At 66.3% G+C, this 113,761-nt stretch carries 101 protein-coding genes, 1 tRNA gene, 1 other RNA gene and 3 pseudogenes (2 of these 106 only partly in view); 58 read left to right on the plus strand and 48 right to left on the minus strand.

All coding sequences use genetic code 11. The features are described from left to right. On the plus strand, positions 1-317 hold the end of the coding sequence (locus JL100_RS10400; RefSeq protein ID WP_202685227.1) for a tetratricopeptide repeat protein. The gene continues 2,080 nt to the left of window position 1, outside the view; 317 of the gene's 2,397 nt are visible here — the last part of the coding sequence; its start codon lies beyond the left edge, outside the window; the stop codon is at positions 315-317. A gap of 188 nt (positions 318-505) precedes the next feature. Here the strand turns inward: JL100_RS10400 and JL100_RS36675 are convergent, their stop codons facing one another. Both JL100_RS36675 and JL100_RS10405 read right to left on the minus strand, forming a co-directional pair. Further along, positions 506-595, minus strand: coding sequence for a hypothetical protein (locus JL100_RS36675; RefSeq protein ID WP_323378472.1), 90 nt, complete (start codon positions 593-595; stop codon positions 506-508). Further along, positions 592-1,071, minus strand: a complete 480-nt coding sequence (locus JL100_RS10405) for a cold-shock protein (protein WP_323378474.1) — start codon at positions 1,069-1,071, stop codon at positions 592-594. Before JL100_RS10405 ends, JL100_RS36675 begins: the two co-directional genes overlap by 4 nt. 145 nt (positions 1,072-1,216) lie before the next feature. Here JL100_RS10405 and recD2 point away from each other — a divergent pair, with 145 nt between their 5' ends. Then, entirely contained in the window at positions 1,217-3,418 is a 2,202-nt protein-coding gene (gene recD2, locus JL100_RS10410) for an SF1B family DNA helicase RecD2 (protein WP_202685228.1), read from the plus strand. 419 nt (positions 3,419-3,837) lie between these two features. Here the strand turns inward: recD2 and JL100_RS10415 are convergent, their stop codons facing one another. The 8 genes from JL100_RS10415 to JL100_RS10450 all read right to left on the minus strand — a co-directional run bounded on the left by JL100_RS10415 (position 3,838) and on the right by JL100_RS10450 (position 14,093). Continuing rightward, positions 3,838-4,755, minus strand: coding sequence for a restriction endonuclease (locus JL100_RS10415; protein ID WP_202685229.1), 918 nt, complete (start codon positions 4,753-4,755; stop codon positions 3,838-3,840). Beyond that, the gene (locus JL100_RS10420) at positions 4,755-5,495 is read right to left on the minus strand and encodes a M48 family metallopeptidase (protein WP_202685230.1); all 741 of its coding nucleotides are present in this window, start codon (positions 5,493-5,495) and stop codon (positions 4,755-4,757) included. Before JL100_RS10420 ends, JL100_RS10415 begins: the two co-directional genes overlap by 1 nt. 2 nt (positions 5,496-5,497) lie before the next feature. Next, a complete protein-coding gene (locus JL100_RS10425) occupies positions 5,498-8,080 on the minus strand; it encodes a type I restriction endonuclease subunit R (RefSeq protein WP_228421342.1) in 2,583 nt (860 codons plus the stop codon). Between the two features lie 49 nt (positions 8,081-8,129). Beyond that, the gene (locus tag JL100_RS10430; RefSeq protein WP_201072050.1) at positions 8,130-9,350 is read right to left on the minus strand and encodes an IS256 family transposase; all 1,221 of its coding nucleotides are present in this window, start codon (positions 9,348-9,350) and stop codon (positions 8,130-8,132) included. Further along, entirely contained in the window at positions 9,242-9,850 is a 609-nt protein-coding gene (locus JL100_RS10435; protein ID WP_228421186.1) for a type I restriction endonuclease, read from the minus strand. The genes JL100_RS10430 and JL100_RS10435 overlap by 109 nt, the downstream gene beginning before the upstream one ends. A 24-nt stretch (positions 9,851-9,874) precedes the next feature. Further along, the gene (locus JL100_RS10440) at positions 9,875-11,068 is read right to left on the minus strand and encodes a restriction endonuclease subunit S (protein WP_267133608.1); all 1,194 of its coding nucleotides are present in this window, start codon (positions 11,066-11,068) and stop codon (positions 9,875-9,877) included. 28 nt (positions 11,069-11,096) lie between these two features. Next, the gene (locus JL100_RS10445; protein WP_202685718.1) at positions 11,097-12,653 is read right to left on the minus strand and encodes a type I restriction-modification system subunit M; all 1,557 of its coding nucleotides are present in this window, start codon (positions 12,651-12,653) and stop codon (positions 11,097-11,099) included. A gap of 729 nt (positions 12,654-13,382) precedes the next feature. Further along, a complete protein-coding gene (locus JL100_RS10450) occupies positions 13,383-14,093 on the minus strand; it encodes a hypothetical protein (RefSeq protein WP_202685717.1) in 711 nt (236 codons plus the stop codon). Between the two features lie 149 nt (positions 14,094-14,242). On the opposite strand from JL100_RS10450, the gene JL100_RS10455 reads away from it, so the two are divergent. The 3 genes from JL100_RS10455 (at position 14,243) to JL100_RS10465 (ending at position 17,127) form a co-directional block, all read left to right on the plus strand. Next, positions 14,243-15,964, plus strand: coding sequence for a phage Gp37/Gp68 family protein (locus JL100_RS10455; RefSeq protein WP_202685716.1), 1,722 nt, complete (start codon positions 14,243-14,245; stop codon positions 15,962-15,964). A 248-nt stretch (positions 15,965-16,212) separates the two neighbouring features. Next, positions 16,213-16,827 carry a recombinase family protein gene (locus JL100_RS10460; RefSeq protein WP_202685815.1) on the plus strand — a complete coding sequence of 205 codons (615 nt, stop codon included), beginning with the start codon at positions 16,213-16,215 and terminating at the stop codon, positions 16,825-16,827. 78 nt (positions 16,828-16,905) lie between these two features. Then, complete coding sequence (locus tag JL100_RS10465; RefSeq protein ID WP_202685816.1) at positions 16,906-17,127, plus strand: hypothetical protein; 222 nt, start codon at positions 16,906-16,908, stop codon at positions 17,125-17,127. A gap of 77 nt (positions 17,128-17,204) precedes the next feature. Here JL100_RS10465 and JL100_RS10470 read toward each other — a convergent pair whose 3' ends face one another. Continuing rightward, positions 17,205-17,537, minus strand: coding sequence for a hypothetical protein (locus JL100_RS10470; RefSeq protein WP_202685817.1), 333 nt, complete (start codon positions 17,535-17,537; stop codon positions 17,205-17,207). Between the two features lie 285 nt (positions 17,538-17,822). Between JL100_RS10470 and JL100_RS10475 the strand changes: the two genes are divergently transcribed. Continuing rightward, positions 17,823-19,043 carry an IS256 family transposase gene (locus JL100_RS10475; protein WP_201072050.1) on the plus strand — a complete coding sequence of 407 codons (1,221 nt, stop codon included), beginning with the start codon at positions 17,823-17,825 and terminating at the stop codon, positions 19,041-19,043. Here the strand turns inward: JL100_RS10475 and JL100_RS10480 are convergent. Next, positions 19,003-20,046 carry a hypothetical protein gene (locus tag JL100_RS10480; RefSeq protein WP_228421187.1) on the minus strand — a complete coding sequence of 348 codons (1,044 nt, stop codon included), beginning with the start codon at positions 20,044-20,046 and terminating at the stop codon, positions 19,003-19,005. The two genes, JL100_RS10475 and JL100_RS10480, sit on opposite strands and share 41 nt — an antisense overlap. 316 nt (positions 20,047-20,362) lie before the next feature. Here JL100_RS10480 and JL100_RS10485 point away from each other — a divergent pair, with 316 nt between their 5' ends. Continuing rightward, entirely contained in the window at positions 20,363-21,421 is a 1,059-nt protein-coding gene (locus tag JL100_RS10485; protein WP_228421188.1) for a tyrosine-type recombinase/integrase, read from the plus strand. 67 nt (positions 21,422-21,488) lie between these two features. On the opposite strand, the gene JL100_RS10490 is transcribed toward JL100_RS10485, so the two are convergent. Together JL100_RS10490 and mnmA are read right to left on the minus strand one after the other, a co-directional pair. Further along, positions 21,489-21,565: transfer RNA gene (locus JL100_RS10490), tRNA-Met, on the minus strand. A gap of 487 nt (positions 21,566-22,052) precedes the next feature. Beyond that, positions 22,053-23,198, minus strand: coding sequence for a tRNA 2-thiouridine(34) synthase MnmA (gene mnmA, locus JL100_RS10495; RefSeq protein WP_202685390.1), 1,146 nt, complete (start codon positions 23,196-23,198; stop codon positions 22,053-22,055). Between the two features lie 412 nt (positions 23,199-23,610). Here mnmA and JL100_RS10500 point away from each other — a divergent pair, with 412 nt between their 5' ends. From JL100_RS10500 to JL100_RS10515, 4 genes are all read left to right on the plus strand, one after another. Beyond that, positions 23,611-25,113 carry a UbiA family prenyltransferase gene (locus JL100_RS10500; RefSeq protein WP_202685375.1) on the plus strand — a complete coding sequence of 501 codons (1,503 nt, stop codon included), beginning with the start codon at positions 23,611-23,613 and terminating at the stop codon, positions 25,111-25,113. Between the two features lie 61 nt (positions 25,114-25,174). Further along, positions 25,175-26,155 carry a lysylphosphatidylglycerol synthase transmembrane domain-containing protein gene (locus JL100_RS10505; protein ID WP_202685376.1) on the plus strand — a complete coding sequence of 327 codons (981 nt, stop codon included), beginning with the start codon at positions 25,175-25,177 and terminating at the stop codon, positions 26,153-26,155. Positions 26,156-26,167: 12 nt separating this feature from the next. Continuing rightward, a complete protein-coding gene (locus JL100_RS10510; protein WP_202685377.1) occupies positions 26,168-27,517 on the plus strand; it encodes an FAD-binding oxidoreductase in 1,350 nt (449 codons plus the stop codon). Continuing rightward, positions 27,514-28,269, plus strand: coding sequence for an SDR family NAD(P)-dependent oxidoreductase (locus JL100_RS10515; RefSeq protein WP_202685378.1), 756 nt, complete (start codon positions 27,514-27,516; stop codon positions 28,267-28,269). The genes JL100_RS10510 and JL100_RS10515 overlap by 4 nt, the downstream gene beginning before the upstream one ends. Here JL100_RS10515 and JL100_RS10520 read toward each other — a convergent pair. After that, on the minus strand, positions 28,266-29,123 hold the full coding sequence (locus JL100_RS10520) for an FkbM family methyltransferase (RefSeq protein WP_202685379.1): 858 nt from the start codon (positions 29,121-29,123) through the stop codon (positions 28,266-28,268). The two genes, JL100_RS10515 and JL100_RS10520, sit on opposite strands and share 4 nt — an antisense overlap. 7 nt (positions 29,124-29,130) lie before the next feature. Beyond that, a complete protein-coding gene (locus JL100_RS10525) occupies positions 29,131-33,897 on the minus strand; it encodes a translocation/assembly module TamB domain-containing protein (protein ID WP_202685380.1) in 4,767 nt (1,588 codons plus the stop codon). 190 nt (positions 33,898-34,087) lie between these two features. On the opposite strand from JL100_RS10525, the gene JL100_RS10530 reads away from it, so the two are divergent. Together JL100_RS10530 and JL100_RS10535 are read left to right on the plus strand one after the other, a co-directional pair. Beyond that, positions 34,088-34,945 carry an SGNH/GDSL hydrolase family protein gene (locus JL100_RS10530; protein WP_202685381.1) on the plus strand — a complete coding sequence of 286 codons (858 nt, stop codon included), beginning with the start codon at positions 34,088-34,090 and terminating at the stop codon, positions 34,943-34,945. Positions 34,946-34,952: 7 nt separating this feature from the next. Beyond that, the gene (locus JL100_RS10535) at positions 34,953-36,035 is read left to right on the plus strand and encodes an AI-2E family transporter (protein WP_202685382.1); all 1,083 of its coding nucleotides are present in this window, start codon (positions 34,953-34,955) and stop codon (positions 36,033-36,035) included. A gap of 9 nt (positions 36,036-36,044) precedes the next feature. Here JL100_RS10535 and JL100_RS10540 read toward each other — a convergent pair whose 3' ends face one another. Beyond that, entirely contained in the window at positions 36,045-36,914 is an 870-nt protein-coding gene (locus tag JL100_RS10540; protein ID WP_202685383.1) for an SH3 domain-containing protein, read from the minus strand. A gap of 143 nt (positions 36,915-37,057) precedes the next feature. Between JL100_RS10540 and JL100_RS10545 the strand changes: the two genes are divergently transcribed. Beyond that, positions 37,058-38,053 carry a S1C family serine protease gene (locus JL100_RS10545; protein WP_202685384.1) on the plus strand — a complete coding sequence of 332 codons (996 nt, stop codon included), beginning with the start codon at positions 37,058-37,060 and terminating at the stop codon, positions 38,051-38,053. A gap of 25 nt (positions 38,054-38,078) precedes the next feature. Here JL100_RS10545 and JL100_RS10550 read toward each other — a convergent pair whose 3' ends face one another. Together JL100_RS10550 and JL100_RS10555 are read right to left on the minus strand one after the other, a co-directional pair. Further along, positions 38,079-38,648 carry a hypothetical protein gene (locus JL100_RS10550; RefSeq protein WP_202685385.1) on the minus strand — a complete coding sequence of 190 codons (570 nt, stop codon included), beginning with the start codon at positions 38,646-38,648 and terminating at the stop codon, positions 38,079-38,081. Beyond that, a complete protein-coding gene (locus tag JL100_RS10555; protein WP_202685386.1) occupies positions 38,645-38,953 on the minus strand; it encodes a hypothetical protein in 309 nt (102 codons plus the stop codon). The genes JL100_RS10550 and JL100_RS10555 overlap by 4 nt, the downstream gene beginning before the upstream one ends. Before the next feature lie 149 nt (positions 38,954-39,102). Between JL100_RS10555 and JL100_RS10560 the strand changes: the two genes are divergently transcribed. Next, entirely contained in the window at positions 39,103-39,927 is an 825-nt protein-coding gene (locus JL100_RS10560; RefSeq protein ID WP_202685387.1) for an aldo/keto reductase, read from the plus strand. Between the two features lies 1 nt (position 39,928). On the opposite strand, the gene JL100_RS10565 is transcribed toward JL100_RS10560, so the two are convergent. The 4 genes and pseudogenes from JL100_RS10565 to JL100_RS10580 all read right to left on the minus strand — a co-directional run. Next, positions 39,929-40,369 (minus strand): nuclear transport factor 2 family protein, encoded by a 441-nt coding sequence (locus JL100_RS10565; RefSeq protein ID WP_202685388.1) that lies wholly within the window; start codon positions 40,367-40,369, stop codon positions 39,929-39,931. Positions 40,370-40,416: 47 nt separating this feature from the next. After that, positions 40,417-41,718 carry an ergothioneine biosynthesis protein EgtB gene (egtB, locus tag JL100_RS10570; protein WP_228421189.1) on the minus strand — a complete coding sequence of 434 codons (1,302 nt, stop codon included), beginning with the start codon at positions 41,716-41,718 and terminating at the stop codon, positions 40,417-40,419. A 558-nt stretch (positions 41,719-42,276) separates the two neighbouring features. Further along, entirely contained in the window at positions 42,277-43,383 is a 1,107-nt protein-coding gene (locus JL100_RS10575) for a ParA family protein (RefSeq protein ID WP_202685389.1), read from the minus strand. 235 nt (positions 43,384-43,618) lie between these two features. Further along, positions 43,619-43,932: pseudogene (locus JL100_RS10580) on the minus strand (IS3 family transposase); the annotation flags it as partial. 29 nt (positions 43,933-43,961) lie between these two features. Here JL100_RS10580 and JL100_RS10585 point away from each other — a divergent pair. Next, positions 43,962-44,183 (plus strand): annotated as a pseudogene (locus tag JL100_RS10585) (IS630 family transposase); the annotation flags it as partial. Positions 44,184-44,301: 118 nt separating this feature from the next. Here JL100_RS10585 and JL100_RS10590 read toward each other — a convergent pair. After that, on the minus strand, positions 44,302-44,583 hold the full coding sequence (locus tag JL100_RS10590; RefSeq protein ID WP_202685820.1) for a hypothetical protein: 282 nt from the start codon (positions 44,581-44,583) through the stop codon (positions 44,302-44,304). A gap of 58 nt (positions 44,584-44,641) precedes the next feature. Here JL100_RS10590 and JL100_RS10595 point away from each other — a divergent pair, with 58 nt between their 5' ends. Next, on the plus strand, positions 44,642-46,006 hold the full coding sequence (locus JL100_RS10595; protein WP_228420846.1) for an IS701 family transposase: 1,365 nt from the start codon (positions 44,642-44,644) through the stop codon (positions 46,004-46,006). Positions 46,007-46,126: 120 nt separating this feature from the next. On the opposite strand, the pseudogene JL100_RS36805 reads toward JL100_RS10595, so the two are convergent. The 5 genes and pseudogenes from JL100_RS36805 to JL100_RS10615 all read right to left on the minus strand — a co-directional run. After that, positions 46,127-46,372: pseudogene (locus tag JL100_RS36805) on the minus strand (response regulator transcription factor); the annotation flags it as partial. A 4-nt stretch (positions 46,373-46,376) separates the two neighbouring features. Next, a complete protein-coding gene (locus JL100_RS10600; protein ID WP_202685641.1) occupies positions 46,377-47,864 on the minus strand; it encodes an ATPase domain-containing protein in 1,488 nt (495 codons plus the stop codon). Between the two features lie 610 nt (positions 47,865-48,474). Next, positions 48,475-49,278: an ABC transporter permease gene (locus JL100_RS10605; protein ID WP_202685642.1), complete on the minus strand. Its 804-nt coding sequence runs from the start codon at positions 49,276-49,278 to the stop codon at positions 48,475-48,477. Further along, positions 49,275-50,012 carry an ABC transporter ATP-binding protein gene (locus JL100_RS10610; RefSeq protein ID WP_202685643.1) on the minus strand — a complete coding sequence of 246 codons (738 nt, stop codon included), beginning with the start codon at positions 50,010-50,012 and terminating at the stop codon, positions 49,275-49,277. The genes JL100_RS10605 and JL100_RS10610 overlap by 4 nt, the downstream gene beginning before the upstream one ends. A 52-nt stretch (positions 50,013-50,064) precedes the next feature. Continuing rightward, the gene (locus JL100_RS10615; protein ID WP_202685644.1) at positions 50,065-51,036 is read right to left on the minus strand and encodes a YVTN family beta-propeller repeat protein; all 972 of its coding nucleotides are present in this window, start codon (positions 51,034-51,036) and stop codon (positions 50,065-50,067) included. Between the two features lie 246 nt (positions 51,037-51,282). On the opposite strand from JL100_RS10615, the gene pedF reads away from it, so the two are divergent. The 7 genes from pedF to ltrA all read left to right on the plus strand — a co-directional run bounded on the left by pedF (position 51,283) and on the right by ltrA (position 59,219). Continuing rightward, positions 51,283-51,714: a cytochrome c-550 PedF gene (pedF, locus tag JL100_RS10620; protein ID WP_202685645.1), complete on the plus strand. Its 432-nt coding sequence runs from the start codon at positions 51,283-51,285 to the stop codon at positions 51,712-51,714. 8 nt (positions 51,715-51,722) lie between these two features. Continuing rightward, complete coding sequence (locus tag JL100_RS10625; protein ID WP_202685646.1) at positions 51,723-52,580, plus strand: substrate-binding periplasmic protein; 858 nt, start codon at positions 51,723-51,725, stop codon at positions 52,578-52,580. Between the two features lie 64 nt (positions 52,581-52,644). Continuing rightward, on the plus strand, positions 52,645-53,451 hold the full coding sequence (locus JL100_RS10630; RefSeq protein ID WP_228421190.1) for a quinoprotein dehydrogenase-associated SoxYZ-like carrier: 807 nt from the start codon (positions 52,645-52,647) through the stop codon (positions 53,449-53,451). Then, on the plus strand, positions 53,448-54,392 hold the full coding sequence (locus tag JL100_RS10635) for a quinoprotein relay system zinc metallohydrolase 1 (RefSeq protein WP_202685647.1): 945 nt from the start codon (positions 53,448-53,450) through the stop codon (positions 54,390-54,392). Before JL100_RS10630 ends, JL100_RS10635 begins: the two co-directional genes overlap by 4 nt. Positions 54,393-54,664: 272 nt before the next feature. After that, complete coding sequence (locus tag JL100_RS10640; protein ID WP_202685648.1) at positions 54,665-56,437, plus strand: methanol/ethanol family PQQ-dependent dehydrogenase; 1,773 nt, start codon at positions 54,665-54,667, stop codon at positions 56,435-56,437. 175 nt (positions 56,438-56,612) lie between these two features. Beyond that, positions 56,613-57,278, plus strand: coding sequence for a response regulator transcription factor (locus JL100_RS10645; RefSeq protein WP_202685649.1), 666 nt, complete (start codon positions 56,613-56,615; stop codon positions 57,276-57,278). Positions 57,279-57,839: 561 nt separating this feature from the next. After that, positions 57,840-59,219 carry a group II intron reverse transcriptase/maturase gene (ltrA, locus tag JL100_RS10650; protein WP_407696907.1) on the plus strand — a complete coding sequence of 460 codons (1,380 nt, stop codon included), beginning with the start codon at positions 57,840-57,842 and terminating at the stop codon, positions 59,217-59,219. Positions 59,220-59,342: 123 nt separating this feature from the next. On the opposite strand, the gene JL100_RS10655 is transcribed toward ltrA, so the two are convergent. The 3 genes from JL100_RS10655 to JL100_RS10665 all read right to left on the minus strand — a co-directional run bounded on the left by JL100_RS10655 (position 59,343) and on the right by JL100_RS10665 (position 62,422). Beyond that, positions 59,343-60,041: a type IIL restriction-modification enzyme MmeI gene (locus JL100_RS10655; protein WP_202679859.1), complete on the minus strand. Its 699-nt coding sequence runs from the start codon at positions 60,039-60,041 to the stop codon at positions 59,343-59,345. 214 nt (positions 60,042-60,255) lie between these two features. Then, positions 60,256-61,428, minus strand: a complete 1,173-nt coding sequence (locus tag JL100_RS10660) for a hypothetical protein (RefSeq protein ID WP_228421191.1) — start codon at positions 61,426-61,428, stop codon at positions 60,256-60,258. A gap of 61 nt (positions 61,429-61,489) precedes the next feature. After that, positions 61,490-62,422 carry a LysR family transcriptional regulator gene (locus tag JL100_RS10665; RefSeq protein ID WP_202679858.1) on the minus strand — a complete coding sequence of 311 codons (933 nt, stop codon included), beginning with the start codon at positions 62,420-62,422 and terminating at the stop codon, positions 61,490-61,492. A gap of 169 nt (positions 62,423-62,591) precedes the next feature. On the opposite strand from JL100_RS10665, the gene JL100_RS10670 reads away from it, so the two are divergent. After that, positions 62,592-63,044: a DoxX family protein gene (locus JL100_RS10670; protein ID WP_202679857.1), complete on the plus strand. Its 453-nt coding sequence runs from the start codon at positions 62,592-62,594 to the stop codon at positions 63,042-63,044. A gap of 92 nt (positions 63,045-63,136) precedes the next feature. On the opposite strand, the gene gap is transcribed toward JL100_RS10670, so the two are convergent. Both gap and tkt read right to left on the minus strand, forming a co-directional pair. Continuing rightward, positions 63,137-64,144, minus strand: a complete 1,008-nt coding sequence (gene gap / locus JL100_RS10675; protein WP_202679856.1) for a type I glyceraldehyde-3-phosphate dehydrogenase — start codon at positions 64,142-64,144, stop codon at positions 63,137-63,139. Between the two features lie 45 nt (positions 64,145-64,189). Further along, positions 64,190-66,205 carry a transketolase gene (gene tkt, locus JL100_RS10680; RefSeq protein WP_202679855.1) on the minus strand — a complete coding sequence of 672 codons (2,016 nt, stop codon included), beginning with the start codon at positions 66,203-66,205 and terminating at the stop codon, positions 64,190-64,192. A 265-nt stretch (positions 66,206-66,470) separates the two neighbouring features. On the opposite strand from tkt, the gene JL100_RS10685 reads away from it, so the two are divergent. From JL100_RS10685 to thiD, 21 genes are all read left to right on the plus strand, one after another. After that, positions 66,471-66,695 (plus strand): hypothetical protein, encoded by a 225-nt coding sequence (locus tag JL100_RS10685; protein ID WP_202679854.1) that lies wholly within the window; start codon positions 66,471-66,473, stop codon positions 66,693-66,695. A gap of 6 nt (positions 66,696-66,701) precedes the next feature. Beyond that, positions 66,702-67,055 carry a cell division protein ZapA gene (locus JL100_RS10690; protein ID WP_202679853.1) on the plus strand — a complete coding sequence of 118 codons (354 nt, stop codon included), beginning with the start codon at positions 66,702-66,704 and terminating at the stop codon, positions 67,053-67,055. Between the two features lie 13 nt (positions 67,056-67,068). Next, a non-coding RNA gene (gene ssrS, locus JL100_RS10695) (6S RNA) lies at positions 67,069-67,229 on the plus strand. Between the two features lie 36 nt (positions 67,230-67,265). Continuing rightward, a complete protein-coding gene (locus JL100_RS10700; RefSeq protein WP_202679852.1) occupies positions 67,266-67,859 on the plus strand; it encodes a 5-formyltetrahydrofolate cyclo-ligase in 594 nt (197 codons plus the stop codon). 24 nt (positions 67,860-67,883) lie between these two features. Continuing rightward, entirely contained in the window at positions 67,884-68,702 is an 819-nt protein-coding gene (locus tag JL100_RS10705) for a TIGR00282 family metallophosphoesterase (RefSeq protein ID WP_202679851.1), read from the plus strand. Positions 68,703-69,060: 358 nt separating this feature from the next. Next, entirely contained in the window at positions 69,061-69,810 is a 750-nt protein-coding gene (locus JL100_RS10710) for a YebC/PmpR family DNA-binding transcriptional regulator (protein ID WP_202679850.1), read from the plus strand. Continuing rightward, positions 69,810-70,352 (plus strand): crossover junction endodeoxyribonuclease RuvC, encoded by a 543-nt coding sequence (ruvC, locus tag JL100_RS10715; protein ID WP_201070670.1) that lies wholly within the window; start codon positions 69,810-69,812, stop codon positions 70,350-70,352. The genes JL100_RS10710 and ruvC overlap by 1 nt, the downstream gene beginning before the upstream one ends. Beyond that, positions 70,349-70,963: a Holliday junction branch migration protein RuvA gene (gene ruvA / locus JL100_RS10720; RefSeq protein ID WP_202679849.1), complete on the plus strand. Its 615-nt coding sequence runs from the start codon at positions 70,349-70,351 to the stop codon at positions 70,961-70,963. Before ruvC ends, ruvA begins: the two co-directional genes overlap by 4 nt. 44 nt (positions 70,964-71,007) lie before the next feature. Then, positions 71,008-72,036 (plus strand): Holliday junction branch migration DNA helicase RuvB, encoded by a 1,029-nt coding sequence (ruvB, locus tag JL100_RS10725; protein WP_407697014.1) that lies wholly within the window; start codon positions 71,008-71,010, stop codon positions 72,034-72,036. Further along, entirely contained in the window at positions 72,029-72,505 is a 477-nt protein-coding gene (gene ybgC / locus JL100_RS10730; RefSeq protein ID WP_228421192.1) for a tol-pal system-associated acyl-CoA thioesterase, read from the plus strand. Before ruvB ends, ybgC begins: the two co-directional genes overlap by 8 nt. A gap of 18 nt (positions 72,506-72,523) precedes the next feature. After that, entirely contained in the window at positions 72,524-73,243 is a 720-nt protein-coding gene (tolQ, locus tag JL100_RS10735) for a protein TolQ (RefSeq protein ID WP_201070664.1), read from the plus strand. 3 nt (positions 73,244-73,246) lie between these two features. After that, positions 73,247-73,699: an ExbD/TolR family protein gene (locus JL100_RS10740; protein ID WP_202679848.1), complete on the plus strand. Its 453-nt coding sequence runs from the start codon at positions 73,247-73,249 to the stop codon at positions 73,697-73,699. A gap of 3 nt (positions 73,700-73,702) precedes the next feature. Then, a complete protein-coding gene (locus JL100_RS10745) occupies positions 73,703-74,851 on the plus strand; it encodes a hypothetical protein (protein WP_202679847.1) in 1,149 nt (382 codons plus the stop codon). A 120-nt stretch (positions 74,852-74,971) separates the two neighbouring features. Next, positions 74,972-76,324 (plus strand): Tol-Pal system beta propeller repeat protein TolB, encoded by a 1,353-nt coding sequence (tolB, locus tag JL100_RS10750; RefSeq protein WP_202679846.1) that lies wholly within the window; start codon positions 74,972-74,974, stop codon positions 76,322-76,324. Between the two features lie 163 nt (positions 76,325-76,487). Next, the gene (pal, locus tag JL100_RS10755; protein WP_202679845.1) at positions 76,488-76,982 is read left to right on the plus strand and encodes a peptidoglycan-associated lipoprotein Pal; all 495 of its coding nucleotides are present in this window, start codon (positions 76,488-76,490) and stop codon (positions 76,980-76,982) included. Positions 76,983-77,261: 279 nt separating this feature from the next. Further along, a complete protein-coding gene (gene ybgF / locus JL100_RS10760; protein ID WP_228421193.1) occupies positions 77,262-78,206 on the plus strand; it encodes a tol-pal system protein YbgF in 945 nt (314 codons plus the stop codon). Between the two features lie 7 nt (positions 78,207-78,213). Then, a complete protein-coding gene (gene tilS / locus JL100_RS10765; protein WP_202679844.1) occupies positions 78,214-79,530 on the plus strand; it encodes a tRNA lysidine(34) synthetase TilS in 1,317 nt (438 codons plus the stop codon). 117 nt (positions 79,531-79,647) lie between these two features. Continuing rightward, entirely contained in the window at positions 79,648-81,582 is a 1,935-nt protein-coding gene (gene ftsH, locus JL100_RS10770) for an ATP-dependent zinc metalloprotease FtsH (RefSeq protein WP_202679843.1), read from the plus strand. A 120-nt stretch (positions 81,583-81,702) separates the two neighbouring features. Beyond that, the gene (folP, locus tag JL100_RS10775) at positions 81,703-82,758 is read left to right on the plus strand and encodes a dihydropteroate synthase (RefSeq protein WP_228421194.1); all 1,056 of its coding nucleotides are present in this window, start codon (positions 81,703-81,705) and stop codon (positions 82,756-82,758) included. 61 nt (positions 82,759-82,819) lie between these two features. Next, positions 82,820-84,193 carry a phosphoglucosamine mutase gene (gene glmM, locus JL100_RS10780; protein ID WP_202679842.1) on the plus strand — a complete coding sequence of 458 codons (1,374 nt, stop codon included), beginning with the start codon at positions 82,820-82,822 and terminating at the stop codon, positions 84,191-84,193. Then, positions 84,190-84,990: a bifunctional hydroxymethylpyrimidine kinase/phosphomethylpyrimidine kinase gene (gene thiD, locus JL100_RS10785; protein ID WP_202679841.1), complete on the plus strand. Its 801-nt coding sequence runs from the start codon at positions 84,190-84,192 to the stop codon at positions 84,988-84,990. The genes glmM and thiD overlap by 4 nt, the downstream gene beginning before the upstream one ends. 9 nt (positions 84,991-84,999) lie before the next feature. On the opposite strand, the gene ehuR is transcribed toward thiD, so the two are convergent. Further along, positions 85,000-86,406, minus strand: a complete 1,407-nt coding sequence (gene ehuR / locus JL100_RS10790) for a MocR-like ectoine utilization transcription factor EhuR (RefSeq protein ID WP_202679840.1) — start codon at positions 86,404-86,406, stop codon at positions 85,000-85,002. Positions 86,407-86,548: 142 nt separating this feature from the next. On the opposite strand from ehuR, the gene JL100_RS10795 reads away from it, so the two are divergent. From JL100_RS10795 to serA, 8 genes are all read left to right on the plus strand, one after another. Next, positions 86,549-86,761, plus strand: coding sequence for a DUF1127 domain-containing protein (locus tag JL100_RS10795; RefSeq protein ID WP_202679839.1), 213 nt, complete (start codon positions 86,549-86,551; stop codon positions 86,759-86,761). After that, positions 86,749-87,195 (plus strand): GNAT family N-acetyltransferase, encoded by a 447-nt coding sequence (locus JL100_RS10800; RefSeq protein WP_228421196.1) that lies wholly within the window; start codon positions 86,749-86,751, stop codon positions 87,193-87,195. Before JL100_RS10795 ends, JL100_RS10800 begins: the two co-directional genes overlap by 13 nt. A 30-nt stretch (positions 87,196-87,225) precedes the next feature. Then, positions 87,226-88,026, plus strand: a complete 801-nt coding sequence (locus JL100_RS10805; RefSeq protein WP_202679838.1) for a PhzF family phenazine biosynthesis protein — start codon at positions 87,226-87,228, stop codon at positions 88,024-88,026. Next, on the plus strand, positions 88,023-88,478 hold the full coding sequence (locus tag JL100_RS10810) for a GNAT family N-acetyltransferase (protein WP_202679837.1): 456 nt from the start codon (positions 88,023-88,025) through the stop codon (positions 88,476-88,478). Before JL100_RS10805 ends, JL100_RS10810 begins: the two co-directional genes overlap by 4 nt. 46 nt (positions 88,479-88,524) lie before the next feature. Further along, positions 88,525-88,989, plus strand: a complete 465-nt coding sequence (locus tag JL100_RS10815; RefSeq protein ID WP_202679836.1) for a MaoC family dehydratase — start codon at positions 88,525-88,527, stop codon at positions 88,987-88,989. Positions 88,990-89,054: 65 nt separating this feature from the next. After that, positions 89,055-90,776: a hypothetical protein gene (locus JL100_RS10820; RefSeq protein ID WP_202679835.1), complete on the plus strand. Its 1,722-nt coding sequence runs from the start codon at positions 89,055-89,057 to the stop codon at positions 90,774-90,776. Positions 90,777-90,942: 166 nt separating this feature from the next. Then, on the plus strand, positions 90,943-92,106 hold the full coding sequence (locus JL100_RS10825; RefSeq protein ID WP_202679834.1) for a phosphoserine transaminase: 1,164 nt from the start codon (positions 90,943-90,945) through the stop codon (positions 92,104-92,106). 20 nt (positions 92,107-92,126) lie between these two features. Then, entirely contained in the window at positions 92,127-93,704 is a 1,578-nt protein-coding gene (gene serA, locus JL100_RS10830; RefSeq protein ID WP_202679833.1) for a phosphoglycerate dehydrogenase, read from the plus strand. Between the two features lie 74 nt (positions 93,705-93,778). Here serA and JL100_RS10835 read toward each other — a convergent pair whose 3' ends face one another. Next, positions 93,779-94,906, minus strand: a complete 1,128-nt coding sequence (locus JL100_RS10835) for a zinc-dependent alcohol dehydrogenase family protein (RefSeq protein WP_202679832.1) — start codon at positions 94,904-94,906, stop codon at positions 93,779-93,781. Positions 94,907-94,977: 71 nt separating this feature from the next. Then, positions 94,978-96,180, minus strand: coding sequence for an alpha/beta fold hydrolase (locus JL100_RS10840; protein ID WP_202679831.1), 1,203 nt, complete (start codon positions 96,178-96,180; stop codon positions 94,978-94,980). Between the two features lie 204 nt (positions 96,181-96,384). On the opposite strand from JL100_RS10840, the gene JL100_RS10845 reads away from it, so the two are divergent. Then, positions 96,385-98,607: a tetratricopeptide repeat protein gene (locus tag JL100_RS10845; RefSeq protein ID WP_202679830.1), complete on the plus strand. Its 2,223-nt coding sequence runs from the start codon at positions 96,385-96,387 to the stop codon at positions 98,605-98,607. Here JL100_RS10845 and JL100_RS10850 read toward each other — a convergent pair. From JL100_RS10850 to exbB, 3 genes are read right to left on the minus strand one after another with little or no spacing between them, the layout of a single operon-like run. Then, complete coding sequence (locus JL100_RS10850) at positions 98,599-99,423, minus strand: energy transducer TonB family protein (protein ID WP_202679829.1); 825 nt, start codon at positions 99,421-99,423, stop codon at positions 98,599-98,601. The two genes, JL100_RS10845 and JL100_RS10850, sit on opposite strands and share 9 nt — an antisense overlap. Beyond that, positions 99,420-99,866, minus strand: a complete 447-nt coding sequence (gene exbD / locus JL100_RS10855; protein WP_202679828.1) for a TonB system transport protein ExbD — start codon at positions 99,864-99,866, stop codon at positions 99,420-99,422. Before exbD ends, JL100_RS10850 begins: the two co-directional genes overlap by 4 nt. 4 nt (positions 99,867-99,870) lie before the next feature. After that, positions 99,871-100,584 (minus strand): tonB-system energizer ExbB, encoded by a 714-nt coding sequence (gene exbB, locus JL100_RS10860; protein ID WP_202679827.1) that lies wholly within the window; start codon positions 100,582-100,584, stop codon positions 99,871-99,873. A gap of 495 nt (positions 100,585-101,079) precedes the next feature. On the opposite strand from exbB, the gene bfr reads away from it, so the two are divergent. Further along, complete coding sequence (gene bfr / locus JL100_RS10865; protein WP_202679826.1) at positions 101,080-101,556, plus strand: bacterioferritin; 477 nt, start codon at positions 101,080-101,082, stop codon at positions 101,554-101,556. A gap of 96 nt (positions 101,557-101,652) precedes the next feature. Then, positions 101,653-101,991 (plus strand): hypothetical protein, encoded by a 339-nt coding sequence (locus JL100_RS10870; protein WP_202679825.1) that lies wholly within the window; start codon positions 101,653-101,655, stop codon positions 101,989-101,991. A gap of 138 nt (positions 101,992-102,129) precedes the next feature. Here JL100_RS10870 and eda read toward each other — a convergent pair whose 3' ends face one another. The 8 genes from eda to JL100_RS10910 form a co-directional block, all read right to left on the minus strand. Beyond that, positions 102,130-102,756 (minus strand): bifunctional 4-hydroxy-2-oxoglutarate aldolase/2-dehydro-3-deoxy-phosphogluconate aldolase, encoded by a 627-nt coding sequence (gene eda, locus JL100_RS10875; RefSeq protein WP_202679824.1) that lies wholly within the window; start codon positions 102,754-102,756, stop codon positions 102,130-102,132. Between the two features lie 11 nt (positions 102,757-102,767). Then, positions 102,768-104,594, minus strand: a complete 1,827-nt coding sequence (gene edd / locus JL100_RS10880) for a phosphogluconate dehydratase (RefSeq protein WP_202679823.1) — start codon at positions 104,592-104,594, stop codon at positions 102,768-102,770. Positions 104,595-104,611: 17 nt separating this feature from the next. Beyond that, the gene (gene zwf / locus JL100_RS10885; RefSeq protein WP_202679822.1) at positions 104,612-106,111 is read right to left on the minus strand and encodes a glucose-6-phosphate dehydrogenase; all 1,500 of its coding nucleotides are present in this window, start codon (positions 106,109-106,111) and stop codon (positions 104,612-104,614) included. Further along, on the minus strand, positions 106,108-107,127 hold the full coding sequence (locus JL100_RS10890; protein WP_202679821.1) for a PfkB family carbohydrate kinase: 1,020 nt from the start codon (positions 107,125-107,127) through the stop codon (positions 106,108-106,110). The genes zwf and JL100_RS10890 overlap by 4 nt, the downstream gene beginning before the upstream one ends. A gap of 121 nt (positions 107,128-107,248) precedes the next feature. After that, entirely contained in the window at positions 107,249-108,196 is a 948-nt protein-coding gene (locus JL100_RS10895; protein WP_202679820.1) for an ABC transporter substrate-binding protein, read from the minus strand. 64 nt (positions 108,197-108,260) lie between these two features. Beyond that, on the minus strand, positions 108,261-109,277 hold the full coding sequence (locus JL100_RS10900) for an ABC transporter permease subunit (RefSeq protein WP_228421197.1): 1,017 nt from the start codon (positions 109,275-109,277) through the stop codon (positions 108,261-108,263). Positions 109,278-109,343: 66 nt separating this feature from the next. Then, positions 109,344-110,918: a sugar ABC transporter ATP-binding protein gene (locus tag JL100_RS10905; protein WP_228421198.1), complete on the minus strand. Its 1,575-nt coding sequence runs from the start codon at positions 110,916-110,918 to the stop codon at positions 109,344-109,346. A gap of 63 nt (positions 110,919-110,981) precedes the next feature. After that, the gene (locus tag JL100_RS10910) at positions 110,982-112,235 is read right to left on the minus strand and encodes an ROK family transcriptional regulator (protein ID WP_202679819.1); all 1,254 of its coding nucleotides are present in this window, start codon (positions 112,233-112,235) and stop codon (positions 110,982-110,984) included. Between the two features lie 266 nt (positions 112,236-112,501). Between JL100_RS10910 and JL100_RS10915 the strand changes: the two genes are divergently transcribed. After that, a protein-coding gene (locus JL100_RS10915; RefSeq protein ID WP_202679818.1) for a DUF3141 domain-containing protein crosses the window boundary here: on the plus strand, positions 112,502-113,761 show its 5' portion. Its footprint extends 912 nt past the window's final position; only the first 1,260 of its 2,172 coding nucleotides appear in the window; its start codon is at positions 112,502-112,504; its stop codon lies off the right edge, out of view.

Here is a 113,761-nt window from a genome sequence, read left to right on the forward strand (position 1 = left end):
CGGATCCCGCCTGGGTCGAGGCGTACTACGGGCTCGCCGACACCCTCGAACGCCGCGAACAGATCCAGGAGGCGATTGCAATGCTTGAAGCCGGGGCGAGGCACGGCAAAACATTGCCCTGTCGGCGACCGCTCGGCTGGCCCACCCTGGGTGATTTCATCCATGAATACCTTGGACTTCACACCAAGCTGGCCGCTATGGCCGGACAGCATGGGAAACTCGCCGCGTCGATGTTCGCGACCAAGGTTCACCGCAACGATCCTTGTCCCGTCGGTACGGGCAAGAAGGTCAAGAAGTGCTGCGGCGGAGAGGGGTGAGCGGAAGGTGGTCGCGACGCCAGATGCTCCCGGTTCTGCCGGGTCCCCCGCTTCAACGCCCGAGACGTTTCGCAACCTGAGGCCAGTGTGCCGCCGGTCAGTTTCGTAGTCAATGACACTACGCTCGGAAGTACCACACGGTACCGCACCGCAGAGGGATCATCCTCATACGTTCCAATGGGTATCCATCAGATCACCTCGAGGCCATCGGCTTCCGTACCCTTTTGCCCAGCCTTTTCAGTGAAGCGGATACGCTGGTTTTCCCTTAGGGTACTCAATCCAGCCCGCTCGACCGCACTGATGTAGACGAAAACGTTATTGCCGCCTTGATCGGGGCGATGAACCCAAAGCCCGTGTCCGGGTTGAACCACTTCAAGGTACCTTCGACAGTTCCGCCACCGCTGGGCTTTAACCAATATCCATAGTCGTCGTAGTCGCTGACGTTCTGGCGGGGATACCGGGTTCCGGTTGCAGGGCGACTGCTACGCTGGCCTGAAGCAGAACCAGCCTCCACGCTGTGGATGGTCGAGACCTGAGGGCCTTTCTGCCCGTCGGCCAGATCACACACGAGGATCGCTCCTTCACCGGGGCTTTGAAGACCAGCCTGCTCCACAACCGAGACATGGAGGAACACATCAGCCGAACCATCATCCGGCGTGACGAAGCCGAAGCCTTTGGATGGATTGTACCATTTCACAGTGGCACGGACATGGGTGGCGAAGGGACGAGGAGTGCGGGGAGGACCGAAGGGCATGTGGTAGCTCAATCACGATGGTGTGGTAAGTTGCCGCACTGTACATGTTGGCTGTGAAAAGGCACATGCTCCCTGACGGCGGTGACCTAATGGAACTGCAAGCGAATTCCCTGTCACGGCAAGGCTTCTCGGTAAGCTGCCCAGCATGAACAATCCGGCTTCCATTCCGGACCGCGAACCCCTGGCCGGGCTGGTCGAACGGGTCACCTATCACAATCCCGACAATGGCTACTGCGTGCTCCGGGTAAAGGTTCGGGGGCACCGCGACCTCGTGACCGTGCTCGGCCATGCCGCCTCCATTTCGGCCGGTGAGTTCGTCCAAGCGTCAGGCAAGTGGGAAGTTCATCGCGAACACGGCCAGCAGTTCCGGGCGGCCTTCCTGAAGTCAGCACCTCCGTCATCGCTGGAGGGCATGGAGAAGTACCTGGGCTCGGGGCTGATCAAGGGCATCGGCCCGGTTTATGCGAAGAAACTGGTCAGGGCGTTCGGCGAGGCCGTGTTCGACATAATCGAGCAGCAGGGCGAGCGGCTGATCGAGGTCGCCGGCATCGGTCCCAAGCGGGCATCCAAGATTCGGCTGGCCTGGAGCGATCAGAAAGCCATCCGCGAGATCATGGTGTTCCTACAATCCCACGGCGTCGGCACCTCGCGGGCGGTCCGCATCTACAAGACCTACGGGGCCGACGCGATCCCGCTGGTAACCGAGAACCCGTACCGGCTGGCCCGTGATATCCGCGGCATCGGCTTCAAGACCGCCGACATGATCGCGGAGAAGCTCGGCATTCCCAAGACGGCGATGATCCGGGCCAGAGCCGGCATCTCCTATGCCCTGCTGAATGCGGTCGATGATGGTCACTGTGGACTGCCCCGTGACGAGTTGCTGAAGTTGGCCGAGGAGTTGTTGGAGATCCCGACCGAAATCCTGGAAGACGCGATCAATCTCGAACTCGGCGACGGCATGGTAGTCGCCGACACCATCGGGGAACGCCAGTGCGTCTTCATGAGAAAGCTGTGGGAAGCCGAACGGACCATCGCCGAGCGGCTCCGGGTACTGCGGGACGGCCAGCCGCCCTGGCCGACCATCGAGGCCGACAAGGCCATCGAGTGGGTGCAAATGAAGCTCTGCGTCACGCTGGCGGAAAGCCAGCAGGCGGCGGTCCGGATGGCCCTGGCGTCCAAGGTCGTGGTCATCACCGGCGGACCGGGGGTGGGTAAAACCACACTGGTCAATGCCATCCTGAAGATCCTGGCGGCCAAAAGGGTCGAGGTCATGCTGGCCGCCCCCACCGGCCGGGCGGCCAAGCGGATGACCGAGGCGACCGGGTTGGAAGCCAAGACCATCCACCGGCTACTGGAGTTCGATCCCGCCGGCGGTGGATTCAAGCGGACGGAGGAGAACCCACTGGACTGCAACCTGCTGGTCCTGGACGAGACCAGCATGGTCGATGTGCCGATTATGGCGTCGACCCTGAAGGCAGTCAGGAACGGCTCCGCCGTGATCATGGTCGGTGACGTGGACCAGCTTCCCTCGGTCGGTCCCGGACAGGTACTGGCCGACATCATCGGCTCCGGCATGGTACCTGTGGTGCGACTGACCGAGGTGTTCCGGCAGGCCGCCGAGAGCCAGATTATCACCAATGCCCACCGGATCAACGCCGGCCGCTTGCCCGATCTCAAGCCACCAGCGGACGGCCGGAACTCGGACTTCTACTTCATCGACGCTGCCGACTCCGAGGACGCAGCCCGCAAGGTCGTCGAGGTCGTGCAGAACCGGATTCCCAGGCGGTTCGGCTTCGACGCCATCAGGGACATCCAGGTGCTGGCCCCGATGAACCGGGGCGGATTGGGAGCCCGGACGCTGAACGTCGCCCTCCAGGCGGTTCTGAACCCCGCCACCGGCCAGCCCCAGGTGGAGCGGTTCGGTTGGACCTACCGCCCGGGCGACAAGGTGATGCAGACCACCAACGACTACGACAAGGAGGTCTTCAACGGCGATCTGGGGTTCGTCTCGACCATCGATGCTGATGCCCAGGAAGTGACGATCACCTTCGACGGCCGGGACGTGGTGTACCAGTTTGGTGAATTGGACGAGGTGTCTCTCGCCTTCGCGACGACTATCCACAAGAGCCAGGGTTCGGAGTACCCGGCCGTCGTGATCCCCGTGGGCATGACCCATTACATGATGCTGCGGCGGAACCTGATCTATACCGGCGTCACCCGTGGCAAGAAGCTGGTCGTGCTGGTCGGTCAGCGAAAAGCTGTCGGGATCGCTGTCCGGTCGGCCGAGGGTGGGCGGCGGTGGTCGAAGCTCCGGGAACTGCTGGAGAGTGCTGCGGTCAGAAATTGAACGGCACACATCACGTGATCCCTGTTGACCTTCATTCAATGGAGACGATCGCTCGTCCACCGTTCTGTCTAGTCCAGCACGCACATCGCGGGCGGGTCGGTCCCTCGTAGTCGATGCCTTCCTCGTGCGAACACGATGATCCGGTCAGCCATGGCGACAGTCTAGATTCTGGCTCCGTCGATGAAGGCCAGGATCGCGGTAGCAATTCCGGATTCGTCCGCACATCGCGGTTTTCGGACGACCATCGTCGCAGTTCAGCCGGTTCCTGTTCTGCGGCTAGAACTATGGTGACCACCACCTTGGACTTCAACCTGACCTCAGCTTTGATGTGGGAGACCGTCCCCAGTTGGGTCCGATCTGGAGGGGCGGGGATCATCCGGTACATCAAGCTCTCAAACTCGGGTCGGGTATCGGCACACCTATTCGAAAAAGTCCTCGTCCACTCGCTTGATATGCAAGGTCTCCTCGATCCTGCATCCGACCTCGTGACGGATCATCAGGTGAGCGAGCCTAATACCGTCGATCAGCACGATCCGCATACCAAGCCGCTCGGCGGTTTCCTTGGCCGAGGTGGTGAAAGTGGATGTGGTCACGAACAGCCCCTTGGTCGCCTTGAACAGGTTGAGACTGCCGAAGAAGTCACGGATGGCTCCGGCTCCAACGGCGTTTCCGTCTGCGTACCGCTTCGCCTGCACGTAAACTCGGTCCAGCCCGAGCGGGTCCTGGTCGATGACACCATCCACACCATCGTCGCCCGATTTCCCGACCAATGCCTTGTCGAGGTCCATGACCGAGCCGCCGTAGCCCATGGTGACGAGGAGGCGGACCACGGTCTTTTCGAAGAAGGCGGGCGTCCCGGTCCGCACTCGCTGGAGGATCTCGTCGGCCAGGGCCGCCTCAATGCGGCGATGGGCTTGCCGCATCACCTCGTCGGGGGTCAGGGGGCTTTCGATAACCGGCAACGCGGCCTCCACGGCTCCGCCCGTTTCGGTAACGCCGTCGCGGAAATCTTTGAAACCGGGAAACTGTTCTAGGAAACGGATGGTGATCCGCTCCGGCGGCGACTTCAGCACCTCACGTCCCGCCACGGTGATGCGGAAGTGAGCCCGCCTCGTCAACTCCACCAGCCCGGCCTTGGTGAGGTGGCTTTTGGCCCAATGGACCCGGTTGGCGAATGTCGTCTGCCGCCCCGAAGGCAGAAGTTGAGCACGCTCCTCGTCGGACAGGGCGAACGCGTCGGCAAGGCGGTCCACTACGTCACCGATGCGGACCTCGCCGCCGTCGGCGGTGGTCTTCAGGACGGGGAGCATCAGGGTCTGAAAATCGGGAACCGCCATCAGGTTGGCCCCAGGCGACGCAGGGTCAGGAAATGCTCGTTGTTGTCCAGCCACGCCTTCCTGACCTTCCAATCCGGCAGGATGGTGGCGACCAGTCCCCAGAAGGCCCCATCGTGGGTACGGTGCCTGAGGTGGCAGAGTTCATGGACAACCGCGTACTCCAGCACCGTCTTAGGGGCAAAAACCAAGTGCCAGTTGAGGTTCACGACGCTGTCTCGGCCGCAACTACCCCATAGGTACTTCTGGTCCTTGACCAGCATGCCCCTGGGCTCCAGGCCGTTCGGCTTGCCGTGACGCCGCACGAAAACTGCCGCGTCCTCGCGAAGCCGCTTGCGGAACCAAAGCCGCAACGCGTCCTCGATCAGGTCGTCGCGGACGGCCTCAGACAATGCTCTGGGGTACCCGACGACAAAGCCATTGCGGTAGGAAACCTCGATCAAGGTACCTTCAACCGGCTCTACCCGTAACCGCATGAGCCGACCCCGAAACGGGATCTTCGCCCCGCTGACGAAGCGGCTAACCGCGTTTGAGCTTGCTACCCGTTCGGACATATGTCGTGTCTGCTCGAACAGCCATCGCCGACGACGGTGGAGCACGGTCGCGACCTCCTCGTCGGTAGCAGCCGCCGGAACCACAACCTCTACCGCGTTCGGCGTGACTGTGATGCGTGCCTGCGTCACTGAGGCAGACCGACGCAGGACATAATCAATCCCGGTACTTCCAACGGTCAAAACGGGCATGATCAGCCCCTCGCAAAGTGCTTGAGAGCGAATTCCTCCACCTGCATGGGGACCTCCTTAAGGTTTCCAAGTCCGAAGTCGTGGGCGTAGCCCCGGACCTTCTGGCGAAGAGATCTCCTTAGTCCTTCCTTCTCATGCCAAAGCGGCGGTGCGGTACTTTCGTCCCGGTACAGGGCTTCGATCTTCATCGCCAAACCGTCCGCACCATCACCCGCATTGAAGGCTCGAAGAACCTGGAGAATGCCATAGGCCCCCTCGGAAAGCCCCGTGCCCTCATGTGCCTTTGCCTCCGCGTTGAGATCCTTGGCAAGTTCTTCTGCCATCCTCAGCTTATCGGCCCAAGACATCTGGGAACCGTCCAGCTTCTCCAGAAGCTCCCGTAGGCGTTCCGAGAACTTGGCGTACTGGTGATGGTTCTGGGACATCCGCTCGTAGACCACCTTGCGGAGTTCCGTGGTCTTGCGGATGGCGGCCGTCTTCAGGTCATCTTCGGTTTTCCCATCCACCTTGAAGTCGTCCCAGAACTCGGGATCGGTGATATGGCGGAGTTTGACCGTCACGCTCAGCCCCGTGGCATCAAGATGCTGGTCCAGCATGTCCCTGATCTTACGACTGTAGGACTGCTGATCGAAGGCTTCCCGCTTCTCAAAAACCTGGGTACCGTATTGGAGGAAGATCGCCACCCACTTCAGGTCGTCGGTGAATTCCAGCACAGCGGGGTCGGGACTGACGGCCTCGTACAGGCCGATGAACTCCCGGGCCTTGCTCTGGAATTCGAACCACTTGTCCTCGGTCTTGAGCAGAGCGACGAGCCGGTCGAACTCCGCCTTGAGGGTACCCTTGCCGATCTTACCCCCGACCTCTCGCTTCACGCCCTTCATCATTTGAGCGACGACGGCGTGTGCGGTTCTAAGCTGATTACGGAGATCATCGAGGTTCCGCATGGCGTTCTGCACATCATCAGCCCGATAGGACGCGAGGGCCTCCTCCAAGTTATCGGACACGCCGATATAATCGGCGATGAGGCCGCTCCTCTTCTTCGCATCCGCGACCCGGTTGGTACGGGCGATGGCCTGAAGCAGGCCATGCTCCTTCAGCGGTTTGTCCAGGTACATCACAGACTCGATGGGGGCGTCGAACCCGGTCAGCAGCTTATCGCAGACAATGAGGAACTCCGGCTGGCTTCCCTTCTTGCCGAAGGCTTGCTTGACAACGGTCTCGGCGTCTCGGTCGAGGTAGTGGACCTGAAGGCCCTCACGAATGTCCTGGATACGGCCATCTTCGCTGGGCTTCGCGTCCTCCTGTGAGGCGGAGTAGACGCATGCCGACATGGCGGCGGCTTGTGCCGTGGCCGCGTCGCTGTCCATCCCCTTGGCGATGAGATCTTCTGTGATGACCTTGTCCAAGGCCCGCTTGTAGAGGATTACCGCCTCGCGGTCGATGGCGACGATCTGGGCCTTGAAGCCGTCCGGACGGGCGTACTCCTTGAAGTGCGTCCAGATGTCGTAGGCAACCAGGGCGACCCGCTTGGGATGCTTCACCAAGTCGGTGATCTTGACACCACGCTTCTTAACCTGCTCCAGCTTGTCGTCGGGCAGGTCAGCGAACCACTGGTCGAACAGGATGTCGATCTTGGCCTCATCGATGTGCCAGTCGGTCTTACGGCCTGTATAGTAGATCGGAACCGTCGCCCCGTCCGCCACCGCGTCATCGATGCCGTACTTGTCGAGGTAGCCTTCGCCGACCACGCCGAAGTTGGCGTAGGTGTCCTTGTCGTTCTTCTTGATCGGGGTGCCGGTGAAACCGAAGAAGCGGGCGTCGGGCATGGTCTTTCGCAGGTAGGCACCAAGGTCCTTCTCCTGCGTTCGATGACATTCATCGACCATGACAATCCAGTTGGCGGAGTTTGGGATCTGCCTGTCGGACCCTTGGAACTTGAAGATGGTGGACAGTACCGTCAAGCCATCGGTTCCACTGGCAATAAGGGTCCGAAGGTCACGGATACTGTCCACCGCCACCGGGTTTGGCAGCCCGCAGGCGGTGAAGGTGCCGCTGATCTGACCGTGCAAGTCGATACGGTCGGTCAGCACCATGATGTTGGGGTTCGCCAGTTCGGGTGACGTGACGGTCAGGTGGGTCTTCAGCTTGAGAGCAGCGAATACCATGGTCAGCGACTTGCCCGACCCCTGGGTGTGCCAGATCAGCCCGCGACGGTGCTGGTTCGCCGTCACCCGCTCTACGATCTTGTTGACCGCCCGGAACTGCTGATAGCGGCACATCTTCTTGACGGTACCAGCGTCAGTCTTCTCGAAGACGATGAAGTGGGCGATCAGGTCGAGCAGGCGGGAGGGCTCCAGAAGGCTCCATAGCCCCTTGGTAAGCTCGTCGGCGAAGTCGGTCGCCTGCCGGGGCCAGGGATCACACCACGTCGCGAAAAACTTCGACAGGCTCCCCGTCGATCCGTACAGACAGTTGGTGCTGTCGGTGACGATGTTGAAGCAGTTGGACAGAAACAGGCGGGGGATGTCTCGCTCGTACTGTCGGATCTGCTCGAATGCCTCACCCGTCTTGTCCTTATGGTTGATCGGGCTCGGGACTGTCGGGAATTCCGTGCTTGGCGGGGCGGGTTCAGTATCAGGCGGTCATCGCCTTTGCGAACCGGTCGCCGAAGATGACAGCCATCTGGGCTTTGGCGGCCGTCCATTCCCGGGGCGGCATCTTCCAGTCTTTCTCCGCGCGGTTCAAGACGAGAAACAGGAGCTTCAGCGCGGCCTCGTCATTGGGGAAATGCCCCCTGGCCCGGACCGCCCGGCGCAGCTTTGAGTTCAACGCTTCAATGGCATTGGTCGTGTAAAGGATGCGCCGGACCTCGCGCGGGAAGGCAAAGAAGGGGATGACCTCCGGCCACGCCCGCCGCCAAGCCTTGCCGATGGCCGCGTATTTTTCGCCCCAAGGCCCGGTCTCAAAGGCGCTCAGAGCCATCTCGGCGGCCTTGTCGTCGACAGCGTCGTAGACCGTCTTCAGGGCGGCGGCGATGGCCTTGCGGTCCTTCCAGGACGCGAACTCCATGCTGTGGCGCAGCAGATGAACGACGCAAGTCTGAACAATCGTCTCCGGATAGGCAGCCGCGATCGCCTCGGGAAAGCCTTTCAGCCCATCGACGACGGCCAGCAGGATGTCCTCCACACCCCGGTTCTTCAACTCGTTCAGGACGCGCAGCCAGAACTTGGCGCCCTCGTTCTGTTCGATCCACAGGCCCAGCACCTCCTTGGCGCCGTCGGCCCGCACGCCGATGGCGACATGGATGGCCTTGTTGCGGACCAGACCTTCGTCGCGGATCTTGACCCGGATGGCATCCAGGAACACCAGGGGGTAGATCGCCTCCAGCGGCCGGTTCTGCCAGGCCGTCACCTCCTCGATCACGGCGTCCGTCACCGTGGAGATCAGGTCGGCCGACACCTCGATGCCATAGAGCTCCCGCAGGTGTCCCGTGATCTCCCGGGTTGACATGCCGCGTGCGTACATTGAGATGATCTTCTCGTCGAAGCCGGGGAAGCGCCGCTGGTATTTGCCGATCAGCGCCGGATCGAACGTCCCCGACCGATCGCGGGGAATGGACAGACCCATCGAGCCGCCATCGGTCAGCACCGTCTTGTGGCCGTAACCGTTGCGACGGTTGCCGCTCTCATCTCCAGCCAGATGATGATCCAGCTCCGCCTTCAGCGCCCGCTCCGTCAGCGCCTTCTTCAGCTGGTCGAGCAGGCCGTTCTGGTCGAATGCCGTCTTCGCATCGGCTCCAGCCAGCAGCTGGTCAAGGATCGCGTCAGGGATAACAGGATCTTTGCGTCGGGCCATTCAGGGTCTCCTTCTGTTTCAGGATAACCCCGCCAAGCACGAAATTCCCGATAGTCCCTCGGGCTCTTACACTCGATCACCACGACGGGGATGCCGTTGAGATGGATCACCACATCAGGGATGCGAGTCACCTCGGCCTTGACGCGGAACTGGTGAGTAACCGTCAGGACATTGTTGGTGAGAGTGCGGAAATCGATTACGCGAAGGGTTCGCCGTGTAGCCTCACCCTGAATGGGGCGACTGAAGTTGCCTCGCAGAATGGATAACCACGCCTCGTTGCTGGACACCGACACGAGGTCAGCGTAGGCCGCCTGGGCGTCGGCCTCAGACACACCATTGATCCGTTTGATGGCAGCCACGACATGGGGGCGGAACAGCACCTGATTATCGCCGTCGCGGAGGTCTGCATGGTCCTCCGGTGGCACGAAGCAGTAACCCATGGCCTCAAGGCAGACGATAGTCGGCTGTTCGACAAGATGCCATTCCATGCCCTGGGCCACAACTGTCTCTCCTCTTCTCGTGCCCTATTCAGCAGCGGCTAAGTTGTCGATGAAGACCCGCTTCTGGCCCGACAGGAGGTCGGATAGAAGGGCGGATTTGGTTTCCTTCAAAGAAGCCAACTCCTCCCTGGAAGCTTGCTCGGCTTCTGACAACGCATTAAGGCGATGAACAATCTTTTCCTGCTCGGGCTTCGGTGGCACGGCTATAAGCTGATTTGTGATTTCTGACTTATGAACATGGAGCAAGCTTGCCTTGAAGCCGTGAGCCTTAGATTCAATGCGAGTCGTGACCAATGTCATCGCAAAGAACAGCCAGAACTTGTCCACTTCAGAACATGAGTGCACTTTGAAGATGTGCTGGTTCAGCACTCCACGAGGGCCATCCCAGAGGTGAGGTCCGAATGACACCCCTCGAACGCCAGCCCAAGAAAAGAGCAGATCACCAGGGTCAACAATCCACTTGTCTTTCGGCGTCCCTGCAAAGTAATTGAACTCCCGCGAGCCATTGAGATTTTGAATCCTGATAATAGGCAACCCATGACTAGTCCATTCTGTTGGGCGAAAACCGTTACCATTAGTGAGAGTGCATAACTCTCCAAGCGGTTTCAGTTCCCAAGTCTCTGGAATTTCGCCGACCTCGGTCAGCTTGAAGCGGGTGTGTCCGATGCCTCGGGTCAGCAGCCGTTTAAGGACACCCTGCTTGACTTTGCGGGTCTGCTCGATGACTGCTTGTGTCGCCTGAATGGCCTCGTCCACACTAGTGAGGATCTCAGCAATGCGGCGTTGTGCATGTAGCGGTGGTAGAGCTATAGGAAAACTCTTGAGAGACTTCTTGCTGATCTCCAAAAATGTGCTGCCACCTGCAAGACGTTCCAAGTTCAAACGATTGTAGATGATCCATTGGGTCAGAAACGTAGGATCATAGTGGCGGCTAGGCAGAAAGTTCGCGAACCCTTGGTTCGTTGTCATCGGCACCAAGTTAATCACCGGGTACCCTATGGTCGCCCTGCTGGTCATGAGAACAGACCCAGGCGGAAGCAACCTTAGAGACAAACCTTTGATGGCCTTATCATTTATACTTGAAGCCGTCCTGTTGATTTTCGTTACCCCGATGGGAAGTTTGGTTACGTCCGACGGAGTCGCCCAGGCAATTGTGCCATCTTCCCAGTAGGAAGCTTCATCCTTAGACGGTGTAGAGCCGCCCACGATGTCTGCCATTTCCCCCAGAGTAGTCTTGAGCCATCCCTCAGGCACCTTCTGGGACATACCCAAGCTCCTTCAAAAAACCCATCATTTTTGCTTCAGCGGTGTCCCGCTGTTCCCGTAGTTCGAGGAGCTTCTCGACTTCCTCGGCCACGTCGAGGTCTTCCGCGTCCTCGGTGACGTGGACATAGCGGCTGATGTTGAGGTTATGGTCGTTGGTAGCGATCTCCTGGATCGGCACCACGCGGGCAAGGCGGTCCACGTCGGCATAGTCGTGAAATGCCCTGGCGAGGACGGCGACGTTACTGGCGGACAGATGGTTCTGAGCCTTGCCCTCGACGAACTGCTCCACGCCGTTAACAAATAGCACCTTGCCCTTCCGCTCGGCAGGCTTGTCCTTGCGGATGATGACGATGCAGGCGGGGATCCCGGCCCCGTAGAACAGGTTGGGGGCCAACCCGATCACGGCCTCTATCAGGTCGTCCTTCAGCATGCCCTCGCGGATCCGCCCCTCGGCCCCGCTGCGGAACAGGATGCCGTGGGGCAGGACCACACCCAACATACCGTCGTGCTTCAGGCTGGCGATCATGTGCTGCACGAAGGCCAGGTCGGCATAAGACTTAGGCGGGCAGCCGTAGCGGTCACGGGCGAAAGGATCACCGTTGCTCCAAACGTCGTGTCCCCATTGCTTTAATGAAAAAGGTGGATTAGCTAGAACACGGTCAAAAGTGCGGATGGCACCACGAGCTAGATGTACTCCTTTCAGTGTGTCCATCAGTCCGTCAACACCTTGCCGTCTAACACCCTCACCAATGAGGTGCTTAGGGTCAATGAGGGTGTCACCTCGGGCGACTGACGCGTCGTCGATGTCGTGCAGGAACAGGTTCATCTGGCAGATGGCCCAGGTGTTCAGGTTCCGCTCCTGCCCAAACAGGGACAAACTCTTCGGGTTCTTGCCCAGCCGCTCCAAGTGGTGGACGACCTCCAGCAACATACCACCGGACCCACAAGTGGGGTCGTAGATGGACATGCCCTCGTCGGGACGGAGACATTCCACGATCAGCCGTACAACCATCTTGGGGGTGTAAAATTCGCCCCCCTTTTTGCCTGCGTCATCGGCGAACTGGGCGATCAGGTACTCGTACGCCTGCCCAAGAACGTCCGGCTCGACGTCGACGTTGCGGAGCCGGTACCTCTCGAAGTGCTGAAGGAGCTTCTCCAGAACTGCGTCGGGAAAGCGTTCCTTGTTGTTAAAATCCACGTCCTGGAACACGCCCCGCAGACGGTGGTTGGCGTCTTCAACCGCGTGGAATGCGACGTTGAGGTGGGTACCGATGTCAGTGGTGTGCCTCCGCACATCCTTCCAGAAGTGCCCAACGGGGATGGGAAAGCGGTGCTCCTCGGGGTCGGCGGCAAGTTCCTCATCGCCGTATCTCGCCAGCCGTTCTTCGTACTCTTCCTCCCATACGTCACATAGCCGTTTGTAGAACAGAAGACCGAAGATGTAGTGCTTGTAATCACTGGCATCGATTGCCCCTCGGAGGATATCGGCGGCCCTCCAGAGGTGGGCTTCAAGCTGGTCGAGCGATAGTACCGTCATGTGTCTGCCGTTGGCCTCAGGCGTGATAGAGGCGGCAATCTATCAGAAGAAGTACAGCAGGTAACTCACTGAAGTGCCTTACCTGGTAGAAGTTTTTTTGGGACTGACGATCGACGCGGGTCCCCTCTGGTCCATTGACGGAATCGTCTTACTGGCTGAGGACTTAACGTCGACACCGGGCAGCAACCTGGTGCACAGACGCATTCAGAAGATGCACGAAAACCGTGCCAAAACCCTCGCACCACCTGCATTCTGGTTGAATCTAGTGTCAGCGTCAGTGCACTCGACATTAACGGCAAAACCCTGACCTCGACCCAGGAATGGTACATCGACAGCCTTATGGGCTCCATGACTAAAACGTTCATCAAGATCGATGCCCGTGACGGCGTCTTCCTCGTTGCCAGCGACAAGGCCGGTAGTGCGACGGCAATCACGAAGAACGAATCGGACGCATAGTCCAGGGTCAGCAGCATCGTTTTGAGCCAGAGTGGAGCCACAGAGATCGGCGGCTCGGGCGTCCTCTCGGGTCCTGTCGGCACGTCCCTCTACATTAGGTTGGATGCCTTGTACCTCCTCTTGGGTGGCGGCACCCCAACCGGTGTTGTGACGCTGTCACTCCTGGCTCTTCAAAGCTAAGAGTTGCGACAGACGAAAATCCGCGACCTGGGATGTCTTTTCCCTCATACGATCAGATCTGGGCTCACCACCTCCAACTATTGAGTTGTGGAGTCACTCCTTTCGACGAGGAGTCAGGCTGCGTTTGGTGCTGTGCAACTGTCGCAATTTTCTAAATTCCTTCCCTTTCCCAACGCTGTCGGCGATTCGCAGCAGCTGACTCTCGTGAAAGGGGGTCGGCTTGCCGTTCCTTCCGCGTGCGTGGTAGCCTCGTATTTGAAGTGCTGTAGAGATACTTCCGAGCACCGTGGCTTCGCCAGAACAAACAATGTCTTTCATCGCATCGTATATCTTCTTATCTCTTTCACGAGATTTCAGACTGAGCGGCCGGCTCTCCTCAAAGCCTCGTAGTGCCTGCTTCAGCTTGTACTTCCCAACTGCGGCAAGCGACGCAATTTCTTCAGTGTTGATGTGTATGTAATCGTCAACATACGGGTCGGTGAGCGATTGCTCATCGATTCTAAAAATTTCTTCCATGATGTCATCAATGAAGGCAAGCTTAATCCAGAAATCTAAGAAATCATCAAAGAGGTCGTATTGGCCGCGTATTGCGTCATAAGACTCAACAAGAACCAAGTCAACGATACCAAACCTCTCAAGAGCTATACCTAACGTTGGATGCTGAAATACTTCGGCAAGTGAGAGTTCGCCGATCAACCGGTACCGCGACCCTCGCTTGATGATATCCAGGTTCTCGGACAGCTTGTCTCGCCGCCCCTCCTCTGACTTAACACCTTGTAAAAGAACGGCATTTCGAATTTCCATTGACAACTCCCCCCTCTGTCAATTGTCTGCTGTGGCACCGGAAACTTCTCAGCGGCATTATATCTTCGTCAGTGGCCACTGCATATCGCCAACTTACCGCAACATGGCAAATACTCACAACGTGTGCGAATATGGGGAGAAGTACAAGAATGAATACTTTCACGAATGATAGTCAGTCTACGCTCCAAGCCGACGAGGACCACGCTCAACAGCACGCAGAGCAAGAGCAAACTGTTTCCGGAAACAGTTCAGCGGATGAAGATGCATCAGCGGAAGCCGATTCGGGCTTCACAGATCTGGAAGCGGGTGTTCTCGAGCACGTTGACGAAGTGCAACTCCTGATCGGTGATATGGATAGGCATCGATTAGCCGGCCGAACTATGAAATTGGATTTCGAAAGCCGAATGGCCGTCATCGCAACCAAATTCGCTCCACTGTACGCACGGATCTCAGCTATGCCACCGCAGGAGCGACGAGCATTTCTTTCAACTCCTGCGAAGCTGGGAGGTGTCGAGAAGAAGTGGCCCGATGCCCGAGCGATAGACCCTTATGCCGTGATGATGGTCCACAAATACCTTTTTGATGGCAAAGAGAATAGAAAGGGAGCGATTAAAGTCCTGTGCAACAGAATTGGATATACGGCAGCGGCTTTGGCGGAGATTGGAAAATTCAATTTCGATGACGCTTACAATTATGTGGTAAAAAACGGAATGTGCGGAAGAGTTTCTCTTGATTATACGGCCAGGAAAAGGAACAAATATGAAGTTGGGCTGTCAGTTCTGGATTCGAAACCTGTACAGTTCTCATTTAGTATTCCGGAGGATGATGGATTCCCTCCTGGATCTTACAGGGCGTTTCTAGTTCGAAAAGCTGAAGAGGCTGGATACCACTTGATCGATGATCTCGCTCCGGATGAGAAATTGCTGGGCCAGATAATTGAGCGGTACTATTCTTATGCTGACAAGCCTGAGACTGAGCACGGAGAACCGCCTCCCGAAGATCCAGACATACGAACAGTTACCTCGCAGAGACTGAGCATAGAATGGACCGGCAATCGTCGTGTTAATCCCTCGGGCGGATGCTCCAATGCCGATGCTGATTGCGATAACTGTTACGCTCGATCTTTTTCGGCTCGCCAGCAGGGTATGGGAAGGATGAAGTATGAAGGAACAACTAGAACGGGCAATAATGGTCGGCTCGAGTGGACCGGAAGACTTAACTGGGACAGCAAAGCCGCACGGCAGCCGCTCCACTGGGGAAAGGGGCAGCTTATCTTTGTAAACTCAATGAGCGATCTGGGACACCCTGGGATCAAGCCAGAAAATTTCGCTGAGATGCTCGATGTCATCGAGCAAACGGCAGACAGGCATGTGTACCAGGTCCTGACCAAGCGTCCCAACGTCGTGGCGAAGCGGCTCAAGGTTCTCGGTCGCTCCTGGCCGGATAATGCATGGCTTGGCACATCGGTGGGCGTCAGGAAAGGCCTCCATCGCATCGCTGCACTCCAAGAGATCGATGCCAAACGGTTCCTGTCGCTGGAGCCGCTGATCGAGGATGTCGGAGACCTCAATCTCACGGGCATCGATTGGGTCATTGCTGGCGGAGAATCTGGGCAATCTCGAATTCGGAAGCCAGAGCCCGATTGGCTTAGGAACCTTCGGGATCAGTGCCTAAGTGGTGAAATCCCGTTTTTCTTCAAACAATGGGGAGACTGGAAATTCAACCCTCTGACGAGGGAGTACGGATTGGCGAAGGCCAAATCGATGGAAGAGGAGGTCGGGGATGCCAACAGCCATGGCGGAGCCCTGCTTGATGAGCGGCTCTGGCGAGAGATGCCAGAAAAGATGGCCGAAGTCCTCCGCAGTTCTTAACCGGCAGGAGGGCAAGACCTAGCTCCGAACTGTTTCTGGAAACAGTTTTCGGCACTGGTGGGGAGGTGGCGAGAGCCACTTCCCCTGCTTGCTCCCTTGACACTCCTCCTGTGGCGGATGTCCCAAAACCCCCTCCGCCAACCGGGTCCCCAGCGTCGCATATTTCCTGGCTTCCGGAGCCTCTTCTGCGGTGTCCCACAACCACCCGGTTAGTTGACAGCGGCTGGGCCTGTGCGACGGTGATCGGCATGAAGAAGGTCGCCATATACGCCAGGGTGTCGACGGATCGGCACCAGACAGTCGAGAACCAACTCGTCGCTCTCCAGGCGATGGGCGAGCGGTTGGGTTGGGTCGTCGTGGCCGTCCATGTCGATGAGGGGATCAGCGGTGCGAAGGGTCGGGAGCAGAGACCAGGGTTTGACGCCCTGCTGAAGGGGGTGGCACGCCGGGAGTTCGACCTGATCGCGGCGTGGAGCGTGGACCGACTCGGCCAGTCGCTCCAGGATCTCGTGGGTTTTCTGGCCGACATCCAAGCCCGCGGGATTGATCTCTACCTGCACCGGCAGGGCCTCGACACCTCGACACCGTCGGGCCGAATGATGTTCCAACTGCTGGGGGTGTTCGCCGAGTTCGAACGATCGATGATCCGGGAGCGGGTCATGGCCGGGCTCGACCGGGCTCGTAGTCAGGGTCGCCGCATCGGTCGACCGCCGATGCCGGCGGGCAAGCTTGAGAGCGTCCGGCAGGCCCTGGCCGGCGGTGCCGGCGTGCGGCAGGTGGCCCGGTTGACCGGCGTCAGTCCGACAGCGGTCTCGCGGGTCAGGCAGTCCATGGTCGCCGAGAGCCAGTCCGGCACAGTCTGAGCCCAAGACTGTGCCGGACTGGCTCTCGGCGGGTAAATACCGGGACGCACCTCGGCGTCGCCCGTCACGGAGTTCAGCATGCGAGCCCACGAGTTCATTAGCAAACGACGCAGCCATCGTCATGAGCACGTCGCAGTCCTCTACCTTGATCCGACTGACTGGAACCGGTTCCGAGCCTTCGCCCAGGATCGTGATGATGTCGTTATCCTTGACGCCAAGCCGGATGCAGATCGGATTGCTGTCCAGTGCGGCTGCCAGTCGGTTGAGATCTGCGACCGGCTGCAGGATGCCTGGAACTGACGCTGGGATCGGTTTTGTCCTGAGCATGCCTGTTGGTTGCTCCAGCCGGCGCCGCAGGCGCCGGCTGGAGCATGACCTCAGTCCTGCGGGAACTCGAAGCCGATCTTCCCACCGGGCACGCAGTGCCAGCGAAGTCTGGCAAGGGTAAGCACCGCCAGGTCGTCACACCCTACGATGAAGGTGCGATAGCAGTTTCCTCCCGACCACCATACCCGACCCGGAGCAATGCTGTATTGACCAGGAACGCGTCCGGCCGACGACGAGAGCTTGTCGATCCAGCAGGTCCGGACATCGATTCTGGTGATATGGGATCGGCTTTCGACCTCCGTCCGCAATGCCGTGTTCTCTGCGTCCACGACAGCCTTGTGCTTGTGCATAGTGAGCAGATGTCTGAGAAGCTTAACGTCCATGGTAAACAACCTTTCTATGTGTTTCGAACCGTAGCCATCCGCTGCGGTAAGGGTAATTTGAAGCATCTGATCAGGGAGAAGCAAAATTACTGTTTGGTCAGATGAGTACTTTTCTGCGATTTCGCTAATGTGGTGGGTAAATGACTTTGACGTGATTGACGTCAGAGGGGCATTCACTCGGGAGGTGGCGGTGAAGGTCGAGTGAGTGCTTGGTCGCTCAGTGGCGGGGGACTATCGGGAATTTCGTGCTTGGCGGGGTTATCCTGAAACAGAAGGAGACCCTGAATGGCCCGACGCAAAGATCCTGTTATCCCTGACGCGATCCTTGACCAGCTGCTGGCTGGAGCCGATGCGAAGACGGCATTCGACCAGAACGGCCTGCTCGACCAGCTGAAGAAGGCGCTGACGGAGCGGGCGCTGAAGGCGGAGCTGGATCATCATCTGGCTGGAGATGAGAGCGGCAACCGTCGCAACGGTTACGGCCACAAGACGGTGCTGACCGATGGCGGCTCGATGGGTCTGTCCATTCCCCGCGATCGGTCGGGGACGTTCGATCCGGCGCTGATCGGCAAATACCAGCGGCGCTTCCCCGGCTTCGACGAGAAGATCATCTCAATGTACGCACGCGGCATGTCAACCCGGGAGATCACGGGACACCTGCGGGAGCTCTATGGCATCGAGGTGTCGGCCGACCTGATCTCCACGGTGACGGACGCCGTGATCGAGGAGGTGACGGCCTGGCAGAACCGGCCGCTGGAGGCGATCTACCCCCTGGTGTTCCTGGATGCCATCCGGGTCAAGATCCGCGACGAAGGTCTGGTCCGCAACAAGGCCATCCATGTCGCCATCGGCGTGCGGGCCGACGGCGCCAAGGAGGTGCTGGGCCTGTGGATCGAACAGAACGAGGGCGCCAAGTTCTGGCTGCGCGTCCTGAACGAGTTGAAGAACCGGGGTGTGGAGGACATCCTGCTGGCCGTCGTCGATGGGCTGAAAGGCTTTCCCGAGGCGATCGCGGCTGCCTATCCGGAGACGATTGTTCAGACTTGCGTCGTTCATCTGCTGCGCCACAGCATGGAGTTCGCGTCCTGGAAGGACCGCAAGGCCATCGCCGCCGCCCTGAAGACGGTCTACGACGCTGTCGACGACAAGGCCGCCGAGATGGCTCTGAGCGCCTTTGAGACCGGGCCTTGGGGCGAAAAATACGCGGCCATCGGCAAGGCTTGGCGGCGGGCGTGGCCGGAGGTCATCCCCTTCTTTGCCTTCCCGCGCGAGGTCCGGCGCATCCTTTACACGACCAATGCCATTGAAGCGTTGAACTCAAAGCTGCGCCGGGCGGTCCGGGCCAGGGGGCATTTCCCCAATGACGAGGCCGCGCTGAAGCTCCTGTTTCTCGTCTTGAACCGCGCGGAGAAAGACTGGAAGATGCCGCCCCGGGAATGGACGGCCGCCAAAGCCCAGATGGCTGTCATCTTCGGCGACCGGTTCGCAAAGGCGATGACCGCCTGATACTGAACCCGCCCCGCCAAGCACGGAATTCCCGACAGTCCCCGGGAAGGCTGCCCAGGACCTCACTGTGTCGGTCGTCGGCCAGCTTGGCGAAGTCGCTGTCCACCCAGGCGTCGCCGAGCGGCGACAGGAACCGCTTGACCATCTCGGTCTTGCCGCCACCCTGCTGGCCGATGATCACCGGCATCATGTGATTGCCGACCGTCATACCCCGGATCTTCCGGCCGACCTGCCAGATGAAGTGCTGGAGGACAGCCTTGACCAGGTGATGATCCTGGTCGTAGTCGGCCAGCACAGCCTGGAGGAACAGGTCCCACTGCTGGTCTGTCTCGGCGTGCTCATCTTCCTGAATGCCGCCGCCCACTTTGTCAGCGAGCCAGAACAGGATCTCCGCCCGCTTCTGCACCACCCATTCGTTCCAAGCCCGCTCAATGCCGGCCTCGGTGAAGCCGAGCTTGTGATCCTCGTTGAAGATCTTCATCTGATCGACGACCCGCCTCACGTCGATCTCCCGCGGACTCCAGATTTCGTTGAAGCGGTCGAGGTACTCGTCGTCGGTCTCCTGGAGGCGGACTTCGCTACCGTCCGCCCGGATCAACACCCGCTTGGTAACCCGGACCCTGTCCTTGAGCGTCGGCTCCAAGCCAAACTGATCGGTGTAGGCCCGAATGAATTCAGCAAGGCTCGTCGGGAAAAATCCCAGAACCTCGGCGACCTTGGCCCTGGCGATCTTTCGCTTGGTCAGGTTGACGTTCAGGCCGACCTCACCCTTCAAGAACTCCGCGACGACATCAACATCGTCGGGGCTCAGGTTCTCGACCGGGAGCCGGGCCAGTACGGTGTCGGCGAAGTTGGCAGGGGCTGCACGGTCCAGGGCCGTTGTACCCAGGCGAATCTCCTCGAGGATACCGACAACATCCGGCTGTCCAGCGAACTTGGTGACAAGGCTCATTCCATAACCCTCATTCAGTCGGGGCTCGATTGCCGCGACGAGGGTCACCATGAACAATCCTCACCCCGCGGGTCCAAATTGCAGGAACACCCCCGGAAAAATCAAAAACGGGAATAATGAGCCAAGGAACATGGTCTGATAGAATGGCGAGTTGGCCCAGCCATTTCGGCAATCCAAATCTGCCGCGACACAAAGCTTGGCTCAGTATAGTAGGCGGCAGACAATAGCACTGTCCTCAGCAGCCAAGGCCCTCACATGCCCCTCCTCGGCTCCACCAAACCGGACTCCGACTGGTATGTTCTAGGGCCGATCCAAAGCGGAACCAGTGGTCAGATTGACAGCGGCTCGGTCTATGGGACCGTCCTGCATGGACAACTGGATTTGCCGGTGCAGGAGGATCTACGTGGCAGCGGTTTACAAGCGGGGGCGGACATGGTGGGTCCGGTTTACATGGCACGGACAGGAGGTCCGAAGGTCAGCCCGAACCTCGTCGAAAGTTGTGGCTCAGCAGTATCTTGCTCAACTGGTTGAGGAACGCCGACGGCTGGACCGAGGCGGCCGTCCCCGTCACACCTTTGATGAGGCTGTCGAGCGATTTATCGGCGAGCACCTTCCATCGCTCAAACCTCTAGCTGCCCGCCGATACCTCTTCAGCCTAAAGATGTTGAACCCGCACTTCGTCGGGGCCTATCTGGATGAGGTCACGAAGACGAAGATCCTAGCCTATGTCAGCTTCCGGAGAAAACAGGGCATATCGCCATCAACAATCAGACGCGACCTGGCTTGCCTCTCATCGATGCTGCAACTCGCTATCTCATGGGAGTGGGTTGATGCAAATCCGATCCGGACCCTGGACCGGCGACTCTTGAAGGAAGGAGACCCTCGAAGACGCTACCTGAGCCATGAGGAGCAGGAACGGCTTCTCGTTGCGGCGGGGTCTTATCTCAAGCCGATGGTCGGGTTCGCTATCGAAACCGGTCTTCGCCTGGAGGAGCAACTGTCTCTGGAGTGGTCACAGGTCAACCAGCGGCGTCACGAACTCACTCTCACCAAAACCAAGACCAGCAATCCAAGGGTGGTCCCCCTCACCGATCAGGCCGCACAGATCCTGGCACAGCAGCCACGACATCTGACCTCGCCCTACGTGTTCTGCAAACCAGATGGATCACGGTACCTCAGGCTAACTCGTGGGCTGGATGGGGCCGCATCGCGGGCTGGGATAAGCGATCTTCGATGGCATGATCTCCGCCGAACCTGTGGCTGCCGCCTCCTACAGGACTACGGTATGGACCTATACCGGGTCAGCAAGTGGTTGGGGCACAAGTCGGTTGCCATGACCGAAAGGGCCTACGCCTTCCTCAGAGTCGACGACCTGCATGCGGTGATCCGCCCCGGTACAAAGGTCGGCACAGGGAACGCGGATTGATCGCCGGACGACTGGCCCGCCAAACGAAAAACCCCTGCCAAGTGCTTGACTTGGCAGGGGTTTTAACTGGTAGCGGAGGAGGGATTTGAACCCCCGACACAAGGATTATGATTCCTCTGCTCTGACCAACTGAGCTACTCCGCCGCAGGCCCGGTTCGTCGCCGGGAGGCCGTCATATAGTTCGGCGAAGTGGGGACTGTCAAGCGCTTCGCGGTGTTTTTTGCAGCCCCAAATACCCTGCGCGTAAGCCTCCTCTTCGCAGGAAAAGTTTCTTAACCGGCGGCCGCTATGATGCTCCGCCGCATGGCACGGATCTTTGACAATCGCATATGAAAGCCAGCCCGTCCGGTCGGCGGGGCAGGGCGGTCCGACGGATCCGACGCCACGAATGATGACATCCGCCGTCGTCAGACCACGGTGCGGCGGCGGCGCTCCGGCGACGCCGAGCCGGCCTGAAACTCTCCGCCCCCTACGTTTGCTGACTTTTGCTGACATGCTCCAGGGGGGGGCGGCGTGGCGATCCCGGGCCAAGCCGCCCCGGGTCCCTCATCACGTCTGCGTACATTTGCTGACATACCCGGGGGTATCGCGCCTGCCCACCCGGCAAGTCTCATGCAGCAAACCCCGTCCCTCAGGCAGCCGCGAGCCCGCCTTCGGCCCGGGTGATCCAGCCGCCGCCCAGCACCCGGTCGCCCTGGTAGAATACGCAGGCCTGTCCCGGCGCCACGCCGAACTGCGGCTCGTCCAGCACGATCTTCACGGCCCCCGCTTCCGCCGCCGGGAATACCGTCGCCTCCGCCGCCGGCTGCGCCGACCGCAGCTTCACCTGCACCCGCGTCCCGCCGGCGTCCGGCGCGCTACCGGTGCCCAGCCAGTTGACCTCGCGGACCAGCACGCTGTCGCGCCCCAGCGCCGCCCGCGGACCGACCACCACCTGGTGCAGGGCCGGGTCCAGCCGGACGACATAGAGCGGGTCGCCGCCGTCGCCCTTCTGGCCGCCGATGCCCAGCCCCTTCCGCTGTCCGATCGTGTAATGGATGATCCCCCCGTGCCTGCCCATCACGCGGCCGTCCACATGCACGATGTCGCCGGGCTCGATCGCGCCCGGTCGCAGCTTCTGGACCACCTCGGCATAGGACCCGGTCGGCACGAAGCAGATGTCCTGGCTGTCCGGCTTGTCCGCCACCACCAGCCCGAACCGCTCGGCCAGCGCCCGCACTTCCGGCTTGTGCATGCCGCCCAGGGGGAACCGCAGGAAGTCCAGCTGTTCGCGGGTCGTGGCGAACAGGAAATAGCTCTGGTCGCGGGCCGGGTCGATCGCGCGGTGAAGCTCGGCGCCGTTTTCGCCCATCGCCCGGCGCACATAGTGGCCGGTCGCCAGCGCCTCTGCGCCCAGGTCGCGGGCGGTCTCCAGCAGGTCGCGGAACTTGACACGCTGGTTGCAGCGCACGCAGGGGATCGGCGTCTCGCCGCGCAGGTAGCTGTCGGCGAAATCGTCCATCACCGACTGGGAGAACCGGTTCTCGTAGTCCAGCACATAATGCGGGATGCCGATCCGGTCGGCCACCTGGCGAGCGTCGTAGATGTCCTGGCCGGCGCAGCAGGCGCCCTTCCTGCCCACGGCCATGCCGTGGTCGTAGAGCTGGAGCGTTATCCCGACCACGTCGTATCCCTCCTCGCGCAGGAGGGCCGCGGTGACCGAGGAATCGACGCCTCCGGACATGGCGACGACCACGCGGGTATCCGCCGGCGCCTTGGCGAAGCCGAGCGAATTCAACGCCGGGGAACCAACGGCGGCCGAGCCCGCCGCGGCGGGGTTCGAGGGGTACATCAAGGGTGCGTCCATGCCCGCCAATATAGGCGACCGCCGGTGCGCCGCAACAGGCCTCGACGCCACCAAGGGTCGGCGTCAAGCCTCCATTGGGGCGGAAGCCTGGCCAATACAAAGGACGGATGGAATAAGGCTCCGGAAAAATCGTTCATAAGCATAGAGAAAAAGTGCATTTCGCGGCCGTGACGATGGCACGTTTTGGGTGCTCGCGGTATTCAGCCTGGGTAACGAAGGTCTGAAACCGCCATGGCTTGAGCGATTATTTAAGGCTAATGCCATTAAAATCCGCTGTGCGCCGTCGGCCCGAAGATTTGAGGTCCCGCCATTACGGACCCGTTGATGATGGATTGAGCAGAACATGGCCAGCATGGACGCGATAGACCGCTCCGAACCCGACCACTCTCGACCGTCCTCATCCATGCCACCGGCCTCGTCGGCACGTACCCGGCCGGTACCGCTGTGCGTGGACATGGACGGCACGCTGCTCAACACGGACAGCCTGATCGAGTGCTTTTTCGCCCTGATCAAGGACTGGCGCGTGCTGTTCGCCATGGTCGGCTGGCTCCTGAAGGGCAAGGCGCACCTCAAGCAGCAACTGGCGCTCCATGCCCGGCTCGACCCTACATTGCTACCTTACAACACCGGGCTGGTCACCTGGCTGCACGAGCAGAAGCGGCTCGGCCGGCGGCTGATCCTGGCGACCGCGGCGGACCACATTATCGCCGACGCCGTCGCGCGCCACCTCGGGATCTTCGACGAGGTCATCGCCTCCGACGGGCTCAACAACCTGCGGGGATCGGCCAAGGCCGAGGCGATCGACCGGCACCTCGAAGGCCAGCCCTACGCCTATGCCGGCAACGACTTCTCCGACCTGGAGATCTGGCGGCACGCCGATTCCGCCGTCCTGGTCAACGCGCCCAAGAGCGTGTGCAAGGCGGCGGCGGAAATCACCCATATCGAAGCCCATGTGGACGACCGCGCCCCCTGGACACGCGCCTTGCTCAAGGCGCTGCGGCCCCATCAGTGGGTCAAGAACGTCCTGGTCTTCGTGCCCATCGTCACCGCCAGCGCGCTGTTCGATCTCTCGGCCTGGGGCGATGCGCTGCTGATGTTCCTGGCCTTCTGCTGCACCGCCTCGGCCATCTACATGATCAACGACCTGACCGACCTCGCATCGGACCGGCAGCACCACCGCAAGCGCAACCGCCCCTTCGCCAGCGGCGCGCTGCCGCTCTACCACGGTCCGATCTTGGCGCCCGGGCTGCTTCTGCTGGGCGGGTCGCTGGCCGCCGCCGCCGGCGCCTTCACCGTCGTGGTGCTGTACGCCGTCTGCTCGATCCTTTACTCGTTCAAGCTGAAGAGCCTGGCGCTGGTCGATCTGTTCATGCTGGCGGCCCTCTACACCATCCGGCTGTTCGGCGGCGGCGAGGCATCGGGCTATCCGGTCTCGCTCTGGCTGCTGGGCTTCTCCAGCTTCGTCTTCCTCAGCCTCGCCATCGTCAAGCGCGTCGCCGAACTGATGGCCTTGCCACCGGAAAACGGAGGTAAGCCGGCGGGACGGGGGTATCGCGCCGGGGACATGGATATCCTGCGCCTGATGGGCGTCGCCTCTTCCTTCACCTCGTGCCTGGTGCTCGCCCTCTACGTCCAGTCCGACCTGGCGCTGGGCCTCAACACGATGGATGCGCTCTACTGGGCGATCGTGCCGCTGATGCTGTTCTGGCAATGCCGCATCTGGCTCGCCACCTCGCGCGGCAAGATGCACGACGACCCCATCGTGTTCGCCGCCAAGGACCCCGTGTCGTGGCTCGTCTGCGGCGCCGTCTTCGCCATCGTCGCCATCGCCCATCTGCCCGTATAGAGGAATCGTGACCACTCACCGAATCCCATCCCAGCCGGGCGCGTCCACGGGATCCCGCTCCATGATGCGGCGGGCGGAGTACGGCGCGGTCATCACCGCCGTGGTCTTCGTCGCGGCCATGTCCGCCGCCGGCATCTGGTTCGGCCTGGACGAGGTCTGGCACCGCATGTGGGCGCTCAGCCCCGCCGTCTTCGCCGGGCTGCTGCTCCTGTCGCTGGCCAACTATGCCCTGCGGGCATGGCGCTGGCACCTGTTCGGCCATCATCTCGGCATCGACGTTCCGGCGGGACGCACCGGGCTCTACTACGTCGCCGGCTTCGCCATGACCACCACTCCGGGCAAGGTGGGGGAGGCGCTGCGCCTCTGGCTCCTGGAGCGATGCCACGGCTACCGATACGAGCGCACCGCCCCGCTGCTGATCGGCGACCGCATCAGCGACGCCGTCGCGATCACCCTGCTGTGCCTGACGGGGCTGTCGGCGTTCGGTGCCGCCTACGGCACCGGCACCCTGGTGGCAGCCGCGGCGCTGGCAGGGGGGCTCCTGATGCTGCTCCGTCCGCAGATACCCTTGCGCGCGGTGCTGCTGGCCTATGGCCTGGTCGGGCGCTGGCCGCGCCTGTTCGGCGGGGCGCGTACCGTCGTGCGCAAGACCTCGCGCCTGCTCGATCCCCGTATCTTCGCCCTGACCTCAGCGATCGGGGTGGTCGGCTGGCTGTGCGAGGCCTTCGCGCTGCATTGGCTTCTGATCGACCTGGGCGCCCAGGTCACGCTTCAGCAGTCGATCTTCGTGTTCGCCTTCGCCATGCTGGTCGGCGCCGTCTCCATGCTGCCGGGCGGGCTCGGCGGCACCGAGGCGACCATGTTCGCTCTGCTCACCCTGCTCGGCGTGCCCGCCGACACGGCGCTGGCGGCGACCTTGATCATCCGGCTGACCACGCTATGGTTCGCCGTCGGGCTGGGGTTCGTGGCCCTGCCGGTGGCGCTGAAGCTGGCCCGCCAACCCGCGGCGGAGCGTCTGGCGACCGCCGACGGAATCAGGTGAGTTCTTGATATCATGACTTGGAAGACGATGACCCTGACCGGCTGGGGCCGCACCCGCCGGTCCGAAGCCGCCGCCTGCCGGCCGGAGCGCGCTCCGGCCGCGGCGCGGGTGCTTCAGGACCGGTTCGAGCGCGGCATCCTGGCCCGCGGCCTGGGCCGCAGCTACGGCGACGCCTCCCTGAACGGCGGCGGCAACGTCCTGCTGACGGAGCGGCTGAACCGCATGGTCTCGTTCGATCCGGACGATGGCACCCTGGTGTGCGAGGCCGGCGTCAGTTTCGACGACCTGCTCACCGCCTTCCTGCCCCGGGGCTTCATGCCGCCGACCTCGCCGGGAACATCCTTCGCCACCGTCGGGGGCGCCGTCGCCAACGACGTCCACGGCAAGAACCACGACCGCGTCGGCAGCTTCGGCGACCATGTGCTGTGGCTGGACCTGATCCTTCCCACGGGCGAACAGGTCCGCATCTCGCCGGACGAGCGGCCCGACCTGTTCGCCGCCACCGTCGGCGGTGTCGGGCTGACCGGCGTGATCCTCCATGTCTGCTTCCGCCTGCGCCGGGTCGCCTCCGCCTCGGTCGAGGTGCGGGAGCGGCGGATGCCCGATCTCGACGCCTTCATGGCCGGGCTGGCCGAGGCGCGGGAGACCGCAGGATACAGCGTCGGCTGGATCGACGGCATGGCGCGCGGGGCCGACATGGGCCGCGGCATCCTGGAGACGGCGGAGACCGCCCCCGCCGACCCGGCCGGCGCCGCCCCGAAGCCGCCCAGGAAGCGGGCGGTGCCGGTCGATCTCCCCGGATTCGCGCTCAATCCGTTCAGCATCAACCTGTTCAACCAGGCCTATTACCGGCGCGTCCCGGCCGCCGGGCGGACCCGCACCCTGCCGGTGCGGCAGTTCCTCTACCCGCTCGACGCCATCCACGACTGGAACCGGATCTACGGCAAGCGAGGCTTCTACCAGTTCCAGAACGTGGTCCCCGACGCCGAGGCGCCGGCCGCCCTGCGCAAGCTGCTGGAGGCCATTTCCGACGCCCGGGCCGGCTCCTTCCTGGCGGTGCTGAAGACCCTGGGCGGCGAGGGCAGGGGGCACCTGTCCTTCCCGATGCGGGGCTACACCCTGGCGCTCGACTTCCCCCGGCGCGACGGCGTGGAGGACCTGCTGGCCCGCCTCGCCGCGATCACCCTGGACCACGGGGGCCGGGTCTATCTCGCCAAGGACGCCGTGCTCGACCCCGCCGGCTTCGCCCGCATGTACCCGAAACTGGGAGAGTTCCGCCAAGTGCTCGACCGCATCGATCCCGACCGGCGGATCCAGTCCGACCTCTCGCGCCGCCTGGACATCCGGGGAGAGAAGTCATGAATGCCCCGACCTGGCTGGTGCTCGGCGCCTCCTCTTCGATCGCCCGAGCCTTCGCGCTGGAAGCGGCGGCCCAGGGCAGCAACGTTATCCTGGCCGGGCGCGACCGCGCCGACCTGGACCGCGGCGCCGCCGACGTCCGCATCCGCCACGATGTCGCGGTCGAGGTGGTTGACTTCGACGCGGAAGTGGTGGATACCCATGATGTATTCGTCAAAGATGTGACCGGTTTGTCGGCGGGCTTCGGCACCGGACCGTTGAACGTCTTCCTGGCCTTCGGCTTGATGCCGGACCAGTCCGCCATCGACGCCGACCCGGACAAGGCCCAGAGCACCATCATGGCCACATATGCCGGCGCGGTCTCGGTCCTGCACCGCTTGGCCCCGATCCTGGAGGCGCAGGGAAAGGGCCATATTGTGGCGCTCGGCTCGGTCGCGGGCGACCGCGGGCGGATCAAGAACTATGTCTACGGCTCCGCGAAGGCAGGGCTGCACGCTTATCTCCAGGGGTTGCGCAACCGCCTGTTCCGCTCCGGCGTGACGGTCACCACCGTCAAGCCGGGTTTCATCGACACCACCATGACCTGGGGAATGCCGGGGCTGTTCCTGGTCGCCTCGCCGCAGGACTGCGCCCGCGCCTGCCTGCGCTACGCCGCCAAGGGGGCGGAGGTCCGCTACTTCCCGGCCTTCTGGTGGATCATCATGACGATCATCCGCTCGATCCCGGAACCGATCTTCAAGCGCCTGAGCATTTAGACCCCCTGCGGAGCGGCGGCGTCCCGCCGCCCTACGGCCCGCTCCGGCACCCCGGGATCGCGGGTCGCCAGAACGTTCAGGCACTCGCCGAAACCCGCGGTTTCGTCCCGCAAGGCACCGTCAGGACCCACGACATGGCAGGCGAAGCCGTGCCCGCGCAGCCGGTCCAGGATCTCGCCGGCGCCGTAGCCGTATCGGGCGGAGTTCTCGTCGAACAGCTCGATGTAGACATTTGATGACACGGACAGCACCTGAGCGGCGCCGTCCAGCACGAACTTCTCGAAGCCCTCGACATCGATCTTCAGCAGGTCGATCCGCTCCAGGCCGCCCAGCAGTGCGTCGAGCGTCGTCAGCTCGACCGTCGCCCCGTCGCCGTCCGCCGACACGAAGTTCATGTCGTCCGCGCGCCGCTGTGAGATCCGGATCGTCCCCGGCTCCGCCCCGACCGCCACGTTATGGATGGTCACCTGATCGAAGCCGTTCAGCCGCATGTTCTCCCGCAGGAAGCCCGCGATGGTCGGGTTCGCCTCGATCGCGTGGACCGTGCCGCCGGGACCGACCCTAGCCGCGGCCGCCGCCGCCAGAGTCCCGACATTGGCGCCGACATCCACGTATGTCGCTCCGGGGCCGAGCAGGCGGGTGACGATCCGCTCGTCCGCCGCCCGCGATTCCGGGTCGATCCAGTAGGCGCAGGAGACCGACGACGGGAAGAAGCGCAGCCGGTAGCCGTCCTTCGGGATGGTGAAGTGGCGGCACAGCCCGGTCTGCCACAGCAGCCGACCCGCCAGGTTGCGGACGGGCCTGTCGCCCCGGACCAGTTCGGCCAATCGGCCGGCGTAGCGGGAGAGAGCCATGGCGGCCTTAGTACTCCCACTCGTACAGCACGCCGACCCCGGCGCCCGAGGTCGTGCCCACGTCGGTACGAACCTTCAGGTTGTCAGTCACGTCGATCTCCACCACCACGCGGCTGCCGGCCTCGCCGACCCGCTGTTCCGCGCCGACATAGACGTCGCGGGAGACGTAGCGGCCCGCCGCGACTCCGGCTCCCTCAAGCCCTTCGCCTTCCTCGCCGCTCAGCAGCTCCAGCCGGTCCACGCCCAGCGTGTTCCGCAGGTTGTCCAGGATGCCCGGCCCGCCGCCGACGCCGGCGAGCTGGCCCACGCTCTGGGCCAGCTGCACCGCCTCGATGGCGCTCAGGTCGCTGAACGGCTTGTTGAACAGCACGCGGGCGATCACCTCGTCCTGCGGCAGCTCCGGCGTCGAGGTCAGCTGGATTTTCGGGTTGGATGCCCGTCCGGTCACCGCGACCACCGCCGTGATGTCTTCGGCCTGCGCCTGCGCCGCCACGTCCAGAACCGGATCGGTGCTGCCGTCGCCGACGAAATCGATGTTCGCCTGCTGGAACTCGAACCGCTTGGTCAGCAAATCGAGCGTCCCGCTGACCAGCCGCAGCCCGCCGCCGATGATCGGCTCCGCCGCGGTGCCGGTGACCTGGACGTCCGAGGACAGCTCGACGTTCAGCCCGCGCCCGCGCACGAAGATCTGGTTCTGAGCCTCCACCGTCAGGTCGAGGCGGAGCTGGAACGCCGAGGGGGCATCCTCCGTCGGCCCCGGCGCAGGTGTGTCGGCCGTGCCGGGACGGTTGATCTCCTCCACCTGGATCTCGACCACGCTGGGGGGAAGCTGTTCCGGCACCTGGATCTCGGCGCGCTCGATCGTTACCGGTCCCTGGAGCAGCGGGTTGTCCAGCGGCCCGGTCAGGCTCAGCAGCGTGTCGAGCCGGACCGTCGCCAGGTCGATCTGGACAAGCTGGGCGTTGCTGGCGCCGACCCGGATGTCGAAGGCGCGGGGATCGGTCGGATCGACGTTGACCGAGCCGGATGCCTCGACGATGCCGTCGTTCGGAGTCCTGCCGTTGAACTGGTCGATGGTCAGCCGGGTGCCGTCGCCGCGCAGCCGCATCACGATGTCGCGGATCACGGTGCCCGCCGCCTGGTTCTCGTACCGGGCGCCATCGAGCGTGGCGAGGCCGCCCAGCTGCGGGTTGCCCAGCGACCCGCCCAGGTCGAGGTTCACGTCCAGCCGCCCTTGCGCCCGGTCGCCGGTGGTGGCGAGCAGATCGTTGAAGGTCGCCAGCTCCACGTTGCCGCGCAGCGCGCCGGAGACCGGCGCGTTCATCGGCACCTCGACCGTCAGCGGCTCCTGCCTCAGCACCAGCGGCAGCTCCGCCGCCAGCCTCATGTCGATGCCGTCGCGCTGCCGGGTCACGGCGTTGCCGTCGAGCGCCAACCGCCCGTTCCGCCAACGCCCCGTCGTGGAGATGTCGATACCGCTCAGCCCGGCGGCCTCGCCGCCCTCCACGGTCAGGTTCGTGACCCTCAGGTCCAGGTCGGCCCGGGGATCGGCGGTGGTGCCGGCGAAGCTGGCATTGCCGTTGATCTGCCCGTCCAGCCCCAGGCCGGGAGCGGCCAGTTCCGCCAGCGCCAGCGGCACCTGGGTCAGCGTCGCCGAGCCCTCGATCGCGTTCCGCACCAGCCCGGCATCGAGCGCGATGCGTCCCTCGTTGCTGGCGAGCAGCAGGTCGCGGACCTCGTACCGGTCCGGGCCGATCGTCGCGGTGGCCGGGTTGACCAGCCGGAACGGCTGCCCGCCATAGGTGCCGTCCAGCCGTTCCAGCCGAAGCCTTTGCAGGTTGCCCTCCTGGCTGAAACCGCCGGCCAGCGCCACGCGGGCCGGCTGTGCCGGCGCGCCGGCCTGGCCACTGGTCCGGGCTTGGAACTCCGCCTTGGCCGGCGTGCCGGAGGCCGAGGCGGTCAGGGTCGCCAGATCGGCGCCGCCGGCCGTGATGCCGGAGCCGTCCAGCTTGGCGTCGAACCGCAGGGCACCCAGCGCGTCGTTCACGTCGGCGTTCAGGTTGATCCGGTCGGCGGCCAGCAGCGGGCCTTCGGGTCCGGCGACCAGGATGTTCCGGCCCTGGACCGCGGCAGTCGCCGACTGCCGCCCCTGGGGATCGTCCAGCCTGACCTCGATCCTGCCGCTGCCGCCCAGCTTCTGGCCGGCCAGGGGGGAGAAGACGTTGAGGTCGCGCATGTCGCCGGCCAGCCGTCCCGATGCGGTCAGCCGGTCGAGCGCCACCCGGATCGCGCCCGCGATGCGGTTGCGTTCCGCCCCCAGCGAGATGTCGGACAGGTCGAGCCGCTGGCCTTCCAGCGCGAAGCCGGTGCGGGCGTCCAGCGGCTGCCCGTCCACCACCGCGGAGGCGACCAGGGTGCCGCGCGGGGCGCCGGGCACGCGGGTGGCGCGCAGGTCCACGTCCGCCGTGGGCACGTTCCGGCCGGCCAGCACGAGGTTGCGTCCGTCCAGGTCGGCGCGCACCTCCAGGGAGTCGAGCGGTCCGGTCGCGGTCCCCTCCAGCGAGGTCGAGCCGGCGATGTCGGTCGCGAGCGGCTCTTTCAGAACGGCGAGTCGCGGCAGGTCGGCCCGCCATCTGGCGTCCAGCCGGTTCTCCCGCAGCGCCGCGGCGGCGGTCAGCGCGACGTTCCGGCCGTCGATCTTCAGCCTCGGCATGTCGATAGACCCGTCGGTCCCGACCGTCACCAGGCCGGCCAGATCGACCTTGTCGCCGGCCAGCGCATCGGCGGCCGGGGTGCCGGTATTCAGGCCGGTGACGCCGCCGGTCAGGTCGGCGCGCACCAGCGTTTCCCGGTTGCCGCCGCTCAGGTCGGCCCGAACCTGCGCGGCACCGGCCAGCGGCGTCCCGGCGACGGCGGACAGGCGCGACAGTTCCGGCACGGTCAGGTCGACGATCCCGGCTATGTCCTGGCCGAACTCGCGCACCGTCGCGGTGCCGGTCAGGCTGCCCACCGGTGCGTTCAGGGCCAGTTCCGTAACCTCGACCGTCCGGGCGGCATCCTGGCTGTCCGCGGCGAGCCGCAGGGTCACGGCATCGCCCGCGAGGTCGCGCAGCATCGGCTCCAGCGCCGGGTCGGTGCTATTCAGCCCGCGCAGCTCGGCGGTCGCCTCGCCGCGCAGGATCTGCCCGCCCTGTTCCAGGGCAAGGTCGGTCCGGACGCTGGCGGCACCCGCGACCGGCAGGTCGGGCAGGCGGCCGAGGTCGGGGACGTCCAGCACCACCTGCGCGCCGACGGCGTCGCCCCAGCGCTCGACCAGCGCGGTGGCGCTGGCGGTGCCGGCGGCGGTGTTCGCGCGCAGGTCGGCGACTCGGATCTCGCCCGCGCCGGGCGTCACGACGGCAATGCCCTCGATCGTTACCTCCTGGCCGGCGACCTGGGCTATCCGTGGATCGGAGGGCGACCTGGGATTGGTCAAGGTTCCGTTCAGCGTGACGTCGATGGTGGAGCCGGGCTGGTCGAGCGGTCCGGACGGGACCGCCCGGAGTTGCAGCACCGCCCGGTCCAGCGCCGCCTGGGCGGCATCGACGGCCTCGGCGGTCAGGTCGGCCGTGAGGGTGGGCGCCGCGACGGGACCTTCCGCGGTACCGGCCAATCGGACCGACTGCCAGGCCACATCAGGGGCCAGGGTCCGGAGCGCCGAATCGGCTCCCGCCTCCAGAACGTAGTCGAAGTCCAGTTCCTGCGGGTCGAACCGGTAGCTGCCGGACAGCTCCGCCGTGCCGGCGGCCAGGGTGACGCGGGCCGGGGTGAGGGTCACCCCGCGGTTGGGATCGATCACGGATTCGGCCGAGAACCCGACCGTCTCGCCGACCAGAACGGCGGCCTGGGGATCGAGCAGGCGGGCGAAGGCGGTATCGCCGCGGATGACCATCCCATATCCCTGGGCGCCCTCCGCGACTTCGACGCCGCGGATCGTCGCCTCGGCACCGATCCGGGCGACGTCGCCCGCATTGCCGTCCAGCCGGCCTTCCCAGCCGGACAGGGGACCGGACCCCCGCAGGGCGACGTTGACCGGCGGCAGTCCCGGAATGTCGGCGGCCCGCGCGATCACGCCGCCCTGCGGTTCCTCCACCGTCAGGTCCAGGTCGAGCATGTTGGTGTCCGGCGCGTAGTTCAGCGCCAGCTTGGCGCCGCCGGGCCTGTCCAGGCGTTCGATGTCAAGGTCGGCACCAAGCCCTGCGTCGCCCCGGCCGAGCCGGGCGCTGCCGTTTATGCCCAGGGTCGCCGCTTCGCCGCCGAGGACGGGTGCGCCCAGGTGCAATTCCTTGACTGCCAGATGACGAAGGTCCAGGCCGACCGGCAGGTCGGGGATCTGGGGAAGGGAGAAGGGTTCGTCGCTGGGCGGTTCCTCGGGCTGTCCCGCCGGCAGCCGCTCCACGTCCATCCGGTTGACGTCCAAACCCGATATCCGGAACTCGCGGCGGAACAGGGCGCCGGCGGCCCAATCCAGCTTCGCCTGGTCGACCTGCAGCCAGACGCCCTCGTCGTCGGCGATGGCCAGGTCGTACAGAGTCACGTCCAGGCTCCAGCTCGAACTGACCCGGCCGATCGTCACGGTGCGGCCGGGGCCGCTCAGCAGGTTCTGGATCTGGCGGGTGATCCAGCCGGGATCCTGCTGCCCGGACTCCTCCTGGGCTGTGACGGCGATCGGCGCGCCCGCGACCAAACCCAGCAGCAGCAACGCGGCGCTCCACCGACGAACCAGACCTTCCATGAATTCCCGCCTTGCCATAGCTCCGTACACCAGGGCGAACACCCCAGGGCAGGAGATGTGCCTTCCAGGATGCCGCCGACAAGGTCACCGGGACGATCCGAACGCATGCCCGGGCTCCCAAGGGCCGGAAACAAAGCTGTTCCTGCACGTTTACGGGGGCGGAGAACGGTATCAGTCCTTGGGAAGCAGAATGACACGTCCGTTCCGGATCATCACCATGGTAATCAGCATGTGCGCAGGCTTGGCATCGGCCTCCATCGCGGCGGAGCCGCGGACCTATGACGGCATCGTGGTATTCGGCGACAGCCTTTCCGACACCGGCAACGCGGCCGGCGCGCGGTTCAGCAACGGACCCGTCTGGGTCGAGCATCTGGCGAGCCATTTCAGCCTGCCGGTCGAGCCGGCGATCTCCGGCGGGACCAATTACGCGGTCGGCGGCGCGCGTGCCCATGATCCGGGGAGCCCCTACAACCTTCGCGCCCAGGCCGACCGGTACCTGGCGGAGGAGCCGGACCGGAAGACCGTCCGCCGGACCCTGTTCATCGTCTATGGCGGCGCCAACGATCTGCTGGCCGCCGTGTCGGGCCGGGATCCCGTCGTCCTGGCGACCGACGCGGTCCGGGTGCTCGCCGGCATCGCCGACGACCTCGCCTCGGCCGGGGCCGGCACCATCCTGATGCCGAACCTGCCGGACCTCGCGAAGGTCCCGGCCGTGCGGCAGTTCGGCCCGACGGTCGGCCGGATCGCCAGCCAGGTCACGACGGGCTTCAACCAGGCGCTGGATCGTACGATCGCCGGCGTCGAGGCGCGCCGCGGCACGCGGGTCGTCCGCCTGGACGTCCATGGGTTGGTCGAGCGGGTCTTCAGGGATCCCGGCGTCCTTGGCAGGCCCGACGTCAACCTGACGGACCCCTGCGCGGGGGCCGGCCGGATCTGCGCCGAGCCGGACCGGTACATCTTCTGGGACCAGGTCCATCCGACCGCCTTCGGCCACGCCCGGCTCGCCAACGCCGCGCTCCGGGCGCTGGCCGGGAACGGAGACCGGTGACCTGACAATGGAAAAGGTCGTCATTGCCGAAGAGCCGGCGTCGCGCATCCCCAACTGGCTGCGGATCGTGATCTGGGGTCTGGTGATCGCGCTCGGCATCGGGCTGATCGCCGTCCTGGGACGGACGCTGGTTCCCTTCGTGGTCGGTGCCGGCCTCGCCTTCACGTTCGACCCGCTGGCCGGCTGGCTCGGCCGGAAAGGTGTCCGGCGCGGCTGGGCCGCCTTCCTGGTGACGCTGCTCACCTTCGGCATCCTCGCCGGAATCCTGGCGCTGCTGCTGCCGGTGCTGCTGGAGCAGGCCAGCGATCTGGCGGACCGCCTCCCGGACCTGCTCGCCCGCGCGCGCGCCATGCTGACCGGCGCCGCCGCCCAGGTGCCGGGTGCCGAGGTGCTGAACGATACCGACCTGCTCCGCCGGATCGCCCGTCGGACCGGGGAATGGGTGCAGCAGTCGGCCGGGGACCTGCTGGGCTTCGCCGCCACCCTGTTCGACATAGCGCTCCTGCTGGTCCTGACCCCCGTCGTCACCTTCTATCTTCTGCGCGACTGGAACCCGGTGGTGCGCCAGATCCGCCGGCTGGTGCCGCGCCAGTCCCGGGCCGTCGTGTTCGAACTGGTGGGGGAGATGACCGACCGGCTCGCCGGGTTCCTGCGCGGCATGGCGCTGAGCGCCGCGATCCAGGCGGTGATCCACTCGGTCGGGCTCTACCTGGTCGGGCTCAACTTCGCGATCCTGATCGGCGTGCTGACCGGGCTGCTGGTCTTCGTCCCGGTGGTTGGCAACCTCGTCATGCTGATCGCCGCCGTCACGGTGGCGCTGGTCCAGTTCGACGGCTGGCTGGAACCGCTCCTGGTCGTGCTGATCTATGCCGGGAGCAACGTGCTGGAGACCAGCGTCCTGGAACCCGTCCTGGTCGGCAACCGGACCAATCTCCATCCCGTCTGGGTGATCTTCGCGCTGCTGGTCGGCGGCAGCCTGTTCGGCCTGATCGGCGCCCTGCTGGCTCTGCCGGCGGCCACGGTGATCGCCGTGCTGATCCGCTACGCGGTCGACCGCTACACCCACAGCAGGCCTTACGACGAGTTCTGAACCCGGGGATCAGAACGACTCCACCTCGACGATCCAGCAGTCCAGCATGCGCTGGCTCAGCGCCACGCAGACATTGTTGACGCCGATCCGGTCCAGCGGCCCGAACGCCAGCGAGAAGGTCATGCTGTCCTTCCCCATCGTCGGGTAGATGAAGTGCGCGTAGGGGGCGTATTGCGGGCCGGCGGCGGCGATGAAGTCGATCCAGCCGTTTTCCGCCTCCACCGGGGTGAGGAATTCGCCCACGCGCGCCGCGTAGAAGGTACGGGGCGGGCCGCTGCCCGCGAAATCATAGTCGTGGACTCCGATGATCGGCAGCAGCTGTTCGGGCGGCAGCGCGATGCTGGCGATCGACTCCGACGTCATGCGCGCCTTGCCGCCCTGGACGTCGAGCAGGCCCAACACGGCGCCGCGCTCCAGCTTGGTCTCCCGCTTCTTGCCGTCCTTGATCTCCGTGCCCGCGGCGTTGCCGGCCAGGACGTGGGTGCCGCGCAGGGTGCCGTCGGGGAAGGTCCAGCGCTGCCGCCCGACCACGGCGGCCCGGCTCGCGACCGTGCGCGCGATGAAGATGCTGTCGAGGCTGTCGCTCGGCACGTAGCCCACGTCCCGGCCGCCCAGCCCGATCTGCGTCCAGGAGGTGCGGCGCGGGGTGCCGAACGCCGCGACGGTCTTGCCCCTGGGCAGCATCATCACGACGCGGCTCGCCTCGTCCGGCGAGACGCGGACCTCCACGTCGCGGTTCAGGATCGTCTCGCCGACCTGGGGCGCACCGAGGTTGGGTCCTCCCTGCGCACGGGCGGAAACCGGTGCGCACAGCAGGAGGGCCGCGGCCACGATCGGCAGAAGGAGCCGGGTGACCGGCGGCTTAGGCAGAATCTGCATCGCGATCCCCCCGGCATAGGGCAAGTCCTGCCGCGACGGTCCGTCCAATCTGCGTAAAAAGCCCGGGAATCCGCCACTGGCACGGGGCTTGCCATTGATGGTCACGAACCTGCCCCACAGAGACCGCCCCGTCGGAGACCGCCATGCGTACAGCGCTGAACACCGGAATGATCGTCGCCTCCCTTGCCGCGGTGCTCGGCTGGAGCAACGCCGCCCAGGCAGCCGCCTGCGCGCCGGGCGGCACCGAAACGGACCCCGTCGCCCTGTTCGAGGCGGTGGCGCCGGCCGTGGTGACCATCGAGTCCGCCGGCGACGGCGCGAAGACGGTCGGCACCGGGTTCCTGTGGGATCGCGCCGGCCATGTGGTGACCAATGAACACGTGATCCGGCCGGGGCGGCAGCTGACCGTCAGGTTCGCCGACGGCCGTACCGTCCGGCCGGCCATGATCGCGGTCGCCGCCGACCTGGACATCGCGGTCCTGCAGGTGGATGCCGCCGCCGCTCCGGCCTCGGTGACCCGCGGCTCGTCGCGGTCTCTGAAGGTCGGGCAGGGGGTCTTCGCCATCGGCAATCCGTACGGGATCGGCGTCAGCCTGAGCCGAGGCATCATCAGCGGCCTGGACCGGCCGGTGGAACTTGGCGCCGGCAAGCGCATCGACAAGGCGATCCAGACCGACGCCAGCCTGGACCCCGGCAACTCCGGCGGTCCGCTGCTCGACTCGCGGGGCTGCCTGATCGGCATGGCGACGGCGGTGGTCGCGGCGCCGGCCGGCCTGTCCCGCGTCGGCTTCGCGGTTCCCGTGGACCTGCTGGAGCGGACCATCGCCGGCCTGATCGGCGGCGCGGGCAGGGTCGCCGGCCAGGAGGGCGCGTCCGGTGCCCGCAATGATCTTGGCATCATGGCCGAGGATGCGGCTCCGGGGGTACGGGTCGTCAGCGTGGCGCCCGGATCGCGCGCCGCGGCACTGGGCGCCAAGCCCGGCGACGTCATCACCCACGCCGACGACCGGCCGGTCGCGGGCGTCGCGGAACTGACCGCCCACTTGAAGCGCCAGGGAGCGGCGGGCATGCGCCTGACGTTCCAGCGAGGCAAGACTTCGCGGACCGTCGAGGTCCTGCTGACCTCGGCCGGCTCCTGACGGGGCAGGGCGGTCCGCCGGGCGGTCAAGGCGCGGGTTCCCGAAGGATGACGGTCGGGAGCCGCACGGTGAAGACGATCGGCTCGGTGCCGGCAAGCTCCTCCAGCGTCGGCTCCGGCGTGGCCTTCGGTGCCGCGGGCATGTCGTCGGGACCGAAGACTGTGATCGGCACCACGGATGTGAAACCTTCCCGGGCGGGCGGCACAGGGACGGGCTCCGGAGGGAGGGCCGCCGCCGGAGCGGCTGAAGTTGCCGCCGTCACCGTTCCGCCCGGCTTGCGCCGGGGCACCGGGGGCCAGAAGATCGGCGGCTGATAGGGCGTGACCTTGGCGACGGCGGGAAGCATCGGAGCCGCAGGCGCCGCGGCGTCGCCCGGCAGGTCCAAGGAAGGCAGCGGCTTCGGCGGCAAGGGGGGAACCGAAGCGGTCAGCCGCCCTTTCCCCGGCGCCGGGATCGAGTATCGGGCCGGGGTGATGCCGGACGCGACCGACCCGGACCCGGGCGGCACCGGCTGCTGCGCGGAAACGCCCTGGACGCTTCCCAGCAGAAGGACGGCCGCGACCCGAGCGGCTGCGGGAAGCCGGAGCAGGCTCATTCTTTCGCCGGCGCCGGGGATGTCGGCAGGTCTGCGGGGAGCAGGCGCGGCGCATGGGTCACCGGGTCGATCACGACCCGCAGGATGCCGTCCTCGCCGATCTGCGTCTGCACCGGCTTTCCGGTCGCCGGGTCGAACGGGCCTTCCGTGTTGCCGGTCCTGGGGTCGGTGCGGAAATTGACGGCGACGCTGTCGGGCGGCTGCTGGCCGTCGGCGGGGCGGAGCGTCTCGCAGCCGGCGAGGGTCACCATCGCCAGTGACGCGGCCAGCGCTCTCCCGCCGGTTCGCCGGAACGACTCCGCCAAGCCGCTGAATTTCGCGGAAGACTCGCCAGAAACGCTGTGCAACACCAACCAGCTCATCCAGTCAATACGATATCCCTGCCGCCGGACCGGCCGCACGGAACCATGATGTCGGGCAGTGGTTTGCTTTCCGTTACTCGAAGGGAATGAAGATGGAATACGTGAACCTCAAGGGGGTGCGGGTGCCCGCGCTCGGCCTCGGGACCTGGCAGCTGTCGGGCGCGCAGTGCGTCGACGTGGTCCGGGCCGGTCTCGCCATGGGGTATCGCCATGTCGATACCGCGCAGGCCTACAACAACGAGGAGCAGGTCGGGGAGGCGCTGGCCGACTCGGGCATCCCGCGCGACGATATCTTCCTGACCACGAAGGTCTGGTACGAGCGCATCGGCGACGGCGAACTCCAGCGCTCGGTCGACGAGAGCCTGAAGAAGCTGCGGACCGACCATGTGGACCTGCTGCTGATCCACTGGCCCAATCCCAAGTTCCCCCTGGGCGAGAGCCTGAAGGCCCTGTCGGAAGTCAAGGCCGCGGGCAAGGCGCGCAACATCGGCGTCAGCAACTTCCCGACCGCCCTGCTCCAGGATGCCGTCGAGCGGCACAAGGCCGATCTGCTCTGCGATCAGGTCGAGTACCACCCCTTCCTGTCCCAGCGGCCGGTGCTGGATTTCGCCCGCGCCAACGACATGATGGTGACGGCCTACAGCCCGATCGCCCGCGGCGAGGCGGCGACCCATCCCGTCCTGACACGGATCGGGGAGAAGCACGGCAAGTCCGCCGTCCAGGTGACCCTGCGCTGGCTGATCGACCAGAGCAACGTCGCGGCGATCCCGAAGGCCAGCGGCGAGAAGCACCTGAAGAGCAACTTCGAGATCTTCGATTTCAAGCTGGGCGACGACGAGCGGGCCGAGATCGATGCCCTTCGGGGCGACCGCCGGCTGATCAATCCGGGCTGGGCGCCGGCATGGGACGCCGCCTGACCTAGTGGAAAACGGTCCGGGGCGGCGGCTCCGTCTGCTCCAGACGGACGGCGATGGGGCTGGCCTGGTGGTGAACCATCCGCCAGGCGCCGCCCTCGTTCACGAAGATGTTGGTGGCGGCCAGGACGCCGCCCTCCAGCACCTCTTCGCAGATCACCACGGCGACGTCGCCGTAGATGAAGGCATTGTCATTGCGGCTGAAGGCCTTCGGCGTCGCCGGGTTCCTCATGATGTCCCGCAGGCTCGTCAGGACCAGCGTGCGATCCACCAGCGGAGCCCAGCCGGGATGGATGCAAAGGACCGGCGCGGCCTGTGCCCACAGCATTTCCATCGCCGCGAAGTCCCGGCTGGAGAAGGCGTGATAGAAGGCGCGGTTGGCGGCCAGCGCGTCGTCCAGGGTCGGACCGGTCGCCGCTGAGGTGATAGTGGGACGAGGGGCCATGGCGGTCGCTTCCGGTAGGAGGAGTTTCGGCCGCCAGACTACCCCATTCAGATGTCTTCGGCGAGTCTGAAGCCGGCGAATTGCCACCGGGCGGCCGGCGGGAAGAAGTTCCGGTAGGTCGCCCTGACATGGTCCGACGGCGTGACGCAGGACCCGCCGCGCAGGACCATCTGGTTGCACATGAACTTGCCATTGTATTCGCCGACCGCGCCCGGCGGGGCCTTGAAGCCGGGATAGGGCGAATAGGGGCTGGCGGTCCATTCCCAGACGTCGCCGAACATCTGCCAGGGACCCATCCCGGCGCAGGGCGAGGCCATGGGGTGCAGCGTGCCGCACTCCATCAGGTTGCCGTCCACCTGCTGGGTCCGGCCGAACAGTTCCCACTCGGCTTCGGTCGGCAGCCGCTTGCCGGCCCAGGCGGCATAGGCGGCGGCCTCGTAGAAGCTGACATGGCAAACCGGATCGGATTCCACCATCGGACGAAGCCCGGACAGGGTGAAGACGTGCCAGTCGCCGTGCTGCTTCTGCCAGTAGAGCGGGGCGCGCCACTGTTGCGCCTCGACCTCGTTCCAGCCGTCCGACAGCCAGTATTTCGGTTTGTCGTAACCGCCGGCCTCTATGAACTCCCGGTACTCGCCGCAGGTCACCGGCCGCCCGGCGAAGCGGAAGGGCTGGACGTAGGTATGGTGCCGCGGCGTCTCGTTGTCGAAGCAGAAGCCCGTGCCGTCGCCATCGCATCCGATCTGGACGAGGCCGCCGGCATGCTCGAACCATTTCTGGGGAGCCGTGGTCGCCCCCGGCTGGTTCTGGGCGGACTGGTATGCCGGAAGCAGCGGGTTCGACCAGAAGACGTGCTTGATATCGGTCAGGATCAATTCCTGATGCTGCTGCTCGTGGTTGAACCCGAGCGTCAGGATCTTCGACAGTTCGCCCAGGGTTTCATCCGGTACCTGGCGGATCAGCCGCAAGCACGCGGCGTTGACATGATCGCGGTAGCGCTGGACCTCGTCCGCGCTCGGGCGCGACAGCATGCCCCGGTGGGGGCGCGGGTGGCGGCTGCCCAGATTATTGTAGTAGGAATTGAAAAGGTAACCGAACCGCTCGTCGAACGCCGTATAGCCCTGTGCGTAGCGGTTCAGCACGAAGACTTCGAAGAACCATGTCGTGTGGGCGAGATGCCATTTCGTCGGGCTGACGTCGGCCATCGACTGGATGATCTGGTCTTCGGGGGTCAGGGGAGCGGCCAGCCCCACCGTACGGCCTCGGACCCGCATGAACCGGCGTACCAGCCGTTCGCGCACGCTCGGGGCGGCTGCGAGCTCGATGACGTCCTGCATGGCATCGATCATCTTTTCTTCCTCCGGCGCATCGGCGTGTTCGCAATTAAGTAGTCTGGTGGCGCGCATGAATTTGGGAAATGGAACACCTCTTCCGGGGATTGGGTCAGCATCTCCGACGGGGCTATGCCGAAGGAGTACCTGCCGACGGGCCGGATTTCAGGGGAGGCATATGACTTGAGGTTCGTGGCTGGTTGCCGGCTGCACGTAAAAGTTAGGCAATCGTGAAAACCGTCATTCATGCGCCGCGATGCTGCGTTGCAGCAAACAGGGATGGTGCGAACCCCGATAATGCTTAGATTTGAAGTCTCTGAACCGAGTTTTGGGACTTCGCATCATGGTCATCCTCTCTCTATGCGGTGACAAGTACACTCGCCCCAGCGAAAAGCTGGAAGATCTCACCCCGCTGGATCGCGCTTGGAAGCGCGTGGTGGCGCGCATCAGGCAGATCGGCGATCACCGCGCAGGCAGCTCCGCCGTTTCCGCGCCCCCGCGGACGGCCCGGACTGCCGCCTGATCCGGCCATCCGTCCGGACCGAACGGGAAACAAGCAAGATAGGGCCCCGACGGTCAGTCGGCGGCCCCGGCGGTCTGGAACATGGCAAGGGTTTCCGGCCCGAGCCATGTCGCGAGCGATCCGCCGCAGACCATTCCGGCCACGAAAATGGCCGCTGCCAGCGCCATCTGCCTGACGCGCCCGCCGCGACGGCCGCCGTCAATGCCCTCCGCCTCCGATCCGCCCGGCGCCGGCTTATCCGGATCGACACCCCCCGAGTCCCCCTCGCCATCGGGCGCCAGGGTGGTGAACTCCGGCTTCGCCAGCGTCTCGGTGATCGCCTGCGTGACGGTATCGAACGAGAACTCGGCGTCCGGCAGGCGCCGATGCCGATGGATGCGGCCCAGCAGTTCGGCGGTCAGGAATATGTAGTCCTGGGTCGAGTGGGTGCCGCGGTTGAACAAGGTCGAGGGCGCCCGCTTGACCTCCGCCTTCAGGATCTCCGGGTCGAAGCGGATCCGGTTTCGGTACAGCAGCCCGGAGAACTGGCTTCCCAGATCCTTCAGCGTCTGCTGGTCGCGTCGGGTTCCCTCGAACAGCGATACCAGGATGCCGTTGACCACGAGGCCGGGACTGAGGCCGCCGCGCAGCGCATTCACCGTCTCCACCGTCCGCTGCACGCCCTGGATCGAGAAGGCGCCCGACGTGGTCGGGATCAGTACGCTGTCCGCGGCGATCAGCGCGCTCAGCGACAGCAGGCCCATGGCCGGCGGGCAGTCGATCACGACGAAATCGAAGCGGTCTTCCGAGAACGTCAGGTAGCGCTTGAGCCCGTGGTTGGGCCTGACCCGGTCGTCCAGCCCGGTCTCCAGCAGGGTCAGCGCCCGGGTCGACGGGATGATCCACAGGTTCTGGACCACGGTCTCGTGCAGCGCGTCCTCGATGACGGCCTGCTTGCGGATGACGTCCACCAGGTTGGGCGACGCCCCGGTGCGCGACAGAACGGTCGTGCTGCTCTGCTGGGGATCGATGTCGACCAGCAGGCACCGGTAGCCCGCTGCGGCCAAGCATACGGACAGGTTCAGCGAAACCGTCGTCTTTCCCACGCCGCCCTTGTGGTTGTAGATGGCGATCGTGTGGGTCGGCGAGGTTCGGGGCGAGGCGTTCGGGCTCGATGTCATCAACAGGGTTCCGGAAGGGCGCCTTCAGGCAACGCGGGCGGCTGCGGTTTCGTACCGAAGGTTTAACCCGCGCCGCCGGATTGGGCAACATCCCGCCGAAGGATTTACCCATAAAGTCACGGCCGAGCGCCGCGACCGTCAGTTTCCGCCGAGCACGAAGGTGAAGGAGTTGTCCTTCATCCGCCGGTCGAGCGTCTGAACCGTGCCGGGATTCCCGGAGGCCGATTTGGTTGAGTCACGCCGCCCTGGCGATGTCCTCGGTTTGAGCATAGTAGCGTGCTTCGGCCTTGGCGGGCGGAATGTTGCCGATGGGTTCGAGCAGGCGCCGGTGGTTGAACCTGTCCTCCCATTCCAGGGTGGCGAACTCGACGGCCTCCAGCCTGTGCCATGGCCCACTGCAACGGATTACTTCGGTCTTGTAGAGGCCGTTGACCGTCTCGGCCAAGGCATTATACCGCCATAGGCGTTAGCTAAAGCTCCGTAGCTGTCGCCGACGCTGCCGACCGACGGCCCGACACCGGCCTCGGCCAGATGTTCGGTGTACTTGACGGGGCCTCCGGTAAACCCGGTGCGGTTCACTCATTCTTGTCGAGCGCTTCTTCGCCGAAATCACCCGCAAGCGCATCCGCCGAGGCGTCCTCAAGAGCGTCCTTGATCTCGAAGTCGCGATCTATCGATACCTCGCCGAACACAACGAGCGCCCCAAACCCTTCGTCTGGACCGCGACTGCCGACAAAATTCTTAAAAAGGTCGAAAAAGTCCGCACCTCACTAAACGCAAATATCGGTACCAAGCGTTAGAGTCAGAACACTAGGACCCATCCTTGCGAGAACTCCTCAGCCCAGCAGCCGGGCAACGGCTTCCAGGATCTGGGCCACATAGTAAGCTCGACTTTGGCCATCCTAAATGGGACTTTGATCAGGCCCTGATCCAGAAGAAGGGTTCCTCGGCGATGAAGTCGAGGGCGTCATCAAGGGGCATGATGGCGCCGAAGGGACCGGCGGGTCCCCAGGCGTCGCGTCGCCACCAGAGGACCTCGACCTCGTCGTCCTCGCCGGTCGGGCACAGGCGGGCGACCGGCGCGCCGGTGCGGGTGCTGACCAGCGAGTAGCCGTGACCGGCGCGCCGGGCGCGGACGCCACCTTGCGGCCAGGGGTGGGCGTGGATGCGCTGGAGCACGGGGTCGGTCTTGGCGGCCATGGCGATCTCCGCGGGGCGGGACTGTTGGGTCCAACACTCCAACCGCCCGGAGGGGACCATGGACCGCCCTGACCCGCCGCTGCCCGAGGCGTTCTGCCGCTGGCTCGCCCCGGCGCTCGCTGTGTTCTCGCCGACCTGCCGGCCCCAGGCCGCCGCGCTGGCGGTCGGCGCCCTGCTGGCGCTTGGCCCGCGCACCGTGGCCGGCGCGCTACGCGCGCTCGGCCTGGCCGGACGGGCCGATTTCGCCACCTTCCACCGGGTGCTCAGCCGCGACGTGTGGTCCGGGCTGGCGCTGGCCCGGCGGCTCACCCGGGCGCTGGTGCGCGTGTTCGCCCCGCTCGGCCCGGTGGTGGTCGGGCTCGACCACACCCTGGAGCGCCGGCGCGGTCCCCGGGTCCGGCCGGCGGCACACTACTACGACCCGGTGCGCTCCTCGCGCGGGCGCAAGGTCACCAGCCGCGGCCTGCGCTGGGTCTCGGCCATGCTGCTGGCCGAGGTGCCGTTCGCCCGCAAGGTCTGGGCGCTGCCGATGCTCAGCGCGCTGGCGCCGAGCCAAGCCTTCTGCCAGGCCGAGGGCCGGCGATACCGGCCGGTCACGGCGTGGGCGCTCAGCCTGCTGCGCCTGGTGCGGCGCTGGCTGCCGGGGCGCGCCATGGTCGCGGTGATGGACGGCGAGTTCGCCTCGGTCGGCCTGCTGCGCGAGTTGGGCCGCGCAATGACCGTGGTGACCCGGCTCCGCCTGGACGCCCGGCTGTTCGACTTCCCGGCCCCGCGCCCGCCCGGCCGGGGCGGTCGGCCCGCCACCAAGGGCAAGGCCCAAACCAAGCTGGCCAAGCGGCGGCACGACGCGGGCGAGCCCTGGCAGCGCTTCGCCCTGCTGGTCCGCACCGGGCGTCGCCACGCGCGGGAGGCGGAGTTCATCTCCGGCACCGCGCTGTGGCACCACCCGGGGGAGCCGCCGGTCGCGGTCCGCTGGATCCTGGTGCGCTATCCCGGGTCCAAGCGCGACCCCGACGCGTTGGCGTGCACCGACTTGACGGCCGACCCGCTGGTCATCCTCGGCTGGTTCTCCAGGCGCTGGCTGATGGAACTCACCTATGAAGAGGCGCGCGCCCACCTCGGCGTCGAGACCCAGCGCCAGCACGCCGACAAGGCGGTGTTCCGCACCACCCCGGTGCTGTTCGGCCTGTACTCGCTGGTCGCGCTCCATGTCCAGGCCTTCGCCGGCCAACTCGACCTGACCCCGCGCCGGGCGGCCTGGTACCCCAAGACCGCCCCGACCTTCGCCGACGCCCTGGCTGCCGTACGCATCGCCCTGTGGACCGACCTGAATTTCGTCACAGCCCTGGATCCCGGCGAAACCGTCCAAATTCCTCGCACCGTCTACGTCAGGCTCGTCCAGGCCGCCGCTTATGCCCCCTGACCTATCAAAACCAATCCGAAGCCGCTCGTAGTCCCATTTAGGATGGCCAAAGTCGAGGTAAGGCTTCGTGATATGCGCGTCGTGGCCGCCCGAGTAGGAGGGGGGTAGCTGCGTCTCCGGAACGGAGGTTGCCAGAACGATGGGCATACGCGAGCCTCGGGCGCGCAACTCGACAATCATGTCGAGCCCGTTCATGCGGGGCATCATGTAGTCCGTGATGATCAGGTCCGGGGGCGAGGCCAAGGCCATCTCCAGCCCTCTGGCTCCATCAGAGGCCACCTCGACAAGATATCCCTCATCCTCAAGGAGCATGCTTGTCGTCATAGAGATGAGAACCTCGTCCTCGACGAGCAGAACGCGGGTCATCCGGTCAGGACCCCTTCTTACCGGTCCGTCGTGTCACTCCCTTCTGTGTGCTTTCGTCTGTCGTGGGGTCGGGGAGAGCGCCTTCGGGGCGTAGCCTGTCGAGATTGGCCTCGCCAAAACGGATGCCGGTATCGCCGATGAAGAACTCCTCGGAGATTGGGTCGAAGTCGCTGTCCCGGACCTTCAGAATCGATAAGTTGCGCCTCATGATGCCGTCCCGGAGGGCGTAGTGAACAAGCACGACATTGTCGGAGATGGCCGAGATGTCTTGGTCGGTGGGCAGATCCTCGGGTAGGAACAGCTCTTTGCTCTCCAGGCTCCAGATCACGGCCGCTCCCCTGGAGCGCAGATGCTGGTTGAGAGCGTTGACGAAGAGCGACAGGCGCTGCCTATGGATAAGGGAGTCGCGGAAGGCCGACAGGCCGTCGATGAAAATTCGTCGAGCTTTGGTCGTCTCGACCATTTCGATGAGTTCGTGACCGAGTTCGTCGACAAGGTTCTCGGCCGGGCTTCTCCAGCGAACCGTGAGCGCCCCGGTTTCCACAAGGCCTGCCAGATCGATGCCGATGGACTGAGCCTTTAACAGCAGTCGCTTGGGTCTCTCGTAGAACCCGTAGAGCACGCCCGGCTCGTCGACCGTGCATTGCGAGAGGAAATGCAGCCCCAACGTCGTCTTCCCGGATCCGGTGGGACCAAACAGTAGCGTGGTCGACGCGGCCGGGTAGCCACCGTGGAGCATCGTGTCGAGCGCTTCCAGACCCGCACTGACCCGACCGGTCGCCTCGTCCTCGGCATCGGACGGCAGTACGGTCGCCTCTAGGCGCGGGAACACCCTGATGCCGCTGTCTGTGATGCGGAACAGATGTTCCCCCCGCAGAAAGCTACCACCACGCTGCTTGTGGACCGTGATGGAGCGAACAGACCGCAGCCCATGACCGACGTCGCGAAGCTCAATCCAGCCATCCACCATGGTGAACTCTGGCGAGGAGGGCTGCCGCTGCTGATTGGTGAGGATCAGGAGGGTTATGCCAAGCAGGTTGGCCTGCCCCTGGAGTTCGTGGACGAAGGTGCGGAACTCGTGCTCGCTGCCCGCCACGTCATGGATGACGAAGAGACCATCCAGGATAACGAGCGACGCCTTGCTGCGGCGAGCCTCCTGCGCCAGCAGGCGGATCACTCCGCGCAGGCCTTCCTTGTCGAGCGTCGAATATGCCGAGAGGTAAGTCAGCAGCCGTGGGATCCTGTCCTCCGAATAGAACCCCATCTGCTGCATGTAGCGGATCATCCGGTCGTGGGGCTCTGCAAGCAGGCTCATGTAGAGGGCTGTCTCGCCCTGATCCGTGTGGTTGAAGCAGATCTGGTTGGACAGGATCGTCTTGCCCGTCCCCGGACTGCCTTGGATGATGTAGGCTGCACCTCTGAGCAAGCCGCCATTCAGGACAATGTCCAGTCCTTCGATCCCGGTTAGTATCCGCTCTATGGCAAAACTCATCAGCATGGTCCCTGAACTTGCATGCCGCGCCAGCAGGCTTGAGGCGACAGCCTTCTCCTCCGGTGAGCCTATTAAGCCTGTGCACCCAACATTCTGTCTGCAGGTATTAGCATCTCTGCTCGCTGTTTGTAAGGCGCGTCCGAGCAAGGCTGTAGAGCATTGTGGCTGAGGTCTCAAAGAATCTTTTTATGCTTCAAAGGAGGCCTGCTGACCACTCAAGGATTGTCCTAAGCAAGAGGTTTTGCAATGTCGCCTGAATCGGTAAAGGACGGCTTCTGAGATGCTGCCCGAGCCGCTACCGTGTTCAGAATTGTCGGTCTGAATCAGGCAGAAAAGATTGAATCGGCGCTGCCGACCGGGGCGACGGCAGTTCCTGTACCGACGAGTCCCGCAAATACTTCCAGCTAACGAAAATGATTCGGCCTTTGGACAGGTCGATGGCTGGACTGGTATGGAACGACATAATCAAGGTGACGCAAGGGCCGGATGAGCCGTAACCCTTGTCGCTGTTCCATCCCTCACGGCATCGGATACCATTCGAACCCGAGGGTATGGATGTTCCCGGCGAAGCGTCCGGCCCCTTTCGGGCGGGCCGGACGCTTGCGGAGTCTCAATCCGCCTGTGCCCTCCGCGGCATGAAGCCGCGGGCGGGGTTGTAGCCGTAGATGGCGGCGGCCAGGAACACCGCCAGGGCAAGCGCTGTCCAGCCCAGCGACTCCCAGTTGATCTGCACGTAGAGGGCGAAGCGGATCAGTTCGACCGCGTGGGTGAACGGGTTGGCGGCGCAGATCTGGTAGAGCAGCACGCTAGATTCCTGCATCTTCCACAACGGATAGAGCGCCGAGGACAGGAAGAAGGTCGGGAAGATCACGAAGTTCATGACTCCCGCGAAGTTCTCCAGCTGCTTGATGGTCGAGGACAGCAGCATGCCCACGGCTCCCAGCATCAACCCGCTGACGACCAGGGCCGGCAGCGCCGTCAGGTATCCCAGGGGCGGCATGACAATGTCGAAGGCGGCGGCGATCGCCAGGAAGGCATATACCTGGAGGATCGACACGGCGGTTCCGGCCAGCAGCTTGGCGGTCAGCAGGAACCAGCGGGGCAGGGGGCTGACAAGCAGCGTTCGCATGCTGCCCATCTCCCGGTCGTAGACCATGGACAGCGAACTCTGCATCCCGTTGAACAGCTGGATCATCCCGACCAGCCCCGGGACGATGTATGTCTCGTAGGTGATGTAGGTCTCGTAGGGTGGAATGATCGAGAGGCCGAGCGCCGCCCGGAAGCCGGCCGCGAACACCAGCAGCCAGACCAGCGGCCGGACCAGGGCCGCCAGGAAGCGCTCGCGCTGGTGGAGGAACCGCAGCACCTCGCGGATCACGATGCCGTTGAGGGCGCGCCAGTAATGCAGGTTCATGCTGCCACCTGGTTGATCAGCCGGTGGAAGGTCTGGGTCAGGTTCGCCGAGGCGTTGGTCCTGTTCACCTCGCTGACGCTGCCGTCGGCCAGGATGCGGCCCTTGTGGATCACGACGACCCGGTCGTCGGCATGGACCTCGTCGATCAGGTGGGTCGCCCACAGCACCGCCATGCCCTGGGTCCGGCACAGCTCGTGGACATGCTCCACGATCCCGCGGCGGGCCGGGACGTCCAGTCCTACGGTCGGCTCGTCCAGCACCAGAAGGTCCGGCCGGTGGAGCAGTGCCCGAGCCAGTTCGACCCGGCGGCGGTGGCCGCCGTTGAGCTGGCGTACCTTCTCGCCGTCGCGCTCGGCCATGTCGAGACGCTCCAGCGCCTCGTCGATGCGGTTGGCGGCGTCGCGCCGACCGATGCCGTGCAGCGCAGCGAAGTAATGAAGGTTCTGGCGGACGGTCAGGTCAAGGTCCAGCGTGGGCTGCTGGAACACCACGCCCATCCGGGCCAGCGCGCGGGTCGGCTGGTCTCGCAACGCGATCCCGCAGACGCGGATGGACCCGCGCGGCGCCTCGAACAGGCGGGTGATCAGGGAGAACAGCGTCGTCTTGCCCGCGCCGTTCGGCCCCAGCAGGGCGGTGAACTCGCCCTCGTTCACACGGAAGGACACGTCGTCCAGGGCGAAGCCTCGGCCGTAACCGTAGCTGAGCCCTTCGATCTCCAATGCGGGTGCGGTCATCTATCCCTTGCGTTTCCTCCGGGCCCGGTTCCAGGCCCCCATCCCTTATAACCTATTCCTTGATCGCCACACCCCAAGGATAGCGGCCGACCGGGATCGACTTTACCACGGTCATGGCGTCCACATCGATCACCGACACATCGTTGCTCACCCCGTTCGACGTGAACAGCCGCTTCTGGTCCGGCGTGAATTCCAGGTGCCAGACGCGGCGGCCGACCAGCAGGTACCTTTCGACCTCGAAGGTCCTGGCGTTGACCACGGCCACGTGGTTGGCCGGGCCGAGCGCCACGAAGGCGTAACGCCCGTCATCGGTCAGCTTGACGCCGACCGGCTGGATATTGTCCTTGGCGACGCCTTTGATCGCGAATTGGACCGTGTGCTCCACCTTCCGCGTCGCCGTGTCGATCACCGCCACCGTGCCGCCGATCTCCGCCGAGACCCACAGCTTCGACCCGTCCCTGGAGAATTCGGCGTGGCGCGGCCGCGCGTCCACCAGCGTGTTGTCGACCAGGGACCGCTTTGCCGTGTCGATCCAGTGGACCATGTTGGTCGTTTCCGACGTGTTGACCGCCCAGTTGCCGTCCGGGCTGACCGCCATGCCTTCCGGCTCGACGCCGACTTCGATTTGATAGGCGACTTTCCGCTGCGGAATGTCCACGACGGTCACGACGTTGTCGTCCTCGTTGGAGACGAACAGATGCTTGCCGTCGGGATGGAGCGCGAACTGCTCCGGGTCCTCGCCCGAGGGAAGGTCGTGCAGGATCTTCCCGGTCGCGACGTCGAGCACCTGGACGGTATCGTCGTCGCTGGCGCAGATGTAAAGCAGGCTGCCGTCGGCGTTCAGGGTGATCCCGCGCGGGCGTCTGCCGACCTTGATGGTCTTCGTCACCTGAAGGGTGCCGGCGTCGATCACGCTCAGCGTATTGTCCTTCTCGTTCGAAACGAAAACCGTTTGCCCGAGCGCCGGCCCGGCCAGAACGGCCGTCACGACTGCCGCCGCCGACGCAACCTTCGCGATCTTCATGACGCTTCTTTCCCTTGGAGCTGACGAACGCGGCCAAGGTATCGGCATCGGCGGTATGCGGCGCATTAGACTTTGGAACCATGCCGGACCGATCCAGTACTTCGGGCAAAAAGCCTTGTCGCCTCAATACTTGCGTAATCTCAGCAGCCGCCGGCTCCTACCATAGTCCAATTAGTGCCCGAGCCCGTCCTGGATATGATCCGTCGCAACGAAGCGATCACCGCTGTTTGCGAAAGGACCTGTTTGATGAACGCTCGGCTTGTCCGGCTCTCCGCCGCCGCCCTTCTGCTGGGCGGTCTCGTTGCCGCCTCGACCGGCGCCTTCGCCCATGGCGACGTCACTCCCCAGGCGGTCGACACCACCGGTCTGGAGCCGCTGGGCAAGGAATGGCGGGAGAGCAATCCCTACCGGGGCAACGAGCGGGCCATCGAGATCGGCAAGTCGGCGTTCAACCAGAACTGCGCCCGATGCCACGGCCTGGGCGCCATTTCGGGAGGCATCGCGCCGGACCTGCGGTTCCTGGAGCCGGGCGACAGCGGCGACGAGTGGTTCAAGGAGCGGGTGGTCAACGGCGCGATCCGCAATGGCGTCACCTACATGCCCAAGTTCGACGAAGCCCTGGGGCAGGAAGCGCTCTGGACGATCCGCGCCTGGCTCGAAACCGTCGCCGAGCAGTGAGCGTGCCCATGTCGGGAATGATCGCTTCCTGGTGCCGCGCCCTGGCCGCCGCCGTCGCCCTGACGGTCGCGGCATCCTCCCCGGCCCTGGCCGTGCCGCTGGACGACGTGGTCGCGCGCGGGGTGGTGCGGATCGCCGTCTACCGGGATTTCCCGCCATTCTCCTACCGCGAGGGCGGCGTCCTGAAGGGGGCCGACGTCGATCTGGGCAAGGCGATCGGCGAGAAGCTGGGGCTGCGGGTCGATTTCATGGAACTGACCGCCGACGAGACCATGGACGACGATCTGCGCAATGCCGTCTGGAAGGGGCCGATCCTGGGCGGCGGCGTCGCCGACATCATGATGCATGTGCCGGTCAACCGGTCCTTCGCTCAGCGCAATGATCTGGTCGTCATCTTCGGGCCGTACCAGCGGGAGATCTATGCCGTCGCCCGCGATCCCGCGCGCATTTCCGAAACCGCGGGGTTCCCGGTGTTCCAGACCGAGAAGGTCGGGGTCGAGCTGGATACCGTTCCCGATTTCTACCTGAGCGGCGCCTTCGGCGGCCGGCTCGCGGCGAATGTCGTCCACTACGTCACCGTCGGGCAGGCGGTCGCCGGCCTTCGCGCCGGTGCCGTGGCGGCGGTGTTCGCCCCCTTGAGCGAACTGGAGGGGGCGCTGGGTCCCGACCGGGCCAAGTTCCCGATCGGATCCATGCCCGCCCCGAACCTGGCCCCCGCGGAATGGCCGATCGGCCTGGCGGTCAAGCACGACGCCCGCGACCTGGGTTACCGGGTCGGGGACATCGTGACCGAGCTTCTCGAAAGTGGTAAGGTGGCGGAAATCTACGGGAGCCACGGGCTGACGCACAACCGCCCGGCCCAATAGGACGGAAGACCCGAAGCGGACGCTCCCACGAAGCATGGGAGCGCATTGGATAGGGAGATCGCGCGTGCTGAAGACCCTTGGCGCAGGCTTGGTCACGGTGATGCTGGCGACCTCGGCGGTCGCGGCCGAACCCGATCCCCTCCGTTCCGTGATGTGGGACGACATGCATTCCGTGATCCTGGGCGGCGGGCCGGTCCGGTTCGATGACCGCGTCCTCGTATCCGCCCCGGCGAGTGCCGAGGACGCGCTGAACGTGCCGGTATCGGTCGATGCGACGGCTTTGGGCGCGGTGGAGGAGATCGTCGTCTTCGCCGACATGAACCCGATCCCGCGGATCCTCAATTATCGCCCGGTCGCGGCCCGTCCGACCATAGCGCTGCGTCTCAAGCTTCAGCAGGCGACCCCGATCCGGGCGGCGGCCCGCACGCCCGACGGGGTCTGGCACGTGGGCGGTGTGTTCGTCGACGCAGCGGGCGGCGGCTGCACCTCCCCCGCGCTGGCCCACGGCGATCCGACCTGGGAGCGGCATCTCGGCGAGGTCCAGGCCCGCGCCTGGGCCGGGACGGGGGCGGAGGCTGACTCCACCCGGCTGCGCCTTCGGGTGCGGCACCCGATGGATACCGGCCTGGCGCCGGGTATCCCGGCCTTCTACCTGGAGGATCTTGCGATCCGGGACGCCGATGGACGCGAACTGGCGCGGATCGACAGCTTCGAGCCGGTCTCCGAGAACCCTGTCTTCACCGTCGAGGTGTCGCCGTCGCCCGGCAGCCGGTCCCTCGGGATCAAGGGTCGAGACAATAACGGCACCGAGATCGAGGCCGAGGTTCCCTTGCCGTGGCGGCAGAGCGCGCTGGACCCCGTCCGGCGATGAGAGGCGCGCTCAAGGGTGCGGTCGGGCTGCTGTGCCTGATCCTGATGCCGGCGGACAGCGTCCTTGCCGCCCGGCGGGACTATGGGCTGGAGGCGCGCCGGATCGCGGCCGACACCTATGTGTTCGAGGGGGCCTCGGAGCATTTCACCGCCGCGAACGGCGGAAACATCCTCAACTCGGGCTTCATCGTCACCGAAGACGGCGTTATCGTCATCCAGACCGGGCCCAGCCGCCGCTACGGCGAGGAGATGAGGGCCGCGATCGGCCGGGTGACCCAGCGGCCGATCGCGAAGGTCTTCGTCAGCAACCTTCATCCCGACTATTTCCTCGGCTCCCAGGCCTTCGCCGACGTGCCGATCGCCGCCCTTCCCGGCACCATCGACGGCATCCGCAGCGACGGCCGGGCGGTCACCGAGAACATGTACCGTCTGATCGGCGACTGGATGCGGGGGACCGAGGTGGTCGTCCCGTCCGAGCCCGTCCTGGGCGCCACCGTCGCCTACGGCGGCCACAGGCTTCGGTTGATGCCTCTTGCCGGGCACACGGCGGCCGACCTCGCCCTGTTCGACGAGACCACCGGCGTGCTGTTCGCCGGTGGTCTCGTGTTCTCCGACCGCACGCCGACGACGCCTCACGCCGACATCGCGCGGTGGCTGGTATCGCTCGACCAGTTGGAGTCGCTGGACATCGCCGTCCTGGTTCCCAACCACGGCACAGTCCGGCCCGACGAAGCCGCGATCGGCCAGACTCGGGATTACCTGACCTGGCTTGACGCGACGCTACGCGAGGCGGCGGAGGCGGGCCTGGACATGAACGAAGTCATGGCGATCGAGATTCCGACACGATTCGCCGCACTCAACGTCCTTCGGGAGGAGTTCATACGCTCGGTCGCGCATCTCTATCCAGAAATAGAACAATCTGTATTGCCGCGCGTGAACTAAACAGGGCCTGAATCGGACCGACCTGCCTCCTGACGGACGCGGGAAAGCTTTCGTTCGTTCGCATCTATATTATAGCCATCTATTGTACTTTTTGCCAATTGCTTGGTTTCGACGTGAGGTTAATCTCCGCGACCAAGGACAAACAGGCCTGCGGGGCCGGGAAGATTTGGCAAAGCCGGGGCTTGGCTGTCGGGACGGGAGCGTTCCGGCGGCCGGTCGGTGGCGGAGCGGCCCGGTGCCGGCGTCGCGTGCTCTTGAGGGAGGCTGACTTTATGAAGCGAATGAAGACGTCTTATGCCGTGGCGGGCGCCGTTGCCGGAGGGCTCGCCTTCGGTCTGGCGACGGGTGCCGCGCAGGCCGCCGGCCCGACCAACGAGGACATCCTGAAGGATGCCCAGACTCCCGGCGACGTGCTGACCTATGGCATGGGTCACCAGGGCCAGCGCCACAGCCCGCTGAAGGCGCTGAACACCGACACGGTCAAGAAGCTGACCCCGGTCTGGGCCTTCTCGTTCGGTGGCGAGAAGCAGCGCGGCCAGGAGTCGCAGCCGATCGTCCATGACGGCACGATCTACGTGACCGGCTCCTACTCCCGCCTGTTCGCGCTGGACGCGCGTACCGGCGAGAAGAAGTGGCAGTACGAGGCTCGCCTGCCGGAAGGCATCATGCCGTGCTGCGACGTGGTCAACCGCGGCGCCGCCATCCTGGGTGACAAGGTCTATTTCGGCACGCTCGACGCGCGTCTGGTCGCCCTCAACAAGGACACCGGCAAGGTCGTCTGGAACAAGAAGGTCGCCGACTACCAGGCCGGCTATTCGATGACCGCGGCGCCGCTGATCGTCGACGGCAAGATCATCACCGGCAATTCCGGCGGCGAGTTCGGCGTGCTGGGCGCGGTCGAGGCCCGTGACGCCGAGACCGGCGAGGTGATCTGGACCCGGCCGACCATCGAGGGGAACATGGGGACCCTCAACGGCAAGGAAAGCACCATGACCGGCGTCAGGAACGCCACATGGACAGGCGACCTGTGGCAGACCGGCGGCGGCGCCACCTGGCTGGGCGGCACCTACGACCCCGAGACCAAGCAGCTCTTCTTCGGCACCGGCAACCCGGCGCCCTGGAACTCGCACCTGCGGCCGGGCGACAACCTGTACACCTCGTCCACCCTGGCGATCAACCCGGACAACGGCGAGATCAAGTGGCACTTCCAGACCACGCCGCATGACGGATGGGACTTCGACGGCGTCAACGAGTTCATCTCGTTCGACCTGAAGAAGGACGGCAAGACCATCAAGGCCGGCGCCAAGGCCGACCGCAACGGCTTCTTCTTCGTAATCGACCGGACCAACGGCAAGTTGCTGAGCGCCACGCCGTTCGTCACCCAGACCTCCTGGGCGAAGGGCTTCGACCTCAACACGGGCCGTCCGATCTATGTCGAGGAGAACCGTCCGCCGAACCCGATGGACGGCGGCGGCGCCGCGGCCGGGCAGGGCAAGCCGATCTTCGCGGCCCCGAGCTTCCTGGGCGGCAAGAACTGGATGCCGATGGCCTACAGCCCGGAGACCGACCTGTTCTACGTCCCGGCCAACGAGTGGGGCATGGACATCTGGAACGAGCCGATCACCTACAAGAAGGGTGCTGCCTATCTGGGCGCCGGCTTCACCATCAAGCCGCTGTTCGACGACTATATCGGCGCGCTCCGCGCGGTCGACCCGAAGACCGGCAAGATCGTGTGGGAATACAAGAACCCGGCTCCGCTGTGGGGCGGCGTCCTGACCACCGCCGGCAATCTGGTCTTCACCGGCACGCCGGAAGGCTTCCTGAAGGCCTTCGACGCCAAGACCGGCGCCGAGCTGTGGAAGTTCAACACCGGCTCGGGCATCGTCGGCAGCCCGGTCACCTGGGAGATGGACGGCGAGCAGTATGTCTCGGTCGTGTCCGGCTGGGGCGGCGCCGTCCCGCTGTGGGGCGGCGAGGTCGCCAAGAAGGTCAAGGACATCAACCAGGGCGGCATGCTCTGGGTGTTCAAGCTGCCGAAGGCCTGACGCTCGTTCGGAAGACGGGACGCAGGTCGGGATGGTTGCGGGGGCCGGTGCGAACCGGCCCCTTTCTTCCCTGAAGAGCCATGCTTTTGTGACGAGTTCCATCTTGCATCGGCCCGTAACCCGAAGCACACTCGGCTCCCAGGAAACGCCGCTACAACGAGCGCAATAAGCAGCCATGTGCAAGGTTCTGATCGCGGATGATCATCCGCTGTTTCGAGACGCCCTCAAGACTGCGCTCTCGCTTTCCGTCGAGGGCAGCCTTCCCACGGAAGCCTCCAACCTCGAGGAGGCGATCGAGGCTATCCGCGCGCAGGGCGATTTCGACTTGGCGCTGCTCGATCTTTCCATGCCGGGGGTGAACGGCTTCAGCGGGCTGCTGGCCCTCCGCGCCCAGTTTCCGGCCCTGCCGGTCGTGATCGTCTCCGCGCACGAGGACGCCAAGCTGGTCTATCAGGCGATCGATTACGGCGCCGTCGGCTTCATCCCCAAATCGACCCCGCGTGAGGAGATGGCGGAAGCCCTGCGCACCGTCATCAAAGGCAACGTCTATGTTCCCCCCCACATCCAGCGCGAGGAGCGCACGACGGAGTGCAACGGCCGCGACGACGACGCGGAGATCGCCCGCCGGATCGCGACCCTGACGGCCCAGCAGCTTCGCGTTCTGGAAATGCTCGGCACCGGCAAGCTGAACAAGGAGATCGCGTTCGAGCTGAACATCGCCGAGACCACGGTCAAGGCCCATGTCTCCGCGATCCTCCAGAAGCTCAAGGTTTACAGCCGCACCCAGGCGGTCGTCTTCGCCTCCAAGCTCCATTTCGACAGCTTCCAGGGCGCCCGGTAATCAGCTTCTGGAACGGGTAACAGATTTACTTGTCCACAGATGAACGCAGATGGACACAGAGAGCGCCGGGAGACCGGCAAGGAGTAGCGGGTGAAAGTCCTGTACGGTGAAGGAGTAGCGCCCCACACCGGCCCCGAGTCATGCGGCGGCGGTCGTGAGGCTGTCGGCGAAGCGTTGACAGGGGAGCGCATAGGCCAGCCATTGAGCCGCGTAAGAATCTCGATCCCGGATGCCGACAGGGTTCTGTGCCTGGAAGGCGATACGGCGGGGTGCGTCATGCGAGCACCCCGGCGGTCCGGCGTGGTCAGAGACCCTGGCATGTGCGGACGCTCCTTGCGCGGGAACCGGGAGATCTTCGGCGTGACCAGAGGCCGATGACCGTCTGGTCCGCACCGGGAAGGCGAGGAGCCGTAGCCGGTGACGCACGCGCCGAAGAGGTCAGACCCATCCATAGTACCTGTGAAGTCGGCGAACGCGGACGCGGAGCCGGTGGAGGGAAGGGGTGGGGCCGAGGGGAATGCGTCTCCGCCGCACACGGGCCGGGCTCAGGACCGGGCACCCGTGCTCTCGGGGCTGGAGCGCATACGTCAAGCGGCACGGGAGCGAAAGGAGGAGCGGTTCACCACCCTTCTGACGCACGTGGATACCGACCTGCTGCGCTTTGCCTATCGGGCATTGAAGCGGGACGCGGCTCCGGGTGTGGACGGAATGACGTGGCGGGAGTACGCGGAGGGGCTGGAGGAACGGCTGGCGGACCTGAAGGACCGCGTGCATTCCGGCCGCTACCGGGCGCACCCGTCACGCCGGCATTTCATTCCCAAGCCGGACGGCCGGATGCGGCCGCTCGGGATCGCGGCACTGGAGGACAAGATCGTCCAGCGGGCGCTGGTGGAGGTGCTGAACGCCATCTACGAGGAAGACTTCCTCGGCTTCTCCTACGGCTTCCGGCCGGGACGGGGGCAGCACGACGCGCTCGACGCGTTGGCGGTGGCGATCGGCGAGTGCCGGGTGAACTGGATCCTGGATGCGGACATCCGGGCGTTCTTCGACAGCATCGACCACATGTGGATCATGCGGTTCCTGGAACACCGGATCGGCGATGCCCGCGTCCTGCGGCTGATCCGCAAGTGGCTGACGGTAGGCGTGGTGGACGAGACGGGGAAACGGCAGCCGGCGACGGCCGGCAGCCCGCAAGGGGCGGTGGCATCGCCACTGCTGGCCAACGTCTATCTCCACTATGTCTACGACCTGTGGACCCGGCAGTGGCGCCATCGCCACGCGACCGGGACCATGGTCATGGTGCGCTACGCCGACGACACCGTCGTCGGGTTCGAGCACCGGTCGGACGCCGAGCGGTTCCTCGCGGACCTGCGGGAGCGCCTGGCGCGGTTCGCCCTGGAACTGAACGCCGACAAGACCCGCCTGATCGAGTTCGGCCGGCAGGCAACTGCCGACCGGGCCAAGCGCGGCGCGGGCAAACCGGAGACCTTCGACTTCCTGGGCTTCACCCACATCTGTGGGCGGTCCCGGCGTGGCGGCTTCCTGCTGCGACGCCAGACCCGGCGCCAGCGCAAGCAGGCCAAGCTCAAGGAAATCAAGGAGGAACTCCGGCGGCGCTGGCACCAGGGCATCCCGGAGCAAGGCCGGTGGTTGGGACAGGTGATGCGCGGCTTCTACGCCTACTTCGCCGTCCCGACCAACTACCGGGCCCTTGCCAACCTGCGCTACCATGTCGGCGTCCTGTGGATGAGGGCGCTGCGTCGGCGCAGCCAGAAGGACAAGACACCGTGGGACAAACTCACGCGCCTTGCCGACTGCTGGCTACCACGGCCGCGCATCATCCATCCCTGGCCCGGAAACCGCTTCCGCGTCAAACACCCAAGGTGGGAGCCGGATGCCTTAATCGGGCACGTCCGGTTCTGTGCGGGGGGCGCCCGGTAACGGGCGTCCCTACCGCGATTAATTATTCGAGATCTTCCTTATCTGTGTTCATCTGCGTTCATCTGTGGACGACAAGATCACTTCGCACCCAGTGCACTTTTCGGTGATCGATGCTCTGGCCCGTCAGAACCCCTGTGCGGGAACAACAGCCGTGATGTGCCGGGGCGCCGCCATCCGGTCCGCGGCGCGCCGGGGAGGCACCATCATGCTCCGGGAAGGATCCAGGTCGAAGGGCGCTGTCCAGACCTTGGCGAGCCGGTTGCGGATCTCCGCCCGGGTGAGGTCGTCGAGCAGGATGCGGTGGCTTCCGGCGTCGGGGAAATGGTCGTAGCGCAGGCCGGTTCCGCTGAAGTCGGCGAACAGCTCGATCGAATGCCCCACATCGACCACGATGACGAAGGGCGGCGGGCCTTCCCGGGCGGGCAGGGCGCGGGCGTAGGCCAGGGCTTGGAGCCGGGCGTCGTTCATCGTGCGCTCCCAGTGCTTGCCGCCCCGAACCGCCGTGCCGCGCCGGGTCTTCAGAGACACGGTCTTCTGGTCGCTGCCCTGCTTCGCCTCCAGCACGAAGCAGCCGCGCTTGTATAGGTCGATCCTGCCCGTGCTGACCGCGCCGTAGGCACGTGGATACGCGACTTTCCGTTCGAATACATAGAGATTGTAGCGGTCGTCGTCCCGCGTGGGGTCGGGCCTGGAAACCCCGATCAGATCGCACAGTTCCGACAGGAACAGCTGGCAGTTCGCGCGCTCACCCGCGCCGGATTCCTTCCATCGGCTGATGAAGGCTTGAACGGGGTCGGCGATCACCGCGGATGCAAACTTCATGAGGGAACCCATGGTGGATGTTCCCGTCAAAATACATTCGTACTCACACGAAGGCAATTTTACGCATCCGGGTGCGACAGTATTGTTTATTTAGAGAGAAATTTAAGTTTACCCCAATACTTATCGTGAAACAATAAATTTAGCAGCCGCGTCACGCTTGTGAATAAGGGTTGAATATAATAGCCCAGTATTCGGTCGGTCGATCGGTGCGAGCTTACCGGTCGATACGGACGCGCAGGCGCACGAGATTTCGGGTCCAGCCTGTCTTGCATCCATCCATGGTGATTCGGGTCATGTAGATATAGGCGTCGTCGTCCGTGTCCTCGAAGTTCCGGGACGGGCTGTCGGGATCGACCAGCGATGGATAGACCACCGGCCGGGTGTCGCACCCTTTGTTCAGGGTGACCGGCGTCGGGAACAGCAGCCGGGGCGGCGACCATGCCAGCAGGTCGGGGCTCGTTCTGTAGAACACGCCATCCACCGTTGCGCCGTCCGCCCCCGTGGGCTGGCGGTGGGTGAACAGGCCGATATAGAGGCCGGATGGACGGTGCAGGCTGAGGCTGGTCATCAGCCGCGTCAGGCCGGGAACCGGCGTGCAGGTAGCCGGCGGGCCCGCCGGGTCGGGCTCTTCCCGATAGGGGTCGATGAAGCGGACGGTGAAACCGTTGCCGTCCCAGGCCCGCCAGGACGCCGGGTCGTCAAGGCGGTCGGTCCGCATCAGGCAGATGCCGAAAGCCTGCTCGCCCTGCGGGGCGGCGCTCAACATCGTGTAGAAATGGTCGCCGCGCCGGATGATGTTCGCCGGGTTGAACAGGCCGCTCCGCTTGCCGCGATTGGGATCGTACCGGTACGGGACGCCCGCCACCAGCCGGCGGCCCTCGGGCGCCTTGAAGGTCCGGCCGCCGTCGGTCGAGACGGCGTAGGTGATGGTGTTGTACCAGCACTCCATGTAGCCCCCGGACGGGCAGAGGGCCGGGCGCCGGTGACCGTGGAACTCGTTGTGGACCAGCGCGTGGACGGTCCTGCCGTCGAGGGTGTAGGTGCTGGTGATCCAGCCCCGGTCGTCGAAGGCCGAGGGGTCGTCGTCGTTGGCGCCCTCGTACAGGATGTCGCAGGAGTGCCGGAGATGGTCGAGGTCGGGACCGGCCATGCCCCGGTTGGTCCAGTGGCTGGCGATCAGGCGGACGGTGCCGTCATGGGCTCGGAAGACGCTGGCCGGAACGTCGGGGACGTCGAACTTCTCGCAGGCGTCCCGATCATGCTCGAAGACGATCTCCGGCGCCGCTCCCGGCGGAATGGTCAGGGTCAGGGCGGAGGCTCCGGACGCCTGGAGCATCGGCAGCAGCAACGCCGCCAGCAGGCGGATCGGCGCGGAGCATTTCGGCATCATTCATCTCCGGTTGCTTATTGGACTCTTCCCCTGAACCGGAGATTTTAGGTGCCGTTGGTTAACGGATAGCTGACACCTCGTCCAGGCCGACGTCCCAAGGCGGGACCCCGCGGAAATGCCCGGCCAGGAAATCGACGAAGCTCCGGACCTTGGGCGACAGGTTGCGGGCATGGGGATAGACCGCGTAGGCACTGGGCTGCGGCAGGGCGTAGTCCGGCAGGACCGTGACCAGCCTGCCGTCGCGGAGCGCGTCACCGACGATGAAGGTGGGCTGCCGCACGATGCCCTGGCCGGCGATCGCCGCGGCCACCAGCGCGTCGCCGTTGTTGGCCGACAGGCTGCCGGTCACCCGCACCACGGTCTCCACGCCGTCCGGCCCGACCAGCGTCCAGTCGAGCGGGGTGGGGGAGTAGGTATAGAGCAGGCAGTTGTGCCCGGCGAGATCCTGGGGCGTGCGCGGCGTTCCATGGCGACCCAGGTAATCGGGGGAGGCGCAGAGGGCGATCCGGATCGGGGCGAGGCGGCGGGCGATCAGGCTGGAATCGGTCAGGCGGGCGATCCGGATCGCGACGTCGTAGCCTTCCTCCACCAGATCCACCTGCCGGTCGTTGAGTACCAGGTCGATCCGGACCTGGGGGTGCCGCTCGCTATAGGCGGCCAGGGCGGAAGCGAGATGGGTGCTGCCGAAGCTCATCGGGCCGTTGACCCGCAACGTGCCGCGCGGCTCGGCCTGCAACTCGCTGGCCACCCGCTCGGCCTCGTTCAACTGGTCCAGGATGCTCGCGCATTTCTCGAAGAAGGCCAGACCCGCTTCGGTCAGGCTCTGCTTGCGGGTCGTGCGGTTGAGCAGGCGGACGCCCAGCCGGTCTTCCAACTGCTGGATATGGCGGCCGACCATCGCCCGGGACAAGCCGAGATCCTCCGACGCCGCGGCTTGGCTTCCCAGTTCCACGGTGCGGACGAAGGCGGCCAGGGCGGTGATTCGATCCATGTAGCGGCCTTTCCGATTGTATACGCGGAGTGGCTTATTTATGCATGAATGGGCGGATTAACCGCCAGCCGTTTTCAATGCACAGTTCTGTCCATCAGGGGGCCGGACAATCCGCCCCTTTCACCAAAACGGGCCCGAGGGACGGGCCCCGGATCGGGATGGACTGACAATGAACGCTTCTCACTCGACCCACTCGCAGGCCGATTACGCCGCTCTTCTGCTGCGCGTCAGCCTCGGCATCCTTTTCCTTGCCCATGCCGGGCTCAAGATCTTCACCTTCACGATTCCGGGCACGGTGCAGTTCTTCGAGACCATCGGCTACCCTGGCTTCTTCGCCTACTTGGTCATCCTGGGCGAGCTGGGTGGCGGGCTCGCCCTGATCCTGGGCGCCTGGACGCGCGCGGTTTCCATCGCCCTGCTGCCGATCATGATCGGCGCCACGCTCCAGCACCTGCCGAACGGCTGGATGTTCGGCAGCACCGGCGGCGGCTGGGAGTTCCCCGCGTTCTGGACGGTGACCCTGGTCGTCCAGGCCCTGCTCGGCGCCGGCGCCTACGCGCTGAAGCCGGAGAAGCTGCTGGGCTTCGGCGGCGCCGGACGGACCGCGCAGGCCGCCCGCTGACCGCAGCGTAGTCTCGAACGAAAAAGTGCCCGGGAGCATCGGCCGATGCTCCCGGGCACTTTCAGTCACGTCGGGACTTCAGGTCGGGTTGCTCAGCCGGCCTTCGACATGGCGACGGCGGTGTCGGCCATGCGGTTGGAGAAGCCCCATTCGTTGTCGTACCAGGTCAGGATGCGGACGAAGTTGCCGTCGATGACCTTGACCTCCTTCAGGGCGAAGATCGAGGAGTGCGGGTCGTGGTTGAAGTCGGTCGACACCAACTCCTCGTCATAGGCCTCCAGGATGCCCTTGAGCGGGCCGGCAGCGGCTTCGGAGATGGCCTTCTGGATCTCCTCCGGGCTGGTCGCCCGCTTGGCAATGAACTTGAAGTCCACGACCGAGACGTTGGGGGTCGGCACGCGGATGGCGGTGCCGTCCAGCTTGCCCTTCAGTTCCGGCAGCACCTTGCCGACGGCCTTGGCGGCGCCGGTCGAGGTCGGGATCATGTTCAGCGCGGCGGCGCGGGCGCGGTGCAGGTCCTTGTGCATCGTGTCGACGATGCGCTGGTCGCCCGTGTAGCTGTGGATCGTGGTCATGAAGCCTTTTTCGATGCCGACCAGATTGTTCAGCACGAAGGCGACCGGGGCGAGGCAGTTGGTCGTGCACGAGGCGTTCGACACGATCTTGTGCTCGGCCGTCAGCTTGTCGTGGTTGACGCCGTAGACGACCGTCAGGTCCTCGTCGGTCGCCGGGGCGGAGATCAGGACCTTCTTGGCGCCGGCCGTCAGGTGCTTGGCGGCATCGTCGCGCTTGGTGAAGATGCCCGAGCATTCAAGCGCGATCTCGACGCCCATGTCGCCCCAGGGGAGCTGGGCCGGGTCGCGGACCTGGACGACCTTGATCTCGTGACCGTTGACGACCAGCACGCCCTCGCGGGCCTCCACGGTGCCCGGGAACCGGCCATGGACGCTGTCGTACTTCAGCAGGTGCGCGTTGGTATGCACGTCGGCGAGATCGTTGATCGCGACGACCTCGACGTCGGTGCGGCCGGATTCGTAGATCGCGCGCAGCACCAGACGGCCGATACGCCCGAATCCGTTGATCGCAACCTTAACAGCCATCGATTCCTCCTATCCCAATACGTTCGCGGGCTTTGATGCGCCCGTTTACAACTTGGCCTTGGCGGCCGTCACCACGGCATCGGCAGTAATGCCGAAATGCTTGTAGAGATCCTGGTAGGGCGCCGATTCGCCGAAGCTCTTCATGCCGACGAATGTCCCCTTGCGGCCGATATAGCGGTCCCAGCCCTGGCGGACCTGGGCCTCGACGGCGATGCGGACCGTGTTCTCGCCGATCACCTCGTCCTGGTAGGCCTCGTCCTGCTCCTCGAACAGCTCCATGCTGGGCATGGAGACCACGGCCGTGCCGATTCCCTCGGCCTGGAGCGTCGCGCGGGCCTGAAGGGCGATCTCCACCTCCGACCCGGTGGCGAAGACCGTGACCTTCCGCTCGCCGTCGGCCGGGGCCAGGATATAGGCTCCCTTGGCGGACAGGTTCTCGGTCGTGTGCTCGGTCCGGACCGTCGGCAGGTTCTGGCGGGTCAGCGCCATCAGCGACGGACGGTGGACGCTCTTCATCGCGATCGCCCAGCATTCCGCCGTCTCGACCGCGTCGGCCGGGCGGAAGACCAGCAGGTTCGGGATGGTGCGCAGCGCCGGCACGTGCTCGACCGGCTGGTGGGTCGGGCCGTCCTCGCCCAGGCCGATGCTGTCATGGGTCATGATGAAGATCGTGCGGGACTTCATCAGGGCCGCGAGGCGGATCGCCGGGCGGCAATAGTCGCTGAAGGTCAGGAAGGTGCCGCCATACGGAATGATCCCGCCATGCAGCGCCATGCCGTTCATCGCCGCCGCCATGCCGTGCTCGCGGACGCCGAAATGGACGTAGCGGCCGTGGAAGTCGCCGCGCTGGACGGCGCCGGTATTCTTGACGCGGGTGTTGTTGCTGGGCGTCAGGTCGGCGGAGCCGCCGATCAGCTCGGGCACCGCGGGCACCAGGACGTCGAGAACGTTGCCCGAGGCGACGCGGGTCGCCAGCTTCGGCTTCTCGGCAGAGACCTTGCTCTTGAAGCCGTCGATCACCGCGTCGAAATCGGCCGGCAGCTCGCCGGAGACGGCGTGCTCGAAGCTCCTGCGCAGGCTGTCGTCGGCGCCGTCCAGGCGGGCCTGCCAGCTCTCCCGCTCGGCCACGCCGCGCTGGCCGAAGCCGCGCCAGACCTGGGTGATCTCTTCCGGGACGATGAAGTGCTCGTGGGTCCAGGCCAGCTTCTCGCGGGCGGCCTTGATCTCGTCGGCGCCCAGCGGCGAGCCGTGGCAATGGTGGGTGCCGCCCTTGGTCGGGGCGCCGTAGCCGATGATGGTCTTGCACGCGATCAGCGACGGCGCGTCGGTGGTGCGGGCGTATTCGATCGCCGTGGTGATCTGCTGGGGATTGTGACCGTCGATCTCGCGCACGTCCCAGCCATAGGCCCGGAAGCGGTTCAGCGTGTCGTCGGTGAAGCTGAGGCTGGTCGGGCCGTCGATCGAGATCTGGTTGTCGTCCCACAGGACGATCAGCTTGGACAGGCCCAGGTGGCCGGCGAAGGACGCCGCCTCGTGGCTGATGCCTTCCATCAGGTCGCCGTCGCTGGCGATCACATAGGTGTAGTGGTCGACCAGGTCGTCGCCGAACCGCGCGTTCAGGATGCGCTCGGCCAGCGCCATCCCGACCGCGGTGGAGATGCCCTGGCCGAGCGGGCCGGTGGTCGTCTCGATCCCGCCGGACTGGAGCACTTCCGGGTGGCCGGGGGTCTTGCTGTGGAGCTGGCGGAACCGCTTCAGCTCGTCGATCGTCATCTCCTCGTAGCCGGAGAGATGGAGCAGGCTGTACAGCAGCATCGAGCCATGCCCGGCCGACAGCACGAAGCGGTCGCGGTCGGGCCATTGCGGCGCCTTGGGATCGAACTTGAGGAACTTGCCGAACAGCACCGTCGCCACGTCGGCCATGCCCATCGGCATGCCGGGATGGCCGGATTTCGCGGCCTCGACCGCGTCCATGGCGAGTACGCGAATCGCATTGGCCAACTGCTCGTGCGGAACGCCGGCAGGGCTTGCGGGGGTCGCGGAGGAGGGCGTCGTCGGCATGGTGACGGGTATCCTGACTAGATTCTGAACGCGCCGTCCCCGGTCGGCCCCGCCGGTTTGGCGAAGCGGCGACCGGGCTGCGCGCGGCATTGCGACATGGCTTCAAGATTCTGAAACGCGGGCACCATGCCGCCGCCGGTTGCCCACGTCAACACGCGAGATGCCGGGATGTGGCGTCTGCGAAGCGTGGTTGACGGCGGCGCGGGCACGCCTCTAAGGTCGGGGCCGACTGGTTTCACTTCTGCGCAGGATCGGCTTCGCCCCGATGGACCGACTTAAAGCCGCTATGGAAAGCCTCGACATGGCGATCGACCAGCTCGACGCGGCCCTGGACCGCCGGGAGGCCCGCCACGTCGCCGAGCGCGACGAACTGGCGCGCGCCTTGGAAGCCGCCCGGGCGGCCGAGGCGGAGGCCAAGGGCGTGGCCGACACCGTCTCGGCGCGCCTGGACACGGCGATCGACCGGCTGCAGACCGTTTTGGAGGATTAGGAGCGGATGCCGCGTGTCGACGTTACGCTGAACGGGCGCAGTTATCTGATCGGCTGCGAGGACGGGCAGGAAGCCCGCCTGCGCCAGCTCGCCAATTATCTCGACGGGCAGCTGCGCGCCATCGCCGGCCGCGCGCCGACCGCCGGGGAGGCGCAGGCATTGGCCATGGGCGCCCTGCTGGTGACCGACCAGCTGTTCGACCTGAAGGCGGAGTACGACGCCCTGGCCGCCGGTGCCCGCGAAGCCGCCCCCGGAGAGACGAACGGAATCTCCCCGGCCGACGAGGACGTGATGGTCGCCGCGGTCGATCATCTGGCAAAACGCATCGGGGATATTGCAGCCAAGCTCGATCGTGCCTAGGTTAGGGATCGGAAGGTTGCTGCGCGGTTCGTCAGGCTGCTTTATCCCTGGGGCCGATAACCTATTACTCTCGGGAGCTGTCCCTGCCGGAACCGTGGTTTCGGTACATGGCGCCCACCTGCTTAGGCAGGCCGCAGAGGATAGCAATCACGCCAACGGCCAAGCGGCTCCTTCCACTTTCCTTTTTTCGCGCCCCCCTTTCTCGCGCCGATGACCGATCCAGCCGACCTTCGCGAAGTGAAGAACGCGGCGCGGGCGTCGGCCAAGCTTCGGCGCGCCGAAGCCTTCGCCTCCGCCGGCATCGACTCCGCCGAGGCCGTGACTGGCCGGGTTGCCGGGCTGCTAGCCGGAATGCCCAGGCCGTCCGTGGTCGCAGGCTACTGGCCGATCGGCAGCGAGCTTGACGTCAGGCCGGCCCTGTCCCATCTGGACCTCGACGGTTTCAACTGCGCCCTGCCGGTCGTGACGGCGCGCGGCGAACCCTTGTCGTTCCGCCGCTGGACGCCGCAGACGCCGATGGAGCGAAGCGGGCTCGGCATCCTGGCGCCGGCCGCCGGGGAGCCGGAGGTCGAGCCGGACGTGCTGCTGGTGCCCCTGCTGTCGTTCGACCGGGCTGGTTTCCGGCTGGGCTACGGCGCAGGCTTCTACGACCGCACGCTGGAGCGGCTGCGGCGGGTGAAGCCGGTGACCGCGATCGGAATCGGATTTTCGGCGCAGGAGGTCGAGGCCGTTCCCCGAGACCGGTACGACCAGCCGCTGGACTGGATCGTGACGGAGACGTCGGCGCTCCGCATTTCAGAATAGATAGCAAAACAGATAGAAGGTGACATGAGACTCCTGTTCCTGGGCGACGTGGTCGGACGCAGCGGCCGCGAGGCGGCGTTGAAGCGGATCCCCGAGCTGCGCGCCGCGCTGAAGGTCGATTTCCTGGTGCTGAACGGCGAGAACGCCGCCGGCGGCTTCGGGATCACCGACAAGATCGCCCGGGAGTTCTTCGAGGTCGGCGTCGACTGCATCACCACCGGCAACCATGTCTGGGACCAGAAGGAACTGGTCGGGTCGATCGACCGCGAGCCGCGCATCCTGCGCCCGCTGAACTATCCCGACGGCACGCCGGGCCGGGGAGCCTCGATCTTCCAGCTCCAGGGCGGGCGCAAGGTGCTGGTCATGAACGTCATGGCGCGGCTGTTCATGGACGCCCTGGACGACCCCTTCGCGGCGGTCGAGAAGGTGGTCCGCCAGCACAGGCTGGGCGGCGGCATCACCGCCGCGGTGTTGGACTTCCACGGCGAGGCGACCAGCGAGAAGATGGCGATGGGCCACTATCTGGACGGCCGAGTCTCATTGGTGGTCGGCACCCACTCCCACATCCCGACCGCAGACCTCCAGATCCTGAACGGCGGGACGGCCTTCCAGTCCGACGCCGGCATGTGCGGCGACTATGACAGCGTGATCGGGATGAAGAAGGAAGTCTCGGTCGCCCGCTTCGTCCGCAAGCTGCCGACGGAGAAGATGACCCCGGCGGAGAACGAAGCCACCGTCTGCGGCGTCTTCGTGGAGACCGACGACCGGACGGGGCTTGCCGTCCGGGCGGAGGCGGTGCGGGTCGGCCCGAGGCTGGCCAACCATCTGCCGGCGGTGGAGTAGAGGCGCCGGGGAGACACTCTTGCGCGAGATTGTGGGAGTTCATGTCCGGCAGCCGACATCGACGCGCCTGCTTGTCGGCTGCCGCTTCGCTCTAGCCGACCTACGGCCTGAGTTACACTCCCTCCCAGATCCGGTCTGAATGGGTCGTCTTACGGACCGAACGGGTTAGCGGCGCCTCAATATCGCCTCATTGGATAATCAATCTGCGGCCCGTGTCCGGCGCTGGCTCGGCTGGCGCCGGCTTGCCGCTCCAGCTGCCGTTCTGTCGCGTGCGGCCCTGCGCCGGGTGTGGTAGACAGCTGCCATAATCATCCCTATCGACACTCAGAAAAGCCTCTCGAAGGGCAGGTTCAAGCGCATGGCAGGTCATTCACAGTTCAAGAACATCATGCACCGCAAGGGCGCGCAGGACGTCAAGCGCGCCAAGATGTTCAACAAGCTCGCCCGGGAAATCAGCGTCGCGGCCAAGTCGGGGCTCCCGGATCCCGCCGCCAACCCGCGGCTGCGCGCCGCGATCATCGCGGCCCGGACGCAGAACATGCCGAAGGACCGGATCGACAGGGCGATCAAGAGCGGCAGCCCGGGCGGCGACGACGCCAACTACGAAGAGGTCCGGTACGAGGGCTACGGTCCCGGCGGCATCGCGCTGATCGTCGAGGCGCTGACCGATAACCGCAACCGGACCGCCGCCGAAGTCCGCTCGGCCTTCACCAAGCATGGCGGGTCGCTGGGCGAGACCGGGTCGGTCGCCTTCATGTTCAGCCGCATCGGCCTGATCGTCTATCCCGCCAAGGCGGCGGAGGCCGAGGCCATGTTCGAGGCGGCGCTGGAGGCCGGGGCCGAGAACGTGGAGTCGACCGACGAGGTCCACGAGATCACCACCTCGATGGAGGACATGTCCGCCGTGCGCGACGCGCTGGAGGAGAAGTTCGGCCCGGCGGAGAGCGCCGCGCTGACCTGGAAGCCGGTCAACACGGTGGCCCCCGACGAGGAAACCGCCGCCAGCCTGCTGAAGCTGATCGACGTGCTGGACGACAACGACGACGTCCAGACCGTGTCGGGTAACTTCGACATCCCCAACGAGCTGCTGGAGCGGCTGACCGCCTGATGCGAGCACCGGGACCGTTCAGGCTGGTCGGGCTCGATCCCGGCCTGCGGCACACCGGCTGGGGCATCATCGATGTCTGCGGCAACCGGATGACCCATGTCGCCAACGGCGCCATCCATTCCGACGGCGACCTCAGCCTCGCCGAGCGGCTGGTGCAGCTCCATGACGGTCTCAGCGCCGTGATCGAGCGCTGGAAGCCCGACGAGGCGGCGGTCGAGGAGACTTTCGTCAACAAGAACCCGGCGTCCACCCTGAAGCTGGGCATGGCGCGCGGGGTCGTGCTTCTGGTCCCGGCCAAGGCCGGGCTGCCGGTGGCGGAGTACCCGACGAACCTCGTCAAGAAATCCGTGGTCGGCGCCGGGCATGCGGACAAGAACCAGGTGCAGGTGATGGTCGGGATGATCCTTCCGGGCGTCGAGATGAAGTCGGCCGACGCCGCCGACGCGCTGGCCGTGGCGATCTGCCACGCCCACCACGCGGCGACGCGCAACGTGATCGCGGGCGCCCTGGCGATCCCCGGAGTGCGGGGAGGGCGCGCATGATCGCCAAGCTGTCCGGCCTGCTCGACAGCGTCGGCACCGACCACTGCATCGTCGATTGCGGCGGCGTCGGATACCTCGTCTACTGCTCGGCGCGCACGCTGCGGCGGGTCGGCGACACCGGGGCCGCCGTGTCGCTCCGCACCGAGATGCAGGTGCGCGAGGACGCCATCACCCTGTTCGGCTTCATCGACGCGGCGGAGCGCGACTGGTTCCGCCGCCTGACCACCGTGCAGGGCGTGGGATCGCGGGTGGCGCTGGCGCTGCTGTCCGTGCTGGAGCCGGACAAGCTGGGGCAGGCCATCGCGGCGCAGGACCGCACCGCGCTGGCCCAGGCCGACGGCGTCGGCCCCAAGCTGGCGAACCGCCTGATCAGCGAGCTGAAGGACAAGGTCGCCGACCTGCAGTTCGGCGCCGGTCCGGCGACGGCGGCGTCCGGAGGCGGGGCGCCGGCCGGGGCGGGGGTCACCAATGACGCGGTCTCGGCGCTGGTCAACCTTGGCTACCGGCGGGCCGAGGCCTTCGCGGCGGTGGCCCAGGCCGCCCAGAAGGCCGGCCCCGACGCGAAGGTCGAACAGTTGATCATGATGGGACTGAAGGAGCTTAGCGCGTGATGGCGGCAGCCGAGCAGCAGGATCGCATGGTGCAACCCGAACCGATGCAGGGAGAAGCCAAGGGGGATCAGGCGGAAAGCACGATCCGGCCCTTGTCCCTGTCGGAATTCGTCGGGCAGCGGCAGGTGCGCGAGAACCTGTCGATCTTCATCCAGGCGGCGCGCGGCCGGAGCGAGGCGCTGGACCATGTCCTGTTCTTCGGGCCGCCGGGCCTAGGCAAGACCACGCTGGCCCAAATTGTAAGCCGCGAACTGGGCGTGGGGTTCCGGTCCACCTCCGGCCCGGTGATCGCCCGGGCGGGCGACCTGGCGGCGCTGCTGACCAACCTTCAGCCGCACGACGTGCTGTTCATCGACGAGATCCACCGGCTGTCGCCCGCGGTCGAGGAGATCCTCTACCCGGCGATGGAGGATTTCCAGCTCGACCTGATCATCGGCGAGGGGCCGGCGGCGCGCTCGATCAAGATCGACCTGCCGCCCTTCACGCTGATCGGCGCCACCACCCGGTCGGGCCTGATCACCCGCCCACTGCGCGAGCGCTTCGGCATTCCCCTGCGGCTTCAGTTCTACGAGCCGGACGAGCTGGAGCTGATCGTCAGCCGGGCCGCCCGCGTGCTCGGCCTGGACCTGACCCCGGACGGCGCGTCGGAGATCGCGCTGAGGTCCCGCGGCACGCCGCGCGTGGCCGGGCGCCTGCTGCGCCGGGTGCGGGACTTCGCGGCGGTCGCGGGCAACGCTGCGGTCGATGCCGCCGCCGCCGACGCGGCGCTGAACAGGCTGGAGGTCGACCGGCTGGGGCTGGACGGCATGGACCGGCGCTATCTCGGCTGCATCGCCGGCAACTACGCCGGCGGCCCCGTGGGCGTCGAGACCCTGGCTGCCGCCCTGGGCGAGCAGCGCGACGTGCTGGAGGAGGTGGTCGAGCCCTACCTGATCCAGCAGGGAATGCTTCAGCGGACACCGCGCGGCCGCATGCTGACCGACGGCGGCTTCCGGTACCTGGGCCTCAGCGTCCCGCAGATCCCGGCACGCCAGCTCGACCTCCTGGTGCCGGAGGGAGACCCCGATGACTGAAACCTTCGGCGGCGGCATGGACGGCGCGGTACACCGCCTGCCTGTCCGCGTCTATTACGAGGACACGGACGCCGGCGGCCTCGTGTTCCACGCCAACTACCTGCGCTATGCCGAGCGCGGGCGCACCGAGATGCTTCGGGCGCTGGGAAGCCGGCATGCGGAGATCGCGGGCGACACGGGTGTGGCCTTTGCGGTACGCAGGTGCGAGATCGACTTCCGGGCCCCGGCGCGGCTCGACGACCTGCTTGAAGTAGAGACGCGGATCATCGATATCCGCGGCGCCTCCATGGAGTTCGAGCAGACCGTTCTCATGGCCGGCGTGCCGGAGCGCCGGGTCCTCGTTCGTATTTTGTTAACCGTGTTCTGCATCAATCCGCTGGGTCGGCCCGTGCGGTTGCCGGAGCCGGTCCGGGCCACGCTGGACGCGCTTCGAACCCGCGGCGAGACCGATCAAGGCCCTAATAGCTGAAAGGCGAGACCGACTACCATGGATCCTTCCGTCATCACATCCGGCGCGGCGGCGGCGTCTCACGACCTCTCCGTCTGGGGGCTGTTCATGGCCGCCGACGTGGTGGTCAAAGCCGTCATGCTCATGCTGTTCGCAGCGTCGGTCTGGTGCTGGGCGATCATCTTCGAGAAGATCGTCAGGCTCCGCCGGCTCAACGCCCAGGCCGCCGATTTCGAGGAGAGCTTCTGGTCCGGCGGATCGCTCGAGAAGCTTTACGAGGACGTGGGCAAGCAGCCCGGCGACCCGATGGCCGCGACCTTCGCCGCCGGCATGCGCGAGTGGCGCCACGCCAGCGAGCGGTCGCTGAACGCGTCGGGCATCAAGGCCGGATTGCAGCAGCGGGTCGAGCGCGTCATGTCCGTGACGATCGGCCGGGAGATGGCCCGGGCCGAGCGCTACATGTCGTTCCTGGCGACCGTCGGTTCCACGGCGCCCTTCATCGGCCTGTTCGGCACGGTCTGGGGCATCATGAACAGCTTCACCTCGATCGCCGCCTCCAACAACACCAGCCTGGCGGTCGTGGCGCCGGGCATCGCCGAAGCGCTGTTCGCCACGGCGCTCGGCCTGGTCGCCGCCATCCCCGCGGTCGTCGCCTACAACAAATTCTCGACAGATTTGGGGCGTTATGCTGAGCGCCTGGAGGCGTTCTCCAGCGAGTTCAGTTCAATCCTCTCGCGCTATCTGGAAGAACGGGCCTGATCCATGGGAGCCCAGCTCGCCGGGAAATCCGAAGGGCGCGGCCGACGCCGCGCCTACAAGCAGCTCGCGGAGATCAACGTGACGCCGTTCGTCGACGTCATGCTCGTGCTGCTGATCGTCTTCATGGTCTCGGCGCCGCTGATGACGGTCGGCGTGCCGGTGGACCTGCCCAAGACGGCGGCGCCGGCCCTGCCGACCGACAGCAAGCCGCTGTTCATCACGGTGGACACCCAGAACCGCATCTTCGTCCAGGAGACCGCCGTCGAACTGGACAACCTCGTCCCGCTGCTGCGCGCGATCACCGAGAACAATCCGGAAGCCCGCGTCCTGGTGCGGGGCGACAACAGGATCGCTTACGGCACCATGCTCCAGGTGATGGGGACGATCAGCGCCGGCGGTTTCACCAAGGTCGGACTGGTCGCCGAGCTGCCGCAACCCAAAGCCGCGGCGCGCTAGATCATGCGCAATGGCATCATCTTCTCTGTGGTGGTCCACGTGGCGGTCATCGCGATCGCCGTGATGGGTCTGCCAATGATGCAGAAGCCTATCGAGATCCCGGAATCCATCCCGATCGACATCGTCGATGTCGGCGAACTGACCAATACCCGCATCGACGATTCGCCTCCGGCACCGCCGCGGCCGCCCCAGGCCAAGCCCGAGCCGGAGCCTGCGCCGCAGCCGCCCCAGCAGCAGCTTGCCCAGGCGGCGCCGGAACCCGCGCCGGTGCCGCCGCGGCCGCCCGAACCGCCCAAGGTCGCGGAACCGCCGCCCGCCCCGCGCGAGCCGGCGCCGCCCCAACGGCAGCCCGAACCTCCGCCGCCGCCCCGCCCGGTCCCGCCGCCTCCGGCTCCCGCCCCGCCGCCGCCCAAGGCGCCGGAGCCCGAACCCGAGCCCCCGAGGCCGGACCCGCCGAAGCAGGAACCGGCCCCAAAGCCGGAGCCGAAGAAGCCCGAGCCTCCCAAGCCCGAGCCCCCGAAGCCGGAACCGCCGAAGCAGGAACCGAAGAAACCGGAACCGCCGAAGCCGGAGCCACCCAAGGAGGTCAAGAAGCCCGAGCCTGCCAAGCAGGAGGCGAAGAAGCCCGAGCCTGCCAAGCCCGAGGCGCCGAAGAAGGCCGAGCCGGAGAAGAAGCAGCCAGACGCCAAGCAGGATTTCGCGAGCGTCCTGAAGAACCTTCAGAACCTCAAGCCGGAGCCGTCGAACGCCCCGGCCCAGCCGCAGCGCCAGCAGCCGGCACCGTCGGCCCCGTCGCAGCAGCAGGCCGCCAGCAACGCGACGAAGCTCTCGGACCGCCTGACGGCGAGCCAGGAGGACGCGGTTCGCCGGACGGTCGAGGCGTGCTGGAACGTCGATCCCGGTCTCCTGGGGATCAACGAGATCACGGTCGAGATCCGCCTGGAGATCGGCCGGGACGGGCAGGTCATGCGGGCGGAGGTCGTGGACAAGGCGCGCATGGCGCGCGACCGCGCGTTCCGCACCGTCGCCGAATCGGCGCAGCGCGCCGTGATGAACCCGCGCTGCCGCACGCTGCCGCTTCCGCCCGACGGCTACGACTTCTGGAAGGACGCCGTCTTCGTCTTCAGCCCGCGTGACATGCTCCGGGGATAGCGGACCTATGGGTACCTTGATTATGCCACGATCAAGGTGCCCATTCGGTGCATCCGCAGAGTGCTCCAGGGGACGCCCGTTCCCGCAAGAACAACGATCATAGTAAGGCATGACCCGATCATGATTGCATTTCCATACCATCTGGTCCTGCTTGCCCGCCGTCTGGCGCTGGCCGTCCTGGTCATCACGCTGGCCGGAGCGGCCGGTGCCCGGGCCGAGCTGCGCCTAGACATCACGCGCGGCAAGGTCGAGCCGATGCCGATCGCGATTGCGAACTTCGCCGGCCAGGGAGGGACCGAGACCCAGGTCGGCCGAGACATCGCCCAGGTCGTGTCCGCCAACCTGGAGCGTTCCGGGCTGTTCCGGCCGATCGATCCCAAGGCGCTGATCCAGGATCCGCTCTCGCTGCACAACCAAGTGCGATTCGCCGACCTCAAGGTGATCAACGCGCAGGCGCTGGTCACCGGCTTGGTCCAGGGCCAGCCGGACGGCCGCCTGCGGGTGGAGTTCCGCCTGTGGGACGTGCTGGCCGAACAGCAGATGACCGGGCTGGCCTATTTCACCGTGCCGGAGAACTGGCGCCGGGTCGCCCACATCATCTCCGACGCGATCTACAAGCGGATCACCGGCGAGGAGGGCTATTTCGATACCCGCATCGTCTACATCTCCGAGACGGGGCCGGCCGACAAGCGCATCAAGCGGCTGGCGATCATGGACCAGGACGGCGAGAACCACCGGTTCCTGACCGACGGCCGGACGCTGGTGCTGACCCCGCGCTTCTCTCCCAGCGCGCCTGAAATCACCTACCTGTCCTATTTCAACAACAAGCCGCGGGTCTATCTCTTCAACATCGACACCGGCCGCCAGGAGGTCCTGGGCGATTTTCCCGGCATGACTTTCGCGCCGCGCTTCTCGCCGGACGGCAACAAGGTGATCATGAGCCTGGCCACCTCGGGCAACTCCGACATCTACTCGATGGACCTGCGGACACGCCGGGTCGACCAGTTGACCAACAGTCCCGCGATCGACACCTCGCCCTCCTACTCGCCCGACGGCCAGCGGATCGTCTTCGAGTCGGACCGCGGAGGCACCCAGCAGCTCTACGTGATGGACGCGAACGGCGGAAATCCGCAGCGGATCACCTTTGGGCAGGGCCGCTATGCAAGCCCGGTATGGTCGCCGCGCGGAGACCTGATCGCCTTCACCAAGATCGCCAACGGGCGGTTCCATATCGGGGTGATTCGGCCCGATGGTGCCGGCGAAAGGCTGCTGAACGAGGCTTTTCACGTCGAGGGGCCGACCTGGGCCCCGAATGGACGCGTTCTGATGTTCTTCCGCGAACGTCCGAGCGGGGAGGGGAATCGCAGCAGAACCGCGCGTTTGTACAGCGTCGACTTGACCGGCTTCAATGAACGCGAGGTCGTCACGCCCCTCGACGCTTCCGATCCCGCTTGGTCGCCCTTGATTCCTTAGCGGTAACCATTTATTTTCGCGGTGCACGATCGACGCTAAGGTTAGACAGTCGGGAGATCGGAAACTTTCGGTGGTCTGGATTCGAAGGACTGGGCGTAGATTAGCGTCGGCCCGTTCGCTCTTCCGTGTTTGGTATCGTGTGTCGCTGTAGGGGGTTTTTCAGATGCGTTTGAAGGTTCTGAGCCTGTTGGCTGCGGTTGTGCTGGTCGCTGCGTGCGAATCCACCCCGCAAGATGCCGGCTCGGCCGGTGCCGGTGGTGGGGCTACCGCCGGTGCGGCTCCGGTCCGGACTGGTCCGGCTCCGGGCACCCAGGAGGACCTGGTCGTCAATGTCGGCGATCGTGTGTTCTTCGGTTATGACAAGTTCGACCTGACTCCGGAGGCCCGGGCAACCCTGGACCGTCAGGCCGCTTGGCTGAACCAGTATCCGCGCGTCACCGTGACCGTCGAAGGTCACGCCGACGAGCGTGGCACCCGCGAGTACAACATCGCGTTGGGCGAGCGTCGCGCCAACTCGGTGAAGAACTACCTGCTGGCGCGTGGCGTCGATGCCAACCGCATCGCCACCACCAGCTACGGCAAGGAGCGTCCGGCCGTCCTCGGTTCCAACGAGGCCGCCTGGGCGCAGAACCGCCGTGGCGTGACCACCGTCAACTAAGCGGACGGCGGATCGCGACAGCAGCGGATGCAAGTCCGCTGATGAATGGGGCGCCACACCAAGCGGATCCTGAACGGGCCGCCGGGTGTGGCGCCTTATTTTTGCCTCCGGTTTCGGGTATCGCGCAGAAATCCGGCCCGCAGGCGGGACGGAGCATCGCCTCCACCGGCAGGCAGTGAAACAGGCACTATTTACGCAGCGGCAGGGACGGCCGGGTCCGATCAGGTTCGGGGAACAATGATGGCGGTAGAGGCAATGGTTCGAGCGACGGGTAAAGGGTTGACTGAAGGGTGCGGCAGGGCGGCGTTGCTTGCCGGCGCCGGGCCGGCCGGCTTCATGCTGACCGGCCTCCTGCTGACGGGACTGATGCTATGGTCCGGGCCGGCGGCGGCACAGGCCGACATCAACCTCCAGAACCGGCTGAACCGGCTGGAGAACGAGATCCAGACGCTCAACAGGCAGGTCTATCGCGGCGGCACCCCGCCCGCCGGCTCCTCGGCACCGGGCAGCACTGGCGTCCCGCCCAGCCTGGCGGCGGATTTCGAGATCCGGCTGTCGCGCCTTGAAAGCGAATTGCAGACCCTGACCGGTAAGTACGAGGAGGCCACGTTCGGCATCACCCAGGCGCGGGAACGGCTGGACAAGCTGGCGTCCGACCTGGAGTACCGCCTGAGCGAGATCGAGAGCAAGCTGAACGCCGAGCCGGGCGCATCTTCTGCAGAGAGCGCAGCCCCGGCGCCGGCCGTGAGATCGCAGACCCAGGCTGCCGCCGCGCCGGCAAAGCCTGCTCCCCAGCAACCCCAGCAGCAGGTGACCGCCGCGGCGCGCCTGCCGTCCGGTTCCGCGCAGGAGCAGTACAATTACGCCTTCGGCCTGCTCCGTGCCGCCGACTACGCCAACGCGGAGGCGGCCCTGGGACAGTTCGTCAAGAGCCATCCCGACAGCCCGCTGACCGGCAACGCCCAATATTGGCTGGCCGAGACCTACTATGTCCGGGGCAAGTACAGCGATGCCGCGGTCGCTTTCGCCGAGGGCTACCAGAAATACCCGAAGGGCTCGAAGGCGGCCGACAACCTCCTGAAGCTGGGCATGTCGCTGGGGCAGTTGAACCAGAAGAAGGAAGCCTGCGTCACCTTCCAGCAGCTCAATTCGGAGTTCCCCGACGCTCCCGCGACGATCAAGCGTCGGGCCGACCAGGAGCGGGGCCGTCTGAACTGCTCGTGAGCCTGGGATGACCCATGACGTCTGCGGCGAGTTCTTCGGCCTGATGGACCGCCTGGGGCCGTTCGAGCCCCGGCCCCGAGTCGCGGTCGGAGTATCCGGAGGACCGGACAGTCTGGCGCTCTGCCTCCTGCTCAAGGCATGGACTGACCGGGCCGGCGGAGCCCTGCTTGCCCTGACGGTGGATCATGGCCTGCGACATAATGCCGCAGATGAGGCCGTTCGGGTCGGCTCCTGGCTCGCGGCCCGCGGCATCGCCCATGACGTGCTCCGGTGGGAAGGGGACAAGCCGGTTTCCGGCATACAGGCGGCCGCGCGCGACGCCCGCCACCGGCTCCTCGCGGATCGCTGCCGTTCCGAGGGCATCCTGCATCTGGCCCTGGCACACCATCTGGAGGACCAGGCCGAAACCATCCTGCTGCGCTTCGCCAAGGGGAGCGGCCCCGACGGCCTCGCCGGGATGTCGCCGCTCCGGGAGACCGGGGCCGTGCGGATCCTGCGCCCGCTGCTCGGCATGCCGCGGGCGCGCCTGAAGGCGGTCCTCGAAGCGGCGGGCCAGCCCTGGATCGAAGATCCGTCCAACCGGTCCGCCGCCTATGCGCGGGTGCGGCTTCGCACCATGGCCGACACCCTCGCGAAGGAGGGCTGGACACCGGCCCATGCCGCCGAAACCGCGCGCCGCGCCGGGCGGACCCGCTCGGCGCTCGAAGTCGCGACGGCGCAACTGCTCGCACGGGCGGTCGAGGTGTGGCCGGAGGGATGCGTCCTGCTGCGCCCGGAGCCGATCCGGGCAGCACCCGACGATCTGGCGCTGCGCGTCCTGGGCCGCTGCCTCGCGTCGGTCGGAGGCGCCCGGTACCAGCCCCGCCGCGACGCTGTCGAGCGGTTCCACCGGTCTTTCTCGGGCGGTGCTCCGCCGCGCGGGGCGACCCTGGGCGGATGCCGGATCATGCCGCGCCAGGACGGCAGGCTCCTGGTGGCGCGGGAGCCGCGTTCCGCGGTCGAGCGCATCGCCATCCGGGGCGGGGCGACGCTTCGCTGGGACGGACGGTTCCTGGTGACGGCGCCATCGGGGGCAGGGGGCGTCGTCGCTCCCCTCGGTGCCGCTTCCTGCGCCGGGGCGCTGCCGAAGCATCTGGAAAGACTTCCGGCGGTTGTGCGGGAGACCTTGCCCGTCCTGCTGCGCGAGGGCGGCGCAAAAAGCTTTCCCCGTTTCGATTTCGCGAATGGAATCAATCCCGAGGAAGAAGCAGGTACCGCATCGGCGATCAGGGCTGTATTCGCCCCTCCGGAACCTGTGGCCGCATCCGCATTCGTAGTTGTTTAAAACCGGGGCTGCATTATCTAATCTGATGGACTTCCCATGTATCGGGATCAAGTGTCGAGGGCTGGCGCCCGGCGTTCATCGAAAGGCGCCGAGGTTGTCCGACGAAAGGCGTGAACCGTGAACAATTTCGGTAAAAACCTGGCTCTCTGGATCATCATCGGGCTGCTTCTGGTGGCCCTGTTCAATCTGTTCCAGAGTTCCTCCACCCGTAGTCCGCAGGCGAGCGTGCCGTTCAGCGACTTCCTGAACGAGGTCGAACGGGGCCAGGTCGCGGATGTGACGATCAAGGGCAACCAGATCAGCGGCCACTTCAGCGATGGCCGCTCGTTCAGCACCTATTCCCCGCCCGATGCCAATGTGGTCGATCGTCTGGCCGATCGGGGCGTCAGGATCAGCGCCATGCCCGACGACAGCAACGTGCCGTCGCTGTTCAGCGTGCTGCTGTCCTGGTTCCCGATGCTGCTTCTGATCGGCGTGTGGATCTTCTTCATGCGCCAGATGCAGTCCGGCGGCGGCAAGGCCATGGGCTTCGGCAAGAGCCGGGCGCGCCTGCTGACCGAGAAGGTCGGCCGGGTGACGTTCGACGACGTCGCCGGCATCGACGAGGCGAAGCAGGAGCTGGAGGAGATCGTCGAGTTCCTGAAGGACCCGCAGAAGTTCCAGCGCCTGGGCGGCAAGATCCCCAAGGGCGTGCTGCTGGTCGGTCCTCCGGGTACCGGCAAGACCCTGACGGCGCGCGCCGTCGCGGGTGAGGCCAACGTGCCCTTCTTCACCATCTCCGGTTCGGACTTCGTCGAGATGTTCGTCGGCGTCGGCGCCAGCCGCGTCCGCGACATGTTCGAGCAGGGCAAGAAGAACGCCCCCTGCATCATCTTCATCGACGAGATCGACGCGGTCGGCCGCCATCGCGGCGCCGGCCTGGGCGGCGGCAACGACGAGCGGGAACAGACCCTCAACCAGCTCCTGGTCGAGATGGACGGTTTCGAGGCGAACGAGGGCGTCATCCTGATCGCCGCGACCAACCGCCCCGACGTGCTCGACCCGGCGCTGCTGCGTCCCGGCCGCTTCGACCGTCAGGTCGTCGTGCCGAACCCGGACGTGCTGGGCCGCGAGAAGATCCTGAAGGTCCACATGCGCAAGGTTCCGCTGGCGCCCGACGTGGACGCCCGGATCATCGCCCGCGGCACTCCCGGCTTCTCCGGCGCCGACCTCGCCAACCTGGTCAACGAGGCGGCTCTGCTGGCGGCCCGCGCCGGCAAGCGCGTGGTCGGCATGGCGGAGTTCGAGAACGCCAAGGACAAGGTCATGATGGGCGCCGAGCGCCGGTCCATGGTCATGACCGAGGACGAGAAGAAGCTGACCGCCTACCACGAGGGCGGCCACGCGATCGTCGCGATCCACATGAAGGACAGCGATCCGGTCCACAAGGCGACCATCATCCCCCGCGGCCGTGCCCTCGGCATGGTGATGCGCCTGCCGGAAGGCGACCGGATCTCCCTGAGCCGCGCCAAGCTGGAGGCCGACCTGGCCGTCGCGATGGGCGGCCGCGTCGCCGAGGAGCTGATCTTCGGCATCGACCGCGTGACCACCGGCGCCTCGTCGGACATCAAGATGGCGACCGACATCTCCCGCCGGATGGTCACCGAGTGGGGCATGAGCGAGAAGCTGGGGCCGCTGCTGTACGGCGAGCCGAGCCAGGAGGTCTTCCTGGGCCACTCGGTCACCCAGCACAAGAACATGTCCGACGCGACCGCGGCCGAAGTCGATGCGGAGGTCCGCCGGATCGTCGACACCGCCTACGCCACGGCGCGGCGCATCCTGACCGACAACCTCGACCAGCTGCATACGCTGGGCAAGGGCCTGCTCGAGTACGAGACCCTGTCGGGCGAGGAGATCAACGCCCTGCTGCGGGGCGAGCCGATCATCCGCACCGACAAGCAGGACACGCCGCCGCCCCCGAAGCAGCCGACCCCCGGGCGCCGGGCTTCGGTCCCGACCAGCGGCAGCAAGGACTCCGGCGGACTTGAGCCGGAACCCCAGCCGGGCACGTAAGGCCGGGGACGCAAAGGGCGATTTTTGGTGGACATGATGGCTCCCATGGGAATGGAGCCGGCAACGAGCCCCGGGTCACTCCGGGGCTTTTGCTTGTCGGCGGAACGGTCCGGCGCTTCCGTGTATCTGCGGCCGCTGGGCATCCTCGGGCACGAGGCGGCGGGCAGGGCGGTGGACGCCGGTGCGGCGCTTCCCCTGGCGGGCGGCCCTCTGGCCTTCGGCATGGTCGAGGCGATCGCCAGGACGGGGGGTGAGGGGAAGACCGGCATCCTGCGCGCGATCGGTCCCCTCGGCGACCTGGCCGGCTGGGCTCCCGCCGCGGACCTCCTGGATGCGCTGTCCCGACCCCGCGCCCCGTTCGCCGGGCTGGCGTTCGACCGGCCCGCCGTCATGGGTATCGTCAACGTCACTCCCGACAGTTTCAGCGACGGCGGCGACTTTCTGGACCACGACCGCGCCGTCGCCCAGGGCACCGCGCTTCTGGACGCCGGGGCCGACATCCTGGACGTGGGCGGCGAGTCGACGCGGCCGGGGGCCGATCCGGTTCCGGTGGAGGAGGAGGTCCGGCGGGTCGTGCCGGTCATCCGGCACTTCGCGGAGCGGGGGGCGATCGTGTCGATCGACACCCGCCACGCCGCCGTCATGGCGGCGGCGCTGGAGGCGGGGGCCGCGATCGTCAACGACGTCACGGCCCTGACCGGCGATCCCGGCAGCCTCGACGTCGCGGCCAAGGCCGGCGTGCCCGTCGTCCTGATGCATATGCGCGGCGAGCCCCGGACCATGCAGCAGGCGCCGGAGTACACGGACGCTCCCACCGACGTGTACGTCTACCTCGCCGAACGGGTCGCCGCCTGCCTGGAAGCCGGGATGTCCGCCGGGAACCTCTGCGTCGATCCGGGCATCGGCTTCGGCAAGACGGTCGAGCATAATTTGCAGATCCTGCGCCATGCGGCGCTGTACCATGGGCTGGGCGTGCCGCTGCTGGTCGGGCTGTCCCGCAAGCGCTTCATCGCGTCGCTCAGCCGGGGCGAGGCGCCGAAGGACCGGATGGCCGGCTCGCTGGCCGGGGCGCTGGCCGCCTTCGACCAAGGCGCCCAGATCCTCCGCGTCCACGACGTCGCGGAGACCTGCCAGGCCCGCGCCCTGTGGGCAGGACTGCACCTTCGGCGGGTTTGAAGCCCCGGGCTTGGCTATCGCCGGCATTTTCGGATAAGAACGGCAAGACTGTTCGAGAGGAATGATGACGCGTAAACTGTTTGGCACCGACGGCATCCGCGGCACGGCCAACATCGAGCCGATGACCGCCGAAACCGCCCTCAAGGTCGCCATGGCGACGGCGGTCCAGTTCCATCGGGGCGATCACCGGCATCTGGCGGTGATCGGCAAGGACACCCGCCTTTCCGGCTACATGCTGGAGCCGGCCCTGACCGCGGGGCTGATCGCCATGGGCATGGACGTCGTGCTGGTCGGGCCGATGCCGACGCCGGCGGTCGCGATGCTGACCCGGAGCCTGCGCGCCGATCTCGGCATCATGATCTCGGCCTCCCACAATCCGTTCCAGGACAACGGCATCAAGCTGTTCGGCCCCGACGGCTACAAGCTGTCCGACGAGGTCGAGGCGGAGATCGAGGGCCGTCTGGCCGATCCGCTGGGCTCATCGCTGGTCAAGCCGGCGGCGCTGGGCCGGGCGAGCCGCCTGGAGGACGCCAGCGGCCGTTACATCGAGTTCGTCAAGAACACCTTCCCGCGCGGGCTCCGCCTCGACGGGCTCAAGATCGTGGTCGATTGCGCCAACGGCGCCGCCTACAAGGTGGCTCCCAAGGTCCTGTGGGAACTCGGGGCGGAGGTCGTCTCGGTCGGCGTCAAGCCCGACGGCATCAACATCAACCGCCAGTGCGGCGCCACCGCGCCCCAGATGCTCCAGAGCGAGGTGGTCGCCAACGGCGCCGACCTCGGCATCGCGCTGGACGGCGACGCGGACCGGCTGATCCTGGTGGACGAGAAGGGCCGGCAGATCGACGGAGACCAGGTGATGGGTCTGGTCGGGCGGTCGTGGTGCGAGTCGGGCAAGCTGAAGGGCAACGGCGTCGTCGCCACCGTGATGTCCAACCTGGGTCTGGAGCGTTCCCTGAAGGGGCTTGGGCTCGACCTCGTGCGGACACCGGTCGGCGACCGCTACGTGGTCGAGCACATGCGCGAGCACGGGTTCAATGTCGGCGGCGAGCAGTCGGGCCATATCGTGCTGAGCGACTACGGCACCACGGGCGACGGGCTGATCGCGGCGCTCCAGGTCCTTGCCGTGATCCAGGAAAGCGGCCGGCGCGTCAGCGACGTCTGCCGGGTGTTCGAGCCGGTGCCCCAGCTCCTGAAGAACGTCCGGTTCGAGGGGGGCGCGGCACCGCTGGAGGACGGGCAGGTGAAGGCGGCGATCCGGGACGGCGAGGCGCGGCTGAGCGGCTCCGGCCGGCTGCTGATCCGCAAGTCCGGGACCGAGCCGGTCATCCGCGTCATGGCCGAGGGCGACGATGAAGCCTTGGTGAATGCCGTCGTCGGGGATATCGTTCAGCGGATCCAGGAAGCGGCGGTGCGGCAACAGGAAGCGGCTGAATGAGGGGAAGGGTCTTGATCGTCGCCGGCTCCGACAGCGGAGGCGGCGCCGGTATCCAGGGCGACATCAAGACGGTGACGGCGTTGACCGGCTATGCCGCCACCGCCATCACCGCGCTGACGGCGCAGAACACCCTGGGCGTGTTCGGCATCCATCCGGTGCCGGTGGAGTTCATCGCCCAGCAGATGCGGCTGGTCCTGGAGGATATCGGGGCCGACGCGATCAAGACCGGCATGCTCCACAGCGGGGAGGTGATCGACACGGTCGCCGACGTGCTGGAGGAGCTCGGCGGCGATATCCCGCTGGTGGTCGATCCGGTGATGGTCGCGAAGGGCGGAGCCCTGCTGCTCGATCCCGACGCCAGCCACGCGCTGCAGCGCCGGCTGCTGCCCCGCGCCGACGTGATCACGCCCAACATCCCGGAAGCCCAGGTGCTGAGCGGCCTGGAGATCCTGGACCTGGACGACATGCGCCACGCGGCCAACCTGATGCTCAGCTACGGCCCCAAGGCCGTGCTCCTGAAGGGCGGCCACATGGAGGGCGAGACGGTCACCGACCTGCTGGTGACCAACGACGGGGAGGAGGTGTTCACCTCCCGCCGGATCGACACCCTGCATACCCACGGCACCGGCTGCACGCTGGCGTCCGCGATCGCGACCGGCTTGGCCCAGCGGCTGACCTTGCCGGAGGCGGTGACCCGCGCCCGGAACTATGTGGACCAGGCGATCCGGCAGGCCCCGGGCTATGGCGGCGGCCACGGCCCACTGAACCACGCCTGGACCGTCGCGGACGGGTTCTGACAAGGCCGGTCAGACCATCGAAACCGTCGCCCCGACCGGGCTGCACAGCAGGTCGGCGATGACCTCCAGCCCGTGGCGCACGTCCTCGCGGCGGGCTGGCATGGACAGGCCGACGCGGACAGCGTGGGGAGCGGCGCCCCGGCCGACCATGAAGACGTCGGCGCCGGTCAGGATGATGCCCCGGCTGCGGGTCTCGGCCACGAAGTCTTCCCGCCGCCAGGGATCGGGAAGCTTGAGCCAGAGATGCTGCCCGACCGAAGGCACCGCGACGGCCGGGCCGTCGCGCAGGATCTCCGCCGCCAGGTCGTGGCGCGCTCGGCACTCCCGGCACTGGGTCTCGGCGAAGCGGTCGGCGCTGCCGTCCTCGATCCAGCGGGTCGCCAACTCGCCCATCAGGGGCGGTACCGCGTAGTTCAGCGCGCGCATCGTGGCCTCCAGGCGCGGCATCAGCCGGGGTGGCGCCACCAGATAGCCGATCCGGAGGCCCGGCGCGATGCTCTTGGACAGGCTGCTGATGTGCAGCGTGATGTCGGGCGCCAGGACCTGGATCGGCGCAGGCCCGTCCGGCACCAGGAAGCCGAAGACGTCGTCCTCCACGATGGTGACATCGTACTTCCGCGCGATCTCGATGATCCGCCGCCGCCGCTCCGTCGGCATGATCGCCGTCGTCGGGTTGTGCAGGGTCGGCACGGTGTAGAGCGCCTTGGGCGCCGACTGCCGGCAGGCCGATTCGAACGCGTCGGGCAGCAACCCTTCGTCGTCCATGGCAAGCCCCTCCAGCCGCAACCCCAAGGTGGCCGTGAGCGCCTTCATGCCGAAATAGGTCAGCCGTTCCGTCAGGATCAGGTCGCCCGGCCGGGTGACCGTCGTGAAGGCGATGGCCATGCCGTTCTGCGCGCCGCTGGTGACCAGCACGTTCTCCGGCCCGACCGAAACCTGGTGCCGGGCCAGCCAGCGGGATCCCGCCTCCCGATGGGCGGGCAGCCCGCCATGGGGCGGGTAGTTGAGCATGTCGGCAAACCCGGCCGGATCCTTCATGCCGGAGAGCAGGGCGGCCAGGGCTTCCGCCACCCCGGCGGCGCTGGGCGTGCAGAGCGACAGGTCGACCACCGCCGGAGTGTCGCCGGGCGGTGGCGGCAGCTGCGGCCACTCGTCTCCGGCGTTCCGCACGGTCCCCGCCTTCACGTAGGTGCCCCGGCCGACCTCTCCCCCGATCAGCCCGCGCCGCTCGGCCTCGGCATAGGCGCGCGTGATCGTGCCGACCGTGACCTTGAGGTGGTAGGCCAGGTCGCGGTGGGTCGGAAGGCGCTCGCCGACGGGAAGCCGGCCGGCGGCGATGTCCGCCGCCAGCGCGTCGGCGATGGCCCGGTAGCGCGGACCGGGATATCTGTCGAGATCGGGAAGCCAAGTTGTCATGGTGACAATGTATTCATTGACCCCCATCCCAAGCAAGCAATAATCACATTGTCTCGAATGTAGCGAGGCAGAACGCCAGAGGATGGAGGATTGTATGCATACAATTGACGCCGCCACACCTCCCCGGAAGGGGACGCCGGCAATGACCGCGAAGTCTCTCCGCATCGTCGGCGGCATCGCCGTCCGCCAGGTCCTGGCCGTCCTGTCCGCCTTCTTCGAGATCCTGATGACGTGGCGCGAGAACGCCCGCCAGAGGCGGGACCTGCTTGCGCTCAGCGACGACATGCTGAAGGATATCGGCGTCAGCCGGGCCGAGGCGAATCACGAGGGGAGCAAGCCGTTTTGGCGGAATTGAAACCGTTCATCGACAGGAGCGGTGCCGAGATCCGGTTCCGGTGCGAACCGGATCTCTCTCCGGTCGAGTTCATCGACGTGTTGCGCCGCTCCGGCCTGGCAGAGCGCCGCCCGGTCGATCAGCCCGAGCGGATTTCCCGGATGCTGGCACAGGCGGACCTGATCGTTACCGCGCGCGATGGGGACAATCTGATCGGCGTCGCCCGGTCGGTCACCGATTTCAGCTATTGCTGCTACCTGTCCGACCTGGCGGTGGATCGGCAATGGCAGGGACGGGGCATCGGCCGGGTATTGATGACCCGGACGCGGACCGCCGCGGGTGGCGACGCCGTGCGTTGCATCCTGCTGTCAGCCCCTGCGGCGATCGAATTCTACGAAAAGGTGGGGCTGGAACGGCATCCCAACTGTTTCGACTTCACCAACCTGCCCGATTGAGACCCGAACGAGACCGAAGCGAGAGACGCCATGAGCCAACGGATTTATCAGGTCGATGCCTTCACCGACACGGTGTTCGCCGGCAATCCGGCGGCTGTGATGCCGCTGGACATCTGGCTGCCGGACTCCACGCTGCAGGACCTCGCGGCGGAGAACAACCTGGCCGAAACGGCCTTCTTCGTCCCGGAAGGGCAGGAGGGCTACCGGCTGCGCTGGTTCACGCCGACCACGGAGGTCGATCTGTGCGGCCACGCGACCCTGGCCTCCGCCTATGTCATCATGTCGATCCTGCGCCCCGGCACCGAGCGGGTCGACTTCACTACCCAGACCGCGGGAAACCTGACGGTGACCCGGCGCGGCGACCTCTTCACCCTCGATTTCCCGGCCCGCCCGCCCGAGCGGCCGGCGGAAGACCAGGATGCCGTCCGCGCCGATCTCGCCGCGGCGCTCGGCGGCCCGGCTCCGTCCGACCTGCTGATCGCCCGGGACCACATGGTCGTGTACGATGACGCCGCGTCCATCGCGTCCCTGAAGCCCGACATGGGGGGGCTTTCCCGGCTCGACCGGGGCGTGCTGGTGACGGCGCCGGGCGGGGACGTCGATTTCGTGTCGCGCTACTTCGCTCCCCACCACGGCATTCCTGAGGACCCGGTCACCGGCTCGACCCACTCCACGCTGGTGCCCTACTGGGCGGAACGGCTGGGCAAGACCGAATTGTCCGCGCGCCAGCTCTCCGCGCGTGGGGGGCAATTGTGGTGCGAACTGCGCGGCGACCGAGTCATGATCTCCGGCAAGGCCATGCTTTACATGGAAGGCACCGTCTACCTGTGACCGACGTCTCGATCACCGAAGCCGCCGGGGACGACGACCTCGGCGCCGTCCGCGGCCTGCTGATGGACTACGGCAGGGCGCTGGACTTCGCGATCTGCTTCAAGGGCTACGAGCGCGAGGTCGCGGCACTTCCCGGCCTGTGGCTGCTGGCCCGGCAGGACGGTGAAGCCGTCGGTGTGGTCGGCCTCGCGGCGGCCGCCGACGGCACCGGCGGCTGCGAGATGCGGCGGCTCTATGTCCGCGACGACAGGCGCGGATCCGGGCTGGGGCGCCGCCTGTGCGAGGCGGCGCTGGATGAAGCGCGCCGGCGCGGCTATACCGGCATGCATCTGGAGACGTTGCCGTCCATGGCCGCCGCCCAGGCGCTCTACCGGTCGCTGGGCTTCGAGCCCGTCCCGGCCGGGCCTGCCGGCGCATCGGACGGCATCATCCATCTGACGAAGAGGCTGTGACCACGGCCCGCCACTGGGGCCCGACACTGGGGGAGAGACCAAGCGCATGAAGTCGATGTTTTTCGAGGATTTTCGGGTGGGCGACCGGTTCGGGACGGCAGGGATCACCCTGACCGAGGCCCAGATCATCGATTTCGCGCTGATGTACGATCCGCAGCCGTTCCATGTGGATGCCGTCGCCGCCGCCAAGGGTCCCTATGGCGGCCTGATCGCCAGCGGGTTCCAGACCCTGGCGCTGACCTTTCGCCTGCTGCGCGATACCGGCATCATCCATGACAGCAGCATGGGCGGCAGCGGCGGCGACCAGCTCCGCTGGCTGCGTCCGGTCCGTCCCGGCGACACGCTCAAAGTGGTCGTCGAAGTTATCGAGCTCCAGCCGTCCCGGAGCCGCGATGACCGGGGGAAGGTCAGACTTCAATACAATACTTATAATCAGCGTGACGAACAAGTACTTAGCATTCTATTGGATCATATCATTGCGCGGAGAACTCCCGAAACGATCGCCGTCTAACATCTATTCTTTTACTGGTCTTTTGGTGTATAAGTGACTTCCTCTGAAGTGGGGATGGCGCTTACATGCCCGACCGCACGCCCGTCGAAGTCACTGTCGAATACGAGATGCACATGCTCCAGGACGGGGCATGGCAGCCTGCGGTCGAAGCCCCTTCTGCCGCGACGCTTCTGAAGGCGGCGCAGAAGGTGCTGGCGCTACGGGGGCTTGACGGAGTCCGGGTGGTGCGCGCCTCGCGCTTCCAGGGGTTCGACCATTCCGACCGCGCGATCCTGCTGAAATGGGTGGCGCCCGGCCGGACCGACCCCGATCCCGTCGGCATGCCGACGCTGGGCGGTAGGACGCCCTGCCGCACCCGGCGGGATTTCCATCGGGAGCAGACCCGCGACGACATCCGCGTCCTGCTCGCCCGCTTCCTGGAGCCGCGCCGGCTGACCCCGCTGGAGTTGATCCATTCCGTCAGGAACACGACCGAGCTGGCTTCCGGCAAGGGCATGGTGGAGGGGGCGATCCAGCGCGCCGCGATGGCCCAGGTCCAGGGTGCGAAGGACGCGTCCAAGGCCAGCAAGGCGCGCTACATCGAACTGATCGACGCGGTCCACAAGGCGATCGAGGCGTTGCACGCCGACGACCGCAAACATGCCATCCCCCAGATCGAAGCCGGCAAGTTCCTCGCGGTGGCCTGGGAGATCGAGAGCCGCTATCCCGACGGCGAGGACTTCTCCTACCATTGCCTGCGCGCCCTGACCCGTTACCTGATGGGGGCGGGGAGCTGGGCGGAGAAGCTGTCGCGTCTGGTCCAGCTGGTCCAGCCCGGCCTGGAGGTCCGGCACTACAGGCTGATCGACATGCTGGCGGCGGAGATCCTCGATGCGCCGCCGAGCCTGCGCGAGCTGCGCGGCGGGCGGTTGCGACCGGACCAGACGGTGATCCTGCTGGCCGAACTGCATGCCGGCACCTTCGGCTATCCTGACGGCGGACCGGTGATCGGCCTCGCCCAGCTCAACACCCTGATGAAGGCGAACCTGCTGCCCCGCTGCCGCTCGGTGCTGCGCCGACGGCTCCTGGTCGAGCTGTCCGGACGGTCGGCCCTGCGGCCCGAGGAGGGCCTGTTCCAGGAGATCGAGGCGGTCAGCGCGCTCGGCCGCTGGCTGTCCGAGGTCAACGCCCAGCTCGGTGCCGACGAGGAGATCCGGGCGACCCTTGAGCAGCGGATCGGCTCCGTCCTCACGGAGGCGCGGGTCGCCACGGAGCTGGAGGGGCTGCGCACCCAGTCCGAGCGCATCGACCGGCTCAGCCGACTGATCCGGATGGTTCCCGGCGAGCCGGACAGGGTGAGGCTGCGGCGGCATCTCACCGGCCTGCTCGTGACCGAGCCGCTGCTCCGCGAGACGACCGGGGGACGCAGGACCGTGGTCGAGACGGTGGAGGCCCTGGTCGATCTCCAGTCCTCGATCCGTCTCGCCGGCCTCGCCGACGACGTCGCGGGGCCGATCCTGAACGAGCTGGACGGCGCCGCGCTGGAGGCTCTCCGCAACGGCATCATGGGCGTGAAGAAGCCGCTTGCGGAACGGATCGCCCTGCTCCTGAAGATCTGCGGGCAGGTCAGCTTCCCGGAGGGGCGCGCCCGCGCCTTCGTCGCCGAAACGCTGGAGCGCGCCATGAAGAGTCCCGATTTCCAGACGATCTGGTCCAAGCGCTTCGGCAGCGAGGCGGAGCGCAAGCAGGGCATGGCCAAGCTTCAATCGGCGCTCTGGTCGGTCGGACTCCCGGGTGCTGCGGCCTGAGCCGAAGCGATCCGGAAGGGATGCTTCCTTGCTAATTATCTTGTGCCGCCATGCCGCGGGCGCAGAACGGAATTGCGCCGTTGATTTGGCAAAGGTCGCTAACTAGTATCCGCGCCGGGCCACAACCCCCCAACGGGTTGCAACTATTCTGCAAGGAATAGCCTCCATGAAGCCGACTGCGCGGCCAAAGAATACCCATTTCTCCTCCGGTCCCTGTGCGAAGCGTCCCGGCTGGACGCTGGAGGCGCTCTCCGACGCGCTGCTCGGCCGGTCCCACCGCTCCAAGCCCGGCAAGGCCAAGCTGGCCGAGGTGATCGAGCTCAGCCGGTCGATTCTCGGCATCCCCGCCGACTACCGCATCGGCATCGTCCCGGCCTCCGACACCGGCGCCGTCGAGATGGCGATGTGGTCGCTGCTGGGCGCCCGGCCGGTCGACATGCTGGCATGGGAAAGCTTCGGCAAGGACTGGGTGACCGACGTGGTCAAGCAGCTGAAGCTGGCCGACACCCGGACGCTCCAAGCCGATTACGGGTCGCTGCCCGACCTGTCCCAGGTCGATTTCAGCCATGACGTGGTCTTCACCTGGAACGGCACCACCTCGGGCGTGCGCGTGCCCGGCGGCGACTGGATCCCGGCCGACCGCGAGGGTCTGGCGATCTGCGACGCGACCTCGGCCGCCTTCGCGATGGACCTGCCCTGGGACAAGCTGGACGTGGTCACCTGGTCCTGGCAGAAGGTCCTGGGCGGCGAGGCGCAGCACGGCATGTTGGTGCTGAGCCCGCGCGCCGTGGCCCGGCTGGAGAGCTACAAGCCGTCCTGGCCGATGCCGAAGATTTTCCGCATGACCAAGGATGGCAAGCTCAACGAAGGCATCTTCAAGGGCGAGACGATCAACACGCCGTCCATGCTGGCAGTGGAGGACGCGATCGACGGCCTGAAATGGGCGCAGTCGGTCGGCGGCCTGCCCGGCCTGATCGAGCGCTCCGAAGGCAACCTCCGCGCACTGGCCGACTGGGTCGCCCGGACCCCCTGGATCGATTTCCTGGCGGTCGAGCCGTCGATCCGCTCCTGCACCTCGATCTGCCTGAAGATCGTCGATCCGCAGATCACCGCGCTGGACGCCGCCGCCCAGGCCGACGTCGCCAAGAAGGTCGCGGCCCTGCTGGAGAAGGAGGGCGTCGCCCTGGATGCCGCCTCATACCGCGACGCGCCTCCCGGCCTGCGGATCTGGGGCGGAGCCACCATCGACCGGAGCGACATCGAAGCCCTGATCCCCTGGATCGAGTGGGCGTTCGAGACCGTAAAGTCGGAAACCGTCAAGGCCGGCTGACCCGGAAGGAAGGTACTGGAATGCCCAAAGTCCTTATTTCGGACAGCCTGAGCCCGCGCGCGGTCGAGATCTTCCGCGAGCGCGGCGTCGAGGTCGACGTCAAGACCGGCCTGAAGCCCGACGAGCTGAAGGAGATCATCGGCGGCTACGACGGCCTCGCGATCCGCTCCGCCACCAAGGTGACGAAGGACATCCTGTCCGCCGCCACCAGCCTGAAGGTGGTCGGCCGGGCCGGCATCGGCGTGGACAACGTGGACATCCCGGCGGCGACCGCGCGCGGCGTCGTCGTGATGAACACGCCGTTCGGCAACTCGATCACCACGGCCGAGCACGCCATCGCCATGATGTTCGCGCTCGCCCGGGAGATCCCGGCGGCCAACGCCTCGACCCATGCCGGCAAGTGGGAGAAGAACCGCTTCATGGGCGTCGAGCTGACGGCCAAGGTGCTGGGCGTGGTCGGCTGCGGCAATATCGGCTCGATCATCGCCGACCGGGCGCTGGGGCTGAAGATGCGCGTCGTGGCCTACGACCCGTTCCTCAGCCACGAACGGGCGGTCGACCTGGGCGTGGAGAAGGTGGAGCTGGACGACCTGCTGGCCCGCGCCGACTTCATCACCCTGCACACGCCGCTGACTGACGGCACCCGCAACCTGCTCAACGCCGAGTCGCTGGCGAAGTGCCGGAAGGGCGTCCGGATCATCAACTGCGCGCGCGGCGGCCTGATCGTCGAGGACGACCTGAAGGCGGCGATCGAGAGCGGCCACGTGGCTGGCGCCGCCCTCGACGTATTCGCGTCCGAGCCGGCGAAGGAGAACCCGCTGTTCGGCATGGAGCAGGTGATCTGCACGCCGCACCTGGGCGCCAGCACCACCGAGGCGCAGGAGAACGTGGCGCTCCAGGTGGCGGAGCAGATGGCGGACTATCTCGTCTCCGGGGCCGTGGTCAACGCGCTGAACATGCCGTCCGTCTCGGCGGAGGACGCGCCCAAGCTGCGGCCCTACATGCAGCTGGCCGAACAGCTCGGCAGCTTCGCCGGCCAGATCACCGAGAGCGGCCTGAAGGGCGTCACGGTCGAGTACGAGGGGCACGTCGCCGAGCTGAATACCCGGCCGCTGACCGCCCTGGTCCTGATGGGCCTGCTGAAGCCGCTGCTGGACAGCGTCAACATGGTCAACGCCCCGGTGATCGCGCGCGAGCGGGACATCGAGATCGCGGAGACCAAGCGCGAACGGGCCAGCGACTACCAGACCCTGATGCGCGTGATCGTCCACACCGAGCAGCGCAACCGGTCCCTGACCGGCACCCTGTTCGGCGGAGAGAAGCCCCGGATCGTCGGCATCGAGGAAGTGCCGATCGAGGCCGAGGTGTCCAGCCACATGCTGTTCATCCGCAACGAGGACAAGCCCGGCTTCATCGGCCATCTCGGCACGACGCTCGGAAGCGCCGGGGTCAACGTCGCGACCTTCCACCTGGGCCGCACGGCCCCGGGGGAAAACGCGATCGCCCTGGTGTCGGTCGACCAGCAGATCAGCGACGAGCTTCTGCACAAGATCGGCACCCTGCCCAGCGTCGTCCGGGCCAAGGCACTGACCTTCTGACGGAAAGCGAACAGGGCGGAGGGTGCGCGTCCCGCGCATCGATGGGCGGCGGGACGCCGCCCCTCCGCACCCGTTCAGAACATCACGAGCTGGCGTACGGCGGTGCCGTCCGCCAGCTTGTCGAACGCCTCGTTGATCTCGTCCAGCCGGATGCGCTCGCTCATCAGGGCGTCCACCGGCAGCTTGCCCTTCTTGAACATCCGGATGTAGCGGGGAATGTCGCGCTTGGGCACGCCGCCGCCCAGGTAGCTGCCCTTCAGCGTCCTCTCCTCCGCAACCAGCGAGACCGCCGGGATCGACATCATCTTGGCGGGGTTGGCGAGGCCGGAGGACACCGTCGTGCCGCCGCGGCGGGTGATCCGATAGGCCATCTCCAGCGCCGGGGCCGAGCCCGCCATCTCGAACGCGTAATCCACCCCGCCGCCGGTCGCCTGTTTGATCCGGGCCTCCACGTCGGGCGATCCGGCGTTGAAGACGTCGGTGGCACCCAGCTGCCGCGCCAGGTCCAGCTTGCGGTCGATCATGTCGATGGCGACGATCCGGTCGGCACCGGCCATGATGCAGCCCAGCATGGCGTTCAGCCCGACTCCGCCCAGACCGATCACCGCCACGCTGGCGCCGGCGAAGACCTTGGCCGTATTGACCACCGCGCCGACGCCGGTCAGCACGGCGCAGCCGAACAGCGCCGCCTCGTCGAACGGGATGGTATCGTCGATCTTCACCGCGGACCGGGCGGAGACCACGGCGAACTCGGCGAAGGCCGAGACCCCGACATGGTGGTGGACCGGCTGGCCCTGCGGACCGGTGATCCGCATCCCGCCGCCCAGCAGCGTGCCGGCGCCGTTGGCGGCGGCGCCCGGCTCGCACAGGGCGGGGCGCCCCTCGGAGCAGGGGCCGCACAGCCCGCAGCTCGGCACGAAGACCAGGGCGACATGGTCGCCCGGCCGGAACTCCTCGACCCCATCGCCGATTTCCTCGACGATGCCGGCCGCCTCGTGCCCCAGCGCCATGGGCATCGGCCGGGGCCGGTCGCCGTTGATAACGGAAAGGTCGGAATGGCACAGGCCCGCGGCCTTGATCCGGACCAGCATCTCGCCGCGGCCGGGAGGTGCCAACTCGACCTCCTCGATATGCAGCGGCTTGCTGTCCGCATAGGGCCTGGGAAGCCCGATCTCGTGCAGTACGGCGGCCTTCGCCCTCATCGCTTCCCCCCTCCGGTATTGGTCTCCTTACCTCATGAATAGCGCATTCCGCCGGCCGCACGGCGGAAAATTCAGGGCATCCGGCGCAGCACCGTGTCCAGGGTGGCGCTGCCGTCCCGGGCCTGCCAGGACCCTGCCAGGGCGCCGTCGGGGCGCAGCCGGAAGCGGAGCTGGTTGAGCGCGGGTTCGTCGAACACCAACTCGCCGTCCGCGAAGGAACCCTCGCGGCGCGACGATTCCGCCCGCTCCTGCGCCATCAGGCCGGAGCCCAGCAGGTAGCTGGCAACGACGCGGTCGCCCTCGACCTGCTCGATGTTCAGCATCACCTCGCGGCCGTTCCGGTAGAACCCGTACCAGGAGCCGGTCAGGTCGGTCGCCACCGCCGGCTTCACCGACGCCAGCGTCGAGCCGAACCGGGCGTTTCCTCCGCCATTGCCCAGGTCTGCGCTCGGGCGACGGCCCCAGGAGGTCTCGCAATCGGCCTCGTCGGCGGGCGTGCGGATTTTTCCCGCCACGAAGCGGCCGATGCAGCCGGCGAAACGGCGGGCGAACAGGCCGCTCGCGGCGGCGGAATGGCCGATCAGGTCGGCCGGCTGGTCGATTATCAGGTCGCGCACCGGCCGGTCGCTGCGGATCGCCCGCGTCATATCCCCGCGGCCGCCTGGGTCGTAGCCGTCGCCATGGAAGAAGACCATCATCAGCGGCGTCGTCCCGACCTGGCGCAACAGGCGGTAAAGCTCGGTCGCGTTGGCCCGCCAGGTGCCATACGAATCGGTGAAGCTGCCATAGGCGGCGGGGGCGGTGGCGACCACCGCGTCGGCGACTCCGTCCTCGGCGACCGCCGCCAGGGCGGCGAAGGCCCCGAAGCTCTGGCCGGCCAGCCCGATTCGGGCATAGCCCTGGGCGCGCAGGTCGCGGGCGGCCTTGGCGAGCCGGGCTCCCGTTCCGCTCAGGCTGTCGGCGTGGCGCAGCCGGTTCAGCCGGAAGGTGTCCCAGCCCTGTTCGGCCAGGGCGCGGATATAGGGCGGGGTCGGCGCGCGCGAGTCTTCTTCATGGAGCGACAGGCCGTGCGCCCAGACGATGGCGCCCGCGGCGCGCTGGGGACCCAGCGAAAGCTGCTCCGGAACGGCCGGCTCCACCCACATGGCCGGTTTCGCCGCCGGCGTCGCGGCCGTCCCTTGCGGGGGCGCAGCCAGAACGACCGCCAGCCCCATCGCCAGTCCCGCTGCAACTCCCGTCGAAGCCCGCCCCAGCCGGTCCCGAACCCATTTCATCGCCGCAACCCGATTCCCATGGTTAATGCTCGGACCCAGGGTCGGGCAGGCGTGGTGAAAAAACGGTTAGTACCGCAATTAATCGGCTGGACGGACCGTTACCCGGCACCCTTCCGGTTTGTGTTGTCCCGCAACCGGGCGGGGCGGTAGGCTTCGGCCACGGTCCAGGCCCCTCGACCGCCTTGTCTTCACCCTGAAGGCCCCATGTCCGAACCTGCCGCGACAGATGAAGCCGCCCGGTCCCGCATGGCCGAGGGACGCCCGTCGGAGGCCGCCACGATCTACCGCCGCGCCATCGCCGAACAGCCGGATGACGTCACGCTGTACAACAACATGGCGGCGGCGCTCCGGCGGACGGGTGATCGGTCGGGAGCGCTGGCGGCGCTGGAGCGGGCCGGCCGGCTGCTGCCGGGACATCCGACGGTGGCGCTGAACCGGGCAGCGCTGCTGGCGGACCTGCGCCGCCCGGCGGAGGCCCGCGACGTGATCGCCCCCGTGGTGGCGTCCCGCCCCGGCGATGCCGACGCGGCGCTGGTGCTGGCCGGCGCCCTGGCGGACCTGGGCGACTTCACCTCCGCCATCGCCACGTACCGGCGCGCGCTCGACCATTCCCCCGACCACCCCGGCCTGCGGCTCAACCTGGGCAACCTGCTGAAGCGGACCGGCGACAGGGCGGGGGCGGCGGACTGCTATGGCGCCGTCCTCCGCCGATGGCCCGATCATACCGGCGCGATGCTGGCGGCGTCCGCGCTGCTTCAGGAGGACGGATCGGCCGAGGACGCCGAGAGCCTCTGCCGCGCCGCCCTCGCCCTGGACCCGAACCTGACGGAGGCGCATCTGCTGCTCGGAAACGGGGCGCTTTCCGCCGGCCGCGCGGCCGAGGCGGCCTCCCGCTACCGAAGCGCCCTCGCCACCGATCCGGCCCACGGCGGCGCGCAACTCACCCTCGGCACGGCGCTTCAGGAACTGGCCCGCCATGACGAGGCCCGGAAATGCTTCGGCCGTGCCCTGACGGTCGATCCCCTCGATGCATCCGCCCGGTTCCGCCGCTGCTTCGCCGAACTGCCGATCATCTACCGGGATATGGGCGAGGTCGACCGGGCGCGGGAAGCCTACGCGGCCCGCCTGGAAGAGCTGGCCGACCATTACGCCGCCGCCCCGACGAAGGAACGAGTGGCGGCCGCGACGGCCGTGGGCGGCAGCCAGCCCTTCTATCTGGCCTACCAGGGGCGCTGCGACCTCAGCCTGCAGACCCTCTACGGTAACCTTGTCTCCGGCCTCATGGCCGAACGGTACCCGGAATTCTCCCGACCGCTGGCTGCCCGGCGCAGGAACGGCGGTCCCCTCAGGGTCGGGTTCGTCGCCGGCCATATCGGCCGGCACTCCGCCGTGAACGTGTCGCTGCGCGGATGGGCGGACGCGCTCGATCCCGCGCGAGTAGCACTGTTCTGCTATCACACCGGCTCCGGGTCGGACGACGAGACCACCCGGTTCGCATCGCTCTCGCAGGTTTTCCGCCGGGGGCTGGGCAGGGTGGAGGACTGGGCCGAGGCGATCCGGCGCGACGACCTGGACGCCCTGGTCTTCGGCGATGTCGGCATGGACCCGATGGCGGTGCGCCTCGCCGCCCTGCGCCTCGCTCCCGTCCAGGCCATGTCCACCGGCCACCCCGTGACGACCGGCCTGCCGACCATGGACCTGTATCTCAGCTCCGCCCTGATGGAGCCGCCGGGCGCGCAGGCCCACTACCGCGAGACGCTGGTGCCGCTGCCGAACCTGGGCTACGCGTATCGCCCGCTCGACCCGCCGGCGGTGCCGCTCACCCGCGCCGACCTGGGATTGCCCGAGGACGCGCCGGTCTTCTGGTGCTGCCAGTCCCTCTTCAAGTACCTGCCGTGCGACGACGACCTGTTCGTCCGGATCGCCGCGCGCCTGCCGGACGCGCTGTTCCTCTTCATCGACTACATGCCGGCGCCGCGCGTGGCGCTCACCTTCCGCCGGCGCCTCGCGGCCGCCTTCGCGCGGGCCGGGCTGGATGCCGACCGCCACTGCCGCTTCCTGCCGCAGATGGACCTCGCGCGCTTCCATGCCGTGGCAGGGCTGACCGACATCTTCCTCGACAATCCCTCCTGGTCCGGACACAACACGGCGCTGGAAGCCTTGCCCCACGGCCTGCCCATCGTCACGCTTCCAGGCGCGCTGATGCGCCAGCGCCATTCCGCGGCGATCCTGGAGATGATCGGCGTTCGGGAGACGATCGCCCCCTGCCGGGACGGTTATGTCGAGATCGCGGTTCGCCTGGGGAGCGACCGGCGACTCCGCGCCGACCTGCGCCAAGCAATGCGCCGCGCCGCGCCCCAGGCGTTCCACGACTCCAGCGCCGTGCGGGCGCTGGAGTCGGTGCTCGAACAAGGGGGTTCAGCGTAGCGCGAACTGCACCGGGACGACCAGTTCCAGGCTGCTCCGGCCCAGATCGGCCGGGATTTTCGGCAGGGGCTGGGCGCGCCGGATCATCTCCAGCACCTCCTCGTCCAGGGCATCGTAGCCGGAGCTTTTCTCCAGGCGGTACGACAGCACGGCACCCTCGGCGTCCATGGTGAAGCGCAGCAGCGCGGTCCCCTGCTGGCGCATCCGCTGCGAGGATTGCGGATAGCGCTTGTGCCGGTTCAGATGCTGGAGCAGCCGCTGCTGGAAGCTCGGCATGACCGAGGACTGCGCCACGGCCCGCGGTCTCGCTGGTGCCGGTTCGGCTTCCGCGACCGGGGCGGGAGCGGGCGGCGGAGGTGCTGGGGCCGGCGGCGCCGGCTCGGGCGGGCGCGGCTGTTCGACCAGCTTGGGGCGCGGCGGCGGCGGTTTCTGCCGCGGCGGCTTGGGCGGCGTGATTTCCGGCAGCGCCACTTCCGGCTCGACCTGCGGCGGCGGTTCCTCCTCGGGGGGCGGCTCCGGCGGCGGAGGCTCCGGGATCGGCTCCGGCTCCGGCGGGGGCGGCTCGGGAGGAGGGGGCTCCGGCGGGGGCGGTTCCGGCGGCGGTGGTTCCGGAGGCGGCGGGGGTGGTTCCGGCGCCGGCTCCTCGACCGCAGGCTCCGGCGGGGGCGGTTCGGGCGGCAGGTCGATCAGGACGGGGCCGGCGACCTCCGCCGGGGGAGGCGGGGTGTCCAGGGCGAGCACGCTGGCCAATATGCCGGCATGGACCGCCAGCACGAAGCCGGCGCTCAGGCCCCAGCGCAGGGTATCGGAACTCATGGTCTGGCGGCGGCCTGATCGGCTGGAGCCATGCCTTCAAGGCCGACGAGGGCGATCTTGAGGTACCCGGCGGCGCGCAGGTCGTTCATGACGGACATGAGGTCGCCATAGTCCACCGTCCGGTCGGCCCGCAGGAAGATGCGCTGCTCGCGGTCGCTGCCGGTCGCCCGATCCAGCGCCGGTGCCAGCGGAGCCCCGCCCAGCGCCTCGTCCCCGATGACCAGGGCTAGGTCGGCCTGGACGGTCAGGTAGAGTGGCTTGTCCGGCTTGGGCTGCGGCTTGGCGGTGGAGGAGGGGAGGTCCACCGGGACATCGACAGTCGCCAGCGGCGCCGCGACCATGAAGATGATCAGCAGGACGAGGATCACGTCGATGAACGGAGTGACGTTGATCTCATGGGTTTCGTCCAGGTCGTCGTCGCCCTGGTCCAGCTTGGCTGCCATGGTGCTACTCCGCCGCCTTGCGCAGGGAAACCATCGCGCGGTCCACGTCGCGCGACGCCAGGCGCTGGAGCTCCGCCGCCGCGTCCATCAGCAGGGCCTTGTAGCCGGCGATGCCGCGGGCGAAGGCGTTGTAGATCACGACGGCCGGGATGGCGGCGACGAGGCCCATGGCGGTGGCGAGCAGCGCCTCGGCGATGCCGGGCGCCACGACCGCAAGGTTGGTGGTCTGCGCCTCCGAAATCCCTATGAAGCTGTTCATGATGCCCCAGACGGTGCCGAACAGGCCGACGAACGGGGCGGTCGATCCGATGGTGGCAAGGATGCCGGTACCCTTCGTCATGCGGCGGCTGGACGAGGCGACAAGGCGTTCCAGGCGCGACGCGATGCGGTCGCGCAATCCCCCCTTGTCCATCCCGGCGAACCACAGGTCGTGCTCCGCGACGGCGGCCCTGACGAAGCCGTGGACCGGTCCGTAGGCCGGGCGGCTGTGCTCGGCGGCTTCGGCCAGCGAACGGGCTGATCCGATCGCGCCGAGCGCCCGGGCGACCCGCCGCTTGGCGGCGCCAAGCTCGACCGCCTTGGCGACCAGCACGGTCCAGGTCAGCACCGATGCCAGCGCAAGCCCGACCATGACCGACTTCACCACGATGTCGGCCGCCATGAACATGCCCCACGGCGACAGGTCGTGGGCTGCGGGAAGCGGTGCTGCTTCTTCCATCCCGACGGGTTCTCCCGCGGCAGGATCGGCCACGGCGGGCTCTGAGGGAGCGGGCTCCGCTGTACCGTCAGCCGTGACGGGGGGCGGGTTGTCCGGGACTTCCTGTGTCGGCTGCCCTTGCGCCGGCTGCTCCTGTGCCGCCGGCGGCGCCTCCGAACTCGGGACCTGACCCAGCGCGGCCGTGGAAAGGCACATCAGCGATACGATCGTGAGGGTCAGCCAGCGTAAGGCGCGGGGTTTCGTCATGCTTCGTTCCCCGGATGGGGTCCCGGACAGTTGGATTGGTGATTCATCCATAAGCGACACAGCCCAGGCATGCAAATGATTTTGCGAGTCATTTGCACAAGCGGGAATGATGCGGCCGGGCGAACGGTGCGAGCGGCGCAAGCCCACAATCTGAACCAGCGTATCGAAACCTTATCGACAAGTATGGGTTGGAACCCGATGATGGGCGTGACGATTCCGTTACCGGCCCGCATGGGGAAGAGACTGTAGATGAAGGGCGATCCCGCCGCTATTCGCCACCTGAACAAGATCCTGACGGGCAAGCTGACCGCAGTGAACCAGTATTTCCTTCACGCCCGCATGCTCAAGGACTGGGGCCTGGAACGCCTGGCGGACCACAGCTACCAGGAATCCATCTCCAAGATGAAGCATGCCGACCGGCTGATCGAGCGCATCCTGTTCCTGGAAGGCATGCCCAATCTCCAGGACCTCAACAAGATCAAGACCGGCAACGACGTGCCGGAGATGGTCGAGCTGGAGATGGAAACCGAGCAAAACGGCCGGGAATCCCTGCTGGAAGCGATCGAAGTCACCGAGCAGATCCGGGATTTCATCACGCGCGAGCTCTTCACCGACATCCTCACCGATACCGAGGAGCACATCGACTGGCTGACCCACCAACTCCGCCTGATCGACGGCATCGGCCGGGAGAATTATAAGCAGGAGCAGATGTTCAAGGGGTCGTGATGCACTACCCCTTGTGATTTGACTCCGGCGATCCGCGAACCTACCGTGCGTGGGTATTCCGACCGGACGGTTGCCGTATCACCGCGGGGAGCGCGCATGGTGCAAGAGACGATAGGGGAGCAGCTCGACGATGCCCTCGCTAAACTTGCGACCAAGCAGGATCTGGTGGAACTGCGCTCGGAGTTGAAGCAGGACATGTCTGAGTTGCCGTTCGCGACCAAGCAGGACCAAGTGGAACTGCGCAACGAGCTTCGCGGTTTCGCGACCAAGCAGGACCACGTCGAACTCCGCAGTGAACTCCATTTGATCGTCAAGGCTGCGGTGCAGGAACTGGTTCAGGTCATCAATCAGAACACGGATGATTTGTGCAAGGAACTTAACCGTGTCGGTATCCCGGTAAGGACGCGGACTCGGCACACGTCATCGGCGGAATGACTTCGACGAGTTCGTAGGTCGGCCTTCGCCCAAAGGGCGAACGCCGACATCCAATCAGGACTGTCGGCATATCTGCATCGACGCCCTCGTCGGACGGGGCGTCGGCGTTTGCCTTACGGCGAAGGCCGACCTACGATTTCACTTCCGCAACGCTGCCGCTGCGCGAGCCAGTTCCTCGATCCTGCCCCAGTCGCGCGCCTTCACCGCATCGGCCGGTGCCACCCAGGACCCGCCGACGCAGGCGACGTTCGGCAGGGCCAGGTAGTCGGGCGCGTTCTCCAGCGTGACGCCGCCGGTCGGGCAGAAGCGCACGGCGGGCAGGGGCGCCGCCAGGGCCGCCAGCATCTTGACGCCGCCGGCGGGTCCCGCCGGGAAGAACTTCATGTGCGTGAAGTTGGCGCCCATCAGGGTCATGACCTCCGAAGCCGTCGCGGCCCCCGGCAGGAACGGCACTTCCGAGTCGGTCGCGGCCCGGACCAAGTCCGGCGTGCAGCCCGGGCTGACGATGAAGCGGGCGCCGGCATCGACCGCCGCCTCATAATGCTTCGGGGTCAGGATCGTGCCGGCGCCGACGGTGGCCTCGGGGACCTCCGCCGCGATGGCCCTGATCGCGTTGGGCGACGCCGCCGTGCGCAGGGTCACCTCGATCGCGGGCAGTCCGCCCTTCGCCAGGGCGCGGGCGAGCGGGACCGCAGTCTCCACGTCGTCGATGGTCAATACGGGGACGACGGGGCCGAGCGCCAGGATGGCGGAGATCGTCTGCATTATTCGGATCCTCATGCTGCGGTAGTGAAGACCGACGCGCCGTCCTCGGCGCCGCCGACCAGGGCGCGGAAAGCGCCGAACAGGTCGCGGCCGGTGCCGAAGCGGTTGCCGGTCAGGTCGGGCGACGCGGGTTCGCGGGCCGCGAACTCCTCTGCGTCCAACAGGACTTCGAGGATACCGTTCTCCGCGTCGAGCCGCACCATGTCGCCGTCCCGGATCCGGGCGATCATGCCGCCCGACGCCGCTTCCGGGGTGACATGGATCGCGGCCGGCACCTTGCCCGACGCGCCCGACATCCGGCCGTCTGTCACCAGTGCCACCTTGAAGCCCAAGTCCTGGAGCACGCCCAGGGGCGGCGTCAGCTTGTGCAGCTCCGGCATCCCGTTGGCCTTGGGGCCCTGGAATGTCACGACGGCGACGAAGTCGCGATGGAGCTCGCCGCGCTTGAAGGCGGCCTGGAGCTCGGCCTGCCCGGTGAAGACGCGGGCGGGGGCCTCCACGAAACGGTGCTCCGGCTTCACCGCCGACGTCTTGATCACCGCACGACCGAAATTGCCGTCCAGCACCTTGATGCCGCCGTCCTTGGCGAACGGCGCCTCCACGGTGCCGAGAACCTTGCCGTCCAGCGACACGGACGTTCCCGGCCGCCAGGCCAGCTTCTCGCCTTCCAGCGTAGGCTCCTCGGCGTAGCGGCGCATGCCGCCGTCGCCGGCGACGGTCCGAACATCCTCGTGCAGCAGCCCGGCGTCCAGCAGCTCGCGGATCACGAAGGCCATGCCGCCGGCGGCGTGGAAATGGTTCACGTCGGCGTTGCCGTTGGGATAGACCTTGGCGAGCAGGGGCACCACGCCCGACAGGTCGGCGAAATCCTGCCAGCTCAGCGTGATGCCGGCCGCGTGGGCCATGGCGATCAGGTGGATCGTGTGGTTGGTCGAACCGCCCGTGGCGAGCAGGCCGATCACGCCGTTCACCACCGCCCGCTCGTCGACCACCTCGCCGGCCGGGGTATACTGGTTGCCCAGCGCCGTGATCTCCAGCACGCGCTTGCCGGCCGCCGCGGTCAGCGCGTCGCGCAGCGGCGTGCCGGGGTTGACGAAGGCGGCGCCGGGCAGGTGGAGGCCCATGATCTCCATCAGCATCTGGTTGCTGTTGGCCGTGCCGTAGAAGGTGCAGGTGCCGGGGCCGTGGTAGGACTTGGATTCCGCGTCCAGCAGGGCGTCGCGGCCGACCTTGCCCTCGGCGTAGAGCTGGCGGATGCGCGACTTCTCGGCGTTGGGCAGGCCCGAGGTCATGGGGCCGGCCGGCACCATGATGGTCGGCAGGTGGCCGAACGACAGGGCTCCGATCACCAGGCCCGGCACGATCTTGTCGCAGACGCCCAGCATCAGCGCGCCGTCGAACATGTCGTGGGACAGGGCCACCGCGGTCGCCATGGCGATCACGTCGCGGCTGAACAGCGACAATTCCATCCCGGCGTTGCCCTGGGTCACCCCGTCGCACATGGCGGGCACGCCGCCGGCGAACTGGGCGACGCCGCCGTTCTCGTGGACCGCGCGCTTGATGATGGCGGGGAAGGTCTCCAGCGGCTGGTGCGCCGACAGCATGTCGTTGTAGGCGGAGACGATGGCGATGTCCGGCTTGGCCGTCTCCGCCAGGTCCTGCTTCTCGGACGGGCCGCAGGCGGCGAAGCCGTGCGCCAGGTTGCTGCACGACAGCCGCGACCGGGTCGGTCCCTTGTCGGCCGCGGCGCGGATCCGGGCGAGATAGGCCGCCCGCCGGTCGGCGCTGCGTTCGATCAGGCGGTCGGTGACGCGGGCGAGGGTCTGGTTCAGCTCCATCTCGTCTCTCCTTCGGCTCAGCCGGCGGCCATGGCGTCGTCGTGCCAGGTCCGGCCGTCGCGTTCGATCAGGGCTACGGACTGGGAAGGACCCCAGGTGCCCGCGATATAGGGCTTGACGGTGTCGCCGCGCAGGGCCCAGGCATCCAGGATGCTTTCGGTCCAGCGCCAGGCCGCCTCCACCTCGTCGCGGCGCATGAACAGCGTCGGGTTGCCCCGGACCACGTCCATCAGCAGCCGCTCGTAGGCGTCGGGGAACCTGCTCTTGAACGTCTCGGCGAAGCTGAGGTTCAGCGACGCCTCGCGCAGGCGCATGCCGCCGGGGCCGGGGTCCTTGGCCATCAGGTTCAGCCGGATGCTCTCGTCAGGCTGCAGGCGGACGACCAGCAGGTTCGGCGTGATCTCGCCGGCACCCCGCGGGAAGATCGAGTGCGGCACCTGGCGGAACTGGATGACGATCTCCGACACCTTGGCCGGCATGCGCTTGCCGGTGCGCAGGTAGAACGGCACGCCCGACCAGCGCCAGTTCTCGATCTCGACCTTCAGGGCCACGAAGGTCTCGGTATTGCTGGGCTTGCCGCCGGACGAGGCGCCGGCCTCCTCGGCATAGGAGCCGACCGCGGCCCCGTTGACCGCGCCGGCGCGATACTGGCCGCGCACCGTGCAGGCCGCGATGTTCTCGACCCCGATGGGCTTGAGCGACCGGAGCACCTTGATCTTCTCGTCGCGGACCGCCTCCTGGTCGAGCGAGACCGGCGGCTCCATGCCGACCAGGCAGAGAAGCTGCATCAGGTGGTTCTGCACCATGTCGCGGAGCGCGCCGGAATTGTCGTAATAGCCGCCGCGCCCCTCGACGCCGACGGTCTCGGCCACGGTGATCTGGACATGGTCCACATGGCCCGCGTCCCATACCGGCTCGAACAGGGAGTTGGCGAAGCGCAGCGCCAGCAGGTTCTGGACCGTCTCCTTGCCCAGGTAATGGTCGATGCGGTAGATCTGCTCCTCGGCGAAGACCCCGCCGACCTCGTCGTTGATCCGCTTCGCGGATTCCAGGTCGCGGCCGATCGGCTTCTCCAGCACGACCCGGGATTTCTCGGTGACGAGGCCGAAGGCCTGCAGCCGTTCGGAGATCGGGCCGAACAGTTCGGGCGAGGTCGCCAGATAGAAGACCCGGACGACGCCGTCGCGCCCCTGCAGGTGCGCCTGGAGCTCGTCCCAGCCCTGGGTGGAGGTGGCGTCGGCGGCGACATAGTCCAGCCTTGCGCCGAACCGCTCCCACGTCGCCTCGTCGAACTCGCCCGCATGCAGGTGGCGCCGCAGGGCTTCCTCGGTCTTGGCCTTGTACTCGGCCACGTCCAGTTGGCTGCGGGAGACCGCCATGATGCGGCTTTCCGCGGTGATCTGGCCGGCCTTGTCGCGCAGGTAGAGGGCAGGCAGGAGCTTTCGGAGCGCCAGGTCGCCGGTCCCGCCGAACACGAGGTAATCGAAGGTTTCGACCGGAGCCGTGTGTGCAGTCATCCTTCAGCCTCCTTGCTTGTCTTTCCAATACCGGATGGGCCAATCCCGGACGGGCCATTCCCGGATGGGCCTTGGCCGACCAGCGCCGTTACATCCGCCCGGTGCGGCAGCCCGGGAATGCCGCCCCGCTGCGTCGTCGCCAGAGCACCCGCGGCATTCGCGAAAAGGCACATGGCATGGAGCAGGTCCGATGTCAGGTGTGCATTCGGGTGTTCGAGCAATCCGGTCAGCAGGCCGGCCATGAAAGCATCGCCCGCCCCGGTGGTGTCCACGGGATCGACCTTGAAGCTGGGAGCCTTGCCCGCGACCTCCCGCGTCACGAAGGTACAGCCGTGGCGGCCATGCGTCACCACCATCAAGACCGTCCCGGCATGCATCAGGCCGCGCGCACCCTCGACCGGGTCCTTCGCCCCGGTCAGGAACTCCAGCTCGTCGTCGCTGAGCTTGACGATGGTGGCCCGCTCGATCCCTTCGCGGATGGCCTCCCGGGCGCTGTCCGCGGTCGGCCACAGGTCGAGCCGGAGGTTGGCGTCGAACGAGACATGGAGCCCCTGGCCGCGGGCCGCGTCCACCGCCTGGAGCGTGGCGGCGCAGGAGGCTTCCGGGATCAGCCCGATCGAGCCGAAATGGACCAGCTTCGACTTCGCGATCGCGTCGAAATCGACGTCCTCGGGGCAGAAGCCGGCGCTGGGGTCGCCGTAGAACAGGAACTCGCGCTCGGCGTCCTCCGCCAGGGAGACGAAGGCCAGCGGGGTGCGGGTCCGACGCGAACGGCGCATCAGGCCGACGTCGACGCCGGAATCCTCCAGCGTCTTGATCAGGAAGCGGCCGAATCCGTCCTCGCTGGCCCGCCCCATCAGCGCGCTGCTGGTTCCCAGCCGGGAGAGGCCCACCGCGACGTTGGCGGGGGCGCCGCCGGGAGCTTTCTGGAACGCGGTGGCCGTCAGCAGATCGGTGCCGGTGGTCACGGGGACGAAATCGATCAACAGCTCGCCCATGCAGATCGCGTCTGCCATGTGGACCTCTTCGACTGGACGTTGGAATGGGGAAACTGGTTCCGGGTAAAAAGCCCCGCGCCGCACGAGGAGGATGGCGGACGGCGCGGGGAGAGTTTTCCGGCGGGTCTTCGCTACCCGCTTACTTCGACGTCCAGCCCTTGTACTGGCCGACATTCTCGCGTGTGATCAGCTCCGCCGGGATCAGCGTGGTGGTCTGCGCCGGCTGCTTGCCCTGCAGGATCTCGTTGCCGACCTCGACCGCCTTCTGGGCCATCGCGTAGGGGTCCTGGGCGGACGACGCCTGGATCAGGCTGCCTTCCTGCTTCAGGGCGCCCTCGATGTCCGGCGCGCCGTCGACAGAGGTGATGATCAGGTCGGTGACGTTCAGCTGCTTGGCCGCCAGGTCGGCGCCGATCGCCTGCGGGTCGTTGATCGCGAAGACCGCGTCGATGTTGGGGAATGCGGTCAGCAGGCCGATCATGACCTCCAGCCCGCCCTCGCGGGAGCCCTTGCCGTTCTGGTTGTCAGAGAGGATCTTGATGTCGGGCGTCTTGGAAAGGGCCTCCTTGCAGCCGTTGACCCGGTCGATCACGGCGGATACCGGCGGGCCGTTCATGATCACCATGTTGCCCTTGCCGTTCAGCTTCTGCGCGATGTACTCGCAGGCCTTCACGCCGGCCTCGATGTTGTCGGTGGTGACCGTGGCGGCGGCACCCTTGGCGCTGACATCCACCGCGACGGCGACGATGCCGGCCGCCTTCAGGCGGACCATGGCCGGCTCGATTGCGACGGGGTCGGCGGCGTTGACCAGCACCATGTCGACGCCCGAGGCGATAAAGTTGTCGATCTGGGTCGATTGCTTGTTCAGGTCGTAGTCGGACGAGACGACCGTCACGTTGGTGTCCGGACCGCCGATCTCCTTGGCCTTCGCCTCGGCGCCCTTGGCGATCTGCACGAAGAAGGGATTGCCCAGGCTGCCGACGGTGATGCCCACCGACTTCAGTTCCGCGGCCGAGGCCGGCGCCGCCGCGGCGGCGGTCAGGGCGAGCAGGGCGGTGGCGGCGAGCAGGGCTGACTTCTTGATCATGGTGTTTCCTCCGGTTCGGGATCGGTTTGGTTGAAGTTGGGCGGTGCTGGTGTTCAGGCTGGTCTCAGGTGCGGGCGCTCCCCTTGTTGCGGTACCGGTCCAGCGCGACCGCGCCGACGATGACCAGTCCCTTGATGATGAGCTGCCAGACCTCGCTGACATTCATCAGGATCAGGCCGTTGGACAGCACCGCGATGATCAGCGCGCCCACCAGGGTGCCGAAGATCGAGCCGATGCCGCCGACGAAGCTCGTTCCGCCCAGGATGACCGCGGCGATGGCGTCCAGTTCGTAGCCCATGCCGAGCTGCGCGCCGTTGGCCGACAGGGTGCGGGCCGCGGACATGACGCCGGCGAGGCCGGCCAGCATTCCCGACATGGCGTAGACGAAGAGCAGCACCGCCCAGACCTTGATGCCCGACAGCCGGGCCGCGTCCGGGTTGCCGCCGACGCCGTAGATCCAGACGCCCAGCACGGTGCGGCGCAGGATGAACCAGCTGATCGCGACCACCGCCAGGGCGATGACGACCATCCAGGGGATGCCGAACAGCTGGCTGTTGCCGATCCAGGCGAAGGGCAGGTTGGCGTTGAAGACGGTGGTGTCGTTGGCCGCCAGCCGCGACAGTCCGCGCACCGCGGTCATGGCGCCCAGCGTCACGATGAAGGCCGGCAGGCGGAAGAAGGCGATCAGGCAGCCGTTGACCGCGCCCAGCGACAGGCCGACCAGAAGCGCCAGCGGGATCGCCAGGTCGGGCATGCCGGTCAGCGTCATGGACACGGCGGTGACGGCGGAGACCGCGAGCACCGCGCCGACCGCCAGGTCGATGCCGCCGGTCAGGATCACGAAGGTCAATCCTGTCGCCAGCACGATGTTGATCGACGCCTGCTGCATCACGATCGAGATGTTCCGGGCGTTCAGGAACTTGCCCGTGGCGAACTCGAACCCGATGCAGATCAGGATCAGCACCGGCAGCATGCCGACGACCTGGATGATGGTGTTCAGGTTCTGCTTGCGGGCTGCCGCCGCGGCCGACTTCTGCTCGGCGACCTGCGTGTCGGCGCCCATCGTCTTCATCGAACACATGGGAAGACTTCCTCCTGGATTTTCTCTTCGGCTGGCTATCCGGGCCGGCGTTTTTTGCCGGAGCGCTCAGAGCTGGACGCCGGTGGCCAGCGCCATGATGGCTTCCTGGGTGACGGGAGGGCCGTCGGCCCCGCCGACCTGCCCCTCGATATGTCCCTCGCGCATCACCAGGATCCGGTCGCAGATGCCCATGATCTCCGGCAGTTCGCTGGAGATCACCAGGACCGCGACGCCGCTCTGGGCGAGCTGGTCGATGATGCGGTAGATCTCGGCCTTGGCGCCGATGTCGACGCCGCGCGTGGGCTCGTCGAGGATCATCACGCGCGGCTTGGATTCCAGCCAGCGCGACAGCAGAACCTTCTGCTGGTTGCCGCCGGACAGGGTGCCGACGCCGATCGCGGCGCTGGCGACGCGGATCTTCAGCTCGTTGATCGAGCTTTTCGCCCGGTCCACCGCCTTGCGGCGGTTGAGCACGCCGCCGCCGAAGGCGTCGCGGCCGATCACGCTGAAATTGATGTTGTCCTTGACCGACATGTCCAGGAACAGGCCCTGGTGTTTGCGGTCCTCGGTCAGGTAGGTCAGGCCAGCGTCGATGGCGTTCTTCGGCGTCCGGATGTCCACCACCTTGCCGTCGATCCTGACGGTGCCGGCGACCTTGGGGTCGGCGCCGTAGATCAACCGGGCCAGCTCGGTCCGGCCGGACCCCACAAGCCCCGCCAAGCCCAGCACCTCGCCGGCGTAGAGCGTGAAGCTGGCGGGATGGACTCGCTTGCCGCCATCGGTGACGCCTTCCACCGCCAGCATCGGCTGGCCCTTGGCGCGGCCGGCCTTGGCGACGTGGTCGTGCTTGTAGAAGCTGCTTAGATCGCGGCCGACCATCATCTTGACCAGCTTCTCGGCGGAGATGTCGTCCTTCTCCAACGTGCCGACATAGGTCCCGTCGCGCAGCACCGACACCCGGTCGGACAGCTCGTAGACCTCGGCCATGCGGTGGCTGATATAGATGATCGCCAGCCCGTCGTCGCGAAGCTGGCGCATCAGGGCGAACAGCCGGTCGGTCTCGCGCGACGACAGGGTGGTCGTCGGCTCGTCCATCACCAGGATCTTCGATTTGGAATGGAGCGCCCGGGCGATCTCGACCAGCTGGCGCTCGGCGATGGAAAGCTGCGCCACGATGGTCTCGGGGCCGAAGGTGGCGCCCAGCCGCTTCAGCACGTCGCGGCAGCTCTCCTTCATGCCGCGCCGGTCGATCAGGCCGCGCCTGGACGGCTCGCGGCCGAAGAAGATGTTCTCCGCGACGCTGAGGTTCGGCAGCAGGCTGAGCTCCTGGTAGATGATCGCGATGCCGTGCTCGCGCGCCACATGCGGGTTGCTGATGTCGATCACCTGGCCGTCGATCAGGATCTGCCCGCCGGGATCCGCCTGGTAGGCGCCGGACAGCACCTTCATCAGGGTGCTCTTGCCGGCGCCGTTCTCGCCCATCAGGGACAGGATCTCGCCGCCCCAGGCCTTGAGCGCCACGTCGTTGAGCGCCTTGGTGCCGGGAAAGGTCTTGGAGATGCCGCGCATCTCCAGGGTCGGCGGACGCGTATCCTGTGTCTGCGCACCCTGTGCATGCGGGCCAAGCGCGGTCGCACCCATGGTTCCCTCCGGTGAAGTCGACTGTCGCCGTTGTTCCGGTCCCCCGACGGGGACGGGACCGGCCTATTGGTTGACGAGGATTTCCCTGCTCGGGCTGAAGTTCAGGTGCAGCGGCAGGATCGCGGCACCCAGGGCGGAGGCCTCCCGCCCGATCATCCCCAGCAGCAGCCGGGGCGGCTTGCGGGCTTCCGGCGTCGCCGCGTCGAGCAGCGGGACCAGCCGTTCCAGCAGATCCTCCTTGATCGACTTGGGCAGGTCGCCGTCCAGGACGATCGCCTCCACGTCGAGCAGCCGGGCGGCCGAGAGCAGCGGGACTACCAGGGCGTCGGCGCAGTCCTCCAGCCATTCGCCGACCAGGCCGGGGTGGCGGGTGAACGCCTCCTCGACCTCGCTCCGGCTGGAGATCGCGACGCCGTTGCCGCGCAGGTGGCGGATCAGCGAATTGATCGAGGCGCGGGTCAGCAGGATATCATGGCTGCGCGCCGGGTCCGGCGCGGTCGCCAGGCGGGAGCGCCCGACCGGCATCAGGCCGATGTCGCCGCCATAGCCGGTGGCCCCGCGGTAATAGTCGCCGTTCAGCACGATGCCACCGCCGACCGCGGCTCCGATGAAGACATGGACGAAGCTGTCCAGCTCGCGCCCCCGGCCGCGGAACATCTCGGCGACCGCTGCCGCGGTCCCGTCGTTCTCGCGGAAGACCGGCAACCCGGTCTCGGCGGCGACGCGGGCGGAGATGTCGACCTCGTTCCAGACCCGGTACGCCTCCGAGGCGATGTCCAGTTCGCGCCGCCAGCTTCCCATGTCGTAAGGGGTCGCGATGCCGATGCCGGCCATCCGGGCGAACGCCCCGTGGGGAACGGACTTGCGCAGCGCCGCGATATCGTGCAGCGCCAGGCCGACCGCCTCGTCCGGCATCGGGAAGTCCAGCTCATGGTGCCGCCGGTCCAGGACATGGCCGCGGAAATCCACCAGAAGCGTGTCGATCGACCGCCGGCCGAACTTGACGCCGATGGCATAGGCGCCGTCGGGGTCGAGGGAGAGCAGGGTGGCGGGCTGGCCCCGGCCGCCTGAACGCTTGCCCTCGCTGCGGATCAGCTTGCGCTCTTCCAGTTCCTTGACGATCACGCCGGCGGTGTTGTTCGTCAGGCTGACATAGCGGGAAAGATCGGCCTTGGAGGCCTGGCCCAGGCGGCGCAGCGCATTCAGGATCACGCGCTCGTTGAACAGGCGGATATTGACGGAGTTGCTGCCCTGGCCCGTGGCCGGGTTGCCGTTCGACGTGCCCCCTGGAAGGGCCGAATTCGACGCGCTGGTCACCACAACCGTCCTCCCCGAAAGCCGCGCTTGAGCGCTTAATCTTGAGTTAACTTTTGCATAGGCCCGCAGGCCTGTCAATAAATAATTCAGTCTGAATTAATCGTCGCCGGGCGGGGCGGAAGGCCCCCGGGCGGTTTCGTCACAGGGCGCATGCCTTGACTCCGGTGAAGCAACAAGGTTAACAAGCTCTTAATGTTCCATCCTCCTTCAAAGTAGTTTCGGTCGCCCGGCCCAGGGCCGGGATGGCCGCCGCCAGGAGCGAGCCGATGACGATCTTCACCGAGCTTTTCAAGGACTGGGCCGAATACGTGACCGACAGCGCGCAGCGCTCGGTCCTGTTCTGGGATGTCCTGCGCAAGCGCGGCAACATCGCGGTCGAGCATTTCGAGCAGGGCAAGCCGCCGCTGCTGGCTTTCGAGCACGAGATGGTGCTGGACGGCAGGACCCTGGACCGGCCGGCCAACTACGCGCTGCTCCGCATCCTGCCCAGGCCGGGGCAGCGGATCGACCCGGCGAAGCGTCCGTTCATCGTCGTCGATCCCAGGGCGGGGCATGGGCCGGGCATCGGCGGCTTCAAGGAGGACAGCGAGGTCGGCTTCGCGCTCCGCTTCGGCCATCCCTGCTACTTCGTGACCTTCTTCCCGGAACCGGAACCGGGCCAGACGCTGGAGGACGTGGCGCGGGCCGAGGCCCTGTTCGTCCAAAAGGTCCGGGAGTTGCACCCCGACAGCGACAAGCCCTGCATCTACGGCAATTGCCAGGCCGGTTGGGCCGTCGCCATCCTGAGCGCCGCCCGGCCGGAGATCATGGGGCCGATCATCCTGGCCGGGGCTCCGCTCTCCTACTGGGCGGGCGTCGAGGGGGCGAACCCGATGCGCTACACCGGCGGCCTGACCGGCGGTTCCTGGGCGGCGCTGCTCGCCAGCGACCTCGGCAACGGCCGCTTCGACGGCGCCAACCTTGTCCGCAACTTCGAGAACCTGAACCCGGCGAATACGTACTGGAGCAAGTATTACAACCTGTACTCCAGGATCGACACCGAGGAGGAGCGGTTCCTGGAGTTTGAGCGCTGGTGGGGCGGCATCTTCCTGATGAACGAGGAGGAGATCCTCGCCATCGTCAACGGCCTGTTCATCGGCAACAAGCTGGCGCGGGGCGAGATCGTGTCGTCCCAGGGCGGCAAGACCATCGACCTGCGCAACATCCGCTCACCCATCGTGATCTTCGCGTCGTGGGGCGACAACATCACGCCGCCCCAGCAGGCCCTGAACTGGATCGCCGACGTCTACGACAGCGCGGAAGAGATCCGCACCAACGAGCAGGTGATCGTCTATACCCTGCATGAGGATGTCGGGCATCTCGGCATCTTCGTGTCGGCCAGGGTGGCCCAGAAACACACGTCGGAGTTCATCGGCGGCCTGGACTTCATCGATATCCTGCCGCCCGGCCTGTACGAGCTGATCATCGACGACAAGCGGCCGGACCTGCCCAACGCCGACCTGATCCCGGACCGCTACGTCATGCGC

Origin of the sequence: Skermanella mucosa, assembly GCF_016765655.2 — a bacterium.
Taxonomy (GTDB): domain Bacteria; phylum Pseudomonadota; class Alphaproteobacteria; order Azospirillales; family Azospirillaceae; genus Skermanella; species Skermanella mucosa.

Coding starts and splice junctions, on each gene's coding strand:
- JL100_RS10405 (WP_323378474.1), bottom strand. CDS start 1,071: ATGCCCTTCGGTCCTCCCCGCACTCCTCGTCCCTTCGCCACCCATGTC.
- recD2 (WP_202685228.1), top strand. CDS start 1,217: ATGAACAATCCGGCTTCCATTCCGGACCGCGAACCCCTGGCCGGGCTG.
- JL100_RS10415 (WP_202685229.1), bottom strand. CDS start 4,755: ATGGCGGTTCCCGATTTTCAGACCCTGATGCTCCCCGTCCTGAAGACC.
- JL100_RS10420 (WP_202685230.1), bottom strand. CDS start 5,495: ATGCCCGTTTTGACCGTTGGAAGTACCGGGATTGATTATGTCCTGCGT.
- JL100_RS10430 (WP_201072050.1), bottom strand. CDS start 9,350: ATGGCCCGACGCAAAGATCCTGTTATCCCTGACGCGATCCTTGACCAG.
- JL100_RS10440 (WP_267133608.1), bottom strand. CDS start 11,068: ATGGCAGACATCGTGGGCGGCTCTACACCGTCTAAGGATGAAGCTTCC.
- JL100_RS10445 (WP_202685718.1), bottom strand. CDS start 12,653: ATGACGGTACTATCGCTCGACCAGCTTGAAGCCCACCTCTGGAGGGCC.
- JL100_RS10450 (WP_202685717.1), bottom strand. CDS start 14,093: ATGGAAATTCGAAATGCCGTTCTTTTACAAGGTGTTAAGTCAGAGGAG.
- JL100_RS10455 (WP_202685716.1), top strand. CDS start 14,243: ATGAATACTTTCACGAATGATAGTCAGTCTACGCTCCAAGCCGACGAG.
- JL100_RS10460 (WP_202685815.1), top strand. CDS start 16,213: ATGAAGAAGGTCGCCATATACGCCAGGGTGTCGACGGATCGGCACCAG.
- JL100_RS10465 (WP_202685816.1), top strand. CDS start 16,906: ATGCGAGCCCACGAGTTCATTAGCAAACGACGCAGCCATCGTCATGAG.
- JL100_RS10470 (WP_202685817.1), bottom strand. CDS start 17,537: ATGGACGTTAAGCTTCTCAGACATCTGCTCACTATGCACAAGCACAAG.
- JL100_RS10475 (WP_201072050.1), top strand. CDS start 17,823: ATGGCCCGACGCAAAGATCCTGTTATCCCTGACGCGATCCTTGACCAG.
- JL100_RS10480 (WP_228421187.1), bottom strand. CDS start 20,046: ATGGTGACCCTCGTCGCGGCAATCGAGCCCCGACTGAATGAGGGTTAT.
- JL100_RS10485 (WP_228421188.1), top strand. CDS start 20,363: ATGGACAACTGGATTTGCCGGTGCAGGAGGATCTACGTGGCAGCGGTT.
- JL100_RS10500 (WP_202685375.1), top strand. CDS start 23,611: ATGGCCAGCATGGACGCGATAGACCGCTCCGAACCCGACCACTCTCGA.
- JL100_RS10505 (WP_202685376.1), top strand. CDS start 25,175: ATGATGCGGCGGGCGGAGTACGGCGCGGTCATCACCGCCGTGGTCTTC.
- JL100_RS10510 (WP_202685377.1), top strand. CDS start 26,168: ATGACTTGGAAGACGATGACCCTGACCGGCTGGGGCCGCACCCGCCGG.
- JL100_RS10515 (WP_202685378.1), top strand. CDS start 27,514: ATGAATGCCCCGACCTGGCTGGTGCTCGGCGCCTCCTCTTCGATCGCC.
- JL100_RS10520 (WP_202685379.1), bottom strand. CDS start 29,123: ATGGCTCTCTCCCGCTACGCCGGCCGATTGGCCGAACTGGTCCGGGGC.
- JL100_RS10525 (WP_202685380.1), bottom strand. CDS start 33,897: ATGGAAGGTCTGGTTCGTCGGTGGAGCGCCGCGTTGCTGCTGCTGGGT.
- JL100_RS10530 (WP_202685381.1), top strand. CDS start 34,088: ATGACACGTCCGTTCCGGATCATCACCATGGTAATCAGCATGTGCGCA.
- JL100_RS10535 (WP_202685382.1), top strand. CDS start 34,953: ATGGAAAAGGTCGTCATTGCCGAAGAGCCGGCGTCGCGCATCCCCAAC.
- JL100_RS10540 (WP_202685383.1), bottom strand. CDS start 36,914: ATGCAGATTCTGCCTAAGCCGCCGGTCACCCGGCTCCTTCTGCCGATC.
- JL100_RS10545 (WP_202685384.1), top strand. CDS start 37,058: ATGCGTACAGCGCTGAACACCGGAATGATCGTCGCCTCCCTTGCCGCG.
- JL100_RS10550 (WP_202685385.1), bottom strand. CDS start 38,648: ATGAGCCTGCTCCGGCTTCCCGCAGCCGCTCGGGTCGCGGCCGTCCTT.
- JL100_RS10560 (WP_202685387.1), top strand. CDS start 39,103: ATGGAATACGTGAACCTCAAGGGGGTGCGGGTGCCCGCGCTCGGCCTC.
- JL100_RS10565 (WP_202685388.1), bottom strand. CDS start 40,369: ATGGCCCCTCGTCCCACTATCACCTCAGCGGCGACCGGTCCGACCCTG.
- egtB (WP_228421189.1), bottom strand. CDS start 41,718: ATGATCGATGCCATGCAGGACGTCATCGAGCTCGCAGCCGCCCCGAGC.
- JL100_RS10575 (WP_202685389.1), bottom strand. CDS start 43,383: ATGACATCGAGCCCGAACGCCTCGCCCCGAACCTCGCCGACCCACACG.
- JL100_RS10590 (WP_202685820.1), bottom strand. CDS start 44,583: ATGGCCGCCAAGACCGACCCCGTGCTCCAGCGCATCCACGCCCACCCC.
- JL100_RS10595 (WP_228420846.1), top strand. CDS start 44,642: ATGGACCGCCCTGACCCGCCGCTGCCCGAGGCGTTCTGCCGCTGGCTC.
- JL100_RS10600 (WP_202685641.1), bottom strand. CDS start 47,864: ATGAGTTTTGCCATAGAGCGGATACTAACCGGGATCGAAGGACTGGAC.
- JL100_RS10605 (WP_202685642.1), bottom strand. CDS start 49,278: ATGAACCTGCATTACTGGCGCGCCCTCAACGGCATCGTGATCCGCGAG.
- JL100_RS10610 (WP_202685643.1), bottom strand. CDS start 50,012: ATGACCGCACCCGCATTGGAGATCGAAGGGCTCAGCTACGGTTACGGC.
- JL100_RS10615 (WP_202685644.1), bottom strand. CDS start 51,036: ATGAAGATCGCGAAGGTTGCGTCGGCGGCGGCAGTCGTGACGGCCGTT.
- pedF (WP_202685645.1), top strand. CDS start 51,283: ATGAACGCTCGGCTTGTCCGGCTCTCCGCCGCCGCCCTTCTGCTGGGC.
- JL100_RS10625 (WP_202685646.1), top strand. CDS start 51,723: ATGTCGGGAATGATCGCTTCCTGGTGCCGCGCCCTGGCCGCCGCCGTC.
- JL100_RS10635 (WP_202685647.1), top strand. CDS start 53,448: ATGAGAGGCGCGCTCAAGGGTGCGGTCGGGCTGCTGTGCCTGATCCTG.
- JL100_RS10640 (WP_202685648.1), top strand. CDS start 54,665: ATGAAGCGAATGAAGACGTCTTATGCCGTGGCGGGCGCCGTTGCCGGA.
- JL100_RS10645 (WP_202685649.1), top strand. CDS start 56,613: ATGTGCAAGGTTCTGATCGCGGATGATCATCCGCTGTTTCGAGACGCC.
- JL100_RS10655 (WP_202679859.1), bottom strand. CDS start 60,041: ATGAAGTTTGCATCCGCGGTGATCGCCGACCCCGTTCAAGCCTTCATC.
- JL100_RS10660 (WP_228421191.1), bottom strand. CDS start 61,428: ATGCCGAAATGCTCCGCGCCGATCCGCCTGCTGGCGGCGTTGCTGCTG.
- JL100_RS10665 (WP_202679858.1), bottom strand. CDS start 62,422: ATGGATCGAATCACCGCCCTGGCCGCCTTCGTCCGCACCGTGGAACTG.
- JL100_RS10670 (WP_202679857.1), top strand. CDS start 62,592: ATGAACGCTTCTCACTCGACCCACTCGCAGGCCGATTACGCCGCTCTT.
- gap (WP_202679856.1), bottom strand. CDS start 64,144: ATGGCTGTTAAGGTTGCGATCAACGGATTCGGGCGTATCGGCCGTCTG.
- tkt (WP_202679855.1), bottom strand. CDS start 66,205: ATGCCGACGACGCCCTCCTCCGCGACCCCCGCAAGCCCTGCCGGCGTT.
- JL100_RS10685 (WP_202679854.1), top strand. CDS start 66,471: ATGGACCGACTTAAAGCCGCTATGGAAAGCCTCGACATGGCGATCGAC.
- JL100_RS10690 (WP_202679853.1), top strand. CDS start 66,702: ATGCCGCGTGTCGACGTTACGCTGAACGGGCGCAGTTATCTGATCGGC.
- JL100_RS10700 (WP_202679852.1), top strand. CDS start 67,266: ATGACCGATCCAGCCGACCTTCGCGAAGTGAAGAACGCGGCGCGGGCG.
- JL100_RS10705 (WP_202679851.1), top strand. CDS start 67,884: ATGAGACTCCTGTTCCTGGGCGACGTGGTCGGACGCAGCGGCCGCGAG.
- JL100_RS10710 (WP_202679850.1), top strand. CDS start 69,061: ATGGCAGGTCATTCACAGTTCAAGAACATCATGCACCGCAAGGGCGCG.
- ruvC (WP_201070670.1), top strand. CDS start 69,810: ATGCGAGCACCGGGACCGTTCAGGCTGGTCGGGCTCGATCCCGGCCTG.
- ruvA (WP_202679849.1), top strand. CDS start 70,349: ATGATCGCCAAGCTGTCCGGCCTGCTCGACAGCGTCGGCACCGACCAC.
- ruvB (WP_407697014.1), top strand. CDS start 71,008: ATGCAGGGAGAAGCCAAGGGGGATCAGGCGGAAAGCACGATCCGGCCC.
- ybgC (WP_228421192.1), top strand. CDS start 72,029: ATGACTGAAACCTTCGGCGGCGGCATGGACGGCGCGGTACACCGCCTG.
- tolQ (WP_201070664.1), top strand. CDS start 72,524: ATGGATCCTTCCGTCATCACATCCGGCGCGGCGGCGGCGTCTCACGAC.
- JL100_RS10740 (WP_202679848.1), top strand. CDS start 73,247: ATGGGAGCCCAGCTCGCCGGGAAATCCGAAGGGCGCGGCCGACGCCGC.
- JL100_RS10745 (WP_202679847.1), top strand. CDS start 73,703: ATGCGCAATGGCATCATCTTCTCTGTGGTGGTCCACGTGGCGGTCATC.
- tolB (WP_202679846.1), top strand. CDS start 74,972: ATGATTGCATTTCCATACCATCTGGTCCTGCTTGCCCGCCGTCTGGCG.
- pal (WP_202679845.1), top strand. CDS start 76,488: ATGCGTTTGAAGGTTCTGAGCCTGTTGGCTGCGGTTGTGCTGGTCGCT.
- tilS (WP_202679844.1), top strand. CDS start 78,214: ATGACCCATGACGTCTGCGGCGAGTTCTTCGGCCTGATGGACCGCCTG.
- glmM (WP_202679842.1), top strand. CDS start 82,820: ATGATGACGCGTAAACTGTTTGGCACCGACGGCATCCGCGGCACGGCC.
- thiD (WP_202679841.1), top strand. CDS start 84,190: ATGAGGGGAAGGGTCTTGATCGTCGCCGGCTCCGACAGCGGAGGCGGC.
- ehuR (WP_202679840.1), bottom strand. CDS start 86,406: ATGACAACTTGGCTTCCCGATCTCGACAGATATCCCGGTCCGCGCTAC.
- JL100_RS10795 (WP_202679839.1), top strand. CDS start 86,549: ATGACCGCGAAGTCTCTCCGCATCGTCGGCGGCATCGCCGTCCGCCAG.
- JL100_RS10805 (WP_202679838.1), top strand. CDS start 87,226: ATGAGCCAACGGATTTATCAGGTCGATGCCTTCACCGACACGGTGTTC.
- JL100_RS10815 (WP_202679836.1), top strand. CDS start 88,525: ATGAAGTCGATGTTTTTCGAGGATTTTCGGGTGGGCGACCGGTTCGGG.
- JL100_RS10820 (WP_202679835.1), top strand. CDS start 89,055: ATGCCCGACCGCACGCCCGTCGAAGTCACTGTCGAATACGAGATGCAC.
- JL100_RS10825 (WP_202679834.1), top strand. CDS start 90,943: ATGAAGCCGACTGCGCGGCCAAAGAATACCCATTTCTCCTCCGGTCCC.
- serA (WP_202679833.1), top strand. CDS start 92,127: ATGCCCAAAGTCCTTATTTCGGACAGCCTGAGCCCGCGCGCGGTCGAG.
- JL100_RS10835 (WP_202679832.1), bottom strand. CDS start 94,906: ATGAGGGCGAAGGCCGCCGTACTGCACGAGATCGGGCTTCCCAGGCCC.
- JL100_RS10840 (WP_202679831.1), bottom strand. CDS start 96,180: ATGAAATGGGTTCGGGACCGGCTGGGGCGGGCTTCGACGGGAGTTGCA.
- JL100_RS10845 (WP_202679830.1), top strand. CDS start 96,385: ATGTCCGAACCTGCCGCGACAGATGAAGCCGCCCGGTCCCGCATGGCC.
- JL100_RS10850 (WP_202679829.1), bottom strand. CDS start 99,423: ATGAGTTCCGATACCCTGCGCTGGGGCCTGAGCGCCGGCTTCGTGCTG.
- exbD (WP_202679828.1), bottom strand. CDS start 99,866: ATGGCAGCCAAGCTGGACCAGGGCGACGACGACCTGGACGAAACCCAT.
- exbB (WP_202679827.1), bottom strand. CDS start 100,584: ATGGAAGAAGCAGCACCGCTTCCCGCAGCCCACGACCTGTCGCCGTGG.
- bfr (WP_202679826.1), top strand. CDS start 101,080: ATGAAGGGCGATCCCGCCGCTATTCGCCACCTGAACAAGATCCTGACG.
- JL100_RS10870 (WP_202679825.1), top strand. CDS start 101,653: ATGGTGCAAGAGACGATAGGGGAGCAGCTCGACGATGCCCTCGCTAAA.
- eda (WP_202679824.1), bottom strand. CDS start 102,756: ATGCAGACGATCTCCGCCATCCTGGCGCTCGGCCCCGTCGTCCCCGTA.
- edd (WP_202679823.1), bottom strand. CDS start 104,594: ATGGAGCTGAACCAGACCCTCGCCCGCGTCACCGACCGCCTGATCGAA.
- zwf (WP_202679822.1), bottom strand. CDS start 106,111: ATGACTGCACACACGGCTCCGGTCGAAACCTTCGATTACCTCGTGTTC.
- JL100_RS10890 (WP_202679821.1), bottom strand. CDS start 107,127: ATGGCAGACGCGATCTGCATGGGCGAGCTGTTGATCGATTTCGTCCCC.
- JL100_RS10895 (WP_202679820.1), bottom strand. CDS start 108,196: ATGATCAAGAAGTCAGCCCTGCTCGCCGCCACCGCCCTGCTCGCCCTG.
- JL100_RS10900 (WP_228421197.1), bottom strand. CDS start 109,277: ATGTGTTCGATGAAGACGATGGGCGCCGACACGCAGGTCGCCGAGCAG.
- JL100_RS10905 (WP_228421198.1), bottom strand. CDS start 110,918: ATGGGTGCGACCGCGCTTGGCCCGCATGCACAGGGTGCGCAGACACAG.